Origin of the sequence: Halobacillus alkaliphilus (assembly GCF_900113125.1) — a bacterium.
Classification (GTDB): Bacteria; Bacillota; Bacilli; order Bacillales; family Halobacillaceae; genus Halobacillus; species Halobacillus alkaliphilus.
In genome coordinates this window covers 1-115,343 of the sequence record NZ_FOOG01000010.1, presented here as the reverse complement: position 1 = coordinate 115,343, position 115,343 = coordinate 1, and the positions used below count along the sequence as shown (strand labels likewise).

The 115,343-nt window shown below is 41.2% G+C and carries 110 protein-coding genes, 3 pseudogenes and 1 riboswitch (1 of these 114 running past the window's edge); of the genes and pseudogenes, 68 read left to right on the top strand and 45 right to left on the bottom strand.

Features of this window, described 5'->3' with window-relative positions; translation table 11 throughout:
• On the bottom strand, nucleotides 1–55 hold the 5' portion of the coding sequence (locus tag BMZ06_RS08285) for an HD-GYP domain-containing protein (protein WP_089751581.1). 1,697 nt of this gene lie to the left of the window's left edge; 55 of the gene's 1,752 nt are visible here — the first part of the coding sequence; it begins with the start codon at nucleotides 53–55; its stop codon lies off the left edge, out of view.
• Between the two features lie 430 nt (nucleotides 56–485).
• Here BMZ06_RS08285 and BMZ06_RS08280 point away from each other — a divergent pair, with 430 nt between their 5' ends.
• Nucleotides 486–935, top strand: coding sequence for a hypothetical protein (locus tag BMZ06_RS08280; RefSeq protein ID WP_089751580.1), 450 nt, complete (start codon nucleotides 486–488; stop codon nucleotides 933–935).
• Nucleotides 936–974: 39 nt separating this feature from the next.
• On the opposite strand, the gene BMZ06_RS08275 is transcribed toward BMZ06_RS08280, so the two are convergent.
• The 5 genes from BMZ06_RS08275 to BMZ06_RS08255 form a co-directional block, all read right to left on the bottom strand.
• A complete protein-coding gene (locus tag BMZ06_RS08275; RefSeq protein WP_089751579.1) occupies nucleotides 975–2,069 on the bottom strand; it encodes a GerAB/ArcD/ProY family transporter in 1,095 nt (364 codons plus the stop codon).
• A 19-nt stretch (nucleotides 2,070–2,088) separates the two neighbouring features.
• On the bottom strand, nucleotides 2,089–2,313 hold the full coding sequence (locus BMZ06_RS20955) for a hypothetical protein (RefSeq protein ID WP_089751578.1): 225 nt from the start codon (nucleotides 2,311–2,313) through the stop codon (nucleotides 2,089–2,091).
• 9 nt (nucleotides 2,314–2,322) lie between these two features.
• Nucleotides 2,323–3,525: a Ger(x)C family spore germination protein gene (locus tag BMZ06_RS08265; RefSeq protein ID WP_089751577.1), complete on the bottom strand. Its 1,203-nt coding sequence runs from the start codon at nucleotides 3,523–3,525 to the stop codon at nucleotides 2,323–2,325.
• 2 nt (nucleotides 3,526–3,527) lie between these two features.
• Nucleotides 3,528–5,060 (bottom strand): spore germination protein, encoded by a 1,533-nt coding sequence (locus tag BMZ06_RS08260; protein ID WP_089751576.1) that lies wholly within the window; start codon nucleotides 5,058–5,060, stop codon nucleotides 3,528–3,530.
• Between the two features lie 659 nt (nucleotides 5,061–5,719).
• Complete coding sequence (locus tag BMZ06_RS08255) at nucleotides 5,720–6,181, bottom strand: GNAT family N-acetyltransferase (RefSeq protein ID WP_089751575.1); 462 nt, start codon at nucleotides 6,179–6,181, stop codon at nucleotides 5,720–5,722.
• A gap of 127 nt (nucleotides 6,182–6,308) precedes the next feature.
• Here BMZ06_RS08255 and BMZ06_RS08250 point away from each other — a divergent pair, with 127 nt between their 5' ends.
• From BMZ06_RS08250 to BMZ06_RS08205, 10 genes are all read left to right on the top strand, one after another.
• The gene (locus tag BMZ06_RS08250; RefSeq protein ID WP_089751574.1) at nucleotides 6,309–7,625 is read left to right on the top strand and encodes a lysine N(6)-hydroxylase/L-ornithine N(5)-oxygenase family protein; all 1,317 of its coding nucleotides are present in this window, start codon (nucleotides 6,309–6,311) and stop codon (nucleotides 7,623–7,625) included.
• Between the two features lie 458 nt (nucleotides 7,626–8,083).
• Nucleotides 8,084–9,097, top strand: coding sequence for an NAD-dependent epimerase/dehydratase family protein (locus BMZ06_RS08245; protein WP_175477829.1), 1,014 nt, complete (start codon nucleotides 8,084–8,086; stop codon nucleotides 9,095–9,097).
• Nucleotides 9,098–9,323: 226 nt separating this feature from the next.
• On the top strand, nucleotides 9,324–10,361 hold the full coding sequence (gene argC / locus BMZ06_RS08240) for an N-acetyl-gamma-glutamyl-phosphate reductase (RefSeq protein ID WP_089751572.1): 1,038 nt from the start codon (nucleotides 9,324–9,326) through the stop codon (nucleotides 10,359–10,361).
• Nucleotides 10,362–10,381: 20 nt separating this feature from the next.
• Nucleotides 10,382–11,611: a bifunctional ornithine acetyltransferase/N-acetylglutamate synthase gene (gene argJ, locus BMZ06_RS08235; RefSeq protein WP_089751571.1), complete on the top strand. Its 1,230-nt coding sequence runs from the start codon at nucleotides 10,382–10,384 to the stop codon at nucleotides 11,609–11,611.
• On the top strand, nucleotides 11,574–12,389 hold the full coding sequence (gene argB / locus BMZ06_RS08230; RefSeq protein ID WP_089751570.1) for an acetylglutamate kinase: 816 nt from the start codon (nucleotides 11,574–11,576) through the stop codon (nucleotides 12,387–12,389). Before argJ ends, argB begins: the two co-directional genes overlap by 38 nt.
• Nucleotides 12,386–13,546 carry an acetylornithine transaminase gene (locus BMZ06_RS08225; protein WP_089751569.1) on the top strand — a complete coding sequence of 387 codons (1,161 nt, stop codon included), beginning with the start codon at nucleotides 12,386–12,388 and terminating at the stop codon, nucleotides 13,544–13,546. Before argB ends, BMZ06_RS08225 begins: the two co-directional genes overlap by 4 nt.
• A gap of 108 nt (nucleotides 13,547–13,654) precedes the next feature.
• Nucleotides 13,655–14,719 (top strand): carbamoyl phosphate synthase small subunit, encoded by a 1,065-nt coding sequence (locus BMZ06_RS08220; protein ID WP_089751568.1) that lies wholly within the window; start codon nucleotides 13,655–13,657, stop codon nucleotides 14,717–14,719.
• Entirely contained in the window at nucleotides 14,712–17,732 is a 3,021-nt protein-coding gene (gene carB, locus BMZ06_RS08215; protein WP_089751567.1) for a carbamoyl-phosphate synthase (glutamine-hydrolyzing) large subunit, read from the top strand. Before BMZ06_RS08220 ends, carB begins: the two co-directional genes overlap by 8 nt.
• A 1-nt stretch (nucleotide 17,733) precedes the next feature.
• On the top strand, nucleotides 17,734–18,690 hold the full coding sequence (argF, locus tag BMZ06_RS08210; protein ID WP_089751566.1) for an ornithine carbamoyltransferase: 957 nt from the start codon (nucleotides 17,734–17,736) through the stop codon (nucleotides 18,688–18,690).
• A 208-nt stretch (nucleotides 18,691–18,898) separates the two neighbouring features.
• Nucleotides 18,899–19,384: a GyrI-like domain-containing protein gene (locus tag BMZ06_RS08205; RefSeq protein ID WP_089751565.1), complete on the top strand. Its 486-nt coding sequence runs from the start codon at nucleotides 18,899–18,901 to the stop codon at nucleotides 19,382–19,384.
• A 135-nt stretch (nucleotides 19,385–19,519) separates the two neighbouring features.
• Here the strand turns inward: BMZ06_RS08205 and BMZ06_RS08200 are convergent, their stop codons facing one another.
• The gene (locus BMZ06_RS08200; protein WP_089751564.1) at nucleotides 19,520–20,266 is read right to left on the bottom strand and encodes a hypothetical protein; all 747 of its coding nucleotides are present in this window, start codon (nucleotides 20,264–20,266) and stop codon (nucleotides 19,520–19,522) included.
• Between the two features lie 263 nt (nucleotides 20,267–20,529).
• Between BMZ06_RS08200 and BMZ06_RS08195 the strand changes: the two genes are divergently transcribed.
• Genes BMZ06_RS08195 through BMZ06_RS08185 form a run of 3 tightly spaced genes read left to right on the top strand, consistent with a single transcriptional unit; the run spans nucleotide 20,530 to nucleotide 25,649 of the window.
• A complete protein-coding gene (locus BMZ06_RS08195; RefSeq protein ID WP_089751563.1) occupies nucleotides 20,530–22,434 on the top strand; it encodes an IucA/IucC family protein in 1,905 nt (634 codons plus the stop codon).
• On the top strand, nucleotides 22,431–24,419 hold the full coding sequence (locus BMZ06_RS08190) for an IucA/IucC family protein (protein ID WP_089751562.1): 1,989 nt from the start codon (nucleotides 22,431–22,433) through the stop codon (nucleotides 24,417–24,419). The genes BMZ06_RS08195 and BMZ06_RS08190 overlap by 4 nt, the downstream gene beginning before the upstream one ends.
• Before the next feature lie 24 nt (nucleotides 24,420–24,443).
• The gene (locus tag BMZ06_RS08185) at nucleotides 24,444–25,649 is read left to right on the top strand and encodes a type III PLP-dependent enzyme (protein ID WP_089751561.1); all 1,206 of its coding nucleotides are present in this window, start codon (nucleotides 24,444–24,446) and stop codon (nucleotides 25,647–25,649) included.
• Between the two features lie 372 nt (nucleotides 25,650–26,021).
• Here BMZ06_RS08185 and BMZ06_RS08180 read toward each other — a convergent pair whose 3' ends face one another.
• Nucleotides 26,022–27,431 (bottom strand): Na+/H+ antiporter NhaC family protein, encoded by a 1,410-nt coding sequence (locus BMZ06_RS08180; RefSeq protein WP_089751560.1) that lies wholly within the window; start codon nucleotides 27,429–27,431, stop codon nucleotides 26,022–26,024.
• A gap of 208 nt (nucleotides 27,432–27,639) precedes the next feature.
• Between BMZ06_RS08180 and BMZ06_RS08175 the strand changes: the two genes are divergently transcribed.
• The 12 genes from BMZ06_RS08175 to BMZ06_RS08120 all read left to right on the top strand — a co-directional run bounded on the left by BMZ06_RS08175 (nucleotide 27,640) and on the right by BMZ06_RS08120 (nucleotide 38,194).
• Nucleotides 27,640–28,500, top strand: coding sequence for a GAF domain-containing protein (locus BMZ06_RS08175; RefSeq protein WP_089751559.1), 861 nt, complete (start codon nucleotides 27,640–27,642; stop codon nucleotides 28,498–28,500).
• An 89-nt stretch (nucleotides 28,501–28,589) separates the two neighbouring features.
• Nucleotides 28,590–29,030: an SRPBCC family protein gene (locus BMZ06_RS08170; protein ID WP_089751558.1), complete on the top strand. Its 441-nt coding sequence runs from the start codon at nucleotides 28,590–28,592 to the stop codon at nucleotides 29,028–29,030.
• 110 nt (nucleotides 29,031–29,140) lie between these two features.
• Entirely contained in the window at nucleotides 29,141–30,280 is a 1,140-nt protein-coding gene (locus BMZ06_RS08165) for a DEAD/DEAH box helicase (RefSeq protein WP_245755978.1), read from the top strand.
• Nucleotides 30,281–30,464: 184 nt separating this feature from the next.
• Nucleotides 30,465–31,208 carry a CAP domain-containing protein gene (locus BMZ06_RS08160; protein ID WP_089751556.1) on the top strand — a complete coding sequence of 248 codons (744 nt, stop codon included), beginning with the start codon at nucleotides 30,465–30,467 and terminating at the stop codon, nucleotides 31,206–31,208.
• A 251-nt stretch (nucleotides 31,209–31,459) separates the two neighbouring features.
• Nucleotides 31,460–32,464, top strand: coding sequence for a LacI family DNA-binding transcriptional regulator (locus BMZ06_RS08155; RefSeq protein ID WP_089751555.1), 1,005 nt, complete (start codon nucleotides 31,460–31,462; stop codon nucleotides 32,462–32,464).
• A 26-nt stretch (nucleotides 32,465–32,490) separates the two neighbouring features.
• Nucleotides 32,491–33,444 carry a sugar kinase gene (locus BMZ06_RS08150; RefSeq protein ID WP_089751554.1) on the top strand — a complete coding sequence of 318 codons (954 nt, stop codon included), beginning with the start codon at nucleotides 32,491–32,493 and terminating at the stop codon, nucleotides 33,442–33,444.
• Nucleotides 33,445–33,453: 9 nt separating this feature from the next.
• Nucleotides 33,454–34,104 carry a 3-hexulose-6-phosphate synthase gene (gene hxlA / locus BMZ06_RS08145; protein ID WP_089751553.1) on the top strand — a complete coding sequence of 217 codons (651 nt, stop codon included), beginning with the start codon at nucleotides 33,454–33,456 and terminating at the stop codon, nucleotides 34,102–34,104.
• A complete protein-coding gene (hxlB, locus tag BMZ06_RS08140) occupies nucleotides 34,076–34,630 on the top strand; it encodes a 6-phospho-3-hexuloisomerase (RefSeq protein ID WP_089751552.1) in 555 nt (184 codons plus the stop codon). The genes hxlA and hxlB overlap by 29 nt, the downstream gene beginning before the upstream one ends.
• Nucleotides 34,631–34,644: 14 nt before the next feature.
• Nucleotides 34,645–35,283: a bifunctional 4-hydroxy-2-oxoglutarate aldolase/2-dehydro-3-deoxy-phosphogluconate aldolase gene (locus BMZ06_RS08135; RefSeq protein WP_089751551.1), complete on the top strand. Its 639-nt coding sequence runs from the start codon at nucleotides 34,645–34,647 to the stop codon at nucleotides 35,281–35,283.
• Nucleotides 35,284–35,323: 40 nt separating this feature from the next.
• Nucleotides 35,324–36,361, top strand: coding sequence for a TRAP transporter substrate-binding protein (locus BMZ06_RS08130; protein WP_089751550.1), 1,038 nt, complete (start codon nucleotides 35,324–35,326; stop codon nucleotides 36,359–36,361).
• A gap of 67 nt (nucleotides 36,362–36,428) precedes the next feature.
• Nucleotides 36,429–36,908 carry a TRAP transporter small permease gene (locus tag BMZ06_RS08125; protein WP_089751549.1) on the top strand — a complete coding sequence of 160 codons (480 nt, stop codon included), beginning with the start codon at nucleotides 36,429–36,431 and terminating at the stop codon, nucleotides 36,906–36,908.
• Complete coding sequence (locus tag BMZ06_RS08120) at nucleotides 36,905–38,194, top strand: TRAP transporter large permease (RefSeq protein ID WP_175477827.1); 1,290 nt, start codon at nucleotides 36,905–36,907, stop codon at nucleotides 38,192–38,194. Before BMZ06_RS08125 ends, BMZ06_RS08120 begins: the two co-directional genes overlap by 4 nt.
• Before the next feature lie 33 nt (nucleotides 38,195–38,227).
• On the opposite strand, the gene BMZ06_RS08115 is transcribed toward BMZ06_RS08120, so the two are convergent.
• Nucleotides 38,228–38,710, bottom strand: a complete 483-nt coding sequence (locus BMZ06_RS08115; RefSeq protein ID WP_089751548.1) for a hypothetical protein — start codon at nucleotides 38,708–38,710, stop codon at nucleotides 38,228–38,230.
• A 341-nt stretch (nucleotides 38,711–39,051) separates the two neighbouring features.
• Between BMZ06_RS08115 and BMZ06_RS08105 the strand changes: the two genes are divergently transcribed.
• The gene (locus tag BMZ06_RS08105) at nucleotides 39,052–40,449 is read left to right on the top strand and encodes an amidase (protein ID WP_089751546.1); all 1,398 of its coding nucleotides are present in this window, start codon (nucleotides 39,052–39,054) and stop codon (nucleotides 40,447–40,449) included.
• Between the two features lie 41 nt (nucleotides 40,450–40,490).
• Here BMZ06_RS08105 and nagZ read toward each other — a convergent pair whose 3' ends face one another.
• Nucleotides 40,491–41,732, bottom strand: a complete 1,242-nt coding sequence (gene nagZ, locus BMZ06_RS08100) for a beta-N-acetylhexosaminidase (protein WP_089751545.1) — start codon at nucleotides 41,730–41,732, stop codon at nucleotides 40,491–40,493.
• A 273-nt stretch (nucleotides 41,733–42,005) separates the two neighbouring features.
• Between nagZ and BMZ06_RS08095 the strand changes: the two genes are divergently transcribed.
• A complete protein-coding gene (locus BMZ06_RS08095) occupies nucleotides 42,006–42,470 on the top strand; it encodes an NUDIX hydrolase (protein ID WP_089751544.1) in 465 nt (154 codons plus the stop codon).
• Nucleotides 42,471–42,617: 147 nt separating this feature from the next.
• Here BMZ06_RS08095 and BMZ06_RS20635 read toward each other — a convergent pair whose 3' ends face one another.
• Nucleotides 42,618–42,722, bottom strand: coding sequence for a putative holin-like toxin (locus BMZ06_RS20635; RefSeq protein ID WP_014645089.1), 105 nt, complete (start codon nucleotides 42,720–42,722; stop codon nucleotides 42,618–42,620).
• Between the two features lie 238 nt (nucleotides 42,723–42,960).
• On the opposite strand from BMZ06_RS20635, the gene BMZ06_RS08085 reads away from it, so the two are divergent.
• Nucleotides 42,961–44,136, top strand: coding sequence for an MFS transporter (locus tag BMZ06_RS08085; protein WP_175477826.1), 1,176 nt, complete (start codon nucleotides 42,961–42,963; stop codon nucleotides 44,134–44,136).
• 332 nt (nucleotides 44,137–44,468) lie between these two features.
• Nucleotides 44,469–45,773: an alpha/beta hydrolase gene (locus tag BMZ06_RS08080; protein WP_089751542.1), complete on the top strand. Its 1,305-nt coding sequence runs from the start codon at nucleotides 44,469–44,471 to the stop codon at nucleotides 45,771–45,773.
• Nucleotides 45,774–45,816: 43 nt separating this feature from the next.
• Here the strand turns inward: BMZ06_RS08080 and BMZ06_RS08075 are convergent, their stop codons facing one another.
• From BMZ06_RS08075 to BMZ06_RS08065, 3 genes are all read right to left on the bottom strand, one after another.
• A complete protein-coding gene (locus BMZ06_RS08075) occupies nucleotides 45,817–46,539 on the bottom strand; it encodes a Bax inhibitor-1/YccA family protein (protein WP_089751541.1) in 723 nt (240 codons plus the stop codon).
• A gap of 126 nt (nucleotides 46,540–46,665) precedes the next feature.
• Nucleotides 46,666–47,289 carry a response regulator gene (locus tag BMZ06_RS08070; protein ID WP_245755977.1) on the bottom strand — a complete coding sequence of 208 codons (624 nt, stop codon included), beginning with the start codon at nucleotides 47,287–47,289 and terminating at the stop codon, nucleotides 46,666–46,668.
• Nucleotides 47,267–48,619: a sensor histidine kinase gene (locus BMZ06_RS08065; protein WP_245755976.1), complete on the bottom strand. Its 1,353-nt coding sequence runs from the start codon at nucleotides 48,617–48,619 to the stop codon at nucleotides 47,267–47,269. The genes BMZ06_RS08070 and BMZ06_RS08065 overlap by 23 nt, the downstream gene beginning before the upstream one ends.
• A gap of 187 nt (nucleotides 48,620–48,806) precedes the next feature.
• Here BMZ06_RS08065 and BMZ06_RS08060 point away from each other — a divergent pair, with 187 nt between their 5' ends.
• From BMZ06_RS08060 to BMZ06_RS08050, 3 genes are read left to right on the top strand one after another with little or no spacing between them, the layout of a single operon-like run.
• Nucleotides 48,807–49,412 carry an anthranilate synthase component II gene (locus BMZ06_RS08060; RefSeq protein WP_089751587.1) on the top strand — a complete coding sequence of 202 codons (606 nt, stop codon included), beginning with the start codon at nucleotides 48,807–48,809 and terminating at the stop codon, nucleotides 49,410–49,412.
• Nucleotides 49,409–51,133 (top strand): aminodeoxychorismate synthase component I, encoded by a 1,725-nt coding sequence (gene pabB / locus BMZ06_RS08055; RefSeq protein WP_089751540.1) that lies wholly within the window; start codon nucleotides 49,409–49,411, stop codon nucleotides 51,131–51,133. Before BMZ06_RS08060 ends, pabB begins: the two co-directional genes overlap by 4 nt.
• 33 nt (nucleotides 51,134–51,166) lie before the next feature.
• The gene (locus BMZ06_RS08050) at nucleotides 51,167–51,535 is read left to right on the top strand and encodes a thiol-disulfide oxidoreductase DCC family protein (RefSeq protein WP_089751539.1); all 369 of its coding nucleotides are present in this window, start codon (nucleotides 51,167–51,169) and stop codon (nucleotides 51,533–51,535) included.
• Nucleotides 51,536–51,546: 11 nt separating this feature from the next.
• On the opposite strand, the gene BMZ06_RS20630 is transcribed toward BMZ06_RS08050, so the two are convergent.
• From BMZ06_RS20630 to BMZ06_RS08030, 5 genes and pseudogenes are all read right to left on the bottom strand, one after another.
• On the bottom strand, nucleotides 51,547–51,723 hold the full coding sequence (locus tag BMZ06_RS20630; protein WP_014645080.1) for a hypothetical protein: 177 nt from the start codon (nucleotides 51,721–51,723) through the stop codon (nucleotides 51,547–51,549).
• A 30-nt stretch (nucleotides 51,724–51,753) separates the two neighbouring features.
• Entirely contained in the window at nucleotides 51,754–52,065 is a 312-nt protein-coding gene (locus tag BMZ06_RS08045; protein WP_089751538.1) for a DUF3796 domain-containing protein, read from the bottom strand.
• A complete protein-coding gene (locus tag BMZ06_RS08040; protein WP_089751537.1) occupies nucleotides 52,058–52,267 on the bottom strand; it encodes a helix-turn-helix transcriptional regulator in 210 nt (69 codons plus the stop codon). Before BMZ06_RS08040 ends, BMZ06_RS08045 begins: the two co-directional genes overlap by 8 nt.
• Nucleotides 52,268–52,633: 366 nt before the next feature.
• Nucleotides 52,634–53,019, bottom strand: a pseudogene (locus tag BMZ06_RS21270) (biotin transporter BioY).
• Between the two features lie 100 nt (nucleotides 53,020–53,119).
• Complete coding sequence (locus BMZ06_RS08030) at nucleotides 53,120–54,130, bottom strand: NADP-dependent oxidoreductase (protein WP_089751536.1); 1,011 nt, start codon at nucleotides 54,128–54,130, stop codon at nucleotides 53,120–53,122.
• A gap of 148 nt (nucleotides 54,131–54,278) precedes the next feature.
• Between BMZ06_RS08030 and BMZ06_RS08025 the strand changes: the two genes are divergently transcribed.
• Both BMZ06_RS08025 and BMZ06_RS08020 read left to right on the top strand, forming a co-directional pair.
• Nucleotides 54,279–55,043 carry a GNAT family N-acetyltransferase gene (locus BMZ06_RS08025; protein ID WP_089751535.1) on the top strand — a complete coding sequence of 255 codons (765 nt, stop codon included), beginning with the start codon at nucleotides 54,279–54,281 and terminating at the stop codon, nucleotides 55,041–55,043.
• Nucleotides 55,021–55,731 carry an alpha/beta fold hydrolase gene (locus BMZ06_RS08020; RefSeq protein WP_089751534.1) on the top strand — a complete coding sequence of 237 codons (711 nt, stop codon included), beginning with the start codon at nucleotides 55,021–55,023 and terminating at the stop codon, nucleotides 55,729–55,731. Before BMZ06_RS08025 ends, BMZ06_RS08020 begins: the two co-directional genes overlap by 23 nt.
• Nucleotides 55,732–55,765: 34 nt before the next feature.
• On the opposite strand, the gene BMZ06_RS08015 is transcribed toward BMZ06_RS08020, so the two are convergent.
• Both BMZ06_RS08015 and exaC read right to left on the bottom strand, forming a co-directional pair.
• Complete coding sequence (locus BMZ06_RS08015) at nucleotides 55,766–56,131, bottom strand: DUF779 domain-containing protein (protein WP_089751533.1); 366 nt, start codon at nucleotides 56,129–56,131, stop codon at nucleotides 55,766–55,768.
• 24 nt (nucleotides 56,132–56,155) lie between these two features.
• Nucleotides 56,156–57,676, bottom strand: coding sequence for an acetaldehyde dehydrogenase ExaC (exaC, locus tag BMZ06_RS08010; protein ID WP_089751532.1), 1,521 nt, complete (start codon nucleotides 57,674–57,676; stop codon nucleotides 56,156–56,158).
• Between the two features lie 199 nt (nucleotides 57,677–57,875).
• Here exaC and BMZ06_RS08005 point away from each other — a divergent pair, with 199 nt between their 5' ends.
• Nucleotides 57,876–58,751 (top strand): 5'-3' exonuclease, encoded by an 876-nt coding sequence (locus tag BMZ06_RS08005; protein WP_089751531.1) that lies wholly within the window; start codon nucleotides 57,876–57,878, stop codon nucleotides 58,749–58,751.
• A 30-nt stretch (nucleotides 58,752–58,781) separates the two neighbouring features.
• On the opposite strand, the gene BMZ06_RS08000 is transcribed toward BMZ06_RS08005, so the two are convergent.
• The 4 genes from BMZ06_RS08000 to BMZ06_RS07985 form a co-directional block, all read right to left on the bottom strand.
• Nucleotides 58,782–60,044, bottom strand: a complete 1,263-nt coding sequence (locus BMZ06_RS08000) for a helix-turn-helix domain-containing protein (protein ID WP_089751530.1) — start codon at nucleotides 60,042–60,044, stop codon at nucleotides 58,782–58,784.
• Between the two features lie 151 nt (nucleotides 60,045–60,195).
• Complete coding sequence (locus BMZ06_RS07995; protein WP_089751529.1) at nucleotides 60,196–60,828, bottom strand: SDR family oxidoreductase; 633 nt, start codon at nucleotides 60,826–60,828, stop codon at nucleotides 60,196–60,198.
• Nucleotides 60,829–60,924: 96 nt separating this feature from the next.
• Nucleotides 60,925–61,860 (bottom strand): PD-(D/E)XK nuclease family protein, encoded by a 936-nt coding sequence (locus tag BMZ06_RS07990; protein WP_089751528.1) that lies wholly within the window; start codon nucleotides 61,858–61,860, stop codon nucleotides 60,925–60,927.
• Nucleotides 61,861–61,892: 32 nt separating this feature from the next.
• Entirely contained in the window at nucleotides 61,893–62,237 is a 345-nt protein-coding gene (locus tag BMZ06_RS07985; RefSeq protein WP_089751527.1) for an MGMT family protein, read from the bottom strand.
• A gap of 115 nt (nucleotides 62,238–62,352) precedes the next feature.
• Between BMZ06_RS07985 and thiD the strand changes: the two genes are divergently transcribed.
• The 3 genes from thiD (at nucleotide 62,353) to BMZ06_RS07970 (ending at nucleotide 64,402) form a co-directional block, all read left to right on the top strand.
• Nucleotides 62,353–63,153: a bifunctional hydroxymethylpyrimidine kinase/phosphomethylpyrimidine kinase gene (gene thiD / locus BMZ06_RS07980; RefSeq protein ID WP_089751526.1), complete on the top strand. Its 801-nt coding sequence runs from the start codon at nucleotides 62,353–62,355 to the stop codon at nucleotides 63,151–63,153.
• 58 nt (nucleotides 63,154–63,211) lie between these two features.
• Nucleotides 63,212–63,841 (top strand): Type 1 glutamine amidotransferase-like domain-containing protein, encoded by a 630-nt coding sequence (locus BMZ06_RS07975; RefSeq protein WP_089751525.1) that lies wholly within the window; start codon nucleotides 63,212–63,214, stop codon nucleotides 63,839–63,841.
• 111 nt (nucleotides 63,842–63,952) lie between these two features.
• Nucleotides 63,953–64,402 (top strand): regulatory YrvL family protein, encoded by a 450-nt coding sequence (locus BMZ06_RS07970; protein WP_089751524.1) that lies wholly within the window; start codon nucleotides 63,953–63,955, stop codon nucleotides 64,400–64,402.
• Between the two features lie 40 nt (nucleotides 64,403–64,442).
• Here the strand turns inward: BMZ06_RS07970 and trhO are convergent, their stop codons facing one another.
• The 4 genes from trhO to BMZ06_RS07945 form a co-directional block, all read right to left on the bottom strand.
• The gene (gene trhO / locus BMZ06_RS07965) at nucleotides 64,443–65,384 is read right to left on the bottom strand and encodes an oxygen-dependent tRNA uridine(34) hydroxylase TrhO (protein ID WP_089751523.1); all 942 of its coding nucleotides are present in this window, start codon (nucleotides 65,382–65,384) and stop codon (nucleotides 64,443–64,445) included.
• Between the two features lie 84 nt (nucleotides 65,385–65,468).
• Entirely contained in the window at nucleotides 65,469–66,830 is a 1,362-nt protein-coding gene (locus BMZ06_RS07960) for an MFS transporter (protein WP_089751522.1), read from the bottom strand.
• A 142-nt stretch (nucleotides 66,831–66,972) separates the two neighbouring features.
• Nucleotides 66,973–67,521, bottom strand: coding sequence for a cysteine hydrolase family protein (locus tag BMZ06_RS07955; protein ID WP_089751521.1), 549 nt, complete (start codon nucleotides 67,519–67,521; stop codon nucleotides 66,973–66,975).
• 718 nt (nucleotides 67,522–68,239) lie between these two features.
• Complete coding sequence (locus BMZ06_RS07945) at nucleotides 68,240–69,427, bottom strand: MFS transporter (protein WP_089751586.1); 1,188 nt, start codon at nucleotides 69,425–69,427, stop codon at nucleotides 68,240–68,242.
• 366 nt (nucleotides 69,428–69,793) lie between these two features.
• On the opposite strand from BMZ06_RS07945, the pseudogene BMZ06_RS07940 reads away from it, so the two are divergent.
• The 5 genes and pseudogenes from BMZ06_RS07940 to BMZ06_RS07920 all read left to right on the top strand — a co-directional run.
• Nucleotides 69,794–70,024, top strand: a pseudogene (locus BMZ06_RS07940) (PTS glucose transporter subunit IIA); the annotation flags it as partial.
• Between the two features lie 129 nt (nucleotides 70,025–70,153).
• Complete coding sequence (treP, locus tag BMZ06_RS07935) at nucleotides 70,154–71,563, top strand: PTS system trehalose-specific EIIBC component (RefSeq protein WP_089751520.1); 1,410 nt, start codon at nucleotides 70,154–70,156, stop codon at nucleotides 71,561–71,563.
• Nucleotides 71,564–71,578: 15 nt separating this feature from the next.
• Complete coding sequence (gene treC, locus BMZ06_RS07930) at nucleotides 71,579–73,261, top strand: alpha,alpha-phosphotrehalase (RefSeq protein ID WP_089751585.1); 1,683 nt, start codon at nucleotides 71,579–71,581, stop codon at nucleotides 73,259–73,261.
• A gap of 22 nt (nucleotides 73,262–73,283) precedes the next feature.
• The gene (gene treR / locus BMZ06_RS07925) at nucleotides 73,284–74,000 is read left to right on the top strand and encodes a trehalose operon repressor (RefSeq protein ID WP_089751519.1); all 717 of its coding nucleotides are present in this window, start codon (nucleotides 73,284–73,286) and stop codon (nucleotides 73,998–74,000) included.
• 212 nt (nucleotides 74,001–74,212) lie between these two features.
• Nucleotides 74,213–74,716, top strand: coding sequence for a DUF6933 domain-containing protein (locus tag BMZ06_RS07920; RefSeq protein WP_089751518.1), 504 nt, complete (start codon nucleotides 74,213–74,215; stop codon nucleotides 74,714–74,716).
• Nucleotides 74,717–74,743: 27 nt separating this feature from the next.
• Here BMZ06_RS07920 and BMZ06_RS07915 read toward each other — a convergent pair whose 3' ends face one another.
• The 3 genes from BMZ06_RS07915 to BMZ06_RS07910 form a co-directional block, all read right to left on the bottom strand.
• Nucleotides 74,744–75,403 (bottom strand): DUF429 domain-containing protein, encoded by a 660-nt coding sequence (locus tag BMZ06_RS07915; protein WP_089751517.1) that lies wholly within the window; start codon nucleotides 75,401–75,403, stop codon nucleotides 74,744–74,746.
• A 124-nt stretch (nucleotides 75,404–75,527) separates the two neighbouring features.
• A complete protein-coding gene (locus BMZ06_RS21115; RefSeq protein WP_281244448.1) occupies nucleotides 75,528–75,653 on the bottom strand; it encodes a hypothetical protein in 126 nt (41 codons plus the stop codon).
• A complete protein-coding gene (locus BMZ06_RS07910; protein WP_245755973.1) occupies nucleotides 75,650–76,930 on the bottom strand; it encodes a helix-turn-helix transcriptional regulator in 1,281 nt (426 codons plus the stop codon). The genes BMZ06_RS21115 and BMZ06_RS07910 overlap by 4 nt, the downstream gene beginning before the upstream one ends.
• A 225-nt stretch (nucleotides 76,931–77,155) precedes the next feature.
• Between BMZ06_RS07910 and BMZ06_RS07905 the strand changes: the two genes are divergently transcribed.
• Nucleotides 77,156–78,742: a M4 family metallopeptidase gene (locus BMZ06_RS07905; protein WP_089751515.1), complete on the top strand. Its 1,587-nt coding sequence runs from the start codon at nucleotides 77,156–77,158 to the stop codon at nucleotides 78,740–78,742.
• Nucleotides 78,743–79,092: 350 nt separating this feature from the next.
• Nucleotides 79,093–81,042 carry an aconitate hydratase gene (locus BMZ06_RS07900; RefSeq protein ID WP_089751514.1) on the top strand — a complete coding sequence of 650 codons (1,950 nt, stop codon included), beginning with the start codon at nucleotides 79,093–79,095 and terminating at the stop codon, nucleotides 81,040–81,042.
• A 46-nt stretch (nucleotides 81,043–81,088) separates the two neighbouring features.
• Here BMZ06_RS07900 and BMZ06_RS07895 read toward each other — a convergent pair whose 3' ends face one another.
• The 4 genes from BMZ06_RS07895 to BMZ06_RS07880 form a co-directional block, all read right to left on the bottom strand.
• Nucleotides 81,089–82,048, bottom strand: a complete 960-nt coding sequence (locus BMZ06_RS07895) for a ring-cleaving dioxygenase (RefSeq protein WP_089751513.1) — start codon at nucleotides 82,046–82,048, stop codon at nucleotides 81,089–81,091.
• 96 nt (nucleotides 82,049–82,144) lie between these two features.
• Entirely contained in the window at nucleotides 82,145–82,843 is a 699-nt protein-coding gene (locus tag BMZ06_RS07890) for a YqjF family protein (protein WP_089751512.1), read from the bottom strand.
• An 84-nt stretch (nucleotides 82,844–82,927) separates the two neighbouring features.
• On the bottom strand, nucleotides 82,928–83,080 hold the full coding sequence (gene sda, locus BMZ06_RS07885; RefSeq protein ID WP_089751511.1) for a sporulation histidine kinase inhibitor Sda: 153 nt from the start codon (nucleotides 83,078–83,080) through the stop codon (nucleotides 82,928–82,930).
• Between the two features lie 17 nt (nucleotides 83,081–83,097).
• Nucleotides 83,098–83,625: a helix-turn-helix domain-containing protein gene (locus BMZ06_RS07880; protein WP_089751510.1), complete on the bottom strand. Its 528-nt coding sequence runs from the start codon at nucleotides 83,623–83,625 to the stop codon at nucleotides 83,098–83,100.
• A gap of 247 nt (nucleotides 83,626–83,872) precedes the next feature.
• Here BMZ06_RS07880 and BMZ06_RS07875 point away from each other — a divergent pair, with 247 nt between their 5' ends.
• Nucleotides 83,873–84,484 carry a trimeric intracellular cation channel family protein gene (locus BMZ06_RS07875; protein ID WP_089751509.1) on the top strand — a complete coding sequence of 204 codons (612 nt, stop codon included), beginning with the start codon at nucleotides 83,873–83,875 and terminating at the stop codon, nucleotides 84,482–84,484.
• 39 nt (nucleotides 84,485–84,523) lie between these two features.
• Here BMZ06_RS07875 and cysK read toward each other — a convergent pair whose 3' ends face one another.
• The 3 genes from cysK to BMZ06_RS07860 all read right to left on the bottom strand — a co-directional run bounded on the left by cysK (nucleotide 84,524) and on the right by BMZ06_RS07860 (nucleotide 87,162).
• Entirely contained in the window at nucleotides 84,524–85,453 is a 930-nt protein-coding gene (gene cysK, locus BMZ06_RS07870; RefSeq protein ID WP_089751508.1) for a cysteine synthase A, read from the bottom strand.
• A gap of 123 nt (nucleotides 85,454–85,576) precedes the next feature.
• Nucleotides 85,577–86,209 (bottom strand): YpmS family protein, encoded by a 633-nt coding sequence (locus tag BMZ06_RS07865; protein WP_089751507.1) that lies wholly within the window; start codon nucleotides 86,207–86,209, stop codon nucleotides 85,577–85,579.
• A 17-nt stretch (nucleotides 86,210–86,226) separates the two neighbouring features.
• Nucleotides 86,227–87,162: an SGNH/GDSL hydrolase family protein gene (locus tag BMZ06_RS07860; protein WP_089751506.1), complete on the bottom strand. Its 936-nt coding sequence runs from the start codon at nucleotides 87,160–87,162 to the stop codon at nucleotides 86,227–86,229.
• A gap of 177 nt (nucleotides 87,163–87,339) precedes the next feature.
• On the opposite strand from BMZ06_RS07860, the gene BMZ06_RS07855 reads away from it, so the two are divergent.
• Nucleotides 87,340–89,616 (top strand): ATP-dependent DNA helicase, encoded by a 2,277-nt coding sequence (locus BMZ06_RS07855; protein WP_089751505.1) that lies wholly within the window; start codon nucleotides 87,340–87,342, stop codon nucleotides 89,614–89,616.
• 124 nt (nucleotides 89,617–89,740) lie between these two features.
• Here BMZ06_RS07855 and BMZ06_RS07850 read toward each other — a convergent pair whose 3' ends face one another.
• Nucleotides 89,741–91,195 carry an Eco57I restriction-modification methylase domain-containing protein gene (locus BMZ06_RS07850; RefSeq protein ID WP_089751504.1) on the bottom strand — a complete coding sequence of 485 codons (1,455 nt, stop codon included), beginning with the start codon at nucleotides 91,193–91,195 and terminating at the stop codon, nucleotides 89,741–89,743.
• Nucleotides 91,196–91,458: 263 nt separating this feature from the next.
• On the opposite strand from BMZ06_RS07850, the gene BMZ06_RS07845 reads away from it, so the two are divergent.
• Nucleotides 91,459–92,046, top strand: coding sequence for a biotin transporter BioY (locus BMZ06_RS07845; RefSeq protein ID WP_089751503.1), 588 nt, complete (start codon nucleotides 91,459–91,461; stop codon nucleotides 92,044–92,046).
• 100 nt (nucleotides 92,047–92,146) lie between these two features.
• A complete protein-coding gene (locus BMZ06_RS07840) occupies nucleotides 92,147–93,196 on the top strand; it encodes a PQQ-dependent sugar dehydrogenase (RefSeq protein ID WP_089751502.1) in 1,050 nt (349 codons plus the stop codon).
• 98 nt (nucleotides 93,197–93,294) lie between these two features.
• On the opposite strand, the gene BMZ06_RS07835 is transcribed toward BMZ06_RS07840, so the two are convergent.
• Nucleotides 93,295–93,693, bottom strand: coding sequence for a hypothetical protein (locus BMZ06_RS07835; protein ID WP_175477825.1), 399 nt, complete (start codon nucleotides 93,691–93,693; stop codon nucleotides 93,295–93,297).
• A 179-nt stretch (nucleotides 93,694–93,872) separates the two neighbouring features.
• Here BMZ06_RS07835 and BMZ06_RS07830 point away from each other — a divergent pair, with 179 nt between their 5' ends.
• The 11 genes from BMZ06_RS07830 (at nucleotide 93,873) to BMZ06_RS07780 (ending at nucleotide 104,418) form a co-directional block, all read left to right on the top strand.
• A complete protein-coding gene (locus BMZ06_RS07830) occupies nucleotides 93,873–94,973 on the top strand; it encodes a M24 family metallopeptidase (RefSeq protein WP_089751501.1) in 1,101 nt (366 codons plus the stop codon).
• A 171-nt stretch (nucleotides 94,974–95,144) separates the two neighbouring features.
• The gene (locus BMZ06_RS07825) at nucleotides 95,145–95,495 is read left to right on the top strand and encodes a lmo0954 family membrane protein (protein WP_089751500.1); all 351 of its coding nucleotides are present in this window, start codon (nucleotides 95,145–95,147) and stop codon (nucleotides 95,493–95,495) included.
• A 21-nt stretch (nucleotides 95,496–95,516) separates the two neighbouring features.
• Nucleotides 95,517–96,158, top strand: coding sequence for a PspA/IM30 family protein (locus BMZ06_RS07820; protein WP_089751499.1), 642 nt, complete (start codon nucleotides 95,517–95,519; stop codon nucleotides 96,156–96,158).
• A 76-nt stretch (nucleotides 96,159–96,234) separates the two neighbouring features.
• Nucleotides 96,235–96,954, top strand: a complete 720-nt coding sequence (gene liaF, locus BMZ06_RS07815; protein WP_089751498.1) for a cell wall-active antibiotics response protein LiaF — start codon at nucleotides 96,235–96,237, stop codon at nucleotides 96,952–96,954.
• Nucleotides 96,951–97,988, top strand: a complete 1,038-nt coding sequence (locus tag BMZ06_RS07810; protein WP_089751497.1) for a sensor histidine kinase — start codon at nucleotides 96,951–96,953, stop codon at nucleotides 97,986–97,988. The genes liaF and BMZ06_RS07810 overlap by 4 nt, the downstream gene beginning before the upstream one ends.
• The gene (locus BMZ06_RS07805; RefSeq protein ID WP_089751496.1) at nucleotides 97,985–98,617 is read left to right on the top strand and encodes a response regulator transcription factor; all 633 of its coding nucleotides are present in this window, start codon (nucleotides 97,985–97,987) and stop codon (nucleotides 98,615–98,617) included. The genes BMZ06_RS07810 and BMZ06_RS07805 overlap by 4 nt, the downstream gene beginning before the upstream one ends.
• A 296-nt stretch (nucleotides 98,618–98,913) precedes the next feature.
• Nucleotides 98,914–99,615, top strand: a complete 702-nt coding sequence (gene rpiA, locus BMZ06_RS07800) for a ribose 5-phosphate isomerase A (protein ID WP_089751583.1) — start codon at nucleotides 98,914–98,916, stop codon at nucleotides 99,613–99,615.
• A gap of 83 nt (nucleotides 99,616–99,698) precedes the next feature.
• A complete protein-coding gene (locus tag BMZ06_RS07795) occupies nucleotides 99,699–101,225 on the top strand; it encodes an RQC-minor-2 family DNA-binding protein (RefSeq protein ID WP_089751495.1) in 1,527 nt (508 codons plus the stop codon).
• 249 nt (nucleotides 101,226–101,474) lie between these two features.
• Entirely contained in the window at nucleotides 101,475–102,119 is a 645-nt protein-coding gene (locus tag BMZ06_RS07790; RefSeq protein WP_089751494.1) for a DUF4166 domain-containing protein, read from the top strand.
• A 19-nt stretch (nucleotides 102,120–102,138) separates the two neighbouring features.
• Nucleotides 102,139–102,975 carry a tryptophan 2,3-dioxygenase gene (gene kynA, locus BMZ06_RS07785; RefSeq protein WP_089751493.1) on the top strand — a complete coding sequence of 279 codons (837 nt, stop codon included), beginning with the start codon at nucleotides 102,139–102,141 and terminating at the stop codon, nucleotides 102,973–102,975.
• A gap of 96 nt (nucleotides 102,976–103,071) precedes the next feature.
• Nucleotides 103,072–104,418: a polysaccharide deacetylase family protein gene (locus BMZ06_RS07780; protein WP_089751492.1), complete on the top strand. Its 1,347-nt coding sequence runs from the start codon at nucleotides 103,072–103,074 to the stop codon at nucleotides 104,416–104,418.
• A 64-nt stretch (nucleotides 104,419–104,482) separates the two neighbouring features.
• Here BMZ06_RS07780 and metX read toward each other — a convergent pair whose 3' ends face one another.
• Nucleotides 104,483–105,535 carry a homoserine O-acetyltransferase MetX gene (gene metX / locus BMZ06_RS07775; protein WP_089751491.1) on the bottom strand — a complete coding sequence of 351 codons (1,053 nt, stop codon included), beginning with the start codon at nucleotides 105,533–105,535 and terminating at the stop codon, nucleotides 104,483–104,485.
• A gap of 20 nt (nucleotides 105,536–105,555) precedes the next feature.
• Entirely contained in the window at nucleotides 105,556–107,259 is a 1,704-nt protein-coding gene (locus tag BMZ06_RS07770) for an O-acetylhomoserine aminocarboxypropyltransferase/cysteine synthase family protein (protein ID WP_089751490.1), read from the bottom strand.
• Between the two features lie 90 nt (nucleotides 107,260–107,349).
• A riboswitch (SAM riboswitch) is annotated at nucleotides 107,350–107,460 on the bottom strand.
• Nucleotides 107,461–107,611: 151 nt separating this feature from the next.
• On the opposite strand from BMZ06_RS07770, the gene BMZ06_RS07765 reads away from it, so the two are divergent.
• The 6 genes from BMZ06_RS07765 to BMZ06_RS07740 all read left to right on the top strand — a co-directional run bounded on the left by BMZ06_RS07765 (nucleotide 107,612) and on the right by BMZ06_RS07740 (nucleotide 112,415).
• Nucleotides 107,612–107,809, top strand: coding sequence for a DUF2188 domain-containing protein (locus tag BMZ06_RS07765; RefSeq protein WP_014645022.1), 198 nt, complete (start codon nucleotides 107,612–107,614; stop codon nucleotides 107,807–107,809).
• A 358-nt stretch (nucleotides 107,810–108,167) separates the two neighbouring features.
• Nucleotides 108,168–108,959 carry an ABC transporter ATP-binding protein gene (locus tag BMZ06_RS07760; protein WP_089751489.1) on the top strand — a complete coding sequence of 264 codons (792 nt, stop codon included), beginning with the start codon at nucleotides 108,168–108,170 and terminating at the stop codon, nucleotides 108,957–108,959.
• A gap of 245 nt (nucleotides 108,960–109,204) precedes the next feature.
• Nucleotides 109,205–109,468 (top strand): hypothetical protein, encoded by a 264-nt coding sequence (locus tag BMZ06_RS07755; RefSeq protein ID WP_014645019.1) that lies wholly within the window; start codon nucleotides 109,205–109,207, stop codon nucleotides 109,466–109,468.
• Between the two features lie 144 nt (nucleotides 109,469–109,612).
• Nucleotides 109,613–110,530: an aldo/keto reductase gene (locus BMZ06_RS07750; RefSeq protein ID WP_089751488.1), complete on the top strand. Its 918-nt coding sequence runs from the start codon at nucleotides 109,613–109,615 to the stop codon at nucleotides 110,528–110,530.
• Between the two features lie 166 nt (nucleotides 110,531–110,696).
• A complete protein-coding gene (locus BMZ06_RS07745; protein WP_089751487.1) occupies nucleotides 110,697–111,926 on the top strand; it encodes an NAD(P)/FAD-dependent oxidoreductase in 1,230 nt (409 codons plus the stop codon).
• 24 nt (nucleotides 111,927–111,950) lie between these two features.
• On the top strand, nucleotides 111,951–112,415 hold the full coding sequence (locus tag BMZ06_RS07740) for a hypothetical protein (RefSeq protein WP_089751486.1): 465 nt from the start codon (nucleotides 111,951–111,953) through the stop codon (nucleotides 112,413–112,415).
• A 47-nt stretch (nucleotides 112,416–112,462) separates the two neighbouring features.
• On the opposite strand, the gene BMZ06_RS07735 is transcribed toward BMZ06_RS07740, so the two are convergent.
• On the bottom strand, nucleotides 112,463–113,308 hold the full coding sequence (locus tag BMZ06_RS07735; RefSeq protein WP_089751485.1) for a TetR/AcrR family transcriptional regulator: 846 nt from the start codon (nucleotides 113,306–113,308) through the stop codon (nucleotides 112,463–112,465).
• 676 nt (nucleotides 113,309–113,984) lie between these two features.
• Here BMZ06_RS07735 and BMZ06_RS07725 point away from each other — a divergent pair.
• Nucleotides 113,985–114,950, top strand: coding sequence for an NAD(P)/FAD-dependent oxidoreductase (locus BMZ06_RS07725; protein ID WP_089751483.1), 966 nt, complete (start codon nucleotides 113,985–113,987; stop codon nucleotides 114,948–114,950).
• 173 nt (nucleotides 114,951–115,123) lie between these two features.
• On the opposite strand, the pseudogene BMZ06_RS20625 reads toward BMZ06_RS07725, so the two are convergent.
• Nucleotides 115,124–115,343, bottom strand: a pseudogene (locus BMZ06_RS20625) (IS110 family transposase); the annotation flags it as partial.

The following is a 115,343-nucleotide window of genomic DNA, read 5'->3' as shown; positions in this document are numbered from 1 at the left end:
CTTGTTGAAGTTGTTGGTCCGGCTGAAGATTGGTGGGCTTTATGATTAAAGACATAAGAAGGCTCCTCTTTATTCGAAACGATTAGTCGTATTTTACTATTAAGGAATATTTTATGGTATACATTTAGGTATTTCAACAAAATATTATATTAATATAAAAATAAGTTATAAATAAAGGTCTGGGTTATGACGTGTTAAACTTGCTGCTTGATCGCTAAAACATACTCCCGATCATTTAACAACCGTTTCGTTCACTTCGTTTGGTAATAATGGTCGATTGGAAATGATTTGCTTTCCGCGTCTCTGCATGACGCAGAGGCGTTTCGGTGTTGCATTCGACGTGGCAGTGTTAGTGGGAACTCTCCTTTACGGCATCCTCTTCAGTTTGCGTCTTCCGGGATCTAAACAACCTTTCACCACACCAGGTTTTGTTTTCAAAATAAAGGGAATTCATGAAGCAGTAAAAGAAGAAAGGAGAGGGGAAGGTGAAACAAAAAGTATCACATGAAGATATGGATCAAACGCTGAGACAATTAGAGAAAGATTATATAGAAGCTTTGGATAGAAACCAAAGTACAAGCGTAGAGGATTTTATCGACCAATTTCTAAAGGATTCATGGGAATATAATCATCAGAATATGGAAAATATTAAATTGGTGATGAAGCGTTATTCTCAAGGGGATATCTATTCTTCCAAGTTTAGTGGCGCTTTCATTGAGATGGTGGCTCACCTTCAGGAAAAGTTGGCTAGTTTAGATGGAGATAACCACTACCCGCTGGTTCATTCTCAACTCGGAGCTTCTGTATTGGTAGCTATAGTCGACGGGCTGGTCGTGCAGCTATATACAGGAATGTATCAGGTAGAAGATTTGCAAGACTATTCGTCCCAGTTCAAGCAGGTTATTTTGAGGGCGCTTTCCACGCCAACTGTATGAGAAAGTAAGCGCACACCCATTCTTTAGTGGTGTGCGCTTTTAATTTCTGCTCATGCGTCTTTTAACAAGCAGACCAATCATAAGGATCGCAGGCAATATTAATCCGTGAGTCAAAGAATAAGGCAGCCAGGTTTCCCCTACGAAAGTCTCGAAATAAGCTACATCAGGATAAGCAATAATCGAGAGGACAACCATTCCCATTCCTAAAGGCAATAACAATGGGCGGTGGTCTTTTAAAGTGAAGAATTGGGCAATCCCTACAGAAGTAGCGTAGTAGAGGATGATTAATTTGAAGAAAATGGTGAGCATCCATATGACCGCAATGATAATCTCCAGTCCCTCAAGGAAACCAGCGATATTTATCTTTTGCGCAATCCGATAAGTAGGATAAGCGTTTAAAGCTGTCAGATCACTGCCCAGGACTAAGAGACACAAAATGGTGATAAGGAAGAGCACCCCTCCTCCGAAAACGGTTCCCAGTATCCACGCACGCTTGGCTTTTTTTTCTTCTTTTACATAGGGAAAAATCATTAATAGAGCTACCATCTCAAGCAGCGGAGTACCAATAACTATAGAAGAATTGCTTATGATTGGTATAACACCGTTGCCAAGCACAGGTTTCAATTGATCCATATTAATTTGAGGCATTATGGAGATGGTTAAAAAAATGAGCAGAAGGATCATCCAGGGCATAAAGATTTCAGATGAGCGAGCAATGGATTCGACACCAATATAGGCGCCCCCGATAACAACGAGCAGAAATAAGATATGAGTGAACTGTAAGGGTGTTTCTGGAATGATCTGAGTAGTCATAAAATCTCCAATATTTCTAAGAACAAGGGATGCTAGAATATATAAGAAGCTCAAATAAAATATACAAAATAAACGTCCTGCCCAGTTCCCAAATACATAAATAGCCGATTGGACAAATGTTTTTCCTGAGGACAGACTGCCAATTTTATTTAAGAACATGACGAAGATAACCCCGAACAGGATGGCTAGAATGACGGACATCCAGGCATCTTGCTTCGCCTGAGCGGCGAGAGGAGTGGGGACGATTAGGATTGAACTGCCAATAATAAAGAAAACAACAAGGAACATATACTGCCTGGCACTTATGGTTTGGTTATCCATACGGATTACAGCCTCCTTTCTATAGACCAATCCATGAATTTATAGTGTTATAAAAAGCTTGAATGTAATCAAGCGGGTTCGGCAGGTTCACATTTCGGCTTTCCAGTACACTAACCGTTGTAGCAATGAATAGAAGCGTGGAAAAGCACCACATTTCCTTTGTCTTTTTTTTTCGCTTCAATCGCGGGAACTCTAAGAAAAAGATCAGAAGGGAAACGGCTATGACTGATATAGTGGCCCACATCTATTTCACCTAACTTTCTTTGTTGATTGGCTGTGTTGAATTTCCTTTTCTTCTGATTTTCACGTTAGCATCAATGTTGACTTCAACATCTTGATAATAGGAAGACCATTCCTTCTCAACTTTTTTCCAATACTTAGGCTGATCGCGGTGGATAACACCTCCGAAACCAAAGATATCACTTCCATATTCCTTCTGAGCTTTAGCCAGGGTAGCCTGAATGCTTTCGGTAATCGCTTCCTCGACATGCTTATTTATTTTTTCTATTGCATCAGGCTTACTCAAGTCAATTTTACAATCTACTTCTGCTACATTACCTTCTCCTTCAACCTTTATATCAATGACAGGCTGATCACTTTCAATTTTTCCTTTCATCTTAGCGCTTGTTCTAAGCAGCTCCACGCTCAGCGTTCCTTCATCTTCACAAGGGTGGGTAATTACTGTGCTGTGTACATTTCCGGTTGCGAAGTTAAGCCCCCGGCTTTCGTTTTCGTTGAGCCACCCTGCGAGTTTGTCTCCTTTAAATACACCAAGTTCATCGATTTCTAATTTTGTAGGAGAATCGACATTTTCCACGTTGTTTATGTTTGTCCCTGTATCCTCTTCGCCTAAAAGAGTTATGCCGCTCATCACCGGATCTTCTCCAGGATTTCGGATACTTGAGATCACTTTATCAATAGAGACCCCTTTTGTGGCAGCCCAATTCCGCTCTACACTTTCGATGGAATTCATGATTTTATTGGCTGGAATTTTTTCATAAGGTGTAATGATACTAAGCATACTTTCTACCGGAGCATTTTTAGCTACAGTCACGAAAAAAGAAGTTCTAAATTCATGATCGCGGTAGAGTAAATCGAGAACCGGCATCACTCCTTCTTCAGCCACGGCTGTTCCAAGTACAACTAACCGCAGCTGAGACAAGTAGTTCTTTCTTGGACTTTTTGTAGTGAGCCTGCGGAATGCCTCGAAAAGGGTACGACCGGTTGTTGAAAAAGTGGAAACAGGCGGCCGTGTGGTTGGGGCGTCCGTAGCAATTTCTGATGGGTTGATCACCTGAACCGTCAATATATACTCACTTTCTTCAGTTTTATCAATTCCTAACATCACAACAATACCAAGCTCATCCAGCTCCCGGCTGTTCCAGCAGCCGGTTAACAGGAGGAGACAGATAAATATAAACAACGGTTTTCTGAAAGGAAAGTTATATAGTTTCATCCTCAATTCTCCTTGGATGATGGATTGGTTCGTTTTTCATTCTTCTTCGTTAAAGAGCTTGGGCGGGAAAATAATCCCCAGTGCGGGAAGCGGATTATTACGTCTTTCTGATCCTTCGCCTTCATTGGTGCAAACGGTGACATATAAGCAACACCAAAGGACTGCAGGCTGCATAAATGCAGGACCATGGCAATCAGCCCGAGGATAATGCCGTATAATCCAAACGTTGCAGCAAGGATCATAAATAGAAAACGAAGCATACGTATAGGAATCGCTATGTTATAAGCAGGAAAAACAAAGCTTGAAATGGCTGTAAGAGCTACTACAATAACCATAGCCGGAGATACCAAACCTGCCTGCACAGCGGACTGCCCAAGTACGAGCGCACCAACAATGGATACAGCTGATCCTACCGGTTTCGGCAAGCGGACACCGGCTTCCCGCAGGATTTCAAACGTAAGCTCCATGAGCAGGGCTTCTACAAAAGCCGGAAAAGGGACACCCTCACGCTGGGCGGCCAGACTGATCAGTAAAGGTGCCGGAATCATTTCCTGATGAAAGGTCGTAAAAGCGATATATAAAGCAGGCATAAATAAAGCAATATTAAAACAGACCAGCCTCAGTAGTCGCAGGAACGTACTTATATCGGCTCTCTGGTAATAATCTTCACTTGATTGAAAAAAATTGACGAACAAAGCAGGAACTAAGAGGACATCCGGTGTGCCGTCGGTAATGATCGCGACCCGGCCTTCTAGTAATCCACCTGCAATCGCATCAGGTTTTTCAGAATAATAAACGGTAGGAAAGGGGGAATACTGAGCATCTTGAATATATTCTTCAATATAGCCGCTCTCCAGAATACCGTCGATATCGATTTCCTCAAGTCGGCGGTGAACTTCTTGCACGATGTGGTCTTCGGCTATATCCTGCAAGTAGACGATAGCTACGTCCGTTCTAGTCACCTCACCAATTGCTTTACTTTCAATTCGGAGCTTAGGATCTTTTATTTTACGTCGTAACAAGGCGGTATTCGTCCTGAGGGTTTCTGTGAACGCTTCTTTAGGACCACGGATGACACTTTCCGAAGTGCTTTCCTGTACCCCGCGGTCTCTCCAGCCCCGGGTGCTGGCTGCTAATGCTTTTTTCTCTTTATCTATAAGAAGGATGGTTTCGCCTGATAATAATCGCTTAAAAAGTGCTTCATAATCGTTGAATTCAGTTACTTCACCTATAGGAAGAGAAGCTTGTTTGATCGTATCGTAAAGTTCCTTCACGGAAACGCGTTTGTGGGGCATCTCAAGCATAAGTGCTTCCATAATGAAATTCTGAACTGTATTCTTATCCACAAGACCATCTATATAAAGAGCAGCACAGCGAGTTTTATAGATAGCAAATCGTCTGATTACAAGATCCGTACTTTTTCCAAGTTCCGTTTCAATGTGGCTTAAACTGTCTTCTAAAGGAGGTAGGAGAGGGGGCGAGTTAGATTCTTTACTGGGACTTTGATTTGAACCTTGTTCATTTCCCTTATTCATATCGCACGCTCCTTTAAAAGTTTATAGATAGCATGCACCAATGTTTGGATTTTATTAACTTATATGATTTGTTAGATTTCCGTGTAAATTAATAAAGATAAGCTTCCATTAGTTGAAGACTTGATTTCGAGACATTTGTTGAGCGAAAAGTCCTTCGGGGAACGATTTCGCTTTCCGCGGCCGTTCACGACCCTACGTCGTGTAGGGCCGCAGGAAAGCGAGTTGTTTCCGTAGCCAGCCCCTCTCTATATGGGCAATGGACCCAAGATATCTCGAAACTGAGTCTTATAGTAACCGGCTCTATTGTGCAATAAGCTTCTTACAAAACATCATAAGTCACATGTATCAGAACCGAAGAACCGATCCATAAAAAGCCTTTCAAAAAAGAGTCCTGATTGTAACGGACTCTTCGTTTCCTCGTTTATCATTCATCAGCAGAAGACTCTCTCTTCAAGCGCCGTTGGCGACTCCCGCCACGACCGCGATCTAAATGCGAGTTTCAATATATTGAAGGAAATTAAAAGAATCCTTCCAACCGTCGGTGCGACGGGGCTAGCCTAATCATTTGAACGAACCGTTAGGTTCGTGCTCTTAGGAATCCCCCAACTTCAAGGAGCGTCAGCGAGTAAGTGGGGGGTAGTTCAATTTAGGTTCAGTTATTAAATCCTTAACGTTCTTTCAAACACCACCATATCGAGAGCCTGGATGCCGTTTTCGAAAACAGGAGAGGGGTAATTCAGGAAAAAGTCTCTTCTGATCTCATAAAACCGAAATCCTGCTTTTTGGTAAAAGGCCAGGTTGTCCAGGCTTGAATTCGCTGTTCCTACAATTAACCGTGCATAATGCCTCTTATAAAAAAGATGTACGGCCTGCTGAATAGCCTGCTTACCGATCCCATGTCCTCTTGCTTTCTCAGTTATGGCTATATTTTTAATCTCTACTGTATCGAGCGATGGGAAAGTGAAAAGAACCACACCCACTTCTTTATTGTCGACCTGAATGACATACAGTTCACCTTCATGAATGTATCCGTTAATGATATCTTCGCTTTCATCTGCTAATAATAGATAAGACATATAATCGTTTCGATTTTGAACTTCTTCCAGTGTTACAGAATTCATGAAATCATTCCTTCTTTTCACAGCTCTCACTAGGAGACAACTATTATATTATGGTGGGATTATGGTAACATAAAAGTAATGTAATGATTTCTGAAATGTAGGTCTTTTCAGAAAAAGGAGTAGTGAGATGATGGAGCAACCAGAGAAAATGTATGACTTAATTGGTGTAGGCGTTGGACCATTCAATTTAAGCTTGGCAGCTTTACTGGATGATATCGATACCATAGAACCCTTGTTTTTTGAACAAAATGATAAATTCGATTGGCACCCTGGGATGTTGATTGAGGGGACGAAGATGCAGGTTCCTTTTATAGCTGACCTGGTAACGATGGCAGACCCTACTAGCCAATACAGTTTTTTAAACTACATTAGTAAAAATGATCGAATGTATCAGTTTTATTTCCTGCAGCGTTTGGATATTCCCAGAAGGGAGTACAATGATTACTGTCAATGGGTTGCTCATCAGCTGGACAGCTGCAAATTTGGCAGACGGGTATCCAACATTCGTCATGTGGAAGAAAATGAAAAATATTACGAAGTGGCTGTGAACAACCTTAAAACGGGAGAACAGGAAGTTTATCGTTCGAGGAACCTCGTACTTGGAACCGGCAGTGTGCCCGTTTTACCAAAATCGTTCCAAAACCTTCCGTCAGAAGATGTGTTCCACACGTCTGAATTTCTCGCAAATCAGGAGCGCTGCCGCAAAGCCGGATCAATTACAGTAGTTGGATCTGGACAGAGTGCGGCTGAAACTTTCAGGGAATTACTGAAGGAACAGCGCGACTGCGGCTTTCGGTTGGACTGGATCACGCGTTCCCCGGGCTTTGAATCTATGGAGGAGTCAAAGCTCAGCTTAGAGCATTTTTCCCCGGATTATGTGAATTACTTCTACCAACTTCCTCAGGATCAGAAAGACGAAATCTTTGCTGAGCAGGGATTGTATTATAAAGGGATAAGTAATCATACGATTAACGACATATATAATTTGCTCTATGAATTTTCAGTTGGGCAAGAGAAGCTTGATGTTGGTATTCGAGTACTCAGTGAAGTAAACGGTATTCGAGAAAAAGCTAATGGCGGCTATGAGCTTGATTGTCTGCACTGGCAAAAGAACGAAGCATTCACGCATGAGACGGATGTTGTTATTGCTGCTACCGGGTACAAGCCCTATGTCCCTGATTTCATTCATCAGCTCGAAGACTTTCTTCAGTGGGACGAGCATGGTCGTTACAAAGTAAGTGCAGATTATCGTATGCTTTTGAATAAAAATACGGATAATGAAATTTATGTCCATAGTGGTATTTCCCATACTCATGGCGTCGGTTCGACTAACTTGGGTTTATCCGTTCACCGCAATAAAGTAATTATCAACCATTTAGCTGGACGCGAAGTGTACTCACTTGACGAGAATGGAATTTTTCAGTCATTTACCGGAAGTGTTTAAATATAATATCTAATAAACATCAACACTCTTGAACATCAGCTGCTCAAGAGTGTTTTTTTATTTAATCTTAACCAGTTTAACTTTATAATTTTTATAATAAATTCATTTTATGAAGGATTTTACAAATAAATATGGAATCATTATTAAAGTAATATCCTCTGCAATATTTAAGAAGTAATCTTTTAAATATAAGCTCCCATTACTGTAAGACTCAGTTTCGAGATATTTAGTTAGAGAGTTAGGTCCTGCGGGTAACGGCTCGCTTTCCGGCCCTACGTCGTGTAGGGCCATAGGAAAGCGAGTTATTTCCCCACCAGCCCCCGCCTCATATAGTAACGGACCCAAAATATCTCAAAGTCGAGTTTTTAAGTATCCGGCCTTTTTTGGAATAATCCTCTTGTGAAATATCAGCAGTAGTTTTTTAGATGACAAAGTTGAATAGTAAGGGAGTCTATTTTATGAAACTATTGGTTATTGGGGGCACGCAATTCGTTGGAAAGTCCATTGTCGAAAGCGCATTAGAACGTAATCATGAAGTTACTTTATTTAATAGAGGCAAAACCAATCCAGATTTCTTTAAAGAGACAGAAAAAATAATTGGTGATCGCGAAAACCTGGATGATTTAAAGAAGTTAAAAGGCCAGCATTGGGACGCTGTCATCGATACATGTGGATACTTGCCTGATATGGTTAAACAATCCGCCGAGGTATTAAAAGATCAGGTTCATCTGTATGCTTACATATCCAGCATGTCGGTTTATAAATATCTGACGGATCAGGATCATCTTGATGAGAGCGGGGAAGTATCTACCTTAACAAGTCATGAACTAGCACGTGCCACTAAAGGTGTAAAAGGCAGGGCGGCCAATGAGTATTATGGACCTTTAAAGTTCCATAGTGAAATGGCTGTGAAAGGAATAATGAGTGAAAGCCATTCTCTCATTATTAGACCGGGGTTGATTGTCGGGCCGGACGATCCGACAGACCGATTTACGTATTGGCCTGTTCGGGTAGAAGCAGGAGAGGCTTTTATCGTACCCGAGCCAAAAGATAAAAAAGTTCAATTCATTGATGTACGTGATTTATCAAAATGGATTGTCCAAATGATTGAGCATCAGGAAACTGGAGTTTTTAATGCAAACGGTCCACGAGAAAAGCTGACGATGGAAGGCCTCATCTATTCTTGCCAAACAGTATTTAATTCTGAGGCCAAACCTGTATGGGCGACTGAGTCGTTCCTTTTAAAAGAAAACGTCAAACCTTGGATCGAGCTTCCGCTCTGGGTACCCACCCAGGGTGATTTCGGAATAGATTGTACAAAAGCAATTGAGAAGGGACTACGTTTTCGTACTGTTGAAGAGACTATCCGTGACACATACGAGTGGTACAGAAACCATAAAGGGACTTTGAAGCATGCAGGGTTAAATCCTGAACAGGAGAAAGTCTTATTAGAAAAGCTAAGCAGTTTATAAAAATGCAAAACGATGTACATTAAATAAAAGGCAGGGCGGTGAACTCAAAACGCATCGTCCAGCCATTTTCAAATCAAGTATTACCTTTTCATAGGTATAAATGAAGGTTAATTTTTTGATAAATATACAATATATCGTATAAATCTATTGACATATAGCTTATAAGGGTTAATAATATTGTAAATATACAGAGTTAAACATAAATATACATAAGGGTGGTTTTCAATTGAAAGCAGGAATCATAGGGGCTACCGGTTATGGCGGAGTTGAACTATTTCGCCTGCTTAACTCACATCCCCACGTTAAACAAGTAATCTTATTTTCTTCTTCTAATGCAGGAGAAGAATTTACATCAATTTATCCGCAAATGGACACGGAACAAAATCATAGATTAGAAGAGTTGAAACCTGAGGAAATGAAGGAAGAATTAGACGTTATTTTCTTAGCAACGCCAGCAGGAGTATCTACACAATTAACTCCTGAGCTGCTTGGAGGCAAGGCAAAAGTCATCGACTTATCCGGAGATTTACGATTAAAGGATGGATCCGCTTATACGAAGTGGTATAAGAAGGAATCTGCATCATCCGCTATTCTGGAGAAATCGGCTTATGGACTTCCCGAATGGAACAAAGAAGCCATCCAGTCGGCTGATTTAATTGCTAACCCGGGTTGTTTTCCAACAGCGGCATTACTAGGTCTGGGTCCACTTGTATCTGAAGGGATAGTTGATCCATCTTCGATTATTATTGATGCGAAAACTGGAGTGTCAGGTGCCGGTAAGAACCCCGGGGCCATTACTCATTTTGCTCATCTACAAGAAAACTTTCAGATTTATAAAGTAAATCAGCATCAGCATATACCTGAAATTGAACAACAGCTTACGGAATGGAGTCCGGAAACAGTTCCAGTTACATTCTCTACTCATCTTGTACCTATGACAAGAGGAATCATGGCTACTATTTATTTAACTTTAAAAGAGAACCAGACGCTTGAGGAACTGAAGAGCTATTATGAGAGCTGCTACGCTAATGAGCCTTTTGTAAGGTTAAGAAAGGAAGGACAGTTCCCAGGCACTAAAGATGTGTATGGTTCAAATTACTGTGATATAGGGATCACACTCGATCCAAGAACCAATCGGGTAACGGTTGTAGCTGTCATTGATAATCTTATGAAGGGTGCCGCCAGTCAAGCTGTACAAAATATGAATCTATTATTTCAATATGAGGAAAAAACAGGGCTTCCTGATTTACCTGTTTACCCATAAAGAAGAAAGGGAGAGTTGGTTTGGTCCAAACTACGAATGTGCATCAAAAGGTTGAGAAATTGGAAAGCGGTACACTGCTGACACCAGGAGGGTTTCAATCAGGCGGCATACACAGCGGGCTGCGTTATAAGAAGAAAGATTTTGGATTACTGGTCAGTGATACTCCTGCATCTGCTGCAGCTGTCTACACTCAGAGCCATTTTCAGGCCCCTCCACTAAAAGTGACGCAAGAGAGTATTGAAAAGGAAGGAAAGATTCAGGCTCTCGTTATTAACAGTGCCGTAGCCAATGCCTGTACAGGCAAAGAAGGCTTGAAAAATGCATATGAAATGAGAAAGATGATCGCTGAACGATTTCATTTTCCAGAAGAATATGTAGCTGTAGCTTCTACCGGTGTAATTGGAGAACAACTTCCAATGGAGAAAATAACCTACGGATGCGAAACCGTTGAAGTCACAAAGGATGGGGCATCAGATTTTCAAAGGTCCATTCTTACAACCGACAAATGTGAGAAAACAGCTTGTTATCAAGTGGAGGTAGAAGGAAAGACGGTGACCATCGGAGGCGCGGCTAAAGGTTCAGGGATGATTCACCCTAATATGGCTACCATGCTTGGTTTTATTACCACTGATGCCACGATTGAGCCTGAGTTACTGCAAAAAGCGCTCAGCCAATCGATTGAGCGCTCGTTTAACCAAATTACCGTAGACGGGGAAACCTCCACCAACGATATGGTACTTGCTATGGCTAATGGGTATGTAGATCATGAATCGTTAAGTGAACAGCATCCCGACTGGGATGGTTTTCAGTACGGCCTTCAGCTTGTCTGTGAAGATTTAGCTAAACAAATTGCTAAGGACGGAGAGGGAGCTACGAAGCTGATTGAAGTAAACGTTTCAGGGGCGAACTCTGATAAGGAAGCACGTATCATTGCGAAAAAAGTAGTGGGCTCCAGTCTGGTGAAAACAGCGGTATATGGCTTAGACGCCAATTGGGGGCGTATTGTCGGAGCTATTGGTCATAGTGAAGCCCAGGTTGATGCAAACGCGTGTGATATATATATTGAAGAGCAGCTCGTATTTAGTAACGGCACTCCTTGTCCTTTTTCAGAAGAACAAGCCGTTGAGGATCTGGATAATGAAGAAGTGACACTGTCGATCCATTTGAATGAGGGGGATGGCAAGGGCACGGCCTGGGGGTGTGACTTGACCTATGACTATGTCAGAATCAACGCAAGCTACCGTACGTAACGACAAGCCGGTTATTGTTATTAAGCTTGGTGGAAGCATGATCGACCGCTTAACAGAGGAGTTTTATGAAAGTTTTCATGGACTCCTCAAACATTACCATTGTCTGATCGTTCATGGAGGGGGCCCGGCTATTACCGCCCTACTCGGACGAATGGATATCGAAGGTGAATTCCACGAAGGACTTAGAAAGACGACGAAGGAAACCCTCGAAGTTGTGGAAATGGTACTTGGCGGAAAGGTGAACGCCCAGATTACGTCCGCTTTAGTTAGACAGAATATCCTTCCTGTTGGTTTAAAAGGATGCGACGCTTCCTTGCTTACAGCTAGTTACGTAAACCAGCAAGACTTAGGGTTTGTTGGACAAGTGGAAGAAGTGAAAACGGACCTTCTTTATAATTGTATGCAGGCAGGATACCTTCCTGTAGTAGCTCCATTAGGAAAGACAGAGAACGGACAGACCGTAAATATTAATGCTGATCTTGCAGCAGCAGCCATTGCTAAAGCCATGCAAGCAGAAAAACTGTTATTTGTTACAGATGTACCAGGTATTATCAGTGAGGATGAAGTAATAAAAGAAACAAGCCCGGAAGAAATTGAATCCTTGATCAGCGGCGGATGCATTTATGGCGGAATGATTCCGAAAGTGCAATCGGCCATGGCTGCGTTATCTGAACATTTACAAGAAGTCATGATTGTTAGTGGTGAAGATGCCTTAATACAGGGTGACCGTATGAAAGGTACGAAGATCCGGGCCACAGTAAAGGAGAGAGCGGAATGAGTCTATTTCCAACTTATAACCGGTTTCCACTGACATTGGTTTCCGGGTCAGGCACGACGGTAACAGACGATCAAGGCAAGGACTATTTAGATTTTGTCTCGGGTATTGCAGTGTGCAATCTCGGGCACAGGCCTGAAGAAGTACAAAACGCTTTACAAAAACAACTGGATCAGCTCTGGCATGTGTCCAACCTCTATCAGCTTCCTTCTCAGGAAGAAGCTGCTGAAAGGCTGGTAGCATCTACCGACCTTGACCATGTTTTCTTTTGTAACAGCGGAGCTGAAGCTAATGAAGCGGCTATCAAAATAGCTCGTAAGTATACAGGTAAGGAAAAAATTATTACATTTAAGCAGTCCTTTCATGGCAGAACATTTGCCACGATGAGTGCGACTGGACAGGAAAAGATTCAGAAAGGGTTTGGAGCGCTGCTTCCTACTTTTGAATATCTTCCTTATAACGACAAAGAGGCTGTGGAACAGCTGGGAGATGACCAGGTAGCTGCGATCATGGTAGAAGTTATCCAGGGAGAAGGTGGAGTGGTTCCGGGTACGGCTGAATTCCTTGAGGCTGTGGAAAGTAAGTGCCGCGATCTTGGGGCTCTACTTATCATCGATGAAGTACAGACAGGTATTGGAAGAACAGGTAAACCATTTGCTTATCAGCATTTTGATTTGGATCCTGATATTGTTTCTTCTGCAAAGGGTCTTGGCAGTGGATTTCCAGTTGGTGCTATGCTGGGTAAAGCAAAGCTTGCTGAAACCTTTTCGGCAGGCTCCCACGGAACAACATTCGGAGGAAACCCACTCGCTGCCGCAGCGGTTAATGCCACTCTGGAAAAAATCTTCAACGATCCGTTTTTAAGTGAAGTAGAAGAGAAAGGCAATTATTTAAAAGAGGAGCTTACAAACTCCTTGAAGCCGCTGAACGTTGTAAAAGAAGTCAGAGGAAGGGGAATGATGATAGGTATAGAGCTTAAGAAGGAAGCCATGCCAGTCATTCATGCATTGAGAGAGGAAGGAATGCTTGCTGTGCTTGCCGGCCCGCAAGTTATACGACTACTTCCGCCTCTAAATGTAACGTACGATGAGATGTCATCAGCTATACAAACACTCAGCAAGGTGCTGCAAGAGCAGTTTAAAGATTTACAAAATGCTTAACTTGTTAAAGTGCGGTGAAGCCCAAATGGGGAACACCGTCTTTTTCAACTCATTGTTGTATAAAAATACAACATATATTATAATTATTCATAATGATGGGGTGAGAGTATGCAGGGTTATCTACATTTACAAAATGGTCAATCATTCAAAGGAGAAGTCTCCAGTACTTGGGGGAAAGACGTACAAGGCGAAATTGTATTTTTTACTGGTATGACGGGTTATCAAGAAGTACTAACTGATCCTTCTTATAAAGATCAGATTGTTGTCTTTACTTACCCCTTAATCGGCAATTACGGGATCAACGATATAGATTCGGAGAGTAAGGAAATTCAGGTGAGTGGTGTAGTTATGTTCCACTGTGCAAACCAAGCGTCTCATCATGAAGCTTCAATTTCCTTAAGCGAATATTTAGACGCCAACCAGGTGCCTTTCATAACAAAAGTGGATACTAGAGAAGTTACAAAGGCAATAAGAAAGGATGGCACAAGACAGGCAGTAGTTTCAGACAAAAAAGAAGTTCATTTTCTAAAACCAAAGACCGGGCAAATCTATCAAACTGAAAACAAAGACATCGAGGAGTTTGGTGAAGGGGATGTGCATATTGGATTAATAGACTTTGGATGGAAAAAATCTATTCTGTCCTCATTTCTTAACCGGGGTATTAAAGTCACCGCGGTACCTTTTTCAAAAGCGCATCAACTGCAGGGCTTATCACTTGATGGACTTGTTCTTTCGAATGGTCCAGGAGATCCAAAGGATGCACAGGAACATCTTTCAGATATTAAAAGCCTCCTTGAATCTCTGCCTTCCTTTGGCATATGTATGGGGCATCAGATTATTGCTCTTGCTTATGGAGCGGATACTCATAAATTGTCCTTCGGTCACCGCGGCGCGAATCATCCGGTTAAGGATGCCGTAACAGGAAAGGTTTTTATGTCTTCGCAAAACCATAATTACGTCGTTGATGAGGAAAGTTTACTGGCTACTCCGTTAGCCAAGCGTTTCTTTAATGTAAACGATGATTCCGTAGAAGGTCTGGAGCATAATCAAAAACCGATCCTTTCGGTGCAATTCCATCCAGAAGCTCATCCGGGACCTGCCGACGCTGAATGGTTATTTGAACATTTTATATCACTTATAACTAACAAGAAGGGAGAGGAAGTTCATGTCTAAAAAAATATTAGTGGTTGGATCGGGGCCTATCATAATTGGACAGGCTGCAGAGTTTGACTATTCAGGCACACAGGGATGCCTTGCTCTCCGTGAAGAAGGATATGATGTCGTCCTTGTTAATAACAATCCTGCTACGATTATGACAGACCACACAGTGGCAGATACCGTTTATTGTGAACCATTAACCGTGTCAAGCCTCACCGCGATCATCGAGAAAGAAAGACCAGAAGCCCTGCTGGCGGGTCTTGGCGGGCAGACCGCGCTGAACTTAGCCGTAGAGCTGGATAAAGCAGAGGTCCTTAAGAAATACAATGTGGAACTGCTCGGAACCAGTGTGGAATCGATTCAAAAGGGAGAAGATCGTGAACTCTTTCGAGAATTAATGAGCGAACTTAACCAACCGGTACCTGAGAGTCAGGTAATTGTATCTGTATCGGAAGCGAAAAAATTTGCTGATCGTGTAGGATATCCAGTCATCAGCCGTCCAGCTTATACGCTCGGCGGCAGAGGGGGCGGAATTGCTGAGACAGAATCAGAGCTTAAAGAATTAATTCAAAATGGGTTGAAAGCTTCCCCTATTCATCAGGTAATAATTGAAAAGAGCATCGCCGGATTCAAAGAAATCGAATATGAGATCATGAGAGACACGAATGGGACCTGTATTTCCGTTTGCAATATGGAAAACTTTGATCCCGTAGGCGTTCACACGGGAGATTCAATTGTCACAGCTCCTTCGCAGACGCTATCGGATCAAGAATATCAAATGCTTCGGACTGCATCATTTGATATTGTTTCAGCTTTAGATGTAATTGGAGGATGCAACGTGCAGCTCGCACTAGATCCCCACAGTAAGAAGTACTATGTGATTGAGGTTAATCCCCGCGTTAGCCGGTCCTCCGCACTTGCATCTAAAGCTACAGGCTATCCAATCGCCAAACTTGCAACTAAAGTAGCGCTCGGATATACACTGGATCAGCTGCAAAACCCACTTACCGGTCATACGTACGCTAGTTTTGAACCAGCATTGGATTATGCAGTGGTTAAATTTCCGAGGTGGCCGTTTGATAAGTTTTCGGAAGCGGATCGAAAGCTTGGCACAAAAATGAGAGCGACAGGAGAGGTTATGGCCATTGATCGTACGCTGGAAGGAGCGTTCCAAAAAGCGGTTCAGTCATTGGATACGGTAATCCCAGCTCTTACTGATCTGCACGAACATCTCACTCTGCCTACAGACCTGCGTTATTTCGCTATATTAGAACTGCTTCGCCAGGGCGAAAGTATCGAAAACATACACAAAAGCACTCATATAGATTTATTTTTCTTAAATGTATTACAGAACCTGGTGGAAATGGAGAATACTTTAGCGAGCCATACCATTGAGTCTGTGCCGGAAGGAGTTTTACAGCTTGCTAAACTGTACAGTTTTACTGATCAATCCATAGCCGAACTGCTAGGGTGCGACGAGAATAGTTTGAAAGACGTAAGAAAAAGCTGCGGGATTATCCCTGCTTTCAAAATGGTGGATACTTGTGCAGCTGAATTTGAAGCAGCTACGAACTATGTTTACAGCACGTATGCGGGGGTCAATGAGATCAAGCCCCTGAAAGGCAGCAAAAAGGCGTTGATTATTGGCTCCGGACCTATCCGTATCGGGCAGGGAGTAGAGTTTGATTATAGCGCTGTTAAGGCTATCGAAAGCCTTCAGGCCGCTGGGTGGACTACAGTCATGATCAACAACAATCCTGAAACAGTGAGTACGGATTATGAAACAGCCGATCGGCTTTATTTTGATCCCATCAAGAAAGAAGTAATTGCATCTATTGTGGAGCACGAGGATATTGATCTCGTTTTCACCCAATTTGGGGGACAGACAGCGATCAATATGGCAGAAGAACTGGAAGAGGCAGGTATTCCGCTGGCGGGAGTAAGTACGGATATGCTGGACGGTCTGGAGGACCGGGACCGTTTTTACTCCAGTTTAAAAGAATTGAACATTCCCCATGTTGAAGGTAGTACCTGTCACACAAAAAATGAAGCTTTAAAAGCTGCCAGTCATTATTCCTATCCTATTCTGTGCCGTCCATCCTATGTAATCGGCGGTCAAGGTATGGTTAAGGTCAAAAATGAAAAGGAGCTTAAACAAGCGCTTCAGGACACGGATGATCGCCATTATCCGATCGTACTCGATCAGTTTATGACTGGAAAAGAAGTAGAAGTTGATTTAGTTGCCGATGGGGAACGTATCTTCATTCCGGAAGTTATGGAGCATATTGAACCAGCAGGAGTACATTCAGGGGACAGTATGGCGGTCTTTCCGTCTTCTCTGCCTGCTTATGTTAAAGAAGCTGTAACGGACTATAGCGAGAAAATTGTTCGCCATTCCAAGTACAAAGGGATAATGAACATTCAATTTTTATGGAGCGGAGAGAAAGTATATGTACTGGAAGTAAATCCAAGGTCCAGCCGTACCGTTCCGATCATTAGCAAAGTTTCAGGCATTTCGCTCGTTGACTTGGCAGTTCGTCTGTTGATTGAAGATCCAACGTGTGACCTTGCCACCGTTCCTTCTCCTTCCTGGAGTCATGTTGCTGTTAAATACCCGTTATTTTCTTCTCATGCTCTTCCAGAAATTGACCATAAACTGGGTGCGAATATGCAGTCTACGGGTGAAGGAATGTGTCTTGGCCGTACCGTGCCAGAGGCTCTAGCTAAAGTCTTTTCTCATCTTCCAGATATTCAGTTAAATCCCGAATCGTGTTTTATAGATGCGGACAACGCTGATGAAGATCAGGATAAGCCAAGGTTTGAAGAGTGGATTCAGACTGATGAAGCAGCCATTTACGTGAATGATCAAATAACTCCTGAAGCCAAGGAGAGAAGAATTCAAGCATTAAAGTATGGGATTACTGTGTTCAGTGAACCATCTACTTTTGACGCCTATTTACAATCCTTAACGGTTAAGAATGCCAAGCCAACCCCATTGCCCGGCAATATAACAGAAGGAGTGCGATAAGATGAATTTAATGGAACAAATGACGTTTACAAATGAGTCACTAATAGGGAAAAACGTGTTGACCTGGCTTGATTTTAATCAATCAGAAATTTCTAACCTGCTTGCCCAGGCCCAGTACCTTAAAGAAAACCCGCACTCTAAATCCTTAGCTGGGAAGACACTGGCAATGGTCTTTGAAAAATCATCAACCCGCACTCGTGTTTCCTTTGAAGTTGGAATGGTTCAGCTTGGAGGTCATGCTTTATATTTGAACTCAAGAGATATTCAAATCGGACGCGGGGAGACGATCGCTGACACAGCTAAAGTGCTTTCTGGCTATGTAGATGCGATCATGTTCCGCACCACCTCTCATGAAAAACTGAAAGAGCTTGCGGACCATGCATCTGTTCCAGTGATCAATGGTCTTTGTGATATTTATCATCCTTGTCAGGCGTTAGCGGACGTGTTTACTATTCTTGAGGAGAAAGGGCGTCTCTGTGGTGTGAAATTGGTTTATATCGGAGATGGAAATAATGTGGCTCACTCTCTAATGATTATAGCGGCAATGATGGGAATGGAGTTTGTCATCGTTACCCCGGAAGGTTATGAACCGGACGAGGGAATTGTAGAAAAATCGAAGAAAATCGCTGAGCAGCATAACGGTTCGGTGACCTTAGAGAATGAGCCTTCGAAGGCTGTCGTAGATGCAGATGTTATTTATACAGATGTTTGGACAAGTATGGGACAGGAAGAAGAATTTGATGATCGGTATGAAGCTTTTCAGGACTATCAAGTAAATGAAAAGCTAATTAGTAAAGCTGACAATAATGTTACCTTCCTTCACTGTCTTCCAGCTCATCGAGGCGAAGAGGTAACGGCTCCAGTAATCGACGGGAAACACTCTAAAGTCTTCACGCAGGCTGAGAATCGTATGCATGTTCAAAAAGCTGTGCTTCAGGCAGTTATGGGTTTTCAATAAAAATAATTTAATAAACTCGTCATAAAATGCCAGAGGCCTACACTATGATAGTCAATGAGTATTTTCTGCTCCTGTATCCTTTGTCTGGGAAAGATTTTAGCGAATTACTTCGAATAAAATCGAATGCAGAATTTTAACAAGGAATACAATCATTCGTGTGGAAGTAGTCAGGGAGAGTGACTAAAATCATAAAGGAGTGGCTCATAGAATGAGTGAACAAATTTCAACGGCTGTGGAACCTAAGGTCGTGAAAAAATCCAACTTCAAGGTAGTCGGTACCTATTGTCACACGATGATGGATGAGAGGAATATAAAGATTCCGAGATTGATGGAGCGTTTTCACACTTCTAAACTTCATGAAGTCAAAAATCGTATTAATTCTCCGTGTTCAATCGGAATCTTTGTCGACCCTCCCAATTGGAATGAAGACACTGAGGCATTTTATTGGATTGCTGCTGTAGAAGTGGATAGCTATGAGAAGATCCCGCAAGATATGATTACGAAAACGATCCCTGCTCACACGTATGCTGTTGTTGAATACGATCCGTCCATCCACGATTTTGATCCTTACCCTTACCTGCATAAATGGATAAAGGAAAAAGGATATACTCCTATAGACGGTTTTGGCTTTGAGGTTTATCACCCCTATACGGGATCCAAGACGAAATATTCTCTTTACCTGCCGATTGAATAACAAAAAGCAAGGCCTGCATCACCAGGCCTTGCTTTTTTATAATCTCTGAACGGCTTTGCAACTCGCGAAAAAGGGAAAAATTATAAATAATTGAACGATTAAAGAAGGAACTTCCCACCTGTGGAAGTTCCTTCTTTAAAGCCTCTGGTCCCGTTCTTCATCAGAAATAAGTGGACACGTAGGGCAGCACTTTGATTTATCGGCTCCGTGCAGCATATATTTCATACAGCAATGTCTGCGTACATACGTTTCCTTGCCATTGTCTGCTTCATAAAAGCGGAAATTGAAATGAAGCGGATTCCTCATGTTTTTACTAAAACATGCTTCTGTCGTGAACCAGCGGAATATCTTTTCTGCGTATTCCTTATGCTCAGGATGGGTCTGAATAAGTTGGCAGTATCGTTGATGAAGGTTATGAGAAACAATTGATCGCATATGAGTTGATTTGCATCCTGTGGTTTGAGCGACCTGCTGAAATAAAGGTTGTAAATGTTTTACAAGAAACGTTCGAATTAATTCCCTCATTTTTTCATCTGAAAGATCGCGGGTCGAATAAACGGCGTCTTCTGAAATGATATAATTCATCGCATTTTTTTCCTTCAGTTCAATTCCCACATGGGAGGACATCATATCAAGAATGAGATTGTGTTTTACGATCATCTCATATAACCCCATGGTAATAACCGAGTACATTTTTCCAAAAAGAAGTCCTGTAATGGCCAAACTCGGAGCATTCAATTGCTGCTTTTGAATTTGCAGCAATTGCTGAATACATTCTTTATCTTGAATGAGCTCGTCCACTCTGTAGGACATCTGCTCCTCGTATGATTTTCCAATATAAATTCTATGATCGTTTTTGATTTGTTCAAATGCAGTTTTCATCGTTATGACTCCTACATTTTATATTTTTCCACCAAAAACCCTGGAAATGATAACTGTTATCAATTATAAAATATTTATAGAATTCAAACAACAGCTAATAGAGCATATTCTCTAGGGTGAGGAACGTATGCTAGTCTGGGCGGTGTGTAAGTTGCAATCCTACCTTTAGAAATCATCATGCAAAGCATATATAATTGAAAAAGCGCTTATTAAGGAAATAAATTGAAGAGCTGCGCAGGCAATCCTTTACGAGGTGAAATGATATGGAAGAAACAATGCGTGCAACATCCTTCATACAGAATGAATATCCCCAATTCATAAAAACTTACCCGGCTAATGCAAAGGCAGCTGAAAAGATCATTCTGCATCAGCTGGTCCAAGCTATTATCCGTGAGCAAATCGTTCATTATGAAAGGTCCGGCGATTCATCCGCTTTCTCTATTCCATTGAAGAAGGGCGGTACCCTGTACATAAAGGTTTCAAAAAGGTATTGGTTAGGGCACATCGATATAGAAGGCTATATTCGCCACGTGGACGAAAAGGGGAACGAGCGACCCGTTCATTCGCCTGAAGATTGTCTTGATCTATTATTTGAGGATGAACAGATCTCCTCGAATCAAGCGGCATTTTATCAAGAAATCAAGAATAGTGTGGTGAATTATGGGCTTGCATTGACCATTGCTGAGGAACGGACATGTAGTGTGAAAAAGGAAGCTCGACGCTTACAAGCCTCAGATGCTTTTTCATACGCTCTCAAGAAAAAACAGGAGAGTCCATCATTTAGTCCTTTAACATTCTTTGAACAGTGGGTTATTCAGGGTCATACTATTCACCCGTGCTCCCGTACACGACTGGGAATCTCTTTAGAGGATATGACTCAGTATGCACCGGAGTGGGGAGGAAGTCCGTGCGTCATTCCTCTGGCAGTTCATCACAAATTTAGCAGAATGACCTCTATGGATGAACAGACAGTAAAGTCGATTGTATTCCGAGAGTATCCACATGTGAAGAAAGCTTTTGAGAAGATGTGTGTTGAGAGTCAACTCGACCCTGAAGATTACGAAATAATCCCTGTTCATCCATGGCAGTTCCGTCATACACTTCCAGTCTATTACCAGGAAGCGCTAGAGAAAAAGAAGATCATTCCCTTAGAGGATGCAGGGATTAAAACGTCTGCGCTTATTTCTTTTCGGACTTTGGCTCCGCATCAGGATCGAGTGAACCATCATATAAAAACGGCTGTTAACGTCCAGATGACAAGTGCGATACGAACGGTTTCAGCAGCATCTACTCAGAATGGACCAACCTTATCCAAATTGTTTAAACAGGTGTTAATAAACGATGCATACCTTGCCCGGTCCTTATCCATTATGAGTGAACCATCAGGGATTCATTACGAACCGGAAGAGACGGTAACAGAAGAGGAGCGTCATTTTCTTCAAAAGAACATGGCGGCTATTCTTCGTGAAAACCCTGAGAACACACTCGCTGAGGATGAAATAGCTGTACCAGCCGCTTCTTTGTTAGCTGAGTCTCCGCTAACAGGGGGTTTGATGGTTGAGGAGCTGATTTACAGGCAGGAGAAAGCCGCCATTAAAGAGGCAGCTACTTCTTTTATTCGGGAATATGCCCGGGCCTTACTACCTGGGATCATTACGCTGATCACGAAGTATGGTATTAGTATGGAAGCTCATCTTCAGAATTGTGTGGTCGTATTTAAAAATGGACAGCCCCAGCGGGTTATCCTTCGAGATCATGGCGGTATTCGAATCATGAATGAGCGGTTGAATCGTTTCTTTTCTCAACAGCCGATCGATCCGAGCACGAATGTATTGACTGAACAACGGGAAGAGCTCCTGGATATATTCTCGCACGCTGTTTTGCATAATCATCTTGGGGAAATTATTGTCGCTTTAGTCAGACACTCAGGTGTCGAAGAGGATGCGTTATGGGGAGCAGTAGAGAGAGTTCTGCGTCAGGTTTACGCTTCTTTAGAAGAGGACCCTCTGACTGCTGAAGCTGCTTTAGAAGACGCGGCCATTATTTTTTCAAGTCCCTCAAGGATGAAAGCCCTTGTCCAAATGCGGTTATTGGACCAATATACGGAAAATCTTTATGTTGATATGGCAAATCCTTTCCATCAAGAAACGAGGTGTAACCAATTATGACGCTCCCTTTACCAAAAATCCGTAAAGACGGTAAGGTACAATCGCTGATAGAAGAACAGAGTTGTTTGCGGTTTCTTTACGAGAAAAAACCAGAATACGCTCCTTATTTTCTTGCCCATATGGAAAAAGGAAGAAAAGGAATTCTTCATAAGTTAGCCGACTCCATTTTAAGGGAGGATATCAGCGGTTATTATAGCAGCGCTATAGATTTGAAAAAGCAGGGAAGTACCCTGTTCATTAACGGGAAGCCTCATTCTTGGGAAGGGGTTTACAAGCAGCTTCAGTTCTTTCCGCTTCAAGAAGAAGTGGTGTATAAATTCGTTCCATTGAATCGGTATGCCGTTCTTTTTCCCGTACAGCGAGAATACTCGTTTCATCTCGTTGAAACGAGTGGTGACATTATTTATTTGGACAAGTGTGGAACACGCATCGTTTCCGCGGCCTCGGAGCTCATCCGGTTAATGTTTACTACAGAAGAGTATCCGAACAGGGATGCCTTTATTAAGGAACTGGATAATGGAACAGCCAATTTGACGCTCGCTTATATGTACAATGAACGCTGGAAAACAGCCATTAAACAGGAAGCCTCCGAGTTTCAGGCGGCAACTACACTTGAGTATTTAAAGGAAAAACAGAAACGTACACTCGGCTTCTCTAAGAGCTTATTCTTTGAACAGCTAGTTGTGGAAGGTCATCATTTACACCCTGGAGCCAAAACGAAGCTTGGTTTATCTTTTGAAGATGTTTTCCAGTACTCTGGGGAATTCCATCAGTCATTTGAAGTCTGTTTTGCAGCCGTTCGAAGGGAATATCTTCGAACGACCTCAGAAAAGGGGAGTACACTAAAAGAATTTTTTCCAGTGAAATGGCAAGATGCCGTTAAAGAGTTGAACCGCAGAGGACACAGAGCGGAGGAGTTCGATGTGCTGCCAGTTCATCCATGGCAGTTTGTTCACGCTGTTCCTTTTATCTACAAAGAAGAGATACACCGTGAAGATATCATCCTATTGGAAGATGCAAAGCTAAACGCGCAAGCAACATCTTCTTTTCGAACAGTTGCTCCCTTAGAAAGTGAAGTTCCGGTCATGAAGCTTGCGGTAAATAGTCAGATGACCTCTACGGTTCGTTCCATCTCCACACAAACCGCTATGAACTCTACCGTATTCTCTTCATTGATCGAGAAGATTATGGAGCAAGAGGGTCATTTGGACGGATTTGTCCCCCTTCATGAATTAGCAGGGGCCGCTTTTAGATCAGAAGATCAGTTAAAAAGCAGAAACCTTACGATGCTTATTCGTGAAAATATTGATGTAAAGCTTGAGAAGGGTGAAGCAGCTATTGCAGGTATGGCTCTTTATGCAGAGTCTCCTGTTACAGAAACGACAGTGCTGAAGGAACTGGCTGAAGAGCTCAGAGTAGAGGAAAGCTTGACGGAAGCGCAGGCGGCTGCTGACTTTTTTAACGATTATATCCAAACGGTAATTCCTGCGTATGTTACCCTCATGGTTAAGTATGGGGTGGCGCTTGAAGGGCACCTTCAAAACAGCATTCCAGTCTTTAAAAATGGACGGCTGACCCGCTTCTTTTTCAGGGATTGGGGAGGATCGCGCATATATAAAGAAAGGATTCAAAAGCAAAACCTGAACCCTTCATTCGCTGCAGGCTCGGTTTCTGTCACTAGTGAATTGTCTGAGATGCACAACAAGCTGTACTATACGGTTTTTCAAAACCACCTGGGCGAGATGATCAGGCAGCTGGTGCAATATTCAGGCCAGGAAGAAAAGTACTTTTGGAAACAGGTGAAGTTAACTTGTGAGAAAACTTTTGAATCGTTAGGCGAAGATCCAAAATTAAGGGAAGCTGTACGAGAAGATCGTGCTTTTTTATATCAACCTGCTGTGATGCATAAATCACTCACAAAAATGAGGCTGACGGATAGTAAGGGGTACGGCTATAATCAAGTCCCGAACCCGTTAGCGGATTAAACAGGAATGTCGGAGGAGTCAGTCTTGATTACCAATAAAGAACTTACGGTAGAAAAGTATATTGAAGAAAAGCGTAAACAAACGAAAGATCCAATCTGCGCCTATATCTATGATTTAAAACAGTTGAGGGATCACGCAACTGCCATCAAAGAGAGCCTTCCATCCTTTTGCCGGCTATATTATGCCGTAAAGGCCAATTCTGATCAGCCTTTGTTAAATACGTTAGATCCAATTGTTGATGGATTTGAAGTGGCTTCAGAAGGTGAAATAAATAAAGTGGCGGCAGAAACAGAAAAACCAATGATTTTTGGAGGCCCGGGAAAGAAAGATCGTGAAATTGAAGCGGCTATCCATTCGAACGTAGAATACTTGAACGTTGAAAGTTTTCACGAACTGAATCGAATCAATTATATAGCCAAACAGAAAAATATAACCGTGCCTATTCTTATTCGTGTCAATTTGAGTGTGAACATCTCAGATAGTCACCTGCGTATGGCTGGCGTACCTTCTCAATTCGGGGTAGATGAACGTGAGGTGCCTGCTTTTATTGAGGCAGCCCTTGCCGCCGAATTTGTCTCGATCGAGGGATTTCATTTTCACGCCATGTCCAACAACTTAGATGCCGAGGCCCACGTTCGTTTCGCTAAAGTCTGCATAGAAAAATCAAAATCTTGGCGAGAACAGTTTGGTTTATCCGCAACGATTGTGGACCTGGGCGGCGGTATTGGAATCAACTATTGGAACCCTGGTGACTCTTTTGAATGGGGAACGCTGGCATCCGGTATTGCAGGGCTTGAAAAAGAAGCGGAAGACCTTACCTTAATTATAGAAATCGGTCGCTATATGACGGCCGAATGTGGATCTTATATTACCGAGGTACTCGATATAAAAGAGAATCACGATCAGCATTTTGCCGTAGTCCGAGGCGGATCACATCATCTCCGTCTCCCTGCTGCCTGGAAGATGAGCCATCCATTTCGAATTTATCCAGTGGAAGAATGGCACTATCCTTTTGAACGGCCGGAAGTATTACAGGCTGCTGTTACAGTTGCGGGAGAGTTATGCACACCGAATGACGTGCTTGTGCGAAAGGAGTATGTGGAACAACTGCGGGCAGGGGACATGATTGTATTTGAATATGCGGGCGCCTATGCCTGGACCATTTCCCATCACGAATTTTTAAGTCATCCCTATCCCGAGATTGTCTATTTAAAAGACACTACACAATAAACGGTTTTATATAGAGTTTAACCTTGAAAAAGGATATACGCCGATGTGGTTATTTCTTCTCCAACGGATGAAGAATGAGTTCGTTTTGAGTCTCAGATTAGGCAAGGTACGGTGGGGGGACGATGGAGCCTCCTGTGGGATGTACATGATCGGTAAGATCCTGGAAGGCGAAGCCTGAGGAAGCTTACCACAGAAGAGGTTCGACTAAGAACGCCACCTCGTGTGGCAACGTCGAACGACCCTGCGTCGTGCAGGGCCGGAAAGCGAAATCGTACCCCGAAGGACCTTTCGCTCAACAAATGTTTCGAAATCAAGCCTTCACATAAGGGGAGCTTTACTGTAAAAGAAATAAGGAAATTTTAATATAGGGTGTTACAGGAAAAACGAGAGGCCGAAGTATAGAACAGCGGCAGCAGAAGCGGCCAATAAAGCAGGTTTCAATTTGAACTTAGCATATTTAATGGCATTTAAATTTAATATCCCTGCGGTCGTATTGGTATCGTCGCTTAAAGGAGAAGCGAATGCCCCAAATGTGCCGCTTGCAAACACGGCACCGATGACCATCGGGAGAGAACTGCCCGCCACTACAGCTATTGAAACACCGACCGGCATAAGAATTCCCCAGGTTCCCCAGGATGAACCAATAAAGTAAGAAAGCCCGCATCCTACAACGAAAATAATCACGGCTACAAAACCAGGGGGAATCCAGCCGAACCAGGAAGAAATCGTATCGGCAAACTCTAGTGCTTCGGAACCTTTACTAAGCCCCCACACAGTTGCCAGTAAGAGAATGACCCCCATAATTTCATTTCCACCATAGATTAAACTGTCCATAATTTTTTTAAGCGGCAAGGCTGTTACTTTTAAATAAAAGACGAATCCGATCAGGGTCGTAACGACACCTAAGACCATGGCGTCTAATACACCATCGTTTATGAGAGCCTTAAATCCCTGCTCGCCCTCCTCAACTCCTACCATATACATAAAAAAGAAGGTTAATACGATTACACTTGCTAGCGGCACAACTAAGTTCCACGGTTTTGCCGGCAACTCTTTGGTTACGGCAGGGTGGCAGTCCTGCCAATTATCATCGTCTTTCCCCTTGTCCTGGCTCATGTCTTCAGCATCTGTCGCAGGTTTTTTATTACGATGGAAAAAACTTAAATAGAAACCTACAATCAGCATAGAAAAAGCAAAGAAATTAAAGGGAATACTGCTGATGTAAAGAGAGTAAGGATCACCTTCTGCATTAGCCTGCTGCAAGGACAACTCGATCACAGATGTCATGTAACCAACGAAGGCAGTAGCTACAGGGATCAAAACGACTAAGGGGGAGGCGGTTGTTTCGATGACAAAACCAAGTTCCTGCTTACTCATCGGAATGTTTTTTCGCATAGCTTTCATAACAGGCGCAATGGTAACGATCCGAAAACTAGGAGCGCTGAACGTACCGAGTGATGATAACCAGGTAAGGATAAAAGCGCCTCTTTTTTTATCAATACGTTCGGTGGCTTCCTGAACAAACCCTTTAATCCCCCCCGACACCTTCACAATTCCTATTAAGGCAGAAAAAGCGTAGAGAAAAATAATGATTTTCATATTATTTTCATCTGTCAGACCTTGAACGATGAACATGAAACCTGTCATCATTCCTCTCAGCCAGTGTGAATCTACCAAGTATCCAGCCACAATAACTGCAAATAATAAGCTGGGTATTACCTGCTTGGTCCAAATGGCTGCTAATATGACGACTATAAAAGGAATAATGGCAATCCAGTCCATAATATATGTACCTCATTTCGCACGATTGATTTTTATAGGTTGTGTGGAGTTGGCAAAAGATATTCCTTTCGCTTTCCGGATTTCAACTTTGATTAAAAACATTACTTAATAGTGACATATTTGTTACTGTAAAAGGGTAGATAACAAATAGCGTTTTCAAGTATAGTCAATATAAAGTGACGTAAGAGTATAGAAAGGTGAGTTAGTTATGAATCATCCACCTCAAAAATTTTTAATACCAAGAAATTTTCAAGACTTTGAGGAAGTAGCAAAGAGTATTATTGAACTGATGGATCAATCCACTAATCTTGATACTTTGTTTTTTACCTCAGATGACGGGGAAACTTGTAAAGTAATACAAGTAGCCAGTCAAAAGGAACCCCTGGTATCAAAGGGAGAAACCTTTCCCTTAGATGGTACTCTCTGCAAAAGAAGTCTCGACCACGGAAAGAAAGCATATATCATTTCTGATCTTACGAAAGAAGAAAAAGGCCAGGCAATTTTGGGAAAACGTCCACTGGAAAAAGGTAGTTTTATAGCCGTTCCTATTTTTTATAAAGATGGATCCAATTATGGAACCATCTGTGGGCTTCATTCAGAGCCCACTTATTTTTCACGGGAGAGCATTGAATTGTTTGAAACCATGGCATCGCTTCTGACTTATGTGCTTGAGCTTGAGCGTGCTAAGGAACAGATTAATCAGTTGTCAGCACCTCTTGTTCCCATTACGGAAAGCGTAGCGATTTTACCGGTGATCGGAGAGATTAGCGAAGAGAGAGCTGATATGATCATTCAGATGACTCTGCAGAAAAGCCAGGAATGGGAGCTGGATGATCTAGTGATAGATTTATCGGGTATTTCTGTTATCGACGAGACAGTCGGGGCTTCTCTATTAAAAATTGTGAATATACTTAAGCTGATTGGGGTCACCCCTGTTATCACAGGAATGCAGCCGGATCTTGCTGTGAAGGCAGTTGATATTAGAGATGAATTAAAAGAAGTGGACAGTCAGCCAAACTTAGGAAGTGCGCTAAAAAAACTGGGCTTTTCTTTAAAAAGAAATGAGTAACATATATAGTGTGTGATCCATGCAGGGAAATAAGAGGGGATAGAGAACTATTTAATGGGGATTGATTCTGTTTATTCCGGAGGGTTTTTATGTCTTTTCTTGAAAAAAGTATAACAATTAAGAAGCCCGTTAATGAAGTCTTTGAAGCCGCTACTGATTTTAAAAATAGTCCTGAAATTATGGATGCTGTGATCAAAGTAGAATTGTTGTCGGATGGGCCTGTCCGGAAAGGTTATCAGTTTAAAGAAACCAGAGAAATCAGAGGCAGGAAAGCTTCCTCTGTAATTGAGGTGACTAACTTTCTGAAAAACCAGCGTTATTCTGTACAAAGTGTCCAGAACGGTCTTGACTTAAGATATCATTATACGTTTTCCGAAGTGAGTGATGGGACGAAGGTGGAATTTCGCGGAGAGCTCTATACGGAAGGGCTTCGTAATAAGCTGACAAGACCTTTGATCGAAAGAATTATTAGAAAAGAGGACCAGGACCACCTTGTCCACTTGAAAAATTATATCGAAACCAACCGTTAATCGTGTATAATATAAAGCAAGCTATGGATTATGTATAAAAGGTCTCTTAACCATCCAATATGGTATGAGGCCTCTTTTTTTTTATGATCGAAAGAAAGGATATGAAAATTATGAGTAACAACCAAACAGAATGGTTTAATGAACTATCCCCTTTTCTAAAGGAAGCATGGAGCACCTCTGGGTATGAAACCCTTACAACGGTCCAGGAACGCGCCATCCCGTTGATTTTAAATGGAGAAGATGTATTGGGGGAAGCACCTACCGGAAGTGGAAAGACGCTTGCCTATCTTATTCCTTTGCTTCATAAAATCGATCCTGATCAAAAACACACTCAGGTCCTTATTTTAGCTTCTTCTCATGAACTGGTCATGCAGATTAATGAAGAAGTTCAGAATTGGACGAAAGGAAGCGGAATTAACAGTACTACCCTTATCGGTGGAGCAAATATCAAACGTCAAATGGAAAAACTGAAGAAAAAGCCGCAAGTAGTGATTGGTACTCCGGGACGGGTCTATGAATTAATGAAAAAGAAAAAAGTAAAAGCTCATGAAATCAAAACAGTGGTCATGGATGAAGCCGATCAGTTGCTCGTCCCAGAACATATTCGAACGGTCAATGACATTCTGGAAAGTATGCTCAAAGACCGTCAAATCTTGTTATTCTCAGCAACGATGCCTGAAGAAGTAATTGACGTAGCACAAGAGTTTATGGATGAAGAAACAGAAGTCGTACGTGTAGAAACAGAAATACAAAAGCCGGATGTCGAGCATACGTATATGGTGTGTGAAGACCGGGATAAGATTGAAGTCCTTCGTAAGCTGGCCAGGATGGATGGTTTTAAGGGTCTTGCATTTCTTCAGGATATAGCGAAGTTGAATGTATTTGCCGAGAAATTAACCTATAAAAACTTAGACCTTGGTCTTTTGCACAGTGATGCAAAGAAAGAACAGCGGGCTAAAGCGATTAGAGAGTTCCGTAAAGGTGACTATCCCCTGCTTTTAGCAACTGATGTGGCAGCAAGAGGTCTTGATATTAAAGATATTAATCATATCGTCAATTTAGATGTACCGAAAGATGCTACCGCTTATATTCATAGAGCTGGGCGGACAGCACGGTTAGGCGCATCGGACGGGACGGTGATATCTCTTGTAAATCCAGTTGAGCAAAAACGCTTGCTGAAGCATGCCCGCGATCTTGATTTGTTGATGCAGGAGAAAGTGATTTATAAAGGTTCTCTAAAAAATGCTTAATTGATTGGGCGATGGGGTATTCTTTATTAAAGATTAGTTAAAGCTTAGTATAAATAAATCAGAGAATGATTTTATGGAAACGATTGGCTCGGCCCTTTGCTTGTGGTACCCTCCCGTGGATGAGATAATAAACTTATCAGTAACCTCCAGACTTTAGGCAACTTGATGATAAGGAGCGGAGTAGATGATTAAAAAACTCCTGTTAGTAATAATAGTAGCTGTAGTTATTGGAACAATAGCTGCCCCGTCCTATGCTCAGGAAATATGGGAAAATAAAGACGATCACCTCGGTTCGGTCACGGAGAAAGCCCATCAAGTGGGGAATTGGTTCAGCGATTGGGATGCTTCCAGCCCGTTAATTGAAGAACTGAAAAAATATTTTGGAAGCGGTGAAATGCCGGAACCTGAAATAGAAACTAGTCCTGCACCTGTGGTCCCTGAAGATAACCAGAATGCCGCACCTGAAGAACGTTCTGTAGAAGAAGTTAACAAAGAACAAACCGATCTTTCTTCTTCTTCTCTTAAAGATTATGAACCTTCTGAGTATGAAAAAGAAGTAGTAGCGCTGGTGAACGAAGAACGGGCGGCAGAAGGCTTGGAACCTCTTGAAATGTTCAATCGTCTAAGCGGACTTGCGGTTGTGAAATCCGAGGACATGGCTGAAAAAAATTATTTCAGTCATACTTCTCCTACCTACGGCTCGCCATTTGAGATGATGGATGAATTTGACTTCTCTTATTGGGCCGCCGGTGAAAATATTGCGGCTGGGCAACGAACTCCTGAAGAAGTCGTGGAAGGCTGGATGAATAGCGAAGGACACCGGGCCAATATTTTAAATGATCAGTTTACACACATTGGAGTAGGCTATATAGAAGACTCTGGTAAATATGGTACGTACTGGACTCAATTGTTTATGAAGCCCAGGTAAGAATATAGAAGAAAAGCTGCCCTTATGGGCAGCTTTTTTATTGGATTATAAAAAAATTTCTGGTAATTGAAAACCTGTTGGAAGCCTTATATATAAGTGATTTGAAACTTTACAGAATTGAAATCAGACGAAAGAATTCTGAAAATAGCTTGTAAAGCGCTTACATGTATTTTATACTTTCACTAAATCGATTTAGTAAATCGGTTTAGTAACATAAAAAGTAATTAAAAATAGATATGGAGACTAGCCAAATGAAAAAAATAACCATAGCCGATGTAGCTAATCAAGCAACAGTCTCAAAGAGTACTGTGTCTCAGTATTTAAACGAACGATATGACTATATGGGCGAAGAAACCAAAGCTAGAATAAAAAAAGCAATAGAAGACCTTGGCTATCAGCCGAACATAGTGGCTAGAAGTCTGAAACAAAAGTCTACAAAAACCATTGGAGTTATTGTGGCGAACATATTACACACCTTTTCAACAGAGGTGAGCAGATCTATTGAAGATGTGTGCAACGAGGAAGGGTTTCATACCATTGTATGTAACGCAGACGATGATCCAGTAAAGGAGAAGCGGTACATTGAAATGCTAAGAGCGAAGCAGGTGGATGGACTTATTATTTTTCCTACAGGAAATAATAGAGAGTTGTACCAGCGCATGCTCGATGAAAAATACCCTGTAGTATTTCTGGATCGCTCGGTCCCAGACATCCCGGTATCCTCAATCATGCTGGAAAACGAAGTCGCTTCCGAACTTGCGATAGATCATTTTGTAGAAAAAAATCACCGCAGAATCGGACTTATTACTACTTCTATCATCGATAGCATTACGCCGCGTTTGGAAAGGCTGAAAGGCTATCAAAACGCTTTGAAAAAGCATGGGATAGCAGAAAATGAGAATTACATTAGCAGCGTAGCCCCGCAAGAGGTACAAACAGCTTTAGATCAAATGCTGGGGCAGAATCAACCTCCGGATGCGATTCTGGCAGGTAATGACCTGGTTCTCATGGAGATTTTAAAATATGTGAAGCAAAAAGATCTTCGAATACCGGAAGATCTAGCCATTATCGGCATTGATGATGTATCTTTTGCAAGCTTTTATACCCCAACCATTACAACCGTAGCTCAGCCTACATTCAAAATGGGGAAAATGTCCGCCGAGCTATTATTAAATAAAATTAAACAAAACAAGATTCGAGATGATCGGCCTGATTACCGCTTTAAGCCAACTTTAATGATCAGGGAATCAGTTTAACTAGCCACTTGAGGAGGATCAACAATATGAATGATGTCTTAACTATAGGCGATGCAATGATTACGCTTGACCCTTCTCAGACGGGACCAATGCGGTTTTCCTCCACTTTTCACAGGAAAGCAGGAGGAGCAGAATTTAATGTTGCTATTGGATGTGCTCGTTTGGGACTGCAGACGGGGTGGGTCAGCCGCCTAGGAAATGATGAGTTTGGGAAGTATATTAGGAACTTTGCCAGAGGGGAAGGCGTGGATACTTCTGCTGTGAAACTGCTGGATCATTACCAAACCTCTCTGAATTTTAAAGAGATCCGAGAAGGAGGCGATGGAAAGACCTTCTACTATCGCTACCCCTCTCCTACAACAGAACTGACGGAGAAAACCTTAGATATAAATTCCCTTAGAAATACTAGATTACTTCACATTACAGGAGTATTTGCAGCTATTGATCCACAAAAGAATATTCCTTTACTTAAGCGGGCCATAACCATCGCTAAGGATCATGGAGCTCTTATTTCCTTCGATCCAAATATTCGATTGAAGTTATGGAGTAAAGAAGAAGCACAGAAAAACCTAAAACAATTACTCCCTTACGTAGATATTATGCTGACGGGGGTGGACGAAGCCGACCTGCTGCTCGGGGTTAGTCAGCCTGATGAAATCATCGATGCCTGCAAGCAATACGGAATCTCCACCATTGCTATTAAAAAAGGGGAAGAAGGTGCTATTGGTTACTGTGGCAACGAAACCTTAAGTCTTCCACCTAGTAAACCGGTAAAAGTTGTCGATACCGTGGGAGCTGGAGATGGATTTGACGCAGGCTTCATATTCGGGATTCTTAAAGGATGGGGTCTTGAAAGGACATTAAGGTTTGCTAATACAATTGGCGCCATGGTTGTTAGTGTTTATGGCGATAATGAAGGACTGCCAGAACTGGAAGAAGTGTTAATTCAGTTAGGCGAAAGAGTATTTGTAGAACGGTGAGGTGAGTAAATGAATCTTCAAATAGCGTTGGATCGTTTAACCGAGGAAGAGTGTATGGACTTGATTCAGAAAACCTATGAATCTACAGATTGGATTGAAGTAGGCACAGGCGTCATAAAAGAATACGGAATGAATATCATTCGGCGCATTCGAAAAGAGAATCCTGAGAAAGTGATTGTGGCAGACATGAAAACGTGTGATGCAGGAAAGCATGAGGCAGCTCAGGCATTTGATGCAGGGGCAGATATTACCACAGTCATGGCTTTTGCTGCAGATCAGACCATTCAAGACATGCTCCATGTTGCTTCAGACCGAAACAAAAGAATTATGGTAGATCTGTTAGGGATAACAGATCAGGAAAGGTTGAAGCAGTTGGCAGCTATGGGAGTGGATTTAGTTAGCCTGCATTTTGGTAAAGATATGCAGCAATCAGGAGAGATGAGCGATGACTTATTTTCATTAGTAAAAGATCTTCCATCTCTTGAAGTAGCCGTTGCTGGAGGAATTAACTTATCTTCGCTGCCAACGATCCTCGCCCATAAACCGGACACTTTAATCATAGGGAGTGGGATAACCAAGCAGCCTGACCCTAAAGAAACGGCATCTCTTCTGAAAGGAGAAATGGATAAATATGAAGCAAACAATTCAGACGGTCAGTAATGAAATCAGCGAAGTATTATCACGTATTGATGAAAATCAGGCTACAGAGGTTTCGTTGTCTATCAATCAGGCAGCCAGAATCTTTGTGACGGGGGAAGGGCGTTCAGGGCTGATGGGGAAGGCTTTCGCCATGAGGTTAATGCACGGAGACTACCCTGTGTATGTCACTGGAGAAACCATAACCCCAAGCATTAAAGACGGTGATCTGTTAATCGCCATTTCCGGATCTGGTTCGACGGCTTCTATCTACCAACAGGCTTTAAGTGCTCAACAGGCAGGAGCAGAGATTATAGCAATCACTACTAACCCAGAATCGAAGCTTGCCGAGATTAGTGATAAGCAATTGATTGTACCGGCAGCTACTAAAAAACGATTACCGATTGAACCAGAAACGATCCAGCCGCTCGGAAATCAATTTGATCAATCTCTCCACTTACTTTTAGATGCCATTATCATATACAGCTTAAACCAGCGTCCGATGAGTTCGTATGAAGAAATGACGAAACGGCATTCCAATTTAGAGTGAAAGAGGAGGAGGACATGGCACATTTACAGCAGTTAAAAAATGCAAAAGTTGTCCCAGTTATAAGAAAGGCCCAACAAGACCAGATCGTAAGCATTGCCAAATCCTTGCAACATGGCGGGATTAAAGCTATTGAAATTACCGCAGAAACACCAGGTTGCGCCACTATGATTGAACAGGTGAAGCAGGAGTGTAAGGGAGACTTTCTAGTAGGGGCAGGCACGGTACTAGATGGAGAGACGGCTATCCAAATGATAGCTTCCGGGGCAGATTTTATCGTTGCTCCAACACTTAGCGTAGAGACGATACGGGCAGCCAAACGATATGGAAAAGTTTGTATCCCGGGAGCGTTCACTCCTACAGAAATTCTAACCGCTTATGAATATGGAGCGGATATGGTGAAGGTTTTTCCAGCAAGCACAGTAGGCCCAGGATTAATAAAAAGTATAAAAGGGCCGCTTTCTCAAATTTCAATTATGGCTACAGGAGGCATTCATTTAAGCAATATGAATGAGTTCTTGGATGGTGGAGCAGAAGTTGTCGGAATAGGAAGTCAATTAGTTTCCACAACTAATCTCAATAGTGACAAAGACTATGAAAGACTGGAAGAATTAGCGAAAGAGTATATGGATCAAGTTTCTGTAATGGAAAATTGATAAAATTTGAAAGCGTATTCAAATAATAGGAGGTTCATTTATGCAGAAAAAATCATTTTCTATCATTGTTCTTTTCATCGCCGGTATGGTTTTTGCTCTAACAGGGTGTGGCGGAAGTGGAAACGAAACTGGAGGATCATCAGGTGAGGGTGGAGGCGAAAGTTTGAAGATCATTGCTGCGCATAACCAGACTTCACCGGAAAACCCTTATCAAATTGGAATGAAAGAGTTCAAAAAAGTTGCTGAAGAAAATGAGAACGTAGAAGTAGAGGTTCACGCTGGAACATTAGGAACTAGCGAGTCTGAGTTAGTAGAAAAGCTTAAACTAGGCGGGGCGGATGTTGTGTTAGTATCGCCAGGATTCATGTCTAAGACTGGGATACAAGAAATTGATATGTTTGCTACTCCTTATATCTTTGATAGCTACGAGCATTGGGAAAAAGTAGTAGATGGAGAAATTGGTGACCAAATGGCAGATATCATTAATGAAAAATCGAATAACGACTTTAAGCTTCTTGGCTACTGGACAGCTGGAGTTCGTCATTACTATGGTAAAAAGCCTTTGAATTCCATGGAAGACATTAGTGGAATGAAATACCGTACTCAAACTTCCGGTGCTGTAGCTAAATATTGGGAAAGCACAGGGGCTGTTCCAACCGCAGTAGCATGGGGTGAGCTTTACCAGGCACTTCAGCAAGGTGTAGTAGATTCGGCCGAAAATGCTTATCCGTACTTTGTCCAGCAGAACCACCACAAAACGGAAAACGGAAAATATATTACTGAAACAGCTCATGATTATACCACACGTTTCCTGTTAATTAACGGGAAGAAATTTGATTCATATACCGATGAACAAAAGAAAACAGTTATGGATGCGGCAGAAGCGGCTGTTAAGAAAGAGCGAGAAGCTTTATATGCTCAGGAAGAAGAGTATAAGCAACAAGCGATCGATGATGGTGCAGAAGTTAACCAGATCGATCGTGAACCATTCATTAAAAAAGCAGAAGCCATTCAAGATGAAACAGCAAAAAGAGTAGGCACTGAAGATATGCTTAAGAAAATAAGAGAAATGAAGTAAAAGAAGGCTGGGCACAGCAAAATTGTGCCCTTCCCTTTAGTCTTCTTTAAGGAGGGTAAGTGAGAGCATGCTTATAAAATTCTTAGAACGAATTCAATTGATTATTGGCGTTTTATTTCTTGTCGCTTTCTTTATCACAATTGTGATCCAGGTTGTCACGAGATTTATGGGGGTGTCGGCAGTATGGACAGAAGAAGTGGCTACGTATTCTTTTATATGGGCCGTTTTCATGGGGGCCTCTGTCATGCTCAACCGCAGAGAGCATTTCAATTTTGATATGCTTTTAAAGAAGTTTAAAGGGAAGGGCAGAAGTACTTTATATTTGATAAATGATTTGATTCTTCTAGTGTTCACACTAGCTATTACGTATTATGGCTGGCAAGCGGTACTAAACTTCTGGAACTACAATTGGGTTTCGCTCCCGCAATTAAAGATGGGATATGTTTGGATTTCTGTTCCGATCATGGGGGGAACTATGGTGATTTATACATTCGCCCACATCGTAAGAACGCTTAAAAACTTCAGTCAGAAGGAGGCGGCCCAATGATTGGTTCCATTTTAGTCGTTTTATTCATCCTATTAATGCTGATCGGGATACCGATAGCGTTTGTCATAGGAATCGTGGCGATGATCGGGATTTTCAATGTTCCTTATATTCCGGAAGTCACCGTTCCCGTGAAAATGTTAAATGGTCTAGACTCCTTTGTGTTAATTGCTGTACCATTATTTATTCTTGCGGCTAACCTCATGAATAGTGGCCAGATCTCTCAAAAGCTAATTAACTTCTCGCTCTCGATCGTCGGTCACATACGCGGGGGCCTCGCCCATGCTAACATCTTAGTGTCCATGATATTTGCTGGGGTGTCAGGTGCATCGCAGGCTGATACAGCCGGAGTAGGTAAAATCCTTATTCCAAATATGAAGAAACAGGGATATGATACGGAGAATGCGGTGGGAATAACCGCCGCATCATCTACCATCGGGGTTATTATCCCACCTAGTATCCCTATGATTATTTATGCAGGACTTACCAATGTATCCGTAGGCGCTCTATTTATGGTCGGGATTATCCCAGGGGTACTGGTCGGGCTAGGTATGATGATTATTGTTTATGTATTAGCACTGAAAAGAAATTATCCTACCTATCAAAAGGCTTCCATGAAAAATTTCATTAAGCAATTTCTAGATACGATACCTGCTTTAATGACACCTGTAATTTTAATTGGAGGTATTGTTACTGGGATTTTTACAGCTACAGAAGCAGCAGCATTCGCTTCTTTATATACAGTCCTTGTAGGAATGTTTTATTATAAAACATTAAAGATTAAAGATTTCCCTAAGATTTTAGTGGATACGCTTACGTTAAGCTCTCTTTCCTTATTTGCCTTAGCAGCAGCAAACGCCCTGGGTGAATTAATGAGTTATTACCAGTTGTCGATCTGGGCGGAGCAGTTCTTCACGAACAATATCGGAAGTAAATGGCTGTTTTTGATAATTATTATTGGCTTCTTCTTGTTTGTAGGAACATTTATGGATGCTATTCCGGCAATGATTCTGTTTATTCCTGTCATTCTGCCGGTAGCGATCAGCTTTGACGTCAGTCCTATATTATTAGGGATCATAACGATCATGACCTTAGCGGTAGGGTTGGTTACACCACCGTATGGACTCTGTCTGTTATTGGCAGCGAAGATTGGTAAACTGCCTGTTGAACGATCATTTGTGGCTGTCGTGCCTTACATCACTGTGGTCCTGGTCGTACTTTTAGTCATTGCTTTTATTCCAGGGGTAGCTTTTTACCTCCCAGAGTTAATCAGTCCTAATTTATTTTAATGGAAAACAGTCGGCTATGCTGGCTGTTTTTTATTACTTTTTTTCTTCCGTCAAAGAATGCACATATCCTTTTACAGTTGCTCGGTCGGTATGGCTTTCCACTTTAGACCATTGAGTAATAATATAGAATAGAGTGATAAGCATAGCAGCCAGTCCTGTATTCATAAAGCCTGCCGAAGGACGTGAACCGTAATAGTAAAAAGCAACTTCGTGGTAAATAAAAAACAAAAGGGTTGTAAGAGTGAAATAAGTAAATCGTGATATGAATGGCTTGGATTTGTGAAACGGGCAGGAAAGCAGCAAAGGTGCCCAATAGATAACGGAGGAGACAGCTAATAGGGATAGATGTAGAAAAAAGCCGTATCCACTCGGAATCATAGAGAGAACTTCAAAGCTGACTACGACACCGAAAAAGAAAACAAAAGCGCTGGAAAGCAGAAGGTGGCTGCTTGAGACGAGCCATCGAAAGGATTTGCGAAACCAGAGATGGTTTTGGTTCGCGTACAGGATAAACAAAGGCGCACCACCAAAAGCAATGAAGCTGCGTGTAATGTTTACAGCGGGCTCAGCAGCAAGTAAATTTAATGTGAATAAAACAATAAGGAAAGAGATGAATCCAATAATCCAAACAAGCTTTCGACTTCTAAGGGGGGAAATGGTTTTTCATCCACGTATCCTCTCCTTTGACTTTGCTATAATTTTCCCTGGATGGATGAAAATAAACGCTGGCTTTTTTATTTTTTGATTAAATTCCAAGCATCGTTTTCTACTTAAGGTTAAAAGACATAGGTATAGTAATTAGTTTATTTTTGAAGGTATTTCATAGAAAATTAGATAAGGAAAGGGAGGATGATCAAATGGAAATATATGATCTTCACGACTTAGATGGGATAGGACAGCGGCGTTTAATTGAAGAAAATAAGTTGAAGCCTGAAGAAATTGTTAATCATTATAAGGCAATGATCGATCGAAAGAATCCTGAGCTCAATGCAGTTGTACATAAGACTTTTGAGAATGCAGCAAATATTAATGGGCATGGCGTGTTTAGAGGGCTTCCGTTTCTAATTAAAGATTTAAATGCGATGAAAGGATATCCACTTTCCTACGGTTCTAAAATTATGGATGGATTTAAAGCATCAGCAGATGATGAGATTGTTAGACGTTATAAGCAGGCAGGATTAACGATTCTAGGTAAAACTAATACACCTGAATTTGGCTTTACTCCGGCTACGGAATCTGTTCACCTTGGTTTCACAAAGAATCCGTGGAACCCTAACTATTCTTCTGGCGGGTCGAGCGGGGGAGCTGGAGCGGCTGTAGCATCTGGTATGATTCCGTTTGCTCATGGCAGTGACGGAGGAGGGTCCATTCGCATACCAGCATCCAACTGTGGCGTGTTTGGGCTCAAACCGACCAGAGGGCGCACACCCTTTTCCATGCGTTTGAATAGTTTCGCGGTTAGTCATGCTCTAACCCGTTCTGTTCGGGACAGTGCGGCACTTCTGGACGTTTTGGAAGGTCCGCAGATGGGAGATCTGTTTGCTACCCCTGCTTACGAAAAACCTTACATGGAGGTGCTTAAAGAGGAGCTAGGCACACTTAAGGTGGGCTATCTAGCTGATTTCGGGGAATTGATGGACATTGCGCCCGATGTGCAGCAAGCGGTGAATGAGACAGCTCATTTGCTGGAATCCTTAGGGCATCATGTAGAAGTTGCTTATCCTAGTTTTGATTTGCACCGTTTCATGGACGCTTACGTGACGGTATGGGTACTTGGAGGAGCTCTTGCTGTTCAGGATGCTGCCCGAATGAATGGAAAAGAGCCATCTGCGCATAATCTTGAAAGAATGCTTTCTACCTTGATCGATAAAGCTTCCCAATTTACAGCTATGGAATACGAGCAGGCCCGGATGTTCTTAGCTTCTGAAAGTGAGAAGGTTCATCGATTTTTTGAAAATTATGATGTGCTCCTTCATCCCGTTACATCTAAGTCCGCACTGCCGCTTGGCTGCTATAATGGAGAAGAAAATACGATTGATGAGATTCTTGCAGTGTCTGCTCAATATGCTCATCTTTCTCCTATTGCCAACGTAACAGGACAGCCTGCTATGAGTGTCCCATTGTACTGGAATGATCAGAACGTGCCGATCGGCTCACATTTTATGGCGAAGTTCGGAGATGAAGCTACGCTGTTTAAATTAGCCGCCCAGCTTGAGGAAGCTAAACCCTGGTGGCATCGTTATAAAGAAATTTAAAAAAGAAAAGCGTGTTTCCCGACGATTATCGGGAAGCACGCTTATTGGATCTGATTCCATACCTCTTCAATTTGCTTATTGAGCTGAGAGATTTCTTCGGTGTCCTCGTACGATTCACTTAACTTATAAGTTTCCTTTTTCTGAAGAATTCGGGTGACGCTGGTATTTAACTGACTTTCTGGAATTTGTCCGTCTCTCACTGCTTTAGTAAGCGAATCTTTCACACTCTGAAACTGGCTTGTATCTGTTAATAAGACCATATCTGCCCCTGCTTCTATCGAGAGTACGGCAGCTTCGCTTGTTCCATAATTATTGGAGATAGCTCCCATAGCCATATCGTCCGTAATAACAAGCCCATTGAAATCCAGCTGTTCTCGGAGAACATCTGTAATAATTGTTTTAGAAAGAGTGGCAGGGTATTTTTCATCCAGTTCAGGGAATAAGATGTGAGCGGTCATGATGGCATCTGCCCCTTGTTCAACAGCCGTCTGAAAAGGAATCCATTCGAAATCCTGTAAGTCCTCTATGGATTGATCCACGACAGGAAGGTCATAGTGTGAATCCACTGACGTATTTCCATGGCCTGGGAAGTGTTTGACCACGGGGATGACCCGTGCCGATTGTATGGCTTGCATCGCGGGGATTCCCATCTTTCTAACGAGCTCTGGAGTTTCTCCGAAGGAACGATCTCCAATTACTTGATTATTCGGATTGTTTACGACATCAAGAACTGGCGAAAAATTCATATTAAAGCCAAATGCTTTCACTTTTTCAGCTAATAGGCGTCCTGTTTTTCGAGCAAGCTGTGGATCCATTGTGTTGCCAATTTTTTTGCTGGCAGGAAGATTCATGATAGCACTGTCCGGAATCCGGCTTACCCGCCCGCCTTCCTCATCTATACCTAAAAACAATGGAGTAGGGTTGTTCGCGTTTGCCTGGCGAATTGAATCCACTAAATTTTTTAGCTGTGGGGCATTTTCAACATTTCGTCCGAGTAAAATCACGCCTCCGACCTGTGCCTGGCTGATCATCTCTTTCTCCTGATTACTTAATGTAAGTCCCTCGATACCAATATATAGGGTCTGGGAAACCTTTTGTTCAATAGACCACTGCAAGAGAGGGGAGCGGGTACTTTTCTCTTCGTTCGCTCTTAGTGGCATTAGGGAATGAGGGGATGCATCTTTTTGCTCGCTTTGAGTGTTTTCTCCTCTAATGTTAATTATTAGAATGACAGCCAACACGACAACAAGCGTTAGGCCAATAGCTGTAATGGTACGTTTCAAAGTTATTCCTCGCTTTCAAAATGAGAGTTTTCACTGTTGTCTATTTATTATAAGTATAACTCTAGCCATTGAAGCCTCTACCATTTTCCGTAATTTACCACCTCAGGTCAAACAGATATTACCATTTGATTTATTTTAACACAGGCTGTGGAGAGGGGGCTGTCCTTTAATAAAGTATGGATAACTTGAATGGGGAGATCAAAAAGTGATTCAATTAGAAGTACAAGCTAATTGCACGAGGTAAGCAAATAACGATAAGGGAGTACATTATTTATGGATTATATTACATATATCCGATCGAAAGTAGGTAAAGAGCGTGTCATTATGACGGTATGCGGTGCGTTTGTTATTGATGAACACCACCGTGTGCTTTTGCAGTTAAGGGCTGATACGCATACGTGGGGACTGCCGGGAGGCTTTATGGAGATGGATGAAAAAGTGGAAGACGCGGCCAGACGTGAAACTAAAGAGGAAACTGGACTTGAGCTTGGCGAAATGGAATTGTTTGGTGTGTATTCAGGGACAGACCTGCATAAAACTTTTTCAAACGGTGATCAGGTCGCTCTCGTCCAGATTTTATTTACTTGCCGGGACTTCTCCGGGACTTTTAATTTTCAGGATGGAGAAACCTTAGATGCCCGCTTTTTCCCATTGGATCAATTACCGGATCATATATTTGAGAAGCACAGAATATTCTTGAATGATTACATAAATAAGCAGCCGCCCGTAATAGGATAATGCATGGCTGAATATACTTGTGGTACAATAAAGTCAGAAATGAACATTTGAAAGGCCGCAGCGTCCACTGCGGCCTGACCGGCAGCTGTTCCGAAGGGATCGGCTACTCACTGAGGAATAGACCTCTCCCGTTACCAGACAGGAGGTCTATTTTTTATTGGTCATTTTTATGACCAACGCAAGCAGAGCAATAAGGAAAGTTCCAAAAGAGAATAGAACCATAAACACCTCATAGATACTCAAAAAAGGCATCACCCCCTTTCCTTTTCGATAAGGGGGCAGCCGACCTCCTATATAGAAACACTGCCTGATTGTCATTTTATCATAACTAATCTAGGTCAATAGAATGAAAATAAAAGGCTTATAATTTTTTTAATATAGTAAATCGTTTACATTTATTTTTATGGTTTTAAGTATAGAAGCCGTGGGAAAACCCTCCAAGCAATCAAACAGTTTGAATGTATATCTTAATCATCAGGAGGTAACTCACATGTCCCGAGGAAAGAGTATTCACGCTCTTGTCATCCTCATGTTCACCCAGTTTATATCGGGTGGGGTGACGAATACAAAAGGAATTGTGCTGGATCAAGTAGAACAGGATTTAGGACTTGATATGAGCCAATTTGGTCTTGTCGTTTTTATATTTCAATTAGGTTTTACGCTAGCCAGTGTGTTGATCGGGTACTATACCGATAAAAAAGGGCTTCGCATTATGACAGTTGTCGGCTCAATTATTATGGGGCTTGGGTTTTTAGGTACAGGTCTTGCCCCTAATATAACGTTCTTTTTAGGGTTTTATATGATTGTCGGCTTTGGCCTGGGCTCTTTAGGGGTCGCATCTAACGCAATCGTACCGGCCGCTTATCCAAATCGGCAAGGTCAGATGTTTAACTTCGCTATGGGTGTATATGGATTAGGAATGGTAGTCTTTCCACAAATCTTGAACTATCTTTTCCAGTTTGCTTCCTGGCGTTATTTCTATATAGGAATTGCGGCAAGCCTTGTAGCCGTTATTATCTATATTACTTCCGTTCATTTCCCGAATGGAAAAGCTGAGAAGATTGATTTGAAAGCTTTCATTCCTATGTTAAAAGATGCTCAATTCGTATTTCTTATGTTTTTCTTAGTCTTTGAAGTTTCAGCAGAAGTATCCTTTATGAACTTCTTTCCGAGTTACCTTAAATCTCTTGATTTAGGCGGGCTTTCTACTGAAGCTAAAGAAGACATGGTAGCAACCATTCTATCTCTGTTCTCTATATTCTTTATGGCGGGCAGACTCGCTATTGCTTACCTAACCAACTGGATCAATGAACGCGTTATTCTGATTACGTTCTCTGCAGGTTCCTTGTTGATGGTTGGAATCAGCTTCTTGTTTGCTAATGATTTCCCTTATTTATTCTCTGGTGCAGGGTTGTTTTTCTCAACATTATTCCCTACTGCCACAGCTTTTGGGACACAGATTTCCAAAACGGGTGGTTCTGCACTTGGTTTAATATACATTGCTTCCGGTATCGGCGGCGGTATTGCAGGTTATATTGTAGGCGTGGCCTCCGAAATATTCGGCCATGCAGGAGGATTTAGCATTGTGCTTATATTCTTGCTTCTCATGCTGATCACTACATTGTTCATGAACAGTAAGAAGTCGAGCCAATTAAAAGAATCATAGACCAGGTATCACCTGAAAAAAGCATGGCCTCTTAAGAGACCATGCTTTTTTTAATTCTTCCTGTATTAAAATGATGACCATTCGAAAAAACTTCTACCCCAAGGGGCAGAGGGGAACGGTGAAGATGGAGGAGACAACATTAAAGGAGGTACGATTAGGAAGACCACGCTGGTATTGAATTTCAACAGTAACTTTTAATAGAGCCTAGAAATTAAAGATTTTCACGGAAACATATGTTATAAATAGGTTAATTATTAAATTCTTATAACATATATTGTGGAATATTGTTCTGGATTAGACACTTATCTTTAGGGTAAAAAGGGAGGTTTATTATGCGTGTTTGGCTGCCGATCATTCTATTGATCTTGTTAATAACAACTGGCTGTAGTGAAGGAAATCAGACATCTGAAGGAAGTGATAAAGTGGGAGGAGATTATATAGAGGGGGAATGGAGTGGTTCAATTCAAGTGCCTGATCAGCCCTTAAATATCATCGTGGAGTTTCGGAAGGAGGAATCTCTACAAGGTGAAATATCAATCCCTGCTCAAAATATAGAAGACTATCCTTTGGATCAAGTGAAATTAAACGGGAGAGAACTTACGTTTCAAATGGCTATTTCCGGTCAGTCACTTCGTTTTATTGGAGCGGTGGAAAAGGATGTAATAAAAGGGACATTTACTCAGTCAGGCCAGAATTTTAACTTTGAATTACAGAAACAGAAAGATTCTTCCTCCAGCGCAAGTAAGGAAAACTTTTTGACAATTGAAACCATTACCGGTACCTTATATGGATCTCTGCTGCTACCGCAAAAAGATTCGAAGCCCCCGGTAGCTTTGATTATTCCTGGCTCGGGACCTACGGATCGTAATGGCAACAGTCCTGGCATAGAAGGGAAAAATAATAGCCTGAAACTTCTTGCGGAAGAACTTGCGGATAGAGGAGTGGCGAGTGTCCGGTACGACAAAAGGGGAGCAGGTAAAAATGCTCAAGCTGTTACGAAGGAGGGGGATATACGCTTCGATCAGTTTGTAGATGATGCTAAGCAATGGATAGATAAACTTAATGAAGATAAGCGCTTCTCCGAAGTAGTCGTAATTGGACACAGTCAAGGGGCGCTGGTAGGTATGATTGCAGCTGAATCAGGAAGTACAGATGCTTTGGTATCCATCTCAGGAGCTGGACGAACGTTTGATCAATTGTTAGAAGAGCAGCTATCAGAAAGTTTGCCGGATGATTTATATCAGGAAAGCCTCACGATCCTTGAGCGGTTAAGAGAAGGGGAGACCATTAAAGAAGTGAGTGATCCTCTAATGAGTGTGTTCAATCCTTCCTTACAGCCTTTCTTACAATCATGGATGGCTTATGACCCCGCCGAACAGATGAGAGCAACGGAAATCCCGACCCTTATTGTTAATGGAACAAACGACCTTCAAGTTACTAAAAAGGATGCTCAAATTCTAGCAGATGCCAATCCTGAGGCAGAATTACTCCTTATCGAAGGCATGAATCATGTTCTGAAAAAGGCTCCCGAAGACCGGGAGGGGAATTTAAAGACATATGGGAATCCTGATTTACCTTTAGCAGAGGAACTAGTGCCAGGAATTATGGATTTTTTGATTCAGCATGGGGTTAAGTAGAAGAGTAAAAGGAGCCTTTCCACGTATGGAAAGGCTCCTTTTATTATCTCCTGAGCTTTTGAAGCAGACGGAGAATTTCAATATATAGCCATACGAGCGTAACGATCAGCCCAAAAGCCCCGTACCACTCCATATGTTTAGGGGCACCGCGGTTTACGCCTTCCTCAATAAAATCAAAGTCTAGAACAAGGTTCAGCGCAGCAATGGCAACAATAAATAGACTAATACCAATACCGATCGGCCCGCTGGAATGAAGATAAGGAACTTCCATGCCGAAGAAAATATTCATGACAAAGTTAATGAGATAAACGACAAAAATGCCAAGAGTAGCGGAGACCACCATCAGTCGGAAGTTTTTCGTTACTTTAATCACTCGACTCGCGTATAGGAACAGAAGCACACCCATAACGGCGAGCGTCAAGGATGCAGCTTGAATAACGATGCCAGGGTAGCTGCTTTCAAAAAAGGCTGAAATGCCTCCAATAAAGAAGCCTTCGAGTGCGGCATAAATCGGAGCGGTAATGGGAGCTGCCTTAGGTATGAATGCCGTAATCAAAGCAAAAATTAAGCCGCCGATTGCGCCGATCAGCATCATAGCCGTAACATCTGCTCCTAGAGAATACTGATACCAGGTGTATAGCGAAGTCCCTAAAAGAAAAATGAATAAGAGTGCAATTTTCGCAACCGTTCCACCAAGCGTCATGGTTTCACCTTGGCTGCGACTTCGGAAAGTATCGTTTTTTAATACAGGGTTTCCTGTTCTCATGCTGTCCCTCCTTTAAATAGCTTGTCATAGTAATATACTAAGCGAATTGTATTTCATTACTGTAAGATTGTACCCTTACAGGCTGAAATTACACTTAGAAACGCGTGTTGGAGAAATAGAAACTATTCAATGGGTGTACCATTTATACAGTTTTTTCGGCCGTCCGATTTTCTGGTGACTGACCACTTGTTTTACTTTTCCTTCTTCTAATAGATGCATAAGATAGCGGTAAACGGTAGGGTAGGCAAGACCGACTTCTTTAGAGATACCATCTACGGAAATCGGGGATTTGTGTTCCTTCAGGAAACTGGCAACGGTTTGCAATGTCCCCTTACTGATCCCTTTCACCGTGAAGACGTCCTCTTCTTCATCCTGGACACTCTTCATATTTGCAATTTGGGCATGAAGACGAATCCGTGATATTAAATCAGGAGCCTTCACGGGTTTTAAAGCGAAATCAGTTGCGCCTTCTTCAAGGAAGCGGTCGGCCACTTCCTGTCGTTCATCTACCGTCAGGACAAGGATCGGGATCTGCTGATTATGCTTACGCAGCTCGCGGACGGTCTGTAAACCGTCCATCTCGGGCATATGATAATCAACTAACACCACATCGAATGCCCCTTTTAGGAATTTCTCTATACCCTCTCTGCCATTCACTGCTGTATCGGATTCCCATTCTGCATGCTTACAGAATTCCGTCAGCATAAAGCGCAGGGATTCGTCATTATCAATGATCAGGATCTTCATCATTCACTCTCTCCTTCGGTATATGAATCCAGAATGTAGTGCCAATTCCATGTTCACTCTCAATGGACAATTCGGCTTCATGTTCTTGGACTACATTTTTTACAAACGTCAAGCCGACCCCAGGGTGGGACTTGGTACTATATCCGGCATTCCAGATTTTCTCTATATTTTCTTCACTAATCCCGTGTCCATTATCTTTCACACCGATATAAACACCGCCTTCACCTACTTTTGAGCAGATCGTTACGGTGGCGTCACTCAGACCTTCTACGGCATCACTTGCGTTATCAATTAAGTTCACAAGTGCTCGAGTCATTCGAATTTTATTAATATAGATCTGAATATTCTCGTCTGCTTGCAGATCAAAATCATAAATGGTGGCCGAATCAGAAAGTTTATTAGCTCGTACATATTCAATAAATGTCTTTAATGTACACCAATTTTTCTTTTCATGGTATAAGATTTCAGAAACCATGTCGCTGGTTGATTGAATAGATGAAGAGATTTTATCTGTGTAGCGGAGAATTTCAGGATCCTCTGTTTTCATTTGAATTAATGAATTTAACCCTTCCATTAAAGAGAGTGGGGTTTTCAGGTCATGAACAAGGTGCAGGGCTTCTCGACCAGACCGTGACTCCACCATTTCCAGGCGGGCGATGTCGAGGTCCTGGCGCATTTTCCATTTCTGTTCTGAGACCGTTAAATAAACAGCCAGAACAATTGCGTTAACGATAAATACGGCACTGAAAACAAGACTGTAAAATGACAGCGTCGTACCAAAGCCAAGTTGTTCAGCGATCGTCTTCACTTCCATTGAAATCGTGCCGCCTCCAAATCCAAAGGCACTTAAAAATAATACGGTATCGAGCCATTGGACTCCGAAGAGCAATTGAACTAACACAAAGGATTTAAAAACAGGACGAAGCCTTCCTTTACCGAGCATATGCAGAAGCATAATGGACAATAACAGAATCAGGGCAGGGGCGCCGAAATGATAATTAATGGAGTTATACCCGTTAATGATCAGGTAACTTAGCGGAATAATGGACAAAGGTATAAGTACCTTCAGCCAGGGTTTTTCATAATGGGCGCCGACCTCATCTCCTAGAAGCAGCGCCCCTATATAGTGTGGAAGGGCGCGAATGGTGTTCAAGAGGACAAGAGCGAAAGCGGCCATCATCAATGTACTGCCGTCTGGTTCTTCTCGTAAGCTTCTCATTAAGCTGCCAAGCCCGGACAACTCTACGCTGAGCCATAAAGGCATCGAAATCCCGAGTACGATCAGAAGGACTTTAATCCAGATACTTTTGGAGCGCAATAAAGCTTTATTCATCCTAATCATCCTAACGCCGAGCATACTTTCTTTTCATTCTAATACAGGAAAAGAATTTTTTCGATTCTTTTTTACGTAAAAGCGTTAATATAACTTGATGATTTTCCCCTAAGAAAATATAGTATCAAATGAGAAAGCTTGTATAATGATATTAGAAACCATTACATCAAGTGAAGGTGCTGCTATTATGATTTTAATCTTAGATAATTATGATTCATTTACTTATAATCTTGTGCAATATTTTAAACAAATCCATGAAAATGTAAAAGTATATAGAAACGATCAGATATCTATTGAGGGTATTAAAGATCTTAATCCTGATTTTATTGTTCTGTCTCCCGGCCCTGGGTCACCTAAAGAGACTGGGATATGCCGGGACGTTCTCAAACAGTTTCATCAGACCACACCAATTCTTGGCATATGTTTAGGCCATCAATTAATTGTTAATTTCTTTGGGGGCAAGGTGAGGGAGGGGGGCAGTCCCATGCACGGAAAAGTCACGAAGATTAACCATGATGGGGACACCGTTTTTCGGAACATTCCAGCGGCTGTCCAAGTCACGCGTTACCACTCCCTTCATACCCCGCCGGAAGAGCTTCCTCCTATGCTTGAAGTTAGTGCTGTATCGCAAGACGGGGTAGTGATGGCCGTGAGGCATCGGAACCTGCCTATAGAAGGTATTCAATTTCATCCAGAGTCCATCATGACAGATTACGGGTTTCAGATGCTCATTAATGCTTATCAATCCGCTATTTCCAAAAGTAGTCTGGAAATGGAGGGAGCGCTTCAATGAAAGGGCCGACGTTATTATTCGAATTTAGTGATCATTATGGAGCCAAGAGCCCAAAGAGATTTGTTGACCCGGAGCGTGTTATTTCTGCGGAAACAGTCGAACAGGTGGAGCAAGCGTTTCTTGAAGTTGAACAAGCATTGCAGCAAGGCTTTTATGCCGCAGGATTTGTGTCCTACGAAGCTGCACCTGCATTTGACAAGGCTTTAAAAGTTCATTCGAACTCAGAATGGCCGCTGGTCTGGTTTGGAATATTTAATGAACCTGTCTCTACCGAAGCAAGTCCCCGCTCGGACTCGTTTCAGGTATCAGATTGGCTCATGGAAGGCGATTACAACCAGTATAAAGAAGGCATAAGAGAGATAAAAAAGGCCATAAAGCTGGGAGAGACTTATCAGGTAAACTACACAACCAGGCTGAAGGCAGACTTTACGGGAAATGAATATGCATTTTATAGAAAACTGGCTGCTGCACAGAAATCTTCATACAGTGCTTATATTAATACGGGCACGCACCAGCTATTATCCGCTTCACCTGAGTTGTTTTTCCGTATCGATGATGGGACTATTACCACGAAGCCGATGAAAGGTACAGCCCCCCGTGGAAGGTTTCTTGAAGAAGATGAAAAACGGAAAGCCGATCTTCTTCGTTCAGAAAAGGAACGCTCTGAAAATCTGATGATTGTGGATTTACTTCGAAATGATCTCGGGAGAATTGCTTTACCCGGATCCGTCCATGTACCTGAGCTCTTTGAAGTGGAGACTTATCCAACCGTGCACCAAATGACTTCAACGATAAAGGGACAACTCGATGATTCCTTCAGTATGTGGGATGTCTTTCAAGCTTTATTCCCGTGTGGATCTATTACGGGCGCCCCTAAAGTTCGGACGATGGAATATATTAGAGAATTAGAACACAGTCCGCGTGAAGTGTATTGCGGAGCTATAGGATATATGACCCCTGAAAAGGAAGCCGTTTTCAACGTTCCAATTCGTACTGTAATGTTGAATAATGGAACGGCAGCCTATGGAACAGGCGGGGGAGTGACATGGGAATCTACGTCTGAGGGAGAGTATGAGGAGATCCATACAAAGGCGAGGCTTCTCACAGAAACTGTTCCTGAATTCCGGTTGTTAGAAACAATGAGATTGGACGATGGAAGGATTTCTTTACTTCCTTATCATCTGAAACGTGTACAAAATTCTAGTGATTATTTTGGATTTAAAGTTGATCAGGCCCTGCTGCTACGGAAAATAAGTGAAATTACTTCTCTTCATCGAGAAGGATTGCACAAGGTAAGAATGTTGGTGGATCAAGAAGGGAACCCTGAAATTGAGTGCAGAACATTAGATGAATTCCCGTCAGCTTTAGAAGCCGAATTGGCCGATCAGCCAGTTGATGAGCAAGATCCTTTTTTGTTCCATAAAACGACTCACAGAAAAGTTTATGAAAAACATCAAAAGAAGAGTAGAATGGTATTGCTTTGGAACCAAAAAGGTGAATTAACAGAGTTTACCATCGCTAACCTTGTGGTGAAATTTAATGGAGAATTTTACACGCCACCCATTTCCTGCGGCCTGCTTTCAGGTACTTACCGAAAACAATTAATCGAAGAAGGGAAACTTAAGGAGCAGGTTTTAAGGAAAGAAGAGTTGGAAAAGTACCAGGAAATATGGATGATAAATAGTGTTCGCGGATGGGTTAGAGTTCATCTTATGGATTAGTCAGCACTTCGATGGATCAAAGGAGATGATGGAATGAAACATGTGGTTTTTTATGATGCTCAGTGTCCTTTCTGTTACCAGATTAAGAGAGTTTTCAGCAAGTTCGACTGGTTGAGCCAAATTAAGTGGGTTTCTGTTCAAGCAATCGAGCAAAGTGGAAAGTATCCCTACTTAGAAGGCCGTAACACCCTGGATGAGATTCATATGCTGACGAAGGAGGGAGAGATCAAGAAAGGGTTCTTTACTATACGGAGATTAATGCTAGTATTGCCACCCGTTTCTTTAATTGGTCTTCTTCTTTATTTACCAGGTTTGAATCTTATCGGAGACCCTTTTTATCAATGGTTTTCAAGCCACCGATACCAATGGTTCGGGCGCTATGAATACCCTAGATACTCCTAGTGAAACGCCCCCTAGTCGCGGGGGCGTTTTTTGTTCTGGCGTTTCCACATGCTTCTTGCCCCGAAAATAATAACGATAATGGCTATAATAAGCGCTGTCCAGCTCTCGTTGGCAATACCCTGGTAAATTCCATTCCCGAGAAACAATAAACACAGTAAGAGAAAAATCATGAGAGAGATCGTATTCATAGCTGTCCTCCTTAGCTTCCTGGCTTTAAATTAGTTATTTACAGCGTGATGATAAGCAAAGAGGCCATAGGCTGTCATATGCCCCACATATAGAAAAGTGAGCAGGAAGAAAGATAAGGTAACTCCTTCTACTACGATTTCCACTGCCCAGACTATAATGATCAAGGCTGAGGTAACCATCCAGCCACCTGCGCGAGCATGGACACTGATGGTATGCTGGCGCTCATCAAGTTGTCTGTTTTTCTTCATATACTTACGGTTAATCAAAAAAACCGCCAGTGCAATGGATAACCCCACAATCAATCCTGTAAGCCCAATCATGTTATTCCAGAAGTCATTCAATGTTTTCATCTCCTTCAAAAATAAATAGATCTTCGATATGACAGTTAAAAATCTGGGCAAGCTTGTGGGCAAGGACTAGAGAAGGTTTATATTTACCTTTTTCAAGAGATATCACCGTCTGTCTAGACACATTAAGCAGCTCTGAGAGTCGCTCCTGAGTCAATTGTTGATCGATCCGCTGATCCTTGATGATATTTTTCATAGCTTCCTCCAATTACATGTTTGTAAAGTTAACTTAACGTAAAGTTTACTTTACCTTTGTGGAAGCCTCAAGGTGAATGTATGATGAAAGTAAAAAAATAAGCCGGAACGGAGTCCTGGCTTATTTAAAAACTCTCTTGATAATGAACGTTGGGACTTTTCCCATCGTTTATCGTTTGTAGGGAAAATTCCCACCACCTCGATAGAAGCAGGTGTGGGAGTTGAATGATGGATTTTTTCAGTGCGAAGTCGTGGAAAGATGATTACCTCATTTTCCACGCGGGCAATTGTGGAGGGCACTCATCACTATGCCTTGTTCTTCATCGAACCTGCTTCTAGCAGTGTGGATCAAATGATTAACCTCGTTTTAAGCCACAGCTTTCCTGGAAGAATGAATTAAGTTCGCCTGTACAAGACGCCTTCTGACAGTTATTCCAATCCAGCTTGCCAGAAAGGCTTTGATCAATCCTACAGCGATAAAAGGATATACACCGGCGGTAAGAGCTTGCGGCCAAGTGAGATCTAAAACAAATTTTAATTGGATCGTGCCAAACAAAAGGGTAACAATCATTCCGGCCGTATTGGCAATAAAGCTATTAGTAAGTTGAATGAAGTTTTTTCTAAGATATACCCAGTGACAAATGCCGAAGCAATAAATCCAATGATATAACCTCCCGTAGGTCCAGCCAGCACCTGAGCCCCGCTTTTAAAACTTGCAAATAGCGCGCTGCCTATTACCGCATGTTTGATCAAAGAGAATCGGATCGATAATAAACAAAAAGAGAGCGCACAACATTTGTACGCTCTCTTAAATAGTCAGGTGAAAAAAACGGTGCACCTGCTCTATTAACTATTAAGATTTTTGAGAAGGTTCTGCTACCTTAACGAGCTGTTTACCAAGGTTAGATCCTTCAAACAGACCAAAGAAAGCGTCAGGAATGTTTTCGAACCCTTCGGTGATCGTTTCTTCGTAAGTAAGTTTTCCTTCACTCAACCATTTAGACAAGTGCTGGAAACCTTCGGAGAAGCGGTTTTGATAATCCCCTACAGTGAATCCTTTAATTAATACACTGGATTTAATTAGGTGCATTTGAATACGCGGTCCCTTGTCGTTCGGGACGTTATAAGATGCAATGGCACCACACTGGGCAATTCTTGCATATTTATTTAGAAGTGGATAGACCGCATCGGAAATATCTCCGCCTACGTTATCGAAATATACATCAATACCGTCCGGGCATTTCTCCTGAAGAGCTTCAGATACATTTTCGGTTTTGTAGTTGATAGTCGCGTCTACGCCTAGTTCTTCTTTTAAATAACTGGTTTTTTCATCTGTGCCAGCAATACCGACAACACGGCAGCCCATAATTTTACCGATTTGAACGACGGTGGAACCAACAGCACCTGCTGCTCCGGAGACCAGAATCGTTTCTCCTTCTTTAGGTTGTCCGATGTCCATTAAGCCGAAATATGCGGTAAGGCCTGGCATACCAAGAATACCTAGAGAAGTAGTGATCGGTCCCAGACTAGGATCAATTTTACGAAGACCCTCTGCTTTTTGTACTGTATATTCTTTCCATGGAAGCATTCCAGTAATAATGTCGCCTTCACTTAATTGATCGGCGTTGGATTGCACCACTTCTGCGACAGCACCGCCTTCAATAGGTTCGTTTAGTTGAAAAGGCGCAACATAGGATTTGGCGTCGCTCATTCGACCTCTCATATAAGGGTCTACGGATACGTATAACATTTTTAGGAGTACTTCTCCTGAACCAGGTTCAGGCTGGTTATTTTCTACAATTTTAATATGTTCATGCGTAGGTGCAGCTTTTGGTCTTTCTACTAAATGTATTTCACGGTTCATTTGATAAAACTCCTTTCATGGATCTCAACCTGTATTATATCGCGTAAGGTTCATAAAATGAAAATAATGTGATTGTTATTACCATATCTGGCTCAGATAAGGTAGGATGATAGGGGAACAGTGTAGAAGTAAAATCTTAGGAGGATTTATGGGACAAAAGCAAAATTTATATGAAAAAGTCAAATTTGTAATAGGGGATAATTTTATAACCATAGAAGAAACGAGCCACTTAACAGACCATGAACTTTGTCAGTTAACGGATTTCTTAGTTACAGATAAAGATATTCAGCAGGCGGACAATCTAACTATTCTAGTGAACAGCGATCGATCAACAGAAGTCGAGAAGCATCTAAAATCCTGCCAATTCCAATTTCATGATGAGAAAATCTTTGTACGATTTGATCTCAGCAAACTGTTGGATGAGGCAGCAGTTTTTACTATAAAATCACTGAGAGATATTCCTTTGGATCACTTTAAAGACGTATGGAAAAGAGCTATGGAAGGGTCTTTAAACGCTTCGTCATATTTAAGTATGGATGAACAGTTAGGAAGCGTAACAAAAGAATTGGGTTCTTCTTACATAGATACGTGTAATGTAGCTTATGAAAATAAGAAAGCTATTGGTGTGGTAATGCCTCACATTGAGCCCGGTACAGAATATGAAGGTCGGATGTTTTATTTTGGACTGGTTCCGGAAGCTCGCGGGCAAGGGAAAGGTTCGATTCTTTATAGACAGGGGTTGTATATGTTGAAGAAAGAATTTGGCGCCTTATATAGTGTAGGAGCTACAAGTGTAAACAACCACCCTATGCGTTCCGTGCTTCAACGGAACGGCTGTGAGGTTACAGAAACCATTAAATTATTTAAAAGGTCGAATAGAGGGGGATTCAATGATTCTTCACACCACTATTAAAGGAACAGGGGAGCCAGTAATATTTCTGCATAGCAGACTGGAAACAGGGATTACAGATTTTGAATACCAGTGCGACCAGTTATGTGATCAGTTTCAGGTAATCCTTCCTGACTTAAGGGGCCACGGCAATTCTTTCAGTGATGAATTTAATCATTTCTTTGAGATTACAGCTCAGGATCTTGCTGAAACGATGGATCATTTACAAGTGAAGGAAGCTCACATCATCGGCAGTGATTTAGGGGCATTTGCTGGGATTATACTGGCCCGAAATCACCCTCACAGAGTAAAGAGTTTAACGGTTTCTGGCATTTATCCCAAAAAACCTGCCCGTTGGAAGCAGTTGCATAGAAAAGAAACAGAGAAACAAAGGCGTTTACTTCGAGATAAGACTCAGATAGATTATTACAACCTCCTTCATAATACAAACTGGAGAGAATTTATTTACCTGGCAAGAAACCCGGACTGGTATCCGTTTTATTTATCCGAAGGTTTAGCTGACCTGAGGGTGCCTGTGCTTTTTATAGCGGGGGAGTCCGTTCAGTATGAAGCATCTGGCGCTTCCATTTACGGAGCTTATCCTTATATTCATAAAGCGGTTCTTCCTTTTGCCGGCCACTCTGTTCATAAAGATCAGCCAGTTATTTATAACCATATTCTCCTGCAGTTTCTTCGAAAAAAAACAATATAAACAGCCCTCTTCATGCAATAAAGAGGGCTGTTCCTTATAGTTCTGCGCTTTGAAGTTCAGCTGCTTCTTCTTTGGTAAAAGCGCGAGACCTTGATAAGAATCTTTTTCCTTCTACACCTTCTAAAGAAAACATTCCTCCGCGCCCATCTACCACATCAATAATTAATTGTGTATGCTTCCAGTATTCATACTGTTTTTTGTTTATATAAAAGGGGGAAGAACCAATTTCACCTAAAAGAATATCCTGCTTGCCTATCATTAAGTCACCATCTGGATAACACATTGGCGAACTTCCATCACAACACCCTCCGGACTGATGAAACATCAAAGGTCCATGCTTATCTTTCAGCTTATCAATTAATTCGAGGGCGGCATCCGTCGCAGTCACACGTTCGACCATCTTTTGTCACCTCCTCACTTCAGATTAATAGAATCCTAGTTTCTGAGGACTGTAGCTGACGAGCATGTTTTTAGTCTGTTGATAGTGGCTTAACATCATTTTATGGTTCTCACGCCCAACCCCAGACATTTTATATCCACCGAAGGCTGCATGGGCAGGGTAAGTATGATAACAATTGGTCCAGACTCTACCGGCTTCAATTCCCCGTCCGAAACGATAGGCCGTATTCATATCCCGCGTCCATATTCCGGCTCCCAGACCATACAGTGTATCGTTTGCAATGGACATGGCTTCTTCTTTGTCTTTGAAAGTGGTAACAGAAAGAACAGGTCCAAAAATCTCTTCCTGAAAGACACGCATATCGTTGGTTCCTTTAAACATGGTAGGCTTCACATAGTAACCATCTTTAAAATCTCCGTCCAGCTGGTTCCTTTCGCCGCCTACAAGGCATTCTGCACCTTCCTCTTTGCCAATTTGCAGGTAAGATAAGATCTTATCCAGCTGTTCAGAGGAGGCCTGAGCTCCCATCATAACTTCAGGGTCCAGTGGGTTACCTGTTTTGATGGCTTTTACACGTTCAATAGCACGGTCCATAAACTGATCATAAATTGATTCCTGTATAAGAGCTCTTGATGGACATGTGCAGACCTCGCCCTGGTTTAAAGCAAACATGACCATACCTTCAATGGTTTTATCTAAAAAGTCATCATCATCACGCATCACATCTTCAAAGAAGATATTTGGCGATTTTCCTCCAAGTTCTAACGTGACAGGGATGATGTTCTGGGAAGCATATTGCATGATCATTCGTCCGGTTGTGGTTTCACCAGTAAAAGCTACTTTATTAATGCGTGGATTCTGAGCAAGAGGTTTACCTGCTTCAAGTCCGAATCCATTTACTATATTTAGTACACCGGCAGGAAGGAGGTCTTCAATCAATTCGAGTAAGTACATAATCGATGCTGGAGTCTGTTCGGCTGGTTTTAGTACAATTGCATTCCCTGCTGCAAGAGCTGGCGCAATCTTCCAGGTGGCCATTAAAATAGGGAAGTTCCACGGAATAATCTGACCTACGACTCCTAGAGGCTCGTGGAAATGATAAGCAATTGTATCTTGATCAATTTCGCCAATTGACCCTTCCTGAGCACGTATAACAGATGCGAAATAGCGAAAATGATCCACAGCTAAAGGGATATCTGCATTTAAAGTTTCCCGTACCGCTTTTCCGTTTTCCCAAGTTTCAGCTACTGCCAATTTTTCTAAGTTCTCTTCCATCCTGTCTGCGATTCTATTAAGGATCAGCGATCGTTCGGTCACGGAGGTTTTCCCCCAGGCTTCTTTTGCCTGATGGGCAGCTTCAACAGCCAATTCCACATCTTCTTCTGTGGAACGGGCTACCTGACAGAAATTCTGACCTGTGACAGGAGTTACGTTTTCGAAGTATTCCCCGTTTACTGGGGGCGTCCATTTACCACCAATGAAGTTATCGTAACGCTCTTTGTATTGGACAATCGATCCTTCCGTATTCGGAAATGCATAGACCATTCTTACTCCTCCTCAATGTGTAGTAAAGTGTAAACGCTTACAAAAAACTTTATGTAAAGAGTAGACACTTATCTTGAAACTAGCATGTTAACAAAATTTTGTCAATTATTAGAATAATAGAGTGGTATAAACGTTTTGGTGCCTCCTTGCTCCTTTTTGTTATAATAGAGTCAACTTATCAATAAAGGGGAACAGGTGAATGACAACAACGAACCGAATCATGGTTGTAGACGGGATGGCTTTGTTATTCCGTGCTTTCTATGCTACAGCCATGAGCAATTACTATATGATTAATAGTAAGGGTACACCAACCAATGCAGTCTATGGTATGGTGAAGCACCTTTTTACAGCTATAGAAACGTATCAGCCTACGCATGTCGTCTGCTGCTGGGATATGGGGAGTCAGACATTCCGCAATGATTTATTTCCAGATTATAAAGCTAACCGAGGAGCACCTCCAGAGGAATTGATTCCACAATTTGATCTGGCTAAAGAGGTGGTCGCCTCTCTCAATATACCAAATGTAGGGCAGGCTGGTTATGAGGCAGATGATTGTATGGGAACATTAAGCCGCCTTTACAGTGAGCACTCTCAAGTGTTTCTGCTTACAGGTGACCAGGACCTGCTTCAATTATTGCAGCCCAATGTTCACGTAGTCCTAATAAAAAAAGGCTACGGTAATTATGCTGAATATCATCAAGACTCCTTTTACGAAGAAAAAGGGATTACACCTTCTCAAATGGTTGATTTAAAAGCTTTAATGGGAGACAGTAGTGATAACTATCCTGGAGTAAAAGGGATCGGTGAAAAGACGGCTCTCAAACTTTTAATGGAGCATCAGACCATTGAAGGTATTCTTGAAAATTTAGATAAATTAACAAAGGGGCAGCGTACCAAGATTGAGCAAGATCTAGAAATGCTTCACTTATCCAGACAGCTTGCCAGAATTAATTGTGAAGCAGGTGTTAACTGTTCCCTGGAGGACGCTCTGTTTTATATTGATGATGAAAAAATGGAAGCTAAATTTAATGAACTGGAGTTCCGAAATTGGAAAAAGAATTTAGTTCGCATGTAAAAGCCGGGGACATCTAAGTCCCCGGCTTTTTTATAACAAATCTTTTTTTTGGGTAAACCTGAAGTTGTTGGCTTCTTTAAAGCACATGGCTGATTTCTTATATAATCGTTTTTGGTAAAAAATATTACCGAGCATTTCCAGGTAGGTTTTATAATCTTCGTATTCATTTAACTCTCGCATACTTGGTATGATTTCATTTTCAAGCTGGTCGATGAATTCATCGTTATGAGTCGTATTGTTAATGGTGTGACGTAACACGGAAAATTTATGCTTGAAAAATATACTATGAGAATCGATTGCTTCTTGCTCGCCTAAACGAATATAATCCCACGTAGCATTCATGTCGTTGCAGTAATAATTTGTAGAGGCGAGAAGGTAGAGGGTGCTAATCTCAAAATATTTTTCAGACGTTTCAATATCCTGAGCCTTTTGTAAATAATGTAAGGCTTCTTGATATTTTTCTTGGTTGACGTAGATATAACCTAGATTATGAAATATTCTTCTTTTTTCCAACTGGGGAAGGTGATATTTAGCAAACTTGAGCAATTTAAGGAAATATTCCTCTGCGACGGAATGAATGTTCAAGTATCTGTAGTTCAAGGCAACGATCATGAAAGTGTCAACTAGTCTAGAATAATTAAGATTATTTTTATACCCTTCTATAGCTTTCTCACCGTAATAAATGGACTCAATAGACGAACGAGTTTTTAAATAGGCAAGCGAAAGGTGAAAGAAGTTCTCAAATTCACTTATGGGGAGTTTTTCCATACGTTTATTGGCTTGCAAAAAATGATGTAGACCTTCCTTTACCTCATCGCGCATTAAGTGATTAATTCCTAATGTTTTATGATAGAAAAATTGGAACTCTAGCGTAGAATCAGGGAAAATGTCCGCCAACTCTTTGAGTAAACTCTTGCTAAGCAGTTGATCTTCTTTAGTAAGAATGTGACGAGCTTGAAAGATTTTATATAGGTGTACTAATTCCACGTTATGATTATCTTCCAGAGCCAGCTCACATTTTCTTTTTAAATCATCCATTAAAGACAAGTCTCTTAGTTGAGCAGCTTCATGCCACTCCAGAAGGTCCTGATAAATCTTTTCATCAAAATCCTGGTTAATATCGTTCAGTTTTATATTTAAACGTTCTCCAAGGAGTCTGTATATTTCTTCACTGGCATTTATGGTATTATGTTCAATTTTACTCAGGTAAGAGACCGAACATATCCCGGTCGCCAGATCTTCCAGGGTCATATTATTGAACTTGCGATGTTGTTTAATTAATGAACCTTTCAATGTGCACAACTCCTTTAAAGCGCATAACTATGTATATTATATCAAATCACGCCGCTGCTCCGTGTTTTTCTCTATTTTTTCTCGAATCTTTTCCAAAATAACAAAAAACAAAAAAGCCACCTCCAGGCGGAGATGGCTTTTTTAATCTTAATTATAGAGAGCGTAAAGCTTCTTCGATTTGAGTGTCGCCTGAGATCATTTCAAACGTTTTATGGAAAACGCTTTGTTCTTGTAAAGCTGCAATCATGGTTTTGGCAACATCCGCGCGAGGAATGGAGCCTTGCTCAACTGTTTCGCCTACTTCAATTTTGCTCGTTCCTTCTTCATGAGTCAGTCCACCTGGGCGAACAATAGTATAATCAAGCTCTGTGGATTTCAAATACTCATCCGCTTCGCCCTTCATTTCTAAATAATGCTTCAATTCTTCTGGGCCGCGCTCCGGGTCTCCGGCTGCCATGGTACTCAACATAATGAATTTTTTAATGCCTAAATTCTCAGTGTGTTTGATCAAATTAATGGCGCCGTCACGGTCAACCGCTTCGGTTTGGTCGGCCCCTGTACTTGCTCCGGAACCTGCTGCAAAGATAACGGCATCTTTCCCTTTAATGGCGTGACCTACATCCTTGGTTAAGTCTGCTAATACTGGAGTACCTCCAAGTTCTTCAATCTTTGCCTTCTGTTCTTCTTTACGTACCAAACCAAATGGCTCATGACCATCTTCTTTTAGATATTGAATAAGTAAACGGCCTGTATGTCCGTTTGCTCCTGCTACTAGTACTTGCATGCTAAAACGACTCCTTCCGATAGATATGTTGTCCACTCCTTATTTAGCCTTTTTTTCAGAGCTTAAAACATAGGGACAGGTTAAAAGGAGGATGAATTATGGAAAGCACAGCTCCTGATAGTTACAGCGAGCGCAGACCCGAGGGTCCTCCTGCATGGGAAAATTCTCAATCGGAAGAGGCTTGTTTTTAGAGGGATCTTCCAGATAAGCTTTCATTTGCTCCATACTGATTTGATATAAATGCTGGACATTGATTAAATCCTGTTCTTTTAGTTGGTATTCAATATGGGTACCTTCCAGTAAGTATTCATTCCGGATAACAATATCTTCAATGGATGGGATGTCATATTTCTGTTTTAGATATAAGGCGTAAAGAGCGAGCTGGTTTCGATCTTCATCGGAAGCTTTACCGGTTTTCCAGTCCACAATGATCCATTGATCTTTTTGTAAGTCTTTATAGACAAGATCCATCACAATAAAAATCTTAACTCCATTGGCTTTCATAAAACGGAAATCCTCCGCCTCGATAAAACGCATGTGCTTTTTATTTAATACGTCCTTAAAAGAACGGCTGGAGTAAAAATTCTTAACCGTAGTGTGAAGCCGATCCGTTATCTTCTTAACTTTAGCCTCAGGAAGCTTATTGGATTGACTATAATAAATCTCGTGAAGCATAGTGTAGTGTTTGGGCCGGTTCATCCATAAATGCTCTTTTCGGGTGGATTCAATGAAACCGCGATTTAAATGCCTCCTTATTTCTTCAGTGAGGGCTTGTTCATCCGGGAGGTGCTGATTTTTAAGAACTTGCTGAATGGTCTGATAGATCAGGTCGTGAACGACACTTCCAAAGTGCATCTCCAGATTTGTAATTTTCTTCAATCGATAGGTTTGTCGGGCAAGGGAGTCAGCATCTTTCAGCCACCCATTATGTGAAAAATAGTAATCATAGCCATATTTTCGCAGACATGTCAGCATCGTCTTATGACGCGAAAGGGACCAGGACAATTCGGGATAGGGCTTGATTTCAAACATAGAAAACCTCCAATTGCATATGTAACCATATATTATAATTGATCTTCCAGAAATTTAGAATCAATAGGGAGTTCGGAAGCACTTGCTTGAAATTCCTGCAAGTTGATTCTCCATTTAATAACGGGAATTCCTTCATCTTCAAGAGCTATTCGCTGATTCTCTGCACCTTCCTCATTTTGAATGGCAATTTTACCTTGGGCATTAATTACCCTGTGCCACGGCAGGCCGTGTTTTTTGCTCATGGAGTGAAGGAGCCTGGACACTTGTCTTGCTGCTCTAGGGTTGCCGGCTAGCCGTGCAATCTGCCCATAGGTCATCACCTTTCCTTCAGGTATCAGCTTAATGATTTTCAGGACATTCTCGGTAAAGGTCTGCATTGTTTAATCCCTCCTCATGTTGTTAATTTTACAGTAAAAAAATAAGGTATGAATAGATTCTGGAAAAAAGTATTTGTTACAATTTAAATAAGATTACGAGAGGGGATAATAAAGTATGAGTATACCAAGAGTATTGTCCATTGCAGGCTCTGCGTCACAAGGAAGTGCTGGAATTCAGGCTGACCTAAAGACATTCGAAGAGTTTGATGTGTATGGCATGAGCGCTATTACAGCCATTGTGGCTAATAATAAAACAACTGATCAAGGAATTTTCACCCAGTCTATAGAAGCGATTGAAGCACAGGTGTATGCTTCTCTTGAACATGTGGGGGGAGACGCTCTTAAAACAGGGATGCTATTTACCGAAGATATTATTAAGCGTACGGCTGAACTGATTCGTTACTCTGAAGTCAGAAATATAGTCGTTGATCCAGTCATGGTAGGGAAAATGGGGTCACAACTGTTAAAAGATGAAGCTATTGAAACGCTTGTGAAGGAACTGCTGCCCATGGCTACAATTATCACTCCGAATTTGCAGGAAGCTGCCCGGATATTAGAGGCTCCTGTACCGGAAAGTCCTGAGGATATGAAGGCATTGGCGCGCGACTTGCAAAGCCTTGGACCGGATTATGTTCTTGTTAAAGGCGGTGCTTTAAAAGACTATCCTGCTGTTGATATTTTGTTTGACGGGACAAGTATGGTAGAGCTTGAATCAGAGCGTGTAGAAACCGTTCATACAAGCGGAGCAGGCTGTACTTATTCCGCCGCCATTGCAGCTGAACTTGCGAAAGGAAAAACAGTAGAAGAGGCGGTTCGGAAGGCGAAGTCATTTGTAACCAGCGCCATCGTCTATGCCTTGTCCTTTGATCGAGGAATTGGTTCTGCTTATCACGCTGCTCACCGAACAAAAAAATAGTACCAGTTCATACTTTCACAGTTCGTTTTAAAATGTTTGAAAAGGGAGGGAAGGAAGTATGAAAGGTTCTACACATTTATTTTTGTTTGGTTCGGGGCCGCCCTTTACGACGAACCTTGGAGAAGAATTTAAAGGATTAGTCGAGGGAAGCAAAATTGCGGTCCTTTATATTGAGCGGGAGGGGTCTGCCGACTATCTTCCCCTTTACACCGATTGTTTAGGTATCTCCGATTCTGAAATTTATTATCTGCCTTTAAGAAACGAATATTCTTCAGAGGATTTAGCAGCTCTTAAAGAGTCAGACGCAGTTATCATAGGGGGAGGAGACACTGTTTTATACAGGAGATTTATTGTAGAAACGTCGGTAGGGGAGGTAGTGAGAAATTTGTTTGAAGAAGGGAGACCTTTAGCCGGGTTCTCAGCGGGAGCACTGATCTCCCCAGAAAAATGTGTTATTTCTCCTAACGATAACGTTCAAGAAGTCCAGCTCTTTGAAAAGGGGTTAGGTCTTCTATTGGATGCAGTAGTTTCAGCCCATTATCTTGAATGGGAAGAGGAAGTAAATCTCAAGGCGGCTGTACAGGGGACTGAAGTAACCAAAGGATATGGAATTGCTGAAAACTCAGGGATTTATCTGAAAAATGGGCGCCTTAGCGATATAGAAGGCTATATCCATATAGAAAACTAATACTAAGATCAGGTAAACCCTTCCAAACACTTCCACCTCAGGTCATCCATAATATGGATGACCTGAGGTGGAAGTTAAAGGATACACTGGGGACTATGAGGGAGGAGAAGAATGAAAAAACATAGGTTTCGTCATTCTTTTAGAAAAGATAAATCCATGGTTTTTATAAGTGTGGGTTTCTTGCTTCTGCTTGGAGTAACCACAGTATTTGGCGTCTTTTTCTTAGGAATGGTTGGATTATTTGAATTGATGGGGGTTTCGTACGAGTCCGGCTGGTCCCTGCTCTTGTTTGGAGTGCTCATTTCTATTTTGGGCTTATTCTTTGAAGCGGCAGCTAAGCTTGTTAAAACCATTAGCTCATATGGTAAACCTTCTCCTTATGTGTTCTTGATTTGGCGTCTTTTCGTTGATCTATTATTCACCTGGCTGACGATTTACACGGTAGATGAACTTGTCTCCCAAGTGACCATGGTGCTGTGGTCAGAATGGTTTTTTACCTTCCTTCTAGTTACAGCCGATTATGTGTTTGATGAAAAGAAACAAACTAAAAAACTCGCCTGAGTTTGAGTCAAGGCGAGTTTTTTTTACGCAGATTTAGAAGTTATTTAGAAATCCTATCGTACTTATCAATTTGTTTTTTACGTTCAGCATCCCAGCGGTTTTCCGGATGCTCTTTACATTCTGCTGTACATGCCGCGTGATGCTTTTCTTCACAGTCCTCGCAACAAACATATTGTCTATTACACACAGGGTTACTGCAGTTGATCATGCGGTCTTCTTGTTTACCGCAGTGTTCACACTCTGCGACAACTTTTTCATCTACCTGATTAATAGGTACAGAGATACGTTCGTCAAACACGTACATTTTACCATCAAAAAGCTGACCCTTTACTTCAGGGTCCTTGCTGTACGTATTAATTCCACCTTCTAGCTGATAGACATCATCTACGCCATTCTTCTTCAAGATTCCAGTCAGCTTTTCACAGCGAATTCCACCTGTGCAGTAGGTGATCACTCGCTTATCTTTCCACTGATCTGCGTTCTCAGCAATCCATTCTGGAAACTCGCGAGAGTGGTTCACTTCTGGACGGATCGCGTTACGGAAATGACCGATACGGTATTCATATTCATTACGCCCATCAATAACCACCGTGTCATCTTCTTGAAGAAGTTCATAAAATTCTTTTGGTTTTACGTGTTTTCCACCGAATTCTTTAGGATCAATATCATCATTTTCAATGCTCCAGTTTACAAGTTCTGGTTTCACTCGGCAATGCATCTTTTTAAAGGCGTGGCCTTCATGTTCATCCATTTTGAAATGGATATCTGCAAAACGTTCATCTGAACGGACAAAGTCCATATATTCCTCTACTTGTTCTACGGTGCCGGAAACGGTTCCGTTTATTCCTTCTGGAGCTACAATAATTCGTCCTTTAAGACCGAGGTCTTTACAGAACTTCAGGTGGTTTTGACAGTATTCTTCATAATCAGGAAGGTCGACATACTTATAATACAGCAGAACTCGATAATCTTTTGAGCTCATAAGTGATTCCTCCTATATTGGATCTATATATCAGTTATTAGCATAAATGTCCATACTCAATCATATTCGATTCGATCTTAAATTTCAAATGTCAATTTCTTGAACAGGTGTAAACCTCCTAATTCTAACAGAATAAACCATCAGAACAACGTTTGAAGCAAGCATGAGCACGATTAGAATACCGAACGGAAGGCTGAAATTCTGAGCAGTATAAGGCTGGTGATTCAGCTCAAGCAAGATACCAGCCAGTACGGATCCAGTGGCGCTGCCTATAAAATGGACCTGCTGTTTCAATCCTATACCTGCTCCAATTTGCTCGCTGGGTAATATTCGAGACACTTCGTTTGTTGAACTGGAAGATAGACTTGAAAAGCCAAAACTAGTAAACATATAAGCCACCATAATCATATAAGGGCTTACTCTGGCTAACAAGAAAAATACAAGAGCGGAGGTTAGTAAAAGCCCGTGAGCCAGGAAAAGTACTTTGATGTTTCCATAAGCATCAATGAGCCGGCCAACATAAATAGCAGCTACCGCAGAAAGCATGGCTCCTGGGAAGATGATTAACCCAATGGCAGCTGCACCGCGATCATATACTTGTTCAAGCATAATAGGCATTAAGAATAACACAGCGAAATGGAGAGTGAACCCGATATAACTCATAAAAACAATGCGGCGGTAATGTCGGTTCATCACTAACTCAGGCTGTATAAAAGGCGTGGATGCTTTATTGATCCGCCACCAGAGCAGAGCAGCAGAAAGCATACCGCCAAAAAGGTACAGGCTGTTGAATGTTGATATATATAAGAGAAATAAGGTGGCGCTGATTCCAGATAACAAGGCGCCCACAACATCAAAACTTGTTTTCGTAGAAGTTTCTAAAGGCATATATTTAAAAAGAACAGGGATGACGAAAACTACTAAAATAGTGACGATAAATAAAAAATTCCAACTTAAATAATCCGTAATAAAACCGCCTGCTACAGGACCAAGACCAAAACCTAATGAAGTAGCAGAAGCAGTTAACGCATAAGCACTTCCCCGGCGCGACATTGGTATATACCTTCCGGCGAACACCATTGATAACCCGGGAATCGCTGCTGCGCCAGAGGCTTGGCAAAGTCTCGCAATTAACAGCCATAGATAGGAGTCAGCAAAGAAGCCAAGAATGGAAGATAAACCGAAGATTAAAATACCGATGGTCAGGAGCTTTCGTATGGGAAGGTAATCAGAAAGACGAGTGAATGTAATAGTAAAAATCGCGAGTACAATAGAATATCCCGATACGATCCAGGCCCCTTCTGAGGGTTGTAAAGAGAAGTCTCTAAGGATATTCGGTAAGGCAATATTAAACATGGTAGTATTCATAACAACGATTAGTATAGAGGCACTTAAAATGAGTACCGTACGGAAATGTTTATTGGAAGCGCAGGGGCTCTCATTCATTCTATGTCCCTTCCTTTCTAATGAAATAGTTAGACACTCGAAATACTATACCATAACATCCATTAATAGGGAATATAGTGGAGCCGGTTTGAAAATATATAAAAATAAAAAGACCGCCTTAACTTCTAAGACGGTCTTAGGTTTATTTAATAGTGGCTCCTAGTACGGATTCAAAATGTCCGAGTGCCCACTCGTGACCCGGTTGATTAAAACTGGCTACAGCATCTTTATGAATTGTAAGATTATAGCCAAGGTTGTAAGCATCAACAGCTGTATGGAGAACACAGATGTCCGTACAGACCCCTGATAAATGAACATCTGTAATTCCTCGTTCACGCAGTTTTATATCAAGATCTGTTCCTGCAAAAGCGCTATACCTGGTTTTATCCATATAGTAGAGGCTCGGTTTGAACTGACTCCTTTCGTACAAATGATGGATTTCCCCGTATAATCGTCTGCCTTCAGTCCCTCGAATATTATGAGGTGGGAAAAGCTTTGTTTCTGGGTGATAAGGATCATTTTCTTCGTGGAGATCCACCGCGAGTACCGTAAAATCATCATTGAACAAGAATTCTTTACATAATTTAGTGAGGCTTCTTTCGATCTTCTGCCCAGGTTCTCCGCAAGTTAAAGCCCCTTCAGGAGCTACAAAGTCGTTCGTATAGTCAATAACGAGCAAGGCTTGTTTCATCCAATCCCTCCTAATATGTCTATACACATATATTAACAGACAGGGATATTTTCCACATTAAATATAGCTTTGTTAAAAGGGGCTACTAATTTTTCACAAGAGGTTTTATTAAGCCATAGAGCATGATTGTGGAAGACTCAGTTTCAAGATATCTTTGGTCTGTTGCCCAAAATTCGATGAGGCTGGCTGCGGAAACAACTCGCTTTCCTGCGGGGGAACTGGCAAGCCTCCTCGCTCGTTTCACTCCCTGTGGGGTCTCGCCTAGCTCCTTCTCCCGCGGGAGTCTCGTCGTTTCCTTCGCCAACCCAGCCACGTGAAAATAACGGACCCTTTCCAAGAGAGAATGCTCACCTCCTAAATAGGTCCTGAAATGCTCTATAACAAGCATTTTCACATCGTTATAGTATGAAAATAATCTCATCACCCCATGCTTTTTTCTCATCTAGCAAACAGTATGTTAGGTGGTTTCGAGTCTCAGATTCGGCAGGTCCGGAGGGGGACGATGTAGACTCCTGCGGGATGAACATGATCGGTGAGATCCCGCAGGGCTGTTAAGCCCGAGGAAGCTCACCTCATGCCCGCGGAAAGCGAAATCGTACCCTGGAGGACCTTCCACTCAACAGATATCTCGAAACTGAGTCTTCAACAAACGGGAGCTTTTCTATAAGATTTACAGGGAGATTTAACAGATTCAAAGGATAAGGAACAGCAAACCCATCTAATAAGAGGCGGTCTGAGTCACTGATTTTGGATGTCTTTGTTTTGTAATGAGTAAGAGAAATCCGCAAGAGATCAGGAGAGTACTTGTGACGAAAAATACGGCTGAAAACCCGAATGCTCCCGACAAAAGACCGCCCATAGCAGGGCCGATAATATTTCCTAAAAAACGAAGGCTTGTATTATATCCAAGTACTTCCCCCTGCATAGCAAGAGGAGCTTCCTGGCGTATATAGGCTGTTCGGACAGGGATAATTCCTCCAATGGATATCCCTAACAAAAAACGTAATATTACCAACTGCCATATATTTGTTACAAACGCAGCGGGGAGATACACGATACCTGCCATAAAAAGAAGGAAGATTAATATTTTAATATAACCTTTGCGATCCGATAGTCTTCCCCATCGTTTGGCCATCAGCAGGTTACCTAATCCAGCAGCCGAAAAGGCAATTCCAGAGAAAAGAGCTAAATTTTCAGGTCCATGTAAATTTCCTACAAATAGTGACAGGATCGGTTGAATACTGAAGTGAGCTACTTGAACAAATAAGGAAATAACCATAACGATTAGAAGTACAGGGTGTGTCAATATGTGAGAAAGTACTTCTTTTGAATTATAGCTTGTTTTCTCGTTTACTCCTTCTTTTTCCACCCGTTCCTCTGAAATACCGAGGAAAACGATCACAGCGGATAGGGCTACGGTTATCGATACCAGTTGGAATGTAGTGGCGTATCCGATATGGTCAGCAATCCATCCGCCGAGCATAGGTCCAAGTAAGCTTCCTGTTATGCTCCCCGTCTGAAGGGTTCCAAGAACTTGTCCGGCCGTTTCTTTTGGTGTCTGAGTTGAAATAAGCGCTTGAGACATAGGAATGAATCCTGTGAAAATCCCCATAAACAACCTTAGTAAGAATAATTGCCACACCGTTGCAACAAAACCCATAAGTAGGACAGAAACGGCGAGACCTACAGCTGACATGATCAATATATTCTTTCTACCGTATCGATCACCAATGCGGCCCCAGATCGGAGAGAAAATAAAAGCGGTCACAAAGGTAATTCCAAAGATCCATCCAGACCACGTTTGAACAAATGAATCTGTAAAATCACCTAATTGATCAATATATAAAGACAAAAATGGTAAAACCATTGTGATACTTCCAGCAATGAAAAAATTGGCAAACCACATAATCCATAAATTTTTTTGTGTTTGATGTTTTGTCCGTAGGATAGAAATCACTTCTTCCAAAAAACGAGTATTTCGACACTCTAAATTTATACCACGAATTCCTGGTATATAAAAGGAAATTAATTTTATTCCCTAAAAATTAGTATGAAGTTGTTAAAAAGGTTATGTAACCAGGTTTTGGAAAGATAAAAGAGTGATAGATGACTACTATGAATGTTTTGTTAACGGTTGCAAAACTTGTATATACAAATTATAATCATAAGTAATTGATGTATATACAAGTTTGTGATTTTGGAGGAAGGCTCACGTTCATGAAGCTTTTTGGAAATAAAAATGGGAGGTTAGCTTAGCGGACCCAAGAGTTGCAAGGTTGTAGCTCTGGAAGGAGTGCCGACCCCTGTGTTCTCTCAAAACATGAGGAGAAAAGGCATTGTCATCGCACCAGCTGATGGAATGATTTTTAATCCAGTGAAAGGAGAGGTGATACAAATTTTCCATACCATGCATGCGGTAGGGATTAAAGCGGAAAAAGAAGCAGAACCCTTATTCACATTGGTTTGGAAACCGTCGGTATGGAAGAAGAGGCATAAAGTATAATCACACCTATCATTTTTACAAAAAGTGATGATTACGTGGTTCAGGCTGCGAGTGAAACTCAAGCTTCAGTGGCTCAAGCAACATTGGTGAGCGTCAAGAAAAAATAACCCACACTCGGGAGGAATGAAAATGAATCACAAAGAGCAAGCCGAGCAGATTTTGGAAGCAATAGGTGGAAAAGAAAACTTATCAGCTGCTACTCATTGTGTCACCCGACTTCGATTAGCCCTTCACGATGAAGGCATTGTCGATCAGGAAAAATTAAACAATATTGATGCCGTGAAAGGGTCTTTTTCTACCAACGGTCAATTTCAAATCGTGGTAGGGCAAGGTACCGTAGATAAAGTCTATAAAGAATTTGTGGCTTTAGCGGGAATTGGGGAATCATCTAAAGAAGAAGTAAAAGAAGCTTCCACACAAAAGATGAATCCACTTCAAAGAGCAATTAAAACGTTAGCCGATATCTTTATTCCAATTCTTCCAGCCATTGTTACAGCTGGTTTGCTGCTCGGTATAAACAACATACTTACAGCTCCAGGAATATTCTGGGACGAGCAATCTGTTATAGACGTTTATCCACAGTGGTCAGATATTGCTAACATGATTATCATTATAGCGAATACGGCCTTTACGTTTTTACCCGGGCTGATTGGCTGGTCTGCTGTTAAAAAATTCGGTGGGAGTCCAATTTTAGGTATAGTCATGGGTCTTATTCTTGTTCATCCGGAATTACTGAATGCTTGGGCTTACGGGGAAGCCGTAAAAGAAGGCACGGTTCCTACATGGAATCTCTTTGGCTGGGAAATTGAAAAGATAGGGTATCAGGGACAAGTACTGCCTGTACTAGTTGCTTCCTATGTATTAACGAAGATCGAAGTTTTCATGAGAAAGCGTGTACCAGATAGCATTCAATTATTAGTAGTCGGTCCAGTTGCTTTACTTGTAACAGGTTTCTTAACTTTCATGTTCATCGGACCGGTTACATTTGCGATCGGTAATGCTATTACAGACGGACTTGTATCTATTTTTGATAACTTTGCTGCACTTGGCGGACTTATTTACGGTGCACTTTACGGAGTACTTGTTATTACAGGTATGCACCATACTTTCTTAGCGGTTGATATCCAATTGATCGGTAGTACAAATACAACGTTCTTATGGCCGATGCTAGCCCTTTCCAACATCGCTCAAGGATCTGCTGCTTTTGCGATCATGCTTGCCTCAAGAGATGAGAAGCTGAAAGGTCTTGGTTTATCTTCTGGTGTCTCCGCATGGCTGGGTATTACGGAGCCTGCTTTATTTGGTGTAAACTTAAGATTTAAATATCCGTTTATCATCGCTATTTCTTCATCAGCAATCGCTGGTTTGTATATTTCAGCTCAGGGTGTACTCGCAAACTCAATTGGAGTCGGAGGAATCCCGGGTATCTTTTCCATCGTATCCGATTATTGGTTCGACTTTATTATCGGGATGGTTATTGTTATCGTCCTACCGCTTGTAGGTACCTATTTATACGCGAAACGTAAAAAAGATGTGTAAGGAGGCGTTACTGTGATTGAACAACCATGGTGGAAAAAAGCAGTTGTTTATCAAATCTATCCAAAAAGCTTTAATGATACAACCGGCAATGGGGTTGGAGATATTCAAGGCATCATTGAGAAGCTGGATTATTTAAATGAACTAGGGGTGGATGTGCTGTGGCTGACCCCAATGTATAAATCGCCACAAAATGATAATGGCTATGACATTAGTGACTATTACGACATTCACGATGAATATGGAACCATGCAGGACTTTGAACAACTGCTTGAAGAGACGCACAACCGTGGAATGAAGCTTATTATGGATCTTGTGGTCAACCATACATCCACTTTTCACCAGTGGTTTCAGGAATCTCAAAAATCAGTTGATAATCCTTACCGTGACTATTATATTTGGCGTGATCCAGTAGACGGGGGAGCGCCTACGAACTGGCAATCGAAATTTGGCGGCAACGCATGGGAATATGATGAAAAGACCGGACAATATTATTTACATTTATTTGATGTCACACAAGCGGATTTGAATTGGGAGAATGAACAAGTAAGAGATGAATTGTATCAAATGATGCGTTTTTGGGCTGAGAAAGGAATTGATGGATTCCGGCTTGATGTCATTAATCTCATTTCCAAAGATCAGAAATACCCGGATGATGACGGTAGTGTGGCACCAGGCGACGGTCGTAAATATTATACAGACGGGCCGCGTGTCCATGAGTACATGCAGGAAATGAACAGGGAAGTTTTTGCTCCATATGATTTGATGACGGTAGGAGAAATGTCCTCTACAACCGTGGAACACTGTATTCAGTACACAGCACCTGACCGTAACGAACTAAGTATGACATTTAATTTCCACCATTTAAAAGTAGACTATCCAAATGGTGAAAAATGGACCGTTGCCGACTTCGATTTCCACGATCTAAAACAGATTCTATCTAAGTGGCAGCGTGAAATGAATAAAGGAAACGGTTGGAATGCCTTATTCTGGTGCAACCATGATCAGCCCAGGGTCTTGTCACGCTTTGGAGATGAAGTCAATTATCCGGAAGAATCGGCTAAGATGCTGGCGACAACGATTCATATGATGCAGGGGACACCTTATATTTATCAGGGAGAAGAATTCGGGATGACTAACCCTGGCTTCGATTCTATTGAAAAGTACCGCGATGTTGAATCAATTAATATGTATAAAGAATTCCGTGAAAAAGGTGTTAGTGAAGAAAAGATCCTTGAGATTTTGAAACAAAAATCCAGAGATAATTCTCGTACACCAGTGCAATGGAATGATGAACCAAACGCTGGTTTCACCTCAGGTAATCCATGGATTACAGTGGCCGATAATTACAAATCTATTAATGCTGAAAAAGCGAAGAACACCGAGAACTCTATTTTTCATTACTATCAGAAACTGATCCAGCTTCGAAAAGAAAATGATATCCTTACATTCGGAGACTATGAACTGTTGACTCCGGAAGATGAACAGCTATTTGCTTATCTGCGCCAATGGAATGGGGAAAGATTGTTAGTAATCAATAATTTTTATGGTTCTGAAACTTCCTTCAGCTTACCTGAAAACTTAAAACTTGAAGGTAAAACAGAGGTTATGATCAGTAACTATGATGATGTCAGTCAAGACCTAAGCGATGTAAAGCTTCGCCCTTACGAATCAGTGGTCTATCACATTACCCAAGTATGATAAAATACGAATGGTGATGAAAATGAAAAATAAATTTTTAGTCATTTATAATGATCTTGTAGAAGAGATCCAAAGAGGCAGCATTCATCCAGGAGATACGCTTCCCTCTGAACATGAACTATCGAGCCGTTTTAGCACTTCAAGAGAAACCATCCGTAAAGCTTTAAATCTTCTTGCCCAAAATGGCTATATTCAAAAGGTAAGAGGGAAGGGGTCCGTCGTACTGGATCATGGCAAGTTTGAGTTTCCTGTCTCAGGTCTGACGAGTTTTAAAGAGTTATCTAATCAACTGGGGAAGGATTTTCGAACATTTGTCCATAATCTCACCTTAAGGCAGGCGGATGGTTTAATTGGAGAGCAGCTAAACTGTTCGCAGGATCATAAACTTTGGAAGATTATCCGGGCAAGAGAGATCAATGGTGAAAAAATCATTCTTGATAAGGACTATATTCGAGAAGATATGGTTCCAGGTTTGACCAGTGAGATTGCTGAGGACTCTATCTATGAGTACATTGAAAATGAACTGGGGCTTACTATAAGTTTTGCAAAAAAAGAAATTGTTGTAGAACCAGTAACTGAGGAAGATCGTAACTATTTAGATCTAAAGGGGCATGAACAGGTAGTGGTAATCCGAAGCCACGTGTATCTTGCTGATGCTACGTTATTTCAATTTACTGAATCCAGACACAGACCTGATAAGTTTCAATTTGTTGATTTTGCCAGAAGATCGAAATCTTAGAAAAGAAGAGCCGTTTAGCGGTTCTTCTTTTTTGTCTATTATAATAAAGCCAATGAATTGAGGGGTATTTTAAGGAGATGCTTGGCTGGCGCAATAAAGAAAAAGAAAAACTATGGAAGAAATAGTTATCAAATACACAGGTGATCCTAGTAGGGAATAGTAGCAGAAACTGTTACAATTAACGTATATTAATGAGATGAGGAGAATTGGTTTTGTTTGTTATCGGAGCTACGAAAAAGTTACAAAGTCAAATAGATAAGACAATTGAAAGCACAGAAGAGTATGAACAGATACCTCAGATATACCAATGGCAAGCTAATCTTATTAAGGTGAATGGGCGTAAGTGTTTAATCTTAATGAATAATAGCACAGCTTTAAATCTCACGTTGTTTGGATTGGAAAGCCCACAGTTTGAAAATATTGATAATGTAATAAAAGGATCTATGAACCAGCTATTTCAAACACTTGGTATTGAGGAATCGATTGCTGAAAAGATGTTAGAAACATCACAGGAAATCGTTTATACAAAGACGAGCAGCCGTCAGACGTTAGGATTAATGAATGAAGTAAAGGCGAGTATCGAACAACAAACGAAAAATAAAGAGTATAAAGACATTGATGCGGTGACGATTAATCAAAAGAATAACCGTATGATATTCAAGGCCCTTGAAGGCCAAACCCCTCTTTACACATTTCAAAGATATTTCGAAGAGTAGAAAAGCAGCACATTATGTGCTGCTTTTTTAAGATGAAAATGGGAAGGGATGGTGGGGAGGCTGCTCCGGCATGTGCCAAGCTGGTGATTTAGTTTCACTGAACCAATGCCAGCAGGCGAGAGCAGCCAGGCATGCATCCAATTGGTGAGTGGAGGAGTCCTCAACTAGGTCAACCGATTGAAAATAAATTTCTGATAACCACTTATGAACAAATCTTCTGCTTTGTTCGTCTTTTTTATAAAGAACTGCCTGGGGCCTGTCTTCAATGGGTAACCGGGAAGCAAGAGCTATACCGGGATGAACCTCGACGATTTCAACCTTATTAGGGAATGAATTTTTGATCATGTGGGCAAGGTGTACACCTCTTGCAGTTAAGTAAATCATTCTTGTGAGAGTTGGGGGCATAATAGAACCTGGCTTAACTCCAAGGTGCTTCGCGTAATTTCTTAACCCGCGATCAGTTTCTCTATCACCTCCGCCATCCTGGTAGGACAAAGGAGCATCTATTCCGATATAAATTTTATTATTCCTTTTTGCTTGCTCAGTAATAATAGAAAAGATGGCTTGATCCGACAATCCCGATTGAAGGTCTTCTATGAATAATTGATTATGTTCTTCACGGCAAACCACAGCAGCTGTATCTTTATGATTGGAGGGTCCAGACAGGTCGATCCCGATGAATTTCACTTTAGAACCTCTTTTCCGTTGATATTAAAAAAATACCCCTGCCACAAGGGGCAGAGGCGAAAAATTGTATAGGTATAGGATTAGGGGAGGTGCTAATTACACATAAAAAATGAAAAACAAAATCTTAAACTTCTTCAACTTCAGCTACTAGTGGTCTTGGATATGCATCTACTGCACTGTCATTTAAGATAGGCGCAGCAGCAGATGCTAGAAATGCTACCACTCCAATTACAGCAATCACTTTCTTCATAAGAGTATCCCTCCTAAATTAGAATGTTTATTTAACAATTGGATTGCTAACCTTAAATAAGTTGATGATTTTTTGTACATACGTTGTTCTTCTAATATATCAGCTAAAAACATAGCATATCGAATTACGTAAATATGTTCCTTTTTCTCTTGAAAGAATGGAATGATAGTGTCTTCTAGAAATTTTGATAGGTTGTTACTATGATTAATCACTTTTTTATAAACCTCAAAATGAAGGCTATAAGCTTCAGAAGGAAAAGTCTCTAGCTTTTCCTCACCTTTGTGAACCCATTCTAAACAACCGGTTTTATTACCAAGGCGATAATTCTCAATAATGAGACCATGAATGGTAGTTAAATAATCATACTCTTGAAATTCGGATTCTGAATCGTGATATTCAAGACTTTTCTTATAATTAATAATTGCTGATTCGTGGTTTTCAATCCGAGATTCCAAGGTTCCTATATTGATAAAAACCAGTCTCAATTGATTTTGATTTCCTGTTTGTAAGGCAATTTTTCTGGCCAAATGAAAATTTTCGAGTGCTTTTGCATAGTTTTTCAAACGACTATAGTTGATACCTTGCAAAATGTGACAATCTGCACTCTTTGCTAAATCATAATTCGATTGATAAATTTCCAGAGCCTGGTCTACATAAAATACGGATGCAGATATGTGGTTGGCCTGACTTGTACTTAAAGCAAGAAGATAATAAAGGTCACTGAATTCCCAGTCTTCCAGATTAATAGATGAACTATAATTTTTAGCTTCCATTAATTCCTGGAATGAATTATCGAAATCTCCTTGATAGTACTTAAGGAGTCCTGAACCTAGATGATAATAGAACTCCATCTCTTCATCAAAAGTATCCTTATACTGGCGGATATTTTCCCAAGCTTTATAAGCTTCGTCTACTTCATTTTCTAATAGAAGATGCCGTATCCGAAACAATTCGAAGAAAATATACAAATGATGGTTTTCCTGGGTTTCTTTCTGATTGAGAATATCCTCTTTAAGTCTTTTAGCGTCTTCTTGACGTTTAAAAGCTATAGCTTCATACCATTCCTTCAACTTTTCCTTTGATGGATGGTTTGATGAAGTCTCAAGGAAATCAAGACCGAGCCGTTCGTAAAGCAATTCTAATACTTCAAACGCGGGAACGGTTTGATCATTCTCAATTTTGGAAAGATACGCCGGTGAGATAATTCCATCTGCCAGCTGGTTTTGAGTTAAACCTTGCTTGACTCGATGAAATCGAAGTACTTTACCATATTCCATTGGCCACACACCTAGTTGATCAACTGTTGATTTGGAAGAGTGTGCCTCTTTCAAATCTATATTTAGAATACATGTTCGATTAAGAATTTTCAACAATAATCACGTGTTTCCCAAGTCGTGAAAAAAATGAGGCTTTAAGGGGGATTTTGACCCCTGACTTTCACAGGATATTCGTCTGAATATTGTGATACATTGGAATTGTATTACAAATATAGGAGGGATTCGATGAATTGGAAATCAGTAACAGCTGCATTTGTACTAGGGACAAGCTTAGTGTCGGGCGGGACATTAGCTAATGCCGAGGATAGTTCAGGTATTAAAAACAAAGGGGTTTCTTCGGAATTTATAACAGAGAACTTGAAAGGATCTAAGATTAAGAGCGATAAAGCTGTAAAAGAATTTTTTAAACAGAACCGTCAGGAGTTCAACTTTAACCCAAACAAAGATTTACATTTAGTTAAAAAGGAAAAAGATGATGTTGGAATGACTCACTATACTTATCAGAGAACCGTTGGAAATGTCCCGATAGCTAATGCGAAAGTTATGGTACATACAAATTCGAACGGAGACGTTACTGCAGTCAATGGCGAATTTCATGAGGATGCTCCAGAAAAAGTGAAGCAGTTGAAAGAGTTAAATCATAAAGAAGCTATTAATCTAGCGTGGAACCATATTGATGTTACCAGGGAAGAAGCTGATAAAGTTCAAAAAAGCAAAATTGGTAAGGATTTTGAAACACTAACGGAAAACTCTAATCTTGTTGTGCATCACCAGGATGGGGAGTACACGTTAGCTTATCATGTGGAGCTCCAATTTTCTCAGCCATACCCAGCAAATTGGCAGGTTTATATTAATGCAGAAAATGGAGAAGTGCTAAAAGCGTCTAATGTTGTTCATGAAGCTTCTGGTACAGGTACGGGAGTGCTAGGTGATTCTAAAACGCTGAATACGTATGCTTACAATAACACTTACTACTTATTTGATACAACAAAACCTATGAATGGGGTTATTGAAACGTTCGATAATTATGGAGGGCAATATAGCAGCCTGCCTGGTTATTATGTTACGGATTCTGGTAATACATTCAACAGTGAAAGGCAAAAAGCAGCGGTAGATGCCCACTATTATGCTGGAGAGGTTTTTGATTATTACTATGATACATTTGGGCGAGTCAGCTATGACAACCAGGGGGCTGATATTCGATCAACCGTTCATTATGGTTCAAACTATAATAATGCGGCCTGGACTGGAAATCAAATGATTTACGGCGATGGTGATGGTTCGACTTTCACTTATTTGTCTGGTGCTGATGACATTGTTGCCCACGAATTAACTCATGCTGTAACAGATACAACAGCTGAACTGGTATATGAAAATCAGTCCGGTGCATTAAATGAATCATTCTCCGATGTGTTCGGTTTCTTTGTGGATTCAGAAGATTGGTTAATGGGAGAAGATGTTTACACTCCAGGGACCTCAGGGGATGCTCTTCGTTCTCTTTCCAATCCAAATGCTTACGATCAGCCGGACCACATGGATGAGTACCGTAACCTTCCTAATACGGAGTCTGGAGACTGGGGCGGAGTTCATATTAATAGTGGGATCCCGAATAAAGCAGCTTATTATACGATTAACAGCATAGGAATATCCAAGGCAGAAGATATTTATTACCGGGCTTTAACCGTTTATTTGACGCCAAGCAGTAATTTCTCAAACGCTCGCCAGGCTCTTATTCAGTCAGCTCAAGACCTTTATGGGTCTCAGGCAGCGAACGCCATTTCGAATGCCTGGAGCAATGTGGGGGTATATTAAATTAAAAGCAGAAAGGAAGGAGCTGAATAAGCTCCTTTCTTTTTTGGATTAGTTACGATAGTAATTAATCGCTAACCCTTGAAAGCTTTTCTTCACAATACTCAGCAAGTTTTTCAGATCGCGACTCTGCCATAGCAGGAATCTTTTACTAAAATTAATCCAGGACATTTCACACAACCTCGATTAAAAAGCCCAGTCATATGATTATAAATAGTAGAGAATATTCTAATTTTAACCAGGAGACGACCAATTCTACGAGTAAAGGACCAGGATTTAGGGTATAAAAAGTATAGGATACTTAGATACCTCAAGAAACTACCTATTAATTTGGTGAGAAGGAGGAATTAAGTGTGAGTTATAATGTCACACAAAAGCTGATTAAAGATCATTTAGTCAAAGGGGAGATGACCCCGGGAACTGAAATCGGATTGAAAATCGATCAGACTTTAACACAAGATGCTACAGGTACAATGGTCATGCTTGAATTGGAGGCTATGGGGATTGAACGTGCCCAGACAGAGGCTTCCGCTCAGTACGTAGACCATAACTTAATTCAGGAAGACAGTAAGAACCCTGATGACCACTTATTCTTGGAGAGTGCAGCTAAACGATTCGGTCTTCACTTCAGCCGTCCAGGAAACGGAGTGAGCCACCCAGTACACATGCAGCGCCTGGCTACGCCTGGTAAAACATTGCTTGGTTCCGACAGTCACACTTGCGCAAATGGCTGTATGGGCATGCTTGCCATGGGAGCAGGCGGAATCGATGTAGCTATGGCTATTGCTGGAGAACCTTTCTATGTGAAAATGCCTAAAGTATGGGGCGTTAAAGTAACAGGAGAATTCCCTGATTGGGTAAGTGCTAAAGATGCTATTCTTGAAATGTTGAGAAGGCACGGCGTTAAAGGTGCTACTAACCACGTATTTGAATACTACGGTCCAGGACTTAAAAATCTAACTGCCATGGATCGCCACGTTATTGCAAACATGGGTGCGGAGCTTGGAGCAACAGGTACGGTTTTCCCATCCGATGAAGAAACGAAGCGATTCATGAAACTGCAAGGTCGCGAAGATGACTGGATTGAGTTGAAAGCTGATGATGGCGCTTCTTATGATGTTCATGATGAATTGAACTTATCTGAACTGGGGCCAATGATCGCTAAACCTTCCAGCCCAGGCAACGTAGTACCGATTGAAGAAGTAGAAGGAGAATCTATTTATCAGTCTTACATTGGTTCATCAGCTAACCCGGGTTACCGTGATTTCGCAGTTGCTTCCAAGATCGTAGAGGGACATCGAATTGCAGATGGTGTATCCTTTGACTTGAACCCAACATCAAGACAAATGCTGATTGACCTTTCTCAAGAAGGGCATATAGCTAACTTCCTGCAATCTGGAGGCCGCTTGCACCAGGCAGGTTGTAATGGTTGTATCGGAATGGGACAGGCACCTGCCACGGGTCGTAACAGCTTACGTACGACTCCAAGGAACTTCCCGGGCCGTTCAGGTACAAAAGAAGATAGTGTGTTCCTATGCAGTCCGGAAACAGCAGCTGTGTCAGCATTGACAGGGAAAATTACGGACCCAAGAAAGTCAGACTTTGATTATCCATCTATTAAGGAGCTGGAAGAGCCAACCATTGACACGCGGCTCCTGGATGATCCACTTCCTTATGAGGAAGCGAAAGAAGTAGAACTTGTAAAAGGACCGAATATTGCATCTATTCCTAAGATGGATGAGCTGCCGAATGACATGGAGTTGCCGATCTTACTGAAAATGGGTAATGACATTTCAACAGATGAAATTTTAGCAGGTGGTGCCAGAGTATTGCCATACCGCAGTAACCTGCCTGAGATTAGTAAGTTCACGTTCGAAATCGTAGATGAAACTTATCATGACCGTGCCATGGAAATCAGAGATCAAGGTGGTCATGCGGTCGTTGCTGGTATGAACTATGGTCAAGGTTCGAGTCGTGAACACGCCGCGCTTGCACCAAAATATTTGGGTCTTAAAGTAGCCATTGTGAAGGACTTTGCCCGAATCCACTGGCAAAACCTGGCCAACTTTGGAGTTCTCCCGTTAACATTTGTGAACGAAGAGGACTTGGAGGAGTTAGAGCAAGGTGATGTCCTAGTGTTTAAAGGATTGAGAGATGGTATTAAACAATCTAATCAAGTAGAAGTAGAAGTCAAAGGTAAGGACAAGACCTTAAAATTAGAGCATGCGCTATCTGAACGTCAAATTGAAATCATGCAAATGGGCGGTTTGATTAACTGGGTTAAAAACCGCTTAGAAAAATAATAAGTAAAAAAGACGGCGATCCTAAAAGGGTCGCCGTCTTTTACGTTTATTTAGGATTAGAAGTGTGGAGCGGTGTTAAACGATCTTCTATTTCCCTGCGCTTTTCCTCAAGAAAAGGTGGCAGAGCCAGAGTTTCACCTAAATGCTTTTTGTCTTCATCCGTGTCAAAGCCTGGCCCATCTGTAGCCAGCTCAAATAATATATGATTTGGATCTCTAAAATAAAGGGATTTAAAATAGTAACGATCTACGATACCTGAATTAGGGAAGCCTGCATCCTGGATTTTCACTTTCCATTTCCCCAGCTCCTGTTCATCTTCTACCCTAAAAGCCACATGGTGAACACTGCCACGTCCGGGTTTTTCACGTTTCCATTCAGGTTGCTCCTCAACGTAAACACGAGCACCGTTCCCGCCTTCTCCAGTTTCAAAAGCATGCCAATCTGGCTCTGGGTGTTCCACTTCACGAAAGCCCAAAGTGTCCATCAATACTTTTTTTGTAAGTGCCGCAGTGGTAACGGTCAGATATACGGGGCCAAGACCGAGTATTCCGTACTGTTTAGGGAGAGGGCCTTTGGACCAGGGGATTCCACCAGGAACCCCTTTATTGAATTCGTCTGAAACCAGCTTTAAGCGCTGGCCTTCAGGATCTCGGAAGGAGATCTCTTTTCTGCCTGCTTGTTCTTCGATAGAACCCCGCTCAACCTCATATTGATCGAGTCTCTCTTGCCAATAGTTTAATGACTCATCAGTTGGCACTCGAAGAGAGGTGGCAGAAATGCTCTGAGAACCAGGATAGGTATGACCAGCACGTTTAATTTCAAAAAAAGTTAAATCCGTCCCCGGGGATCCAGCTTCATCCGCGTAGAACAAGTGGTACATTGAAGGATCATCCTGATTGACGGTTTTTTTAACGAGACGCATCCCCAGTACCTTTGCATAAAAGTCATAATTTGCGCTCGCATTCGCTGTGATCGCTGAAACGTGGTGGATTCCTTTAATATTCATTGAAGCGGCCTCCTCTAATATTAGAACATTACAAACTATAATCTCGAATTCAAGATAAATGGTATCGTTATTTGTCCCTCATGTCAATTTACAGGTTTATACCTTCTGAAAAGGGTAGAGATACACTTCTAAAGATCTTGAGTAGCAGGTGATTGGCTGTTGCAGAAAGATTAAGTCTGGCAGGAAATCCACAATTTCATTAATAACCACATTACTTTCTGCAGGTTGAAGTTCCCAGCGTTTGTGCTTAATAGGACCTTTATAAACAGAAGAGCCGCGCACAGTCCATAGCATATATCTTTCCGTTAACCAGTTCACCAGAGATCCTGGTTTATAGGTGTGGGTGTAATTCGATATTTTAAAGCGTGCATGAAAGTGAGAGGGAGGTATGCCGTAATGGGTTCGCCGGCTTGAAAAATGAAGGTCATTTCCCTGCTTATCTAACCTTATTTGAGCGTTTAAGTAACGTAAGCCAAATAATGTTCGTGCTAAAAAAACCCCAAGACGGTGGTTAGCGTCAAGGGAAATAAAATATACACCTGGTTCTCTTTTATAGGTAACGTAAGTTCTCACATTTAATTCTAATAATTGATTACCAAAAGGAATACGAGGAAGGCCTCTAAACTGGATATCTTTCATATGAAAGGGAACAATTGCAATCCAGGCCATACCATTATATAAATCTAACTCTAATTCACTGGGGACAAAGGGACGCAAATCCGTCGCTGGAACAGGCCAATGCATAAAAGTAAGGTTTTCCCATGACTGCCGTATGATCCATGGTGAAGTTGACAAACGGACATTCACCTCTTTTTTCTTATGTTATTCCCTTTTCTGTAGTAAACATTCACCCTGATAGGCTTCCCTAAGTAAAGACATTCATTCTGTCTTATGGGAAGGGTATGTTTTTCCTTGTCTCCTTTTCTGAAGCTCATCTTCAAGTAGGTGAATAAAAGAGTGATCTAATTTCATCTCCATCGCTTTTTGAAGTGAACACATAAGTAGTTGATACGGCATTTTTTTAATAATCATAGCTTATGCCCCTTTCTTTATGATGGAAGTTCTGTTGATACTGTAGCTGCCCCTATGACTTCGCCTTTCTGGTTATAAAGGGGTTGAGCAAATACATCATAATAGAGCAATCCGTCTGACAAAGGGAAAGAGATCCGCTCTCGAATGTTTTCTTTTGTTTCGATTACTCTTTTTTTCAAGTCCATTAAAGCCAGGGTACCTTCGTTATAGTCAAGTTCATCGTCCCGTTTTCCAAGTACATGACTCATCTTAAAATCAGGATGGGGGTTGAACATCCAGGTATAACGAAGCGAAAGATCGCAATGACCCAAAATGATGGGGGAGTTAGCTAAAGCACTCTGGAAAGGTTCACTCAGGTGCTCTGAGAAAAATAGGGAAGGGTTAATATGGAGGAATGAAGCAATTTGAGATGCCACGGCCATACTTGGGTTTCTAGTTCCATTCTCAATTTGAGCATAATAGGCTCGATCAATATGAGCACCTTCGGCAATTTGCTGTTGAGTCAATTGTTGTTCCTTTCGGAGCTGGGTCAGCCATCTTCTCATTTTTCTACACCCTACTTTCTTTTCTAAATAGAATATTTCGCATTATTTTGAATATCCCTTGTGGCAGTTTGCAACAAGTTTACTTTATTTAATGTACAAGTAGCAACAGGAATCTATAAAATGGATGATTTTGGTTGAGCCTTAGTTATTTTGAATATTATTATTATTTTTACAGAAGTTTCTGTTATAATCATTCAGGTTGTTTATTTAAAAGTTAGAAACTGGTAGATAAGAGAGGAGGCCTTTCATGAGTTGGGACATATTAAATATTTTGGCGGTCAGCGCTTTTGCTTTCAGTGGAGCAATTGTGGCACTCAATGAGCGCTATGATATATTTGGTACATTCATATTAGGTATTGCTACGCCTTTTGCGGGGGGAGTGATCCGAAATATAGCACTGGACGTTCCTGTAGTTCATGTGTGGGAACAAGGCTATCTTCTTTATGTGGCATTTGGAACCATTGCCGTAGTTTATTTCTTCCCTAAAACCTGGGTGCTTTCCTGGGACCGATGGAACATTTATCCGGATGCAATTGGTTTATCAGCGTTTGCCTTGCAAGGAGCCTCATTTGCTATTGAACATAATTTTCCACTAGGAGGAATTATTTTTGCTGCTATATTGACTGGAGTGGGCGGGGGAGTTACAAGAGACGTCCTTGCGCAACGGCGTCCGATGGTTCTGCATCAAGAGATTTATGCTGTATGGGCATTAATGGCGGGTTTGTTAGTTGGTGTTGGAATCATAGAGGTGCAAAGCGCTTCCCAAACCTACTTTTTGTTTTTCTTAGTAATTGCCTGTCGCGTCTTGTCCTATCATTTAGGCTGGCACCTAAGATTTAGAGATTTATACAGACTTTAAAAAAAGAGTTCGACCTTCACAAGGACGAACTCTTTTTCATTAATATCGGAAGAGATCGCCGGACAGGTATCTTTCCCCTGTGTCAGGAGCAATACAGACGACGATTTCTCCAGGTTGTTTTTTTGAAGCTACCTGCATGGCAGCCCAGCAGGCTGCACCGCATGATGTCCCTAATAAAAGACCTTCTTCTCGTGCAAGCCGTCTCGTAATATCGTAGGCATCTTCATCAGTAACCTGAAAGATTTCATCGTAGACTTCCTGATTCAAAATACTAGGAATAAAACCAGGGCTTGTACCTACCAGCTTGTGTTTTCCTGGCTTTCCACCGGAGAGAACAGGAGAACCGGATGGTTCGGCAACGTGAATCGTCATATCTTCAAATCGCTTCTTAAGTTCTTCGCCTGTACCTGTAATGGTTCCTCCAGTGCCGGCAGTTGAAACGAACGCGCTTAGCGGTTTTCCTAACTCATCCATTGCTTCAATAATTTCTGCAGCGGTAGTATGACGGTGAGCATCTGGATTAGCCATATTTTCAAATTGCATAGGCATAAAGCTATTATCAATCTCTTCTACAAGTTCTTTCGCCTTTTTAATAGCACCGGGCATTTTTTCATCACCTGGAGTTAAGGCGATCTCTGCACCATACGCTTTCAGTAAGTTAATCCGCTCCTGAGTCATTGTATCAGGCATGACAAGAATAGCGCGATAACCTTTAGCGGCCGCGTTCATTGCAATGCCTATTCCTGTGTTTCCGCTAGTTGGCTCAACAAGTGTAGAACCTTCTTTTAGCAGGCCGTCCTGTTCAGCTTGAGCCATCATATTGTAGGCAGCACGGTCTTTAACACTTCCGCTCGGGTTAGACTTTTCAAGTTTCATATAAATGTCTGCTCCGTCTTTTGGAGCTAACCGATTTAATTTAACAAGAGGAGTATCTCCAATCAAATCAGCAATATTATTTACCACACGCATACGGTCACTTCCTTTTTATACAAGGGTTTGTGTTCAATTTTATCATGTTCTTCTATAACCTTCATCTCTCGAGGACTCCCGAGGAAAGTAGAAATAACCACTCTAATGATGTGCGAGCGGTTATTAGAAATTTTTCTGTACCATCTTCTGAGCAAACTGGAACGAATCCTGAGGGACGGAAATTTTAAAGGCTAACTGATTTGAGTTTAAGTTAAAGCGATCAACCCGGATATTAAAGTTACTTGCTGTATCCATTTGAGTGACAGCTACATAAATATTTTCTTCATTAGGATTTACCATTACCCATTCTGGAAGTTTATAGTTATCCTTCACGAAACCTAAGACTTTTTTATTTGGCAACGGAAGCTGTCCCAGTGATATCCGCTCCTGCTCAAGAACAAGGTCTCCGTTTTCCTGTACGATCGGATTTAATTCCACTTTAATGGGGATGACCTGATCAAATGCCTTAATGTTACCTGTGAGCGTTACATTTCTATCCAGGGTAATCGAATAATCAAATACAGTCTGTGTTGATAATTCTTTTAAATATTCATTGGCCAGCTGTTCCATATTTTCCTTGGTCGACACAATCGTAAATTCTGCATCTGAACTTTGTTTTTCTTTATCTACGTTGACGAGCGTATAGGTGCTCGGTAAAAAAACAAGGGAGAGCACCACTAATAAGACTATAATATTTAAAAGTGCTAATAGCCAAAAAGAGGTGCGCCACTTATTATTTAGGAAAAATCGTTTCATATGAACATTCCACCTGTTTATTGTTCGATATCCGGTCTTATATATTCTAACACGCGCTCTGCAATTCTTTTATAACCTTTTTCATTTGGATGGAAGTAGTCTTCTTTCCATAGAAGTTCCTCTTCAGCTCCTAGAAAGATATCTTTAATAGGGATGAATTCCGCCTGTTCATAGTTTGAAATCACTTCTTTGCTTACACGGTTCCAGTCACTCATAATCTGTCCCAGTTCCGGAATATTATTAAAATAATATTCAAAAGGATTATAGAGACCGACCAAATAGATGGGGACATCCGGGTTAAGGTTCTCCACTCTTTGAAATATCTCGTTTAATCGTTCCTTATAACCCTCTTGAGCTTCCTGGAATTGCTCGTAATTCAAACTAGAAAAATTATTTTTCACCACTTTCATAACATCGTTAGCTCCGATCGTAATGATAACTACATCCGCTTCACGCAATGATTGGGAGATTTCTTCCGTTTGCATTCGTTCTAAAAGTTGATCAGTACGGTTGCCGCGGACCCCGTAATTAGCTATGTCCAATGTTTCTAGTGGCTGATTACTGTTAATTGTGTCTTCTAGTATCCCCACATAACCGTCATTATCGGTGGAATCACCAACCCCTTGAGTGAGTGAATCACCTATGGCTACAATATCAAGGTCCCGGCGGACGAATAGACCGCGGGCACTTTCAATGACACTGGTAAATACCTCGCGAAGTTCACCGCTTAGAGTTTCTTCAGCTTTATCCACCTCATTTTCGCTATCCGATTGTTTTATATCACTTTCTTCATCATTTGATTGGCGTTCCTTTTCTACCCCATCCGGTTCGGTTTGCGGGGGAGGGGACTGTTCACTCTCTTGATTTTCTGGTGTATATATAAATGCTGCTATGATGAAAAAGGCGATCGTAAGGGTGAGCAAAACAGACGCTACCCATCTCCAAATTTTCAATTTAGATCACCCCGTTTTTTAAGTTTCCTATCTATCCTATTATATGTTGTAACCATCTAATGGGAAATTGAAAAGTTTTTCCCCCAATTATACCACGAAAAGTTTTACAATAGACATACGTAAGTGCTTACGTTAATTTGAGGGTAAGCAAAGGGATTTAATGAAAGGGTGCGGAAGATGGCGGAACAAGTCACAATCTCAGTACGTGAATTGGTGGCCTACGTTTACAGGGGCGGAAGCATTGACAACCGGTTTCGTTCAAGTACGGCATTAACAGAAGGTACAGCTATTCATCAGGAAGTACAGAGCACGTATAAAGAAAATGATAAGAAAGAAACCTTTTTAGAATATTTGTATCAGGAAGATGGCATGGATATCAAGATCCAAGGCCGGTGTGATGGTATATTGGACACGAAGGATGGACCTGTAATTGATGAAATCAAGTCCACAGCAAGAGAACTGGATGAGATCACGGAAACCACTCACCCAGTGTATTGGGCTCAGGCTAAAGGCTATGCTTACATGTATGCTGAACAAGAAGGTCTTGAAGAAATTCAAGTTCAGCTGACCTATGTGCAGAAGAAGTCTAAAGAAAAGAAGCGATTAAGACAAAAAATCTCTTTCCAGGATCTCGAACTTTTTCTTAAGAATACGATGAAGGAGTATTCCTCCTATGCCAGAGTGCTTCTACATATTCGAGAGCAAAAACAAAAATCGGTACCAGATCTATCCTTTCCGTTTTCAGAGTATCGTAAAGGGCAGAGAAAACTTGCAGGAAGTGTCTATCGAACGATTGAAGAAAAGCGTAATTTATTTGCTCAAGCGCCAACTGGCATAGGTAAGACCATATCAACGCTTTTTCCTGCTATAAAAGCAATGGCTGTTGATCAAGTAGATCGTATTTATTATTTAACAGCGAAAACAGTTACGAGGGCTACTGCTGAAGAAGCTTTAGGCCTCATGGAAGATAAAGGGCTGTCTTTGAGATCAGTCACACTGACCGCAAAAGACAAAATTTGTTTCAAGGACGAAACGATTTGTCAGCCCGATTATTGCGAATTTGCCGATGGGTACTACGATAAGATCAATGGAGCTCTTACCGATATTCTATGGAATGAAACACGTTTAACTCGTTCAGTTATTGAAGCGTATGCAAGAAAGCATAAAGTATGTCCGTTTGAGTTTTCTTTAGATTTAACAAATGTGGCTGACGTCGTTATAGGAGATTATAATTATATTTTTGATCCCCGTGTTTCTTTGAAGAGGCTCCTGCCTGAATATAAGAAAAGAACCGCTCTATTGATTGATGAAGCTCATAACCTGGTAGAACGTGCTAGGGAGATGTTTTCCGCTTCTATTCGAATGAATGATTTTGCTGAAATAGCGGATATTTGGCATGGAGCAGAGCACCCCTTAAATAAAGCAGCAAGTGCGATTTATAAAGATTTGAAGAATCTGAGTGAACAGGGAGAGAAAGACTTTGTTTTAGAAGAGATACCCGGCGAATTAGAAGAGAGTCTGGAAAGGTTTATTGAAACAGCAGAGGTTGAACTTCAAGAATCCACAGAGAATGACCAGAGCGAAGAATTACTGGAACTATATTTTTCTGTGCAGAATTTCTTGAAAATTATTCCTCTTGCAGATGAGCATTATCGATTTACAGCCTCCAAAACCGGCAGGGAGTTTACACTAAAGCTTTTCTGTATGGATCCTTCCCATGTCCTTGAGAAAACAGCAAAGTCATTTCGATCCAGTGTGTTTTTCTCGGCAACCTTATCCCCGTTTGGCTACTATAAAGACATGCTTGGCGGCAAAAAGGACGATTATATTTTGAAGCTTCCATCACCGTACGATTCTTCCCAAATCGATGTAATGGTGACCCCGCTTTCAACTCGTTATAAAAACAGGGAAGAAACGTCAGAAAATCTTGCCTACTCTCTTTACCAGCAAGTCATTGAAAACCCAGGGAATCATTTGTTTTTCTTTCCTTCTTATCACTATTTGGAACTGGTGTACAATCATTTCAGAAACTTCGACGATATTAATACCATCGTACAGGAACAAGGTATGGACGAGATTAGAAAAGATGAGTTTCTTACTCAGTTTGTATCTGGAGGTAATTTGGCAGGATTTGCGGTTCTTGGAGGTGTCTTTTCGGAAGGCGTCGATTTAAGAGGAGATCGTTTAAATGGGGTTGCTGTAGTAGGAATTGGCCTGGCTCCAAGGAGTTTTGAAAAAGAATTAATTAAAGAGTATTTTTCTAATCGTGGAAGAAATGGCTATGATTATGCCTATGTTTATCCAGGTATGAATAAAGTACTTCAAGCCGGTGGTAGATTGATACGTTCAGAAACAGACTATGGATCGATTCAACTGATTGATGATCGTTTCCTTTCACCTAAATACCAAAGCTTGTTTCCAGAAGATTGGGGAAATTATCGAATAAAGAAATAATATGATTTCCTGGGAAATAGTTTTGGAGAATTATGTTTTAGATATTTTCGACAATAATTACAATTTATAGGCGGGATAATAACCCCGATGGTATTGGCAGGGGATCAGCACTAGTGCTGATCCCCTAAATATTTTCTAGTAAATCTTTGCAGAATCGTTTTACATGCGCTTGAGTAGCTTCTGGTATTCCGTAACTTTCAAAAACGGCCTGGTCCAATTCACGCTGCAGTTTTTGAGTATTGAAAGAAGGGTCTTTTTTCTTTCCTTCAATAAGGGAGATGGTGCTCTCGACTACCACTTCTTTAAGCGATTCAGAAGGCTCGATGTAAGGAAGTTTTTTTAGATAACCCGCAGTAATCATATTTGTCCGGTTTAAAAACTTCCGCAGCATGTATTTCACAAGCAGGCTATTGAGTAAACCAAGGAAATAAAAAAGGTCTTCCTGGTTTTTGGGAAACAAATTTGCGTTCACACCAAATAAACTTCCCGGTGGGAGATAAGCAGCAGAAAACTCCACTCCCATAGAAGAACACGTGATTCCTTCTTTATAATAATAGGAAGGGTTTCGAACCATGAAGTTAGAATGGATATTTTTGTATTGGGGCCAATTCTTGTGAATATAATATTTGGGTTCATAGTACCAGGCATCTTTTGAACCTCCATTTTTGTAAAAAGGCAGCCAATCTCCATAATTAGTTACTTCACTTTGTTCACGAAGGAAATATTTATCGTTTCCGGTAGAGATGCCTGTAACGATTTTTACAACATCACCTAAAGGTACATAGGGAGAATGGAATAAACTAAGAATCTCAATCGGTACGTTGATAGAATAGTTGTAATTCGGATTATTTTCAAAGTGAATTTGATTCAGGTATTGTATGCTTTCATAGGGAGGATTCGTGTATTCCTGTTCTATTAATCGGTCAATTAATCTCATAGATTGATTCTTATCAATGAGAGCTGAGGGTCTCTTTTTTAGAGTAAGGATACACGTTCTTACATCTGCTTTTCCTTTGTGGAACAGGCGGCGTGGTGCAAGGATAATTTCCTTAATTTCTGTGTGGTTCAACACGTATTTTCGGAAATTCTTATAATAGACATTGGAGAGAAAGGAATCTTGAACAATCATAGTCAGAATTCCTCCATCCTTTAACTTTTGAATTCCTTTATAGATAAACAAAGTATATAAATTATGTATGCCTACTTCTTGAAATTCATCTAATAAATATTTCTTGTTCTCTAAAAGATAGGAGCTTTGTCTTTTGGATTTGTAAGGCGGGTTACCAATAATGGCATCAAATTTTTCCGCGTTAGATTCTTTAAGAAAGTCTGTCTGAATAAAATGTACCTTTTCATCAGGCGGCGGGGTAAGCGGATCGATATCAAAAGCAAATAAATGCTCAGCAGAAACCCCAGATTGAAGAAGGGACTTTATGAATATGCCGTCACCGGTACAGGGATCAAGGATCTTTAGCTCCTGAACACTGGAAGGTAAATACTTTAACAGATTCTTAGTCATATAGGTAACGGTTTCTTGCGGGGTACTGTATTGTCCCATCGTTCTTTTCGGAGATAACATAAAATATTCCCTCCAATCTTTTTGACTATACTTTACTATACAAAAAGGAAAAAGTCACCAATTAATAGTTAAATAGTATTGATGTTTTATATTAATTATAGATAATAAGTCCTCTGAAAATGGTAGTAATCTTACTGTATAATTGGAAAGTGTAGTGTAGAGTAACTTTCATTTCGTAATGTTAACCTTTTAAATATGAGGTTGACATTATGTGCGTGCTTCCATTATCTTTAAGATAACGATTAGATACGGGAGGATTTCAGATGAAACGTTCACGCTGGTCAGCTTATGAAATAACAATAGGAGCTTTATTTGTCGCTCTTATGGCAATTGGGGCTAATATTACTTCATTCGTCCCTTTTTTAATTATTTTGGGAGTGCCTTTAACTCTTCAAACCTTTTTTGCTGTTTTATCAGGACTGATTCTCGGCAGCCGTCTAGGTTTTTTCTCCATGCTGGTATATATGGTGTTAGGATTGATTGGAGCTCCTATTTTTGCTGGATTTTCAGGGGGGCCCGCCGTCTTATTTAAAACATCATTTGGATTTATAATTTCCTATATTATTTTAGCTTTTATTGCCGGTAAATTAGTGGAGTCGTCAAGAAAAATTCCGATGTACATAACTGCAGCATTAATAGGAGTAGCAGTTAACTACATCATCGGTGTTACTTGGTTTTATGCTGCTTTAAACTTTTGGGCTCCGGGCGATCCGATTAGTTACACACTTGCGTGGACGAGTATGGGTCCTTTCTTAACCAAAGATGTTGCCATATGCATACTAGCTGCTCTATTTGCTCATCGTTTAGAAAGAACGGTGCTTCATCGTACGCAGCTTCGTCAGGCTGCCTGACTTCAAGCTGCTCCCTGTAGAGGGAGCAGCCTTTTTTGTGTGTAATCGATTCGCTCTGCTACATTAGTAGTAATCTTATAGAAAAGAGTGGTGGTCTTATATGAAGAATGCAGGAGTAGTTATTATTTTATTTTGGCTTGCTGCATGCTCATCCAATCCAGTACAGCAAGATGATGGAGCTCCTGCTACTAAAGAAGAGTCTTTCCAGACGTTAGTTGCTGATTTAAAGTCTCCGTGGGATATTGAATACGATCAGGAGACATTTTATATTTCAGAGAGAGAAGGAACGATCACTTCATGGACAGAGGGGGAAGAACCTGTACGAAATCCTGTTCAAACTAAAAAGGAAATCATACAGCAGGGAGAAGGCGGTCTGCTTGGCTTTAAATTACTCCCTGGATTCGAGGACCATCGCCGTGCTTTGGCCTACCATACGTATGAAGAGGAAGGCTCAATTATGAACAGGATCATTGAAATTGAAAGAAACTCCAATCAGTGGAAAGAGACGTCTGTCCTGCTGGAAGATATTCCAGGAGCACAATTCCATAATGGCGGCAGAATAGAAATTGGTCCTGACGATCAGATTTATGTAACTACAGGGGATTCTCTGAATGAATCTCTGGCTCAAGACCGGGAAAGTCTGGCAGGAAAAATTTTAAGATTGAGCACTGATGGGACTGCAGCTGAGGGTAATCCCTTTGACTCTTCATATGTCTATAGCTATGGCCATCGGAACCCGCAAGGATTAACCTGGAATGAAGAAGGAGAGCTCTATGCTACGGAGCATGGTCCTGATAATCATGATGAAGTTAATCTGATCCAGCCTGGACAAAACTATGGGTGGCCGGAGATTGTGGGAGACGAAGAGAGGGATGGGATGATTACTCCACTTTATGAAACAGGAAGAAATACTTGGGCGCCATCCGGAGTTGTTTTTTATCGGGAGGAACTAATCATCGCCTCTTTACGAGGGGAAGCGGTTATGAACCTGCCCCCTTCTGGAGGGGACCCTGAAGTGCTTACCGAACAATACGGCAGGATAAGAGATGTTGAAGTCGTGGACGATAGACTGTATTTTATTACCAATAATACAGATGGAAGAGGGAGTCCTGGATCTGAAGATGACCAGCTGGTGAGATATTCTCCATAGAAAAAAGCAGGCCTGGTGCCTGCTTTGACTGTTGGAAGGACTGGCTCTCAACCTCTTATGTTTTTTTAATCTTTATTAGTAAGTAAGCGGAAGATTGTTCAATCTTCAGATATTACTTTTCCATGAACAAATGTCATAATAGCAAAGACTACAAAAGCAATCAGGAGGATGGTACCTCCAACAATAAAGAATACAGTGTTAAAAGTGCGCATGCCTTCAATTGGCTGGGTGTAGTAGAGAAACATGCCAAGAGTAAGACCCAGCACACCGACAAAGGAACTCCAAACATGAATAAGCGAGAGTTTGGAATCTTTAGGGATAGAAAAGACTTTATAATATATAGCAAAAGCGAATAGGGATAACCAGCCGACCACCAGAATGTGGGCGTGAATGGCACTTAGTTCCAAGCCCCCGCCCCCAGCCATATGGGAACCCATGAAAGCTCCAATTAGAGCATAAATTGCTGAAACACGGACAAAAAAGCGCGTTCGATCCAATATAATGACCTCCAATATAAATCTATCGATCTTTTGCTATTATATCGAAAGCCTTGCCAAATTAAAATAATAATCAGGCTAATGTCGTAAAACCTTCATCAATGAGACGCAATTTGGATTATGAACAAGGTTGGTATATCATAGGCATGGTAAATGAAATAGAAAAAGGAGTGGGATGTATGGAACATAGATTAGACAAGTTTGCACATTATTTAAGGAATAAACAAATAGATGCTGCTTTTATAAACTCTACGGAAAACTTTTTTTACTTAACAGGTTTTCAAACTGATCCTCATGAAAGGCTTCTTGGACTTGTGGTATTTCCTGAAGCTGATCCGATCGCGGTGCTCCCGGGTATGGAAGAGGGACAAATACGAGAAGCGGGATGGACATATGAAGTTATTGGATATGCGGACCACGAAGATCCATGGGATTTAATTAACCAGTCGATGAAGAAAAAAGGGATTGGTGATATACAAACGGCAGGAATTGAGAAACAGGTGTTATCTTACGGCCGGAGTGAGTCCTTTTTTGGATTATTTAATGATATTACCGTTGTGGACATTGAGCCTCAATTAAATGAAATGCGCGTGGTTAAGGATGCTGAAGAAATCGCTATCATGCGTGAAGCCGCTGAATTGGCGGATTATGGAGTGAAAGTTGGGGTTGAGACTTTACAGGAAGGTATTACCGAAATGGAAGTTCTCGCAGCTATTGAATATGAGTTGAAGAAAAAAGGGGTCGCTGAGATGTCTTTTTCAACTATGGTATTGTTTGGTGAGAAGTCTGGACAACCTCATGGAAACCCTGGCGACCGCAAGTTAAAAGCAGGGGACTTTGTTCTTTTCGATCTCGGAGTTGTTTGGAAAGGCTATACATCTGATATTACAAGAACGTTTGCTTATCAATCAGTTTCCGAGGAACAGGAGAAAATATATAAAAAGGTACAAGAAGCATTGGAAGCCTCCCTTTCGATTAGTAAGCCAGGTACGCGAATTGGTGATCTGGACCAGACAGCAAGAGATATTATTACGAAGGCGGGCTATGGAAAATTGTTTCCTCATCGAATTGGTCATGGATTAGGAATTAATGTACATGAGTTCCCTTCTATGAGTCACCTGAATGATGGAGTGTTACGGGAAGGAATGACCTATACCATCGAACCCGGTATTTATGATCCGGATCTTGGCGGGGTTCGGCTTGAAGATGATGTACTCGTTACAAAAGATGGATACGAAACATTAACCAAAACTTCGAGAGATTTACGGGTTATTCAATAAGAGTAGAACAGCAGTCAACATAATGCTAAGGATCAGGCTTACAAAGCCTGATCTTTTTTTTGGATTATTATAAGCCTCTAGTCTTAGAACAGAATATATCTCAGGCTCATTACGGAAGAGCTTTATTCTGGATATGATAGAAGCAACAAAACAACAAGGAGGGAAAATAGAATGAAAAAGTTTTTGTTGTTCTTAGCAGCGCTGATTGCTCTTGGGATTTTGCTTGCCAACTTGGGGCCAATGATTCTGCTTGGAGTTAGTGTGTGGCTGCTTTATGTAGTGTTTAAGAAATTTATGAAAAGTGAGACGACAGCAGGGAAAATTGGCTGGGTCGTTCTGGGGTTGATTATTACAAGTGTAGCCGTCTCCAATGTGTACGCTGTTATTGGACTAGCAGCCGCCTATGTCCTTTACCTAATTTACAAACATTGGAATAACAAGGGAGGAAGCGAGACAGAAGTCTTCACATCTAATGATCCATTCACAAATTTTGAAAGGCAATGGGCAGAGTTAAAAAAGTAAAATAAAAGGAGAGATTATAAAATGGGGAATTTATTTACTCGCATGAAAGATTCCATTACGGCGGATTTGCATGAGGTACTCGATCAAAAAGAACAAAAGAATCCAATTGCCATGCTTAACCACTATTTGCGCGAAAGTGAGAAAGAGACTGAAAAAGTACGCAAGCTTGTAGAACGTCAATATCGTTTGAAAGACGAGTTTGCAAGGGAATATCAAAAAGCTCAAGACATGGCAGAAAAACGCAGGGGCCAGGCTGAAGTTGCTGGAAAAGCTCAGGAAACAGAGATGTATGAATTTGCAAAGAAAGAGCAGGAAGAATATGAGAAGCGAGCAGAACGGTTAGAATTCGCGCGCCAGGAGGCCATCGAGCAACTCGAGTCGCTTGAACGAAAATATGAACAGATGAAACATAAATTAAAGGACATGCACTTGAAACGAATGGAGCTTATGGGCCGGGAGAATGTTGCAAGAGCTCACCATCAGATGAATCAGGTTATTGAAGATACGGCGGACAAGCCATACTCTAAATTCTCAGAAATGGACCGCTATATCGAAGACCTGGAGTACAAAGTAAACAGTTCCTATTACCGCAACACGTTTGATAGCAAAATCTCGCAGCTTGAAAAAGATATGAAGGATACAGAGGAAGTTACTGTCAAATAAGAATCGTGATATGATAAAAGACGCAGAGTACTGCGTCTTTTTCACAATCTCGGGATAGAAAAGGAGGATGGCCTTTATGTTTAAACGTCTATCAACAGATGCAATTAACACTTTATTAATCATAGGGGTGATCCTCCTTATTATTGAAGTGGTTTTTTTTAATGGGGGACTCGTGTTTTCTGTTTTATTTTCCAGTCTTCTCATTTATATAGGCTGGAAAAAGTATTACGTTTTCTGGAGGAAAATTCTCTTTTGGATTGGTGCCGTAAGCTTAATGTTAACCGTTTTGAGTATGATTGCGGTCAGGTTCCTTATCTTAGCAGTACTCCTATTGTTTATTCATAACTATTACAAATCAAAAAAAGAACCTGAACAACTGAAACCGGAAATTATAAATACCAATGAGGAAATTCCTTACAATGAGCCATTACTAGCGCAGAAATTCTTTGGAGATCAATCCACTCCAAATCAATCGTACAAATGGCAGGACGTAAATATTCATGGAGGATTTGGGGACCGCATTATAGATTTAAGTCAAACCGTACTGCCTCATGATGAAGCTGTGATATCCATACGTCACCTGGCTGGTAATATTTTTGTTTATGTTCCTTATGAAGTGGAAGTAAGTATCCAGCACAGCGCGGTTATTGGTCGTGCAGCTATTTTTCAACATAAAAAAACGAAGGTTCTGAACCAGTATGTATCCTTTCGCACTTCTGATTACACGGCGGCAAAACCGAGGGTGAAGATTATTACGTCTATCTTTTCCGGAGATCTCGAGGTGAAGCGCATATGACAATATGGCAGCGTCAAATTCTAAGCAGCTTCATTACATTCTTTCTATTCGCTATTGTTTTATCCGGGTTGACCTTTATAGCTTTCCCCTTGGATGCCTGGTCTGATCTATGGAGCCGTCGAGTCATGGATTTACCTTATGGTTTGTTGATTACTACCATGTCCACCACTTCAGGTCTTTTAGTGGGTGTTGTACAGGGGTGGATGTGGCGGAGGCGCATCCACGCTGTGGAACATCAATTAGATGAGGTAATAAGAGGAAATCCTGTCACCAATGAAGAATCAGATATATATGAAATGAAGGAAATAGAAAATAAAATTATACAAATCGAAAATAAGTTTACAAGGCAAGCTAAACTAGCTCAAAGGTTATCGACAGAGCGTGCCGAAGAAAGAGAAAAAAGTCTTCAGGAGGTTGTGATTCAGGAGAGAAATCGGTTGGCTAGAGAACTGCACGACTCCGTAAGCCAGCAATTGTTTGCTGCTTCCATGATGATGTCCGCTATCAACGATATGAACCCGCCGGACGGGACTGTGCGAAAACAGATGCAAATGGTAGAAAAAATGATTCACCAATCTCAGCTGGAAATGAGAGCTCTGCTGCTTCATTTGAGACCGGCAGCACTGAACAATAAAACATTATCAGAAGGGGCAGAAGAACTGCTGTATGAGCTGACTCAAAAAGTTCCTATGGATATTGAGTGGACCGTAGAGTCACTTGTGGTAGACAAAGGCATAGAAGATCAGTTATTTCGAATACTTCAAGAATCTGTATCAAATACGCTTAGGCATGCGAAAGCAAGTACTTTAACCGTCATGTTGATCGAACGGGATGGGAATATCATTTTGAGAGTCGCAGATAATGGAGTAGGTTTTGCAGTAGAAGAGAAAAAAACGAGTTCCTATGGACTTCAAACCATGCAAGAGCGTGCTTTTGAGGTGGGAGGCACTTTGAAAATCGTAAGTTTAAAAGAAGAAGGTACAAGACTTGAGGTTAAAATTCCTTATCGTAAAGACGGAGGGGAGATGCAATGATAACGGTTTTGTTTGCGGATGATCATGAAATGGTAAGAATTGGAGTGTCAGCATATTTAACAGCACAGTCAGATATTGAGGTTATCGCAGAAGCGAGTGATGGAAGCAAGGCAGTCGAATTAGCCCTGCAACATCGCCCGGACATTATCCTTATGGATCTGGTGATGAAAGAAATGGATGGAATAGAAGCGACTAGGCTCATTGTTGAGGAATGGCCCGAGGCTAAAATAATTATTGTTACCAGTTTCTTAGATGATGAAAAGGTTTATCCAGCACTGGAAGCTGGAGCGGTCAGTTATATGCTTAAAACCTCAAAGGCTGAGGAAATTGCTAAAGCGATCCGGTCTACCTATGAAGGACAGTCGATTCTTGAGCCTGAAGTGACGGGGAAAATTATGAATAAGATGAGAACTCCTCAATCTCATCATCTCTATGAGCAGCTCACGGCACGAGAAATGGAAATTCTACTGCTGATGACTGAGGGGAAAACGAATCAGGAAATCTCTGACCAACTGTTTATAGCGCTGAAAACAGTGAAGGTCCACGTTAGCAATATTCTTGGGAAGCTAGAAGTTCATGACAGAACCCAGGCGGTTATCTATGCTTTTAAGCATGACCTTGTTAATTAAATTTTTCCTCTAAAACCATAGCCTGCGTTGTATTCATAATAATAGAAACAATAGTAAAAGAATGAGGTAAAAGATAATTAGCTTCACGTACACTCGTTTCAATTTCATCATCCTTTGTTACTGAAAAAGAGGAGTTTTTATAAAACATATGTAAATTTAAAGTAAAAGATTACATGATTTTGTAATCATTCCACTTAAACATGCTTTAGAAGGCTACATATTTGTTACACTTTGATCAGAGTCTAATGCTTGTTTATCCATATTTTCGGGAATACCAAGTGGAAGAGGTGATATCTTTGAAATGGCAAAATCAATCTGCAGTTCAAGAGAGCTGGTCTGGAGAAATTTCAAATAAAGATCAAAAAGAACAAGCTGCTGGTCAAGTGAGTGAGATGGTAAAGAATGGAGATGTGATCGGGGTAGGCTCCGGCTCCACTTCTTATCTGGCACTAAAAGCGATCGCTGCCAGAGTGCAGAAGGAAGGACTTGATATATCTGCAATCCCAACCTCTCATGAAGCCTCATTAAACTGTGCTACATTAGGACTAAAGACTACTGATCTTATGAACAGCCGTCCAGATTGGGGATTTGACGGAGCGGATGAGGTTGATACTGATAATAGGTTAATTAAAGGAAGAGGCGGAGCTATGTTTGCAGAAAAACTAGTGATGGCTAGCTCTCCAAAAACGTACATTTTAGTAGATGGAAGTAAATTCGTTTCTAGACTGGGGGAAAAATTTGCTTTGCCGATTGAATTGGATCCAAGAGCGCTTCACCTGGTAGAAACAAAACTTAAAGATATGATGAAGGCAAAACTTAAATTAAGAATGGCTAAAGGGAAAGATGGCCCTGTCATTACTGAATCGGGAAATTTAATTTTGGATATGACATTAGAGGAGACGGTGGATAATGATCTTGAAAATCGACTACGTTCCATTCCTGGAGTTATAGAGACAGGCTTATTTATTGGGTATCCAGTGGAAATATTAACAGTTTGAGCCCATTTTACTAATAATTGTTGGTACTCTGTAATACTTTTTCTATAATAGTAGTAAATCCTTCATTCAAAAGGGGAATCATTATGGGACTGCCAGAGACGATTATTTATCAGGATGAACGTTATCCATCCATTGTGCTTGCACCGATTGGAAAGAAAAACAAGTTTATTCGATCGGTCGGTCATAAATTTGAACGGGGGTTATTGTCAAGATTGAATGATACGATTTTCGATCAAATGGAGCACATGAGTATAGATGCTGCCCCAATTCGTCGTTATTTGGGGATTTCAGGTGAAGCGGTTCTGCCTGTATCACTGCAAAAAGACGAAACGGTATATCCACATTTATTGCGCCCAGAACTTTTCTTATGGAGCCCGTTGTCTGAAGAACATGGACTACCTTTAAAAGAGTCCTATATTTATAAAACAGATTTCACCCAATTGTCTTCTGAACAGTTGAATGAGCATATTGCAGAAGTGCTGGAAGACTACAGATTCTTAGCAGATATAAGCGAATATTCACGCGATTACTGGCTCACAAAAATCACAATAGCTTTTCACAGCCACCCAATCGTTAAGCTTTTCCATGAAAAGAGAGAAGTTATGGACGCTGTTGAAGTCATGAATCAATCTGCGCTTCTATCTGTAATTAAATACCCTGAAGATATCGCTTATTGGCGTCACCGAGTAGGAATTGTTATGCGTCCTTTCCGGTCACTGCCAGAAAAGTGGCTGCAGAATCCAGACAACAGCTGTCCACACGAAAAGCATTTGGAATTCGATTCAGCTAACCGTACTATCTGTTGTTATTGTGAAACATGTGATTGCTGTCTTTATTATCAAGTAGATGAGGACAGAGTTTATTTTGAAGAGGAATTTAATGAAGAACGTGCGCGGAAGCGTATGGTTACAATTGAGGAGCAATTCAACAGGATAGCTAAGCAGAATGAAACGCTGCTTGAACAGCTTCTCCAATTAAGAGCCTTAAAAAAGCAATTGGGAGCTGCACGTAAAAAACTTGAAGAAAGTATGCAGCTGGTGCATCAGATCGAACTTTATCAGCCGGAGGAAGCTAATCTTTCCGCCTATCCACTCTTATATATGTATGATAAGCTGAGCCGAACAATTATTCCAGAGCGCACCTCGTCTTCAGAACTGTGCTGGCTGTCGAGTGTCGAACTTGATGATGTTCGGATGCTGAAAGAACTGCCGGAATGGCTGCAGCTGGTACCTGAGAACGTTTACCCGATGACCAGTCATGTACTGGAAGAGCTTAAAGCAAAATTGGAAGAGGTTCGTTATGGAGAAGACGATGTCATTATTACAATTAAAGGAAGACCGGTAACCTATGCTTACACTCAACAAATTCTGGATTTAATCTATTACTATGGTACGGATTATCCCGCTCATATCCTTGTTCACGTGCTGGCCGGAAAGGCTACAAACAAACTCAGGACTCTGAACTTGCATGAAACAAGATGGTTTGGCTTACTTTCCGAGTGGCCAGAGAAACACATTCAGAAATTGTTTAATCAGCTTCAAAAGCAAGGCTGGATTATGAAACAGCAAAAAGGATATTCAGTCAGTGATTTTGCTGAAGAGGTTATGTGAAAAGCATTCCTGGCCGATATTAATATTGAAAAGCTTTTTAGTGCACTGAATTCGTGATAAAGACCTGCCTTGGCAGGTCTTATTTGCATCCATCGTGTATCCGCTTCCTTGTGCTATAATGCTAATATAGCCCGAGAAAAGACCGCAGTCATTGAGTGCTTCTCTAAATAAAATTGTATTCAATAATGATGAAAAGTATGTTAACAACACACCATGGTATACATATATGTTTGAAGGAGGTCATAAACAATGAAATCCATTTACCAAAAAGCTTTAGGAGAGCAGTTTTATCAATTACATCCTGCGATGCAGAAAAAATACGGTATCACAAGCGAAGATAATTTAATGATGCTCGGACAGGGAAGAATGACTGAAATTCGCGGGACTCATCCAGTTCTACGGCCATTTTTCCTTTTAGGAAACTTTGACCACCTGGTCTTTGCTGAAAGAGGGAAGCAGGTTCCTTTTACTCTTGAAAACTATGCCTATCGAGATGATCAAGGAAGAGAAACCATGAGTTGGATACGGCGTTTTTTCTTTCCTTATTCCATCCGGGGATTTGATGCAGCAATGCGCTTTGATGAAGAAAAGCAGAAAATTATAGATGACTTAGGGAAATCTGCTCTTCTTCAAACGGAGCTTGACCTTCATGTAACGGCAGAAGGGGGATTGTACATGGAATCCGTACAAACCTCATATCAAAATAAGTTTCAGGTGCCAGGACCTACAACCTCTGTATACGAACATTATGATGAAGATCAGGAAGCTTACCGGGTGCATGTCCATGTTGAATTCGGCATGTTAGGAACGGTGTTAATGTATGAAGGTATGGTTCATACTGAGTTTTTGCCGATGACTTATAAGAACATCCCGGAGCGTGGAATCCTAGAATAAATGGAAAGGAGCAAGGACTGTGAGTGAACAGGACTCTAAAGAGAATGAAAAGGTTCATACGGATTTTAAAGAACGCATGACCTATGGCGAATACCTGCATTTAGACGAATTGCTGTCTGCTCAAAAGCGTTTGTCATCTCATCATGACGAAATGCTGTTCATCATCATTCATCAGGTAAGTGAATTATGGATGAAGTTGATTCTGCATGAGCTAACTGAATCGATCCATGCCATTCAGAAAGGTGAATTGGCTTCTGCGTTTAAGATGCTTGCCAGGGTTTCTAATATTCAAGTGCAGATTATTCATGCATGGGATGTTCTTTCCACTCTGACTCCTGCTGAATATATAGAATTTCGAGACAAGCTGGGACAGGCTTCTGGGTTTCAATCCTATCAATATAGAATGGTTGAATTTGCCTTAGGCTATAAAACCCCTCATGTATTGAAAATTTATCAGAAATCGCCTGAGCTCCATGAAGAACTCACTCAAGCTTATGAATCTCCCGGAATTTATGATGCCGCTATACAAAAATTAGCAGAAGCTGGTTTGAATATTAGTTCAGATGTTCTTCATCGCGATTATACGAAGTTATACGAAAAAGACCCTACTGTAGAAGAAGCGTGGATGAAAGTATATAAAAATGTAGATAAGTATTGGGATTTATACCAGTTGGCTGAAAAACTGGTTGATATTGAGGATCGCCTACAGCAATGGCGTTTCCGCCATATGAAAACGGTGGAGAGAATCATTGGCCATAAAACGGGTACTGGAGGCTCCTCAGGAGTGGGTTATTTGAAAAAAGTGCTTGACCACAGATTCTTTCCTGAATTATGGGATGTTCGTACAAGCTTATAGCTGGCGGATTAATCTGAAAATAACAAATACACTAATACAACATTACATTTGTGTTACAATAGGTGGTGCCAAAAAACTAACAAAGAGGTACGACTAATGAAACCTATTATTATATACATGGCTCTTTTTAGCTTACTGTTAATGGCAGGCTGCTCTTTCATTGCGAGTGCTAATGAGAATTCCAAAATCAGTCAGGCAGAGCCCATCTATGACGTAAATATACAAACGGAAATTGTAGAATTTGAAGAATACCATATTACAGTCCATTACCCAGACACTCCGAATAATCAAATTAATCAAACCATAATAGACTATGTAAACCAGAAAAAGGCAGCTTTTAAAAAAGAGAGCTATAAGGCCTTACAGGAAAATGAAGTTAAATCTTCCCATGAATTGCACATCGATTATGAAGTATTGCACCAGGATCATCGTTTTTTCGTGGTGCAGTTTGAAGAAACAATGGATGTAGTACCAGGGGAGCCGGTCATTAAAAAAACCACTATAAATTTCGATAAAGAGAACGGAAAACGCATTGAATCGAAAGAGTTGTTTAAGGAAGACCTTCCTTATATTGATCGACTTGTGGAATTTACTGCTGATGCCCTGAAGGAAGATGGGAACTACTCGGAAAATATGAAAAGCGCGTTAAAAACAATTTTTAATAACAATCTTCATATTGCTTTGACCGGAGAAGGAATTGCTATTTATATCAATGGTGTAGCTGATTTTCCTCAAAAGATTGTGCTTGGGAAGAAAGCTGTAAATGAATTGTTGCGTCCCGAATATGCAAATGCATTAGAATTGACTGGAAACATCAAAAAGGAAGAGCCGACTTATAAAGAAGAAGACCCAACTTTCTCTGCTGAGGATTACCGTTCAAAACATGGACGTTCGGGGGGAAAAGAGGTTGCTCTCACATTTGACGATGGTCCTCATCCTGAGGTGACAGCCAATATTCTTGAAACATTAAGCGAGTACGAAGCTCGTGCTACTTTTTTTATGATAGGAAAACGGATTAGTTACTATCCTGAAGTTGCCAAGCAAGTAGCTGAAGCGGGTCACGAAATAGGAAATCATACATGGGATCATCCTCGCTTATCCCGCTTACCGCAAAAAGAAGTGACGCAGCAAATAGATTCAACCCAGCAGATTATCAAACAGGTAACTGGACAAAAGCCTGATATTATCCGTCTGCCATTTGGAGATCGCCCTCCTGTTAACTACAAAAAAGAGATTAGTACTGTGCCTTGGACTGTAGAAGTAAAGGGGTGGCAAAAACTAGAACCTTCTCAAGTAGCAGAGAATGTCTTATCTCAAGTGGAAGATGGTTCTATTATTTTACTCCATGACCTTCAACCGTCTATGGATGAAGCTGTAGAATTAATTGTGAAGTCATTAAAGCAGGAAGGCTATACATTTGTGACGGTTAGTGAATTAAATTAAGCAAAAAAAGCAGCCTGGGCGTATCCTTTCGCCAGACTGCTTTTTTTGTGTTGAAATAGCGAAACTAGTTGATTTTATTCCCAATCCAGGAAGCCCAGCCATTGAACTCAACTAAAAACCCATCATGTCCATAGTCGGTATCCGAGTGAAAGTGTTCACTCCCTGGGACATGGTCGCTGAAGCTTTTAATAAAATCAAATGGGTAAAGCAGGTCATGTTCAAAACTTAGTGTGTATACTTCCGCTTCGTAATGCTGGGACGCCTGCTTCCAGCCACCTCGACCTCGCCCGATATCATGGTGATTCATAGCTTCCAGTAAATATAAATAACTGTTAGCATCAAAGCGATCTTTAATTTTATCGCCTTGATAGTCTAGATATGACTGAATATCATAGGATGCATCTTCTTTTTGATTCCGATCAAACCGCTTTTGGAAAAGGGTTTGGCTCCGGTAAGTGATCATCCCCGCCATTCTTGCAATTTCGAATCCTTTGAGGTGTTGGTTCGAAGGGTAGTTTCCATGGTTAAATGAGGGGTCATCCTTAATGGCACGTGCTCCGATATGATTAAAAGCAATTCCATAGTCACTTAAATAAGGAGTCGCAGCAAGAATAAAGAGCTGTTTCATAAAAGTCGGATAGAGCAGTCCCCATTCATAGGCTTGCATACCACCGAGAGATCCACCAGCGACAGCATGGAGGCGATCGATTCCAAGTTCACGTAAAGCCTTCCACTGTGAATGGACGATATCACGAACAGTTACTGGCGGGAAGCTTAATCGGTATGGTTCACCAGTTTCCGGGTCTAAACTGGCTGGACCAGTAGACCCGTGGCATCCACCTAATACATTAAAGGTTATAACCTGAAACTGAGAAGTATCAATCGGTAGTCCTCTGCCAATCAATCCGGCCCACCAGCCAGGCTGTTCCTCAGAACCGACCGCATACTGGTTTCCTGTTAACGCATGGCAAATTAAAATAGTTGGAGCACCAGGTGGTCCGAATCGTTCATAGGCCAGTTCTACATTTTGCAATTGATCACCAGATTCAAATGTAAAAGAACCAATTGAGATTGTTTTATTCTGAGACTGATAGCTGGTGGGATTTTTTACAGACATGTTCATGCCTCCTTTCCAGTTTAGACAGAGAGTGGCGTTTCCGTATAAGACTGCCCGGAACGTAAAGCTACAATAGATTCATAAAGACTGAGTCCTTTAACCAGATTATCCTGATCTTCCGATACCGATTCTCTTGACCATAACAAGCGAGGATGAATCTCTTGAGCTGCATGGATCAAATCTTTATCGAGCACTCTTGTATAAAGAACATCTACCACAGGCAGGTTGGAAGATTTAAGGTCTTCAATGTTTTCCGTTTCCACAACCTGAAAACCTAAACGTGAAAGCTTCTTCGCTTCGCTTGAAAGTTCATCGTTGGAAGCAGTTCCTGTAATAGCGATCACTCTCTGACGCAGTTCATTATTCGAACGATCCAACGATGACGTCAGTGTCTCTTCTACAAGGGTCTTAGCGTTATGATAAGGTTTTGAGAAACCGGTGGCTTCTTTAAGGCCAGCATCCAGCTCAGCTATTAGATCTTCTATTGATTCAAGCCCTACAGACAGGCGCACTAATTCTTCCGTTACCCCGGATTTTTCTAGATTCTCATCACTTAACTGTTGGTGCGTGGTAGAGGCAGGGTGAATAATTAGTGATTTTGCATCCCCAACATTGGCTACGTGAGACCATAGGTTTGCTTGATCAATCAGTTTTTTTCCTGCCTCACGTCCACCTTTAATGCCGAATACGACGATCGATCCGTATCCATAACTAAAGTATTTCTTAGTAAGCGGGTGTGTTGGATGATCAGAGAGTCCGGGGAAATTCACCCATTCAACGCCTTCATGAGACTGCAGGTATTCAGCAACCTCAAGAGCCTGATCAGAGTGTTTAGTAATTCTTAAATGAAGGGTTTCGAGACCTTGAAGCAGCAAGAATGCGTTATGAGGACTTAAGCAGGCGCCCGTGTCACGGAGCAGCTGCACTCTCAACTTAACAGCGTAGCCGGCAGGACCTACATCGAGACCAAAGCGGACGCCGTGATAACTTTCATCAGGTTCCGTGAATCCAGGGAATTTTTCATGATTCCAGTTGAAGCGCCCGCTGTCTACTACCAGCCCGCCGATTGTCGTTCCGTGACCACCAATCCATTTCGTAGCCGAGTGAATGACAATATCCGCTCCCCAGCTGATCGGTTTGCAAATGTAAGGAGTAGCAAACGTGTTATCGATAATAAGAGGAATATGATGTTCGTGAGCTACATCAGCAACTGCTTCAATATCCAGCACATTTAAGCTCGGATTACCGATCGTTTCAGCAAAAATAGCTTTCGTTTTAGGGGTGACCGCTTTTTGGAAATCTTCTGGGCTGGTTCCTTCAATAAAATGAACAGTAATTCCATATTTAGGAAGTGTGTGTACGAACAAGTTATATGTTCCCCCATATAAATGAGAAGAGGCTACAATCTCATCTCCAGCGCTGGCAATATTTAAAATGGCCATCGTTATGGCAGACATGCCTGAAGCGGTAGCTACAGCCGCAGCACCATCCTCAAGTAAAGCAATGCGTTGTTCTAATACATCAACAGTTGGGTTCATAATTCGCGTGTAAATGTTACCAGGCTCTGCTAATGAAAATAAGTTTTGAGCATGATCGGTGTCATTAAAAACGTAAGAGGTGGTCTGGTAAATAGGAACGGCACGTGAGCCAGTAGCCGGGTCCGGCTGCTGTCCTCCATGAAGCAATAAGGTTTCAGGTCCAAATTTGTGAAAAGGTAATGTCATTAATAATCCTCCCTAAATTTATCATTGATCAATTCTAAAAATAAAAAGCCCACTTCTTAAGTAAGAAGAGGGCGTAACAATCAGTTCCTCCACTTATCTTCCAGATCCATAGATCTGTAGGAATTAGCACCTTTTCAAGTATCTCCCTTGAAGGTTGCCGGGCGTCACAGGGCCTAGTCCCTCTGCCACTCTCGATAAGAGTTTTTTTAATATTCAACTATTCATTAACTTGTATGGAATTATAAAGTGTTTTATGCTTAATTGTCAAACTATTTGTGCAAAATCCAAATACGTTTGAAATGACAGTGGGGTGGGAATGGTTTAGCAAGTACAGCAAAAGGAGTGAATAGACATGAAGGAATACACAGTTGCACCTAATAAAGACGTAACAGGCTGGTTGATCAAAATAGAAGATGTTGCCCCTACGGATTTGTATGATGAGCGTGATACGGCAGTAGCAAAAGCCGAAGAAATGGCTCAAGATAACAAACCAAGCAGACTTTATATTTTAGATCAGAACCACGAAGTTGAAGAAGAAAGAAGTTATTAATTAAGAAGACTCCCAAAAATGGGAGTCTTTTTTTTATGAGAGGTTCTTTTAAATTCCCGTGTTACATTCTTAAAGATAAGCTCCCGTTACTTGAAGACTCAATTTCGAGATATCTCGTGAAAGAGTTAGGTCCTGCAGGGAACGAGTCTTTGCGGGGATTCGTGTGTACTGTCATGACTTGTTAATTTTAAAGAATTTTGAAATAATTATGATTATATATTTCCCGTTGGAAAAATTGTGCCTCTTAGTTAGATGAAGGAGTAACAATTCTTTTAGAAAGGAAAGTAATTTTCCTTCCAGAGAATTATACGTACATAAATTCATATAAATAGTAGTCGGATAGAAGGGAGTCACATCTATGGTGCTGGAGATGGAAAACGTATCTTTGAGACGAGGAGACAGATGGATTCTAAAAAATATTAATTGGCATATTGAAGAAGGTCAGCATTGGGTCCTCTTAGGGCTGAACGGTTCAGGGAAAACGTTTATCCTTAATTTACTAAATGCGTACACCTTTGCAACAAAGGGAGAGGTTAATGTATTAGGTATGCAATTTGGGAAGACCTATCTTGCGGAACGACTGCGTAAACAGATTGGTTTTGTATCTTCAGCCATTCAGCAGAAGATTCACCAGGAAGACAATGCTTTTGAAGTGGTGCTGAGCGGAGCGTTTGCTTCCATAGGACTTTACGAAACCCCTACAGACGTCATGAGACAGAAAGCCATTTCATTGCTTGAAGACCCTGGATGTATTGACTATGCCAATCGAAACTATGAAACTCTATCAAGCGGGGAAAAACAGCGGGTTTTAATCGCACGAGCATTAATGGCGGATCCTTCTCTCCTAATTCTCGATGAGCCCACTAATGGCCTGGATTTTATTGCACGCGAAAAGTTACTAGAATCCATCGAAGAGATTGCAAAAAAACCAGATGCCCCCACCATGATTTATGTGACTCATCATGTAGAAGAAATTCTTCCGGCTTTCCACAAAACTTTACTGCTTAAAGAAGGAGAAGTCTTCAACGCAGGAGACACAACTAAAATGATTACCAGCCACCAGCTTTCATCCTTTTTTGGATTGGACGTAGAAGTGAGCTGGCAGAACTATCGTCCTTTTCTTTCTAAAGGTCGAGGAACTTCCGGATGACCAACATGCAGCTCTCGGAATAAGCACTGGTGTGAAGATTTACGCCCGGTCTTACCATGAATAAAAAACAGCCGTTCCCTGTTATCCAGTTTGCCCCTCTTTCTTATTTGTGTTAAATATAAGGAAGGAATGCGTGGTATATCTAAATTTTATTCTTGAATAGCAGTTGAAAATATCTGTAAGCTCTTATATGATAATGATTATATACAGTTTCAGAGCTTTGATTTCCGTAGAGGAGTGATCAAATGTTAAAGGAATCGGACTTTCCCACAGATGAACTGAAAGAACAGTGGATAAAGGTGCGAAACAAAAAACTGGAAGAAATGGCTCAATATATCCAGCGCTATTTTCATCTTACTAAAGTCAGAGAGAATAAAAGCAGTTATGAAGTGCAAGGCTACTTCTTTCAGCCTGGCTTTGGCGAGGTAAGAATGGCGTTTGAATTCAGCTACGAAAATGTGGCTAAATTTACGGACTTATTTGATGAACCTATTGAAGAAAAAAGTTAAATGATGAAGGTAAAACCCCGCTCTAAAAATTTTTAGAGCGGGGTTTTTATTAGGAGTTACGGTTCTAATAATCAAACGTTTTCAATTACTTTATTTTCAAAATAATGTTAGGATAGAACCATTCAATGAGGAAGAGGTGGGAGTTTGAGAAAGCTTAAGCTTGGTAACAGCGAATTAGAAGTTGGGGAAATTTCTTTAGGCTGTATGAGGATTAATAAACTCGAAAAGAAAGATGCCCGATATGTGATTGAAAATGCGATGGACACAGGAGTCGATTTATTCGATCACGCAGATATTTACGGAGCAGGAGAATCCGAATCTGTTTTTGCAGAGGCGATCGACATGAATGATGATGTTCGTGAAAAAATGAAACTGCAGACAAAATGCGGCATTCGTGATGGATATTTTGATTTTTCCAAAGATCACATTCTTGAATCTGTCGAAGGCAGCCTGAAACGGCTGAAAACAGATTATGTAGATAGTTTATTACTGCACCGCCCGGATGCTTTGTTTGAGCCAGAAGAAGTGGCTGAAGCTTTCACTTTGTTAAAAGAAAGTGGGAAGGTACGCTATTTTGGTGTGAGTAATCAAAATCCAATGCAGATCGAACTATTGAAAAAGTATTTGAAGGAAGATTTAATTGTGAATCAGATGCAGTTAAGTGTGGTACATACACCCATGATCGATGCTGGGTTCAATGTGAATATGCAAAACGATCCAGCTGTTATGCGTGATGGAAGTATCATAGAGTACTGTCGTTTACATGATATATCTATTCAGGCATGGTCCCCGTTTCAACATGGGATGATTGAAGGGCCATTCGTTGGGAATAAGGCATTTCCGCAAGTCAATTCGAAGTTAAAAGAGTTGGCAGAAAAGCATGGAGTCACAGATTCAGCCATCGCCATTGCCTGGATCCTACGCCATCCAGCTAATATTCAGCCTGTAGTAGGCACCATGAATACAGAGCGTATGAGAGACATAGCGAAGGCTTCTGATATAGAGTTAACTAGACAAGAATGGTATGAACTCTATACTGCAGCCGGGAATGAGCTGCCTTAATAGGATGTGTACAGATCAATGAAATAAGCGCTGTCTTATTTCCTCTTTTTCATCTCACCCTCTACTTTAACTAGAGAATATGATCTTCTCAAAGGCTGAAACTAGAGTTTTTGAAGGGGTATCCGTTACGATGAAATAAATGACTAATTAAAGGTGAGTTGAAATAATGAACGATCGATTTGATGTTATCATTGTAGGATCAAGGGTGGCCGGTTCAAGCCTGGCCATCCAACTCGGCAAGCTTGGGAAAACCGTGTTACTCCTGGATAAAAACTCTTTTCCCAGCGATACGCTTTCCACCCATCATATGTCACATGTAGATTATTTAAAGAAGCTCGGTGTCCTGGATAAAGTGGAATCGAAAGGTTTACGGCAAATTAACCGGATGCGCACATACATTGGGCAGAGTTTTGTCGAAGGACCGAGATCTTCTTACACGATCATTCCTAAACGCGATCATTTAGATCACATTCTTTTAGAAGAAGCGGAAAGATATGAGGGTGTTACCTTTCAACCATCCACCACTGTTCGCAATCTTCTATGGGAAGGTGATAAGGTGGTCGGAGTCTCTGTGGATCAAAAACTTGGAAGTTCTTCTTATTATGGAGATTTAGTTGTAGGTGCGGATGGTAAATACTCTAATATCGCAAAATGGGCAGCGGCAGAGGAGTACCATAATCAAGGAGCGCTGCGGCCTGTTCTTTACGGGTATTATGAAGGGGTAGAGCCACTTGCCGAACCTGTCACAGAGATATTTCTACACGAAGGAAGAATTGGCTTTCTTTTTCCTATGGAGAAAGGAAGAGATTGTCTTGGGCTGGAAGTGCATCCAGAGGAATTTAAAACAATGATGAAGGATCCGCAGGCACAATTTGAATCCATGTATAAAAAACTTTACGGAATGGAGAGACGCTTAGCAGGCGCTTCTTTACAAGGTAAAATTATAGGCACCTCCGGCATGCCTAATTTCTTTAGACAGGCCTACGGTAAGGGGTGGGCACTGATTGGGGATGCTGGCCACAGTAAAGACCCTAGTACAGGCCTTGGCATTAATGATGCATTTATGCAGGCTTTTCTTTTAGCGGAGTCTATTGAGCTTTATGAAGAAGGTGAAAGCTGGGAGGAAGTCATGAGAATCTTTCAGGAAAAGAGAGATGCCCAGCTGCTTCCCGGATTCCAGTTAACTCTGAATTACATTCAAAGCTTACGAAGCTGGACGAGTAATGAATTGGCTTTGTTTCAAGCTATGGCCGCAAATCCAATGGTATGGAATAAGCTGGTTCCTAAAATCGCTGATCATTTAAAGGAAGACTCTGATGATATTCCGCTCTTACATCAATCGGTTGAACTCGAAGCTCGTCAATTTGGATTTGAGAAGGAAATAAGAGAGGAATAATTAATAATATGAGGTGATGGAGCAGTGAGCTGGACAAAAGATAAGGCTTATGAGAAGTTGCAGGAGATTTACACGGATAAAGTTATGCAGGATGAGAAGCGACGGATCTTTCAGCAAGTTTATAACCATCTGCATGAGCACTTGGATGATCTTGCTATTAAGTCGGGTTTAAAAGAGGAATCTCTGAAACAGTTGAAATTTTTTAAGGAATATACATTCATGCCTGGCGACAATTTGTTTCAGTCCATGCGCTATGTTTTTCTACTGGCTCGTGGCGAAAGAGAAAGGGAACCTCAAGAAACCAGTCAGCATCTGTCACGAATTTACCGCGCTTTATTTCAACCGGCAGGACTTAAAAATCCTTATATTCCGGAATCCTTTTGGAAAACTCCGCTCGGTGTAGCTTGCTCCGTTGCTGAAGATGGTGTAGAGTCTGTTTATCCTGTCCTGGACGAAGTGATAGAAGCCGAAACATTTGAAAGTCATTAAGTAAAGACGCCTCCTATTCGGAAGGCGTCTTCTTGTATAGGAAGAAGCTATAGTTGAAAAAATGTTCGGATTTGTCCAGCAATGCCCTGGTAGGACTGCAATCCTTCTAAATTAGCTAACATTCCTTTTAGGATAGCCGGTCGTGGCTCCATTTTTTGTATTTCATCCAGTAGAACGGAAATGGTTACTTCAATGTCTCCATCTGATGACTCTCTCAATTGAACCAGGGTATCTATAATATCATCTAGTTCGTGATGAAAAAATTCTTTAGGAATAAGACCGCTCATAAGTTCTTCGGTGATGACCGGCTGGTCCCCGCTATGTTTAAACCCATCTACAATAAAATCCATTCGCCTCAGCATGGCTTGAGATAACTCTTCTACATCCATTTGGACGTTCTCAATAATAATTAAATCTAAAAAGGCTTTAAATATACCTTGAAGCAGAAGGCTTACTTCCCAAATAACTGAATCGATTTCTTTACCATATATGGAAAGAAGATGCCTTTTGTAAAATAAGTATGAATTGAAGCGCATTTGAGTGAGGAAAGCTTCTATGTTGTCATTAAAAGGAATTGCCTGCTCTCTGATCTGCATAATAATAAATTCTCTATGTTCGGCAATTTCCTGAAATGTGACGGTCATTTGTTTCATAAACTTAGCTCTTGGTTCCAAATCAAGGGACTGGATAGCATCCGTCTTTTTCTGTATATTTTGAAAGTAATGGTTAAATATTTCTAGTAAAAGAGCATCTTTTGATTTGAAGTGTAAATAAAAAGCACCTTTTGAAATACCGCATTCATTAGCAATTTCCTGAACGGAAGTGGAGCTAAATCCTTTTTTTGCAAATAATTTTATTGAGTGTTCAATGATGTGAATTGATTTTTGATCCATTTTCACTGCTCCTTGGATGTTTGTGGGGTTCAACTATATAGGGATTTGAGTAGTTTCGTCTGGAAATTATGACTGGCTCCTTAGGCGATTGAGAAAAAGGCCAGTCAAATCTACGTTTAATTCTTCGATTAAAAAGAAATTTCTCGTATGACTAATGACCAGTCTCCAACGAAAGCTGGTCTATATTATGGTTGGAACGTGGAGGTCGAAACCTGATTGTTAATACCTAATGATAACTATAAATATAGGCTGTCCGGATGATAGGCTTGAAGGTACAGCGGAACAGGTATTAGATGCGTCTCTACAGTCTTCTGTATCCCGACTTCATTCTAACGTATTTCTTCTCGAAAGTCTCCGTGTCAAGAAAGAGAGGTTTCAGAAATGGAAGGTTACAGCTATAAAGGTTCATTAGCTATTTGAAGGCAGTGGAATGCGGATAAAACCTAGTATTCACTCTTTACAGTAACACGGGGATCTCTATTTGGAATTTTAGCAAACGGTTAACTTTAATTATACCAATAGTTTGTAAACAGCTATGTACTGTTATTAAAAGTAAAAAGGTTAAAGTAGCTTAAACATTTTCTGTTAGAATAAGAACATCTCCAAATATATTTTCGGATGTGTTCTATATCTATATTTGTGGAAAATTAATTATAATAGACATGGAGGTGGAAGAATGAATAATTATGAGATTACGATTGTGGGCGCGGGCTTCTCCGGGATCACAGCTGCCAATCGATTTTTAAAACAAGGAAGAAAAGATCTTCTGTTAGTCGATAAAAGCAAGAGTGTCGGAGGACGTCTGGCAACAAGACGAGTAGCTGGCGGTAAAGCCGACCATGGGGCTCAATTTTTCACTGTAAGAACGAAGGAATTTGAAGAAGAGGTTGAAGGATGGCTTGATCAAGGGCTGATTAAGCGATGGTTTGGCGATGAGTACCCTCGTTATACAGCTGTAGACGGTATGAACAGCCTGGCTAAACATCTGGCTAAAGGCATTCCAACGTCACTACATACCACGGTGACCCGAATCGTCCAGAATACAAGTGGGTTTCGCTTATACGATGAGAATGGGAATGAGTGGCAGTCAGAAAAAGTATTGTTGACTATGCCTGTTCCTCAAATAATTGAGCTGTTAAAAGACAGTGAAGTACGTGTGGATTCATCTGTATATAACCAATTGAAAAAAGTAGTGTTTGAACCAACGTATGTAGGGATTTATAAGTTCAATCATCCTACAAATCTTCCTGAGGACGGTCATGTGGATACTGATCTTCCAGAAGGAATGGAACGAATGGTGGACCACGAGAAAAAAGGGATTTCAAAGGAAACCACAGTCAGTATCTATATGAAACCAGACTGGTCCAGGAAATACTACGGGGAAGACTATGTACTTTCTTTAATTAAAGAAAAGGCGGTTTCTTACTTAGATTGGAAAGACCTCGAATCCGAACAGTTGAAACGCTGGCGTTACGCTCAGGCAAAAAATGTTGTCCAATCTTCCTATTTAGATCTATCTGGAGAAGGCACACTTGTAGCTGCGGGAGATGCATTTCTTAGAGAAAATGATGAAGCCAAGCGTACCCGCCTGGAGAGTGCTTACTTATCTGGTAAAGATGCAGCTGCTTATTTCAGCTGGTAAGCCATGTGAATAATCGTAAAAAAGACGGCACCTGCACATTTGAGGTACCGTCTTTTTTTAAAATTGGCTACCCTGAAAATAATTACAGCTTTAAGACCGCACTAAATAAAGGGGATCTTATTACTTTTTTAAAAATCCCTGAATCACTTTGATATTTATTTCATTATTCTTCTCTAAGCCGACTGTGGCGATAAGTCGACTACAAAACCTAAACGTTGAAGACTCTTAATTGCCTTTTGTTTTTTTGCTTCTAATGCTTGTTGGTTATAATGGTTTGCCCCTTGTTCTTTGTACATTTCTCTTTTGGTTAATAGGTGGTACACGATCACAAGTAATGTCCGGGCGATGGCAACTCTCGCTTTCTTAGACCCTCGACGGAATTTAAGTCTTTGG

What these genes read in the sequence shown, in the direction of transcription:
- BMZ06_RS08275 (WP_089751579.1), bottom strand. Translation starts at nt 2,069, where the DNA reads ATGGATAACCAAACCATAAGTGCCAGGCAGTATATGTTCCTTGTTGTT.
- BMZ06_RS20955 (WP_089751578.1), bottom strand. Translation starts at nt 2,313, where the DNA reads ATGTGGGCCACTATATCAGTCATAGCCGTTTCCCTTCTGATCTTTTTC.
- BMZ06_RS08265 (WP_089751577.1), bottom strand. Translation starts at nt 3,525, where the DNA reads ATGAAACTATATAACTTTCCTTTCAGAAAACCGTTGTTTATATTTATC.
- BMZ06_RS08260 (WP_089751576.1), bottom strand. Translation starts at nt 5,060, where the DNA reads ATGAATAAGGGAAATGAACAAGGTTCAAATCAAAGTCCCAGTAAAGAA.
- BMZ06_RS08255 (WP_089751575.1), bottom strand. Translation starts at nt 6,181, where the DNA reads ATGAATTCTGTAACACTGGAAGAAGTTCAAAATCGAAACGATTATATG.
- BMZ06_RS08250 (WP_089751574.1), top strand. Translation starts at nt 6,309, where the DNA reads ATGATGGAGCAACCAGAGAAAATGTATGACTTAATTGGTGTAGGCGTT.
- BMZ06_RS08245 (WP_175477829.1), top strand. Translation starts at nt 8,084, where the DNA reads ATGAAACTATTGGTTATTGGGGGCACGCAATTCGTTGGAAAGTCCATT.
- argB (WP_089751570.1), top strand. Translation starts at nt 11,574, where the DNA reads ATGACTATGTCAGAATCAACGCAAGCTACCGTACGTAACGACAAGCCG.
- BMZ06_RS08225 (WP_089751569.1), top strand. Translation starts at nt 12,386, where the DNA reads ATGAGTCTATTTCCAACTTATAACCGGTTTCCACTGACATTGGTTTCC.
- BMZ06_RS08220 (WP_089751568.1), top strand. Translation starts at nt 13,655, where the DNA reads ATGCAGGGTTATCTACATTTACAAAATGGTCAATCATTCAAAGGAGAA.
- carB (WP_089751567.1), top strand. Translation starts at nt 14,712, where the DNA reads ATGTCTAAAAAAATATTAGTGGTTGGATCGGGGCCTATCATAATTGGA.
- argF (WP_089751566.1), top strand. Translation starts at nt 17,734, where the DNA reads ATGAATTTAATGGAACAAATGACGTTTACAAATGAGTCACTAATAGGG.
- BMZ06_RS08205 (WP_089751565.1), top strand. Translation starts at nt 18,899, where the DNA reads ATGAGTGAACAAATTTCAACGGCTGTGGAACCTAAGGTCGTGAAAAAA.
- BMZ06_RS08200 (WP_089751564.1), bottom strand. Translation starts at nt 20,266, where the DNA reads ATGAAAACTGCATTTGAACAAATCAAAAACGATCATAGAATTTATATT.
- BMZ06_RS08195 (WP_089751563.1), top strand. Translation starts at nt 20,530, where the DNA reads ATGGAAGAAACAATGCGTGCAACATCCTTCATACAGAATGAATATCCC.
- BMZ06_RS08190 (WP_089751562.1), top strand. Translation starts at nt 22,431, where the DNA reads ATGACGCTCCCTTTACCAAAAATCCGTAAAGACGGTAAGGTACAATCG.
- BMZ06_RS08180 (WP_089751560.1), bottom strand. Translation starts at nt 27,431, where the DNA reads ATGGACTGGATTGCCATTATTCCTTTTATAGTCGTCATATTAGCAGCC.
- BMZ06_RS08175 (WP_089751559.1), top strand. Translation starts at nt 27,640, where the DNA reads ATGAATCATCCACCTCAAAAATTTTTAATACCAAGAAATTTTCAAGAC.
- BMZ06_RS08170 (WP_089751558.1), top strand. Translation starts at nt 28,590, where the DNA reads ATGTCTTTTCTTGAAAAAAGTATAACAATTAAGAAGCCCGTTAATGAA.
- BMZ06_RS08165 (WP_245755978.1), top strand. Translation starts at nt 29,141, where the DNA reads ATGAGTAACAACCAAACAGAATGGTTTAATGAACTATCCCCTTTTCTA.
- BMZ06_RS08160 (WP_089751556.1), top strand. Translation starts at nt 30,465, where the DNA reads ATGATTAAAAAACTCCTGTTAGTAATAATAGTAGCTGTAGTTATTGGA.
- BMZ06_RS08155 (WP_089751555.1), top strand. Translation starts at nt 31,460, where the DNA reads ATGAAAAAAATAACCATAGCCGATGTAGCTAATCAAGCAACAGTCTCA.
- BMZ06_RS08150 (WP_089751554.1), top strand. Translation starts at nt 32,491, where the DNA reads ATGAATGATGTCTTAACTATAGGCGATGCAATGATTACGCTTGACCCT.
- hxlA (WP_089751553.1), top strand. Translation starts at nt 33,454, where the DNA reads ATGAATCTTCAAATAGCGTTGGATCGTTTAACCGAGGAAGAGTGTATG.
- hxlB (WP_089751552.1), top strand. Translation starts at nt 34,076, where the DNA reads ATGAAGCAAACAATTCAGACGGTCAGTAATGAAATCAGCGAAGTATTA.
- BMZ06_RS08135 (WP_089751551.1), top strand. Translation starts at nt 34,645, where the DNA reads ATGGCACATTTACAGCAGTTAAAAAATGCAAAAGTTGTCCCAGTTATA.
- BMZ06_RS08130 (WP_089751550.1), top strand. Translation starts at nt 35,324, where the DNA reads ATGCAGAAAAAATCATTTTCTATCATTGTTCTTTTCATCGCCGGTATG.
- BMZ06_RS08125 (WP_089751549.1), top strand. Translation starts at nt 36,429, where the DNA reads ATGCTTATAAAATTCTTAGAACGAATTCAATTGATTATTGGCGTTTTA.
- BMZ06_RS08120 (WP_175477827.1), top strand. Translation starts at nt 36,905, where the DNA reads ATGATTGGTTCCATTTTAGTCGTTTTATTCATCCTATTAATGCTGATC.
- BMZ06_RS08105 (WP_089751546.1), top strand. Translation starts at nt 39,052, where the DNA reads ATGGAAATATATGATCTTCACGACTTAGATGGGATAGGACAGCGGCGT.
- BMZ06_RS08095 (WP_089751544.1), top strand. Translation starts at nt 42,006, where the DNA reads ATGGATTATATTACATATATCCGATCGAAAGTAGGTAAAGAGCGTGTC.
- BMZ06_RS20635 (WP_014645089.1), bottom strand. Translation starts at nt 42,722, where the DNA reads ATGCCTTTTTTGAGTATCTATGAGGTGTTTATGGTTCTATTCTCTTTT.
- BMZ06_RS08085 (WP_175477826.1), top strand. Translation starts at nt 42,961, where the DNA reads ATGTCCCGAGGAAAGAGTATTCACGCTCTTGTCATCCTCATGTTCACC.
- BMZ06_RS08080 (WP_089751542.1), top strand. Translation starts at nt 44,469, where the DNA reads ATGCGTGTTTGGCTGCCGATCATTCTATTGATCTTGTTAATAACAACT.
- BMZ06_RS08075 (WP_089751541.1), bottom strand. Translation starts at nt 46,539, where the DNA reads ATGAGAACAGGAAACCCTGTATTAAAAAACGATACTTTCCGAAGTCGC.
- BMZ06_RS08070 (WP_245755977.1), bottom strand. Translation starts at nt 47,289, where the DNA reads ATGATGAAGATCCTGATCATTGATAATGACGAATCCCTGCGCTTTATG.
- BMZ06_RS08065 (WP_245755976.1), bottom strand. Translation starts at nt 48,619, where the DNA reads ATGAATAAAGCTTTATTGCGCTCCAAAAGTATCTGGATTAAAGTCCTT.
- BMZ06_RS08060 (WP_089751587.1), top strand. Translation starts at nt 48,807, where the DNA reads ATGATTTTAATCTTAGATAATTATGATTCATTTACTTATAATCTTGTG.
- pabB (WP_089751540.1), top strand. Translation starts at nt 49,409, where the DNA reads ATGAAAGGGCCGACGTTATTATTCGAATTTAGTGATCATTATGGAGCC.
- BMZ06_RS08050 (WP_089751539.1), top strand. Translation starts at nt 51,167, where the DNA reads ATGAAACATGTGGTTTTTTATGATGCTCAGTGTCCTTTCTGTTACCAG.
- BMZ06_RS20630 (WP_014645080.1), bottom strand. Translation starts at nt 51,723, where the DNA reads ATGAATACGATCTCTCTCATGATTTTTCTCTTACTGTGTTTATTGTTT.
- BMZ06_RS08040 (WP_089751537.1), bottom strand. Translation starts at nt 52,267, where the DNA reads ATGAAAAATATCATCAAGGATCAGCGGATCGATCAACAATTGACTCAG.
- BMZ06_RS08030 (WP_089751536.1), bottom strand. Translation starts at nt 54,130, where the DNA reads ATGAACCGTGAAATACATTTAGTAGAAAGACCAAAAGCTGCACCTACG.
- BMZ06_RS08025 (WP_089751535.1), top strand. Translation starts at nt 54,279, where the DNA reads ATGGGACAAAAGCAAAATTTATATGAAAAAGTCAAATTTGTAATAGGG.
- BMZ06_RS08020 (WP_089751534.1), top strand. Translation starts at nt 55,021, where the DNA reads ATGATTCTTCACACCACTATTAAAGGAACAGGGGAGCCAGTAATATTT.
- BMZ06_RS08015 (WP_089751533.1), bottom strand. Translation starts at nt 56,131, where the DNA reads ATGGTCGAACGTGTGACTGCGACGGATGCCGCCCTCGAATTAATTGAT.
- exaC (WP_089751532.1), bottom strand. Translation starts at nt 57,676, where the DNA reads ATGGTCTATGCATTTCCGAATACGGAAGGATCGATTGTCCAATACAAA.
- BMZ06_RS08005 (WP_089751531.1), top strand. Translation starts at nt 57,876, where the DNA reads ATGACAACAACGAACCGAATCATGGTTGTAGACGGGATGGCTTTGTTA.
- BMZ06_RS07995 (WP_089751529.1), bottom strand. Translation starts at nt 60,828, where the DNA reads ATGCAAGTACTAGTAGCAGGAGCAAACGGACATACAGGCCGTTTACTT.
- BMZ06_RS07990 (WP_089751528.1), bottom strand. Translation starts at nt 61,860, where the DNA reads ATGTTTGAAATCAAGCCCTATCCCGAATTGTCCTGGTCCCTTTCGCGT.
- BMZ06_RS07985 (WP_089751527.1), bottom strand. Translation starts at nt 62,237, where the DNA reads ATGCAGACCTTTACCGAGAATGTCCTGAAAATCATTAAGCTGATACCT.
- thiD (WP_089751526.1), top strand. Translation starts at nt 62,353, where the DNA reads ATGAGTATACCAAGAGTATTGTCCATTGCAGGCTCTGCGTCACAAGGA.
- BMZ06_RS07975 (WP_089751525.1), top strand. Translation starts at nt 63,212, where the DNA reads ATGAAAGGTTCTACACATTTATTTTTGTTTGGTTCGGGGCCGCCCTTT.
- BMZ06_RS07970 (WP_089751524.1), top strand. Translation starts at nt 63,953, where the DNA reads ATGAAAAAACATAGGTTTCGTCATTCTTTTAGAAAAGATAAATCCATG.
- trhO (WP_089751523.1), bottom strand. Translation starts at nt 65,384, where the DNA reads ATGAGCTCAAAAGATTATCGAGTTCTGCTGTATTATAAGTATGTCGAC.
- BMZ06_RS07960 (WP_089751522.1), bottom strand. Translation starts at nt 66,830, where the DNA reads ATGAATGAGAGCCCCTGCGCTTCCAATAAACATTTCCGTACGGTACTC.
- BMZ06_RS07955 (WP_089751521.1), bottom strand. Translation starts at nt 67,521, where the DNA reads ATGAAACAAGCCTTGCTCGTTATTGACTATACGAACGACTTTGTAGCT.
- BMZ06_RS07945 (WP_089751586.1), bottom strand. Translation starts at nt 69,427, where the DNA reads ATGTGGTTTGCCAATTTTTTCATTGCTGGAAGTATCACAATGGTTTTA.
- treP (WP_089751520.1), top strand. Translation starts at nt 70,154, where the DNA reads ATGAATCACAAAGAGCAAGCCGAGCAGATTTTGGAAGCAATAGGTGGA.
- treR (WP_089751519.1), top strand. Translation starts at nt 73,284, where the DNA reads ATGAAAAATAAATTTTTAGTCATTTATAATGATCTTGTAGAAGAGATC.
- BMZ06_RS21115 (WP_281244448.1), bottom strand. Translation starts at nt 75,653, where the DNA reads ATGAAGAAAGTGATTGCTGTAATTGGAGTGGTAGCATTTCTAGCATCT.
- BMZ06_RS07910 (WP_245755973.1), bottom strand. Translation starts at nt 76,930, where the DNA reads ATGGAATATGGTAAAGTACTTCGATTTCATCGAGTCAAGCAAGGTTTA.
- BMZ06_RS07905 (WP_089751515.1), top strand. Translation starts at nt 77,156, where the DNA reads ATGAATTGGAAATCAGTAACAGCTGCATTTGTACTAGGGACAAGCTTA.
- BMZ06_RS07895 (WP_089751513.1), bottom strand. Translation starts at nt 82,048, where the DNA reads ATGAATATTAAAGGAATCCACCACGTTTCAGCGATCACAGCGAATGCG.
- sda (WP_089751511.1), bottom strand. Translation starts at nt 83,080, where the DNA reads ATGATTATTAAAAAAATGCCGTATCAACTACTTATGTGTTCACTTCAA.
- BMZ06_RS07880 (WP_089751510.1), bottom strand. Translation starts at nt 83,625, where the DNA reads ATGAGAAGATGGCTGACCCAGCTCCGAAAGGAACAACAATTGACTCAA.
- BMZ06_RS07875 (WP_089751509.1), top strand. Translation starts at nt 83,873, where the DNA reads ATGAGTTGGGACATATTAAATATTTTGGCGGTCAGCGCTTTTGCTTTC.
- cysK (WP_089751508.1), bottom strand. Translation starts at nt 85,453, where the DNA reads ATGCGTGTGGTAAATAATATTGCTGATTTGATTGGAGATACTCCTCTT.
- BMZ06_RS07865 (WP_089751507.1), bottom strand. Translation starts at nt 86,209, where the DNA reads ATGAAACGATTTTTCCTAAATAATAAGTGGCGCACCTCTTTTTGGCTA.
- BMZ06_RS07855 (WP_089751505.1), top strand. Translation starts at nt 87,340, where the DNA reads ATGGCGGAACAAGTCACAATCTCAGTACGTGAATTGGTGGCCTACGTT.
- BMZ06_RS07850 (WP_089751504.1), bottom strand. Translation starts at nt 91,195, where the DNA reads ATGTTATCTCCGAAAAGAACGATGGGACAATACAGTACCCCGCAAGAA.
- BMZ06_RS07845 (WP_089751503.1), top strand. Translation starts at nt 91,459, where the DNA reads ATGAAACGTTCACGCTGGTCAGCTTATGAAATAACAATAGGAGCTTTA.
- BMZ06_RS07840 (WP_089751502.1), top strand. Translation starts at nt 92,147, where the DNA reads ATGAAGAATGCAGGAGTAGTTATTATTTTATTTTGGCTTGCTGCATGC.
- BMZ06_RS07830 (WP_089751501.1), top strand. Translation starts at nt 93,873, where the DNA reads ATGGAACATAGATTAGACAAGTTTGCACATTATTTAAGGAATAAACAA.
- BMZ06_RS07825 (WP_089751500.1), top strand. Translation starts at nt 95,145, where the DNA reads ATGAAAAAGTTTTTGTTGTTCTTAGCAGCGCTGATTGCTCTTGGGATT.
- BMZ06_RS07820 (WP_089751499.1), top strand. Translation starts at nt 95,517, where the DNA reads ATGGGGAATTTATTTACTCGCATGAAAGATTCCATTACGGCGGATTTG.
- liaF (WP_089751498.1), top strand. Translation starts at nt 96,235, where the DNA reads ATGTTTAAACGTCTATCAACAGATGCAATTAACACTTTATTAATCATA.
- BMZ06_RS07810 (WP_089751497.1), top strand. Translation starts at nt 96,951, where the DNA reads ATGACAATATGGCAGCGTCAAATTCTAAGCAGCTTCATTACATTCTTT.
- BMZ06_RS07805 (WP_089751496.1), top strand. Translation starts at nt 97,985, where the DNA reads ATGATAACGGTTTTGTTTGCGGATGATCATGAAATGGTAAGAATTGGA.
- BMZ06_RS07795 (WP_089751495.1), top strand. Translation starts at nt 99,699, where the DNA reads ATGGGACTGCCAGAGACGATTATTTATCAGGATGAACGTTATCCATCC.
- BMZ06_RS07790 (WP_089751494.1), top strand. Translation starts at nt 101,475, where the DNA reads ATGAAATCCATTTACCAAAAAGCTTTAGGAGAGCAGTTTTATCAATTA.
- BMZ06_RS07780 (WP_089751492.1), top strand. Translation starts at nt 103,072, where the DNA reads ATGAAACCTATTATTATATACATGGCTCTTTTTAGCTTACTGTTAATG.
- metX (WP_089751491.1), bottom strand. Translation starts at nt 105,535, where the DNA reads ATGTCTGTAAAAAATCCCACCAGCTATCAGTCTCAGAATAAAACAATC.
- BMZ06_RS07770 (WP_089751490.1), bottom strand. Translation starts at nt 107,259, where the DNA reads ATGACATTACCTTTTCACAAATTTGGACCTGAAACCTTATTGCTTCAT.
- BMZ06_RS07765 (WP_014645022.1), top strand. Translation starts at nt 107,612, where the DNA reads ATGAAGGAATACACAGTTGCACCTAATAAAGACGTAACAGGCTGGTTG.
- BMZ06_RS07760 (WP_089751489.1), top strand. Translation starts at nt 108,168, where the DNA reads ATGGTGCTGGAGATGGAAAACGTATCTTTGAGACGAGGAGACAGATGG.
- BMZ06_RS07755 (WP_014645019.1), top strand. Translation starts at nt 109,205, where the DNA reads ATGTTAAAGGAATCGGACTTTCCCACAGATGAACTGAAAGAACAGTGG.
- BMZ06_RS07745 (WP_089751487.1), top strand. Translation starts at nt 110,697, where the DNA reads ATGAACGATCGATTTGATGTTATCATTGTAGGATCAAGGGTGGCCGGT.
- BMZ06_RS07735 (WP_089751485.1), bottom strand. Translation starts at nt 113,308, where the DNA reads ATGGATCAAAAATCAATTCACATCATTGAACACTCAATAAAATTATTT.
- BMZ06_RS07725 (WP_089751483.1), top strand. Translation starts at nt 113,985, where the DNA reads ATGAATAATTATGAGATTACGATTGTGGGCGCGGGCTTCTCCGGGATC.